The 112,639-nt window shown below is 71.9% G+C and carries 100 protein-coding genes and 5 pseudogenes (2 of these 105 cut by a window edge); 50 read left to right on the top strand and 55 right to left on the bottom strand.

The annotated features are described in order from the left end of the window. On the bottom strand, window positions 1–1,437 hold the 5' portion of the coding sequence (locus ACQ9ZG_RS22190; protein ID WP_109914117.1) for a phosphoenolpyruvate carboxykinase (GTP). The gene continues 387 nt to the left of window position 1, outside the view; only the first 1,437 of its 1,824 coding nucleotides appear in the window; it begins with the start codon at window positions 1,435–1,437; its stop codon lies off the left edge, out of view. Window positions 1,438–1,646: 209 nt separating this feature from the next. Between ACQ9ZG_RS22190 and trhA the strand changes: the two genes are divergently transcribed. Continuing rightward, window positions 1,647–2,360 (top strand): PAQR family membrane homeostasis protein TrhA, encoded by a 714-nt coding sequence (gene trhA / locus ACQ9ZG_RS22185; RefSeq protein WP_109914116.1) that lies wholly within the window; start codon window positions 1,647–1,649, stop codon window positions 2,358–2,360. 105 nt (window positions 2,361–2,465) lie between these two features. Here the strand turns inward: trhA and ACQ9ZG_RS22180 are convergent. The 3 genes and pseudogenes from ACQ9ZG_RS22180 to ACQ9ZG_RS22170 form a co-directional block, all read right to left on the bottom strand. Then, window positions 2,466–4,504, bottom strand: a pseudogene (locus ACQ9ZG_RS22180) (thioredoxin domain-containing protein). 290 nt (window positions 4,505–4,794) lie between these two features. Beyond that, entirely contained in the window at window positions 4,795–6,051 is a 1,257-nt protein-coding gene (locus ACQ9ZG_RS22175) for an MFS transporter (RefSeq protein WP_109914115.1), read from the bottom strand. Next, a complete protein-coding gene (locus tag ACQ9ZG_RS22170; protein ID WP_109914114.1) occupies window positions 6,048–7,433 on the bottom strand; it encodes an NAD(P)-binding domain-containing protein in 1,386 nt (461 codons plus the stop codon). Before ACQ9ZG_RS22170 ends, ACQ9ZG_RS22175 begins: the two co-directional genes overlap by 4 nt. Window positions 7,434–7,533: 100 nt before the next feature. Here ACQ9ZG_RS22170 and ACQ9ZG_RS22165 point away from each other — a divergent pair, with 100 nt between their 5' ends. Continuing rightward, window positions 7,534–7,905 (top strand): ArsR/SmtB family transcription factor, encoded by a 372-nt coding sequence (locus tag ACQ9ZG_RS22165; protein ID WP_109914113.1) that lies wholly within the window; start codon window positions 7,534–7,536, stop codon window positions 7,903–7,905. Window positions 7,906–7,927: 22 nt separating this feature from the next. Here ACQ9ZG_RS22165 and ACQ9ZG_RS22160 read toward each other — a convergent pair. Together ACQ9ZG_RS22160 and ACQ9ZG_RS22155 are read right to left on the bottom strand one after the other, a co-directional pair. Continuing rightward, window positions 7,928–8,200, bottom strand: a pseudogene (locus ACQ9ZG_RS22160) (ArsR/SmtB family transcription factor); the annotation flags it as partial. A gap of 290 nt (window positions 8,201–8,490) precedes the next feature. Beyond that, window positions 8,491–8,904, bottom strand: a complete 414-nt coding sequence (locus tag ACQ9ZG_RS22155; protein ID WP_499281145.1) for a MerR family transcriptional regulator — start codon at window positions 8,902–8,904, stop codon at window positions 8,491–8,493. A 401-nt stretch (window positions 8,905–9,305) separates the two neighbouring features. Here ACQ9ZG_RS22155 and ACQ9ZG_RS22150 point away from each other — a divergent pair, with 401 nt between their 5' ends. Beyond that, entirely contained in the window at window positions 9,306–10,811 is a 1,506-nt protein-coding gene (locus ACQ9ZG_RS22150) for a SulP family inorganic anion transporter (protein ID WP_499281143.1), read from the top strand. Window positions 10,812–11,126: 315 nt separating this feature from the next. Here ACQ9ZG_RS22150 and ACQ9ZG_RS22145 read toward each other — a convergent pair whose 3' ends face one another. Beyond that, on the bottom strand, window positions 11,127–11,258 hold the full coding sequence (locus tag ACQ9ZG_RS22145; RefSeq protein WP_258312170.1) for a VOC family protein: 132 nt from the start codon (window positions 11,256–11,258) through the stop codon (window positions 11,127–11,129). Window positions 11,259–11,448: 190 nt separating this feature from the next. Between ACQ9ZG_RS22145 and ACQ9ZG_RS22140 the strand changes: the two genes are divergently transcribed. Continuing rightward, the gene (locus ACQ9ZG_RS22140) at window positions 11,449–12,720 is read left to right on the top strand and encodes an APC family permease (RefSeq protein ID WP_109915527.1); all 1,272 of its coding nucleotides are present in this window, start codon (window positions 11,449–11,451) and stop codon (window positions 12,718–12,720) included. A 176-nt stretch (window positions 12,721–12,896) separates the two neighbouring features. Beyond that, window positions 12,897–13,079 (top strand): hypothetical protein, encoded by a 183-nt coding sequence (locus ACQ9ZG_RS22135; RefSeq protein WP_219995611.1) that lies wholly within the window; start codon window positions 12,897–12,899, stop codon window positions 13,077–13,079. On the opposite strand, the gene ACQ9ZG_RS22130 is transcribed toward ACQ9ZG_RS22135, so the two are convergent. From ACQ9ZG_RS22130 to ACQ9ZG_RS22115, 4 genes are all read right to left on the bottom strand, one after another. Then, window positions 13,080–13,385: an Rv3488 family transcriptional regulator gene (locus tag ACQ9ZG_RS22130; protein WP_109915528.1), complete on the bottom strand. Its 306-nt coding sequence runs from the start codon at window positions 13,383–13,385 to the stop codon at window positions 13,080–13,082. Window positions 13,386–13,700: 315 nt separating this feature from the next. After that, window positions 13,701–14,756, bottom strand: coding sequence for an ArsO family NAD(P)H-dependent flavin-containing monooxygenase (locus ACQ9ZG_RS22125; RefSeq protein WP_109915529.1), 1,056 nt, complete (start codon window positions 14,754–14,756; stop codon window positions 13,701–13,703). 136 nt (window positions 14,757–14,892) lie between these two features. Next, window positions 14,893–15,990, bottom strand: coding sequence for an ACR3 family arsenite efflux transporter (arsB, locus tag ACQ9ZG_RS22120; RefSeq protein ID WP_109915530.1), 1,098 nt, complete (start codon window positions 15,988–15,990; stop codon window positions 14,893–14,895). After that, window positions 15,987–16,295 carry an ArsR/SmtB family transcription factor gene (locus ACQ9ZG_RS22115; RefSeq protein ID WP_109915531.1) on the bottom strand — a complete coding sequence of 103 codons (309 nt, stop codon included), beginning with the start codon at window positions 16,293–16,295 and terminating at the stop codon, window positions 15,987–15,989. Before ACQ9ZG_RS22115 ends, arsB begins: the two co-directional genes overlap by 4 nt. 91 nt (window positions 16,296–16,386) lie before the next feature. Between ACQ9ZG_RS22115 and ACQ9ZG_RS22110 the strand changes: the two genes are divergently transcribed. The 3 genes from ACQ9ZG_RS22110 to ACQ9ZG_RS22100 all read left to right on the top strand — a co-directional run bounded on the left by ACQ9ZG_RS22110 (window position 16,387) and on the right by ACQ9ZG_RS22100 (window position 18,837). After that, window positions 16,387–16,800 carry an arsenate reductase ArsC gene (locus tag ACQ9ZG_RS22110; protein WP_084992597.1) on the top strand — a complete coding sequence of 138 codons (414 nt, stop codon included), beginning with the start codon at window positions 16,387–16,389 and terminating at the stop codon, window positions 16,798–16,800. Continuing rightward, window positions 16,797–17,786, top strand: a complete 990-nt coding sequence (gene trxB, locus ACQ9ZG_RS22105) for a thioredoxin-disulfide reductase (RefSeq protein ID WP_109915532.1) — start codon at window positions 16,797–16,799, stop codon at window positions 17,784–17,786. The genes ACQ9ZG_RS22110 and trxB overlap by 4 nt, the downstream gene beginning before the upstream one ends. Window positions 17,787–18,165: 379 nt before the next feature. Continuing rightward, window positions 18,166–18,837: a substrate-binding domain-containing protein gene (locus ACQ9ZG_RS22100; protein WP_229866236.1), complete on the top strand. Its 672-nt coding sequence runs from the start codon at window positions 18,166–18,168 to the stop codon at window positions 18,835–18,837. 264 nt (window positions 18,838–19,101) lie between these two features. Here ACQ9ZG_RS22100 and ACQ9ZG_RS22095 read toward each other — a convergent pair whose 3' ends face one another. The 5 genes and pseudogenes from ACQ9ZG_RS22095 to ACQ9ZG_RS22075 form a co-directional block, all read right to left on the bottom strand. Next, window positions 19,102–19,350: a transposase family protein gene (locus ACQ9ZG_RS22095; protein ID WP_255238721.1), complete on the bottom strand. Its 249-nt coding sequence runs from the start codon at window positions 19,348–19,350 to the stop codon at window positions 19,102–19,104. Between the two features lie 133 nt (window positions 19,351–19,483). Beyond that, window positions 19,484–19,858: pseudogene (locus tag ACQ9ZG_RS22090) on the bottom strand (helix-turn-helix domain-containing protein); the annotation flags it as partial. A gap of 413 nt (window positions 19,859–20,271) precedes the next feature. Then, window positions 20,272–20,427 (bottom strand): annotated as a pseudogene (locus ACQ9ZG_RS22085) (DUF255 domain-containing protein); the annotation flags it as partial. 300 nt (window positions 20,428–20,727) lie between these two features. Further along, window positions 20,728–21,291, bottom strand: a complete 564-nt coding sequence (locus ACQ9ZG_RS22080; RefSeq protein WP_146225708.1) for a hypothetical protein — start codon at window positions 21,289–21,291, stop codon at window positions 20,728–20,730. A 141-nt stretch (window positions 21,292–21,432) separates the two neighbouring features. Further along, window positions 21,433–27,702, bottom strand: a complete 6,270-nt coding sequence (locus ACQ9ZG_RS22075) for an RHS repeat domain-containing protein (RefSeq protein WP_499281142.1) — start codon at window positions 27,700–27,702, stop codon at window positions 21,433–21,435. Window positions 27,703–28,148: 446 nt separating this feature from the next. Here ACQ9ZG_RS22075 and ACQ9ZG_RS22070 point away from each other — a divergent pair, with 446 nt between their 5' ends. Together ACQ9ZG_RS22070 and ACQ9ZG_RS22065 are read left to right on the top strand one after the other, a co-directional pair. Continuing rightward, a complete protein-coding gene (locus tag ACQ9ZG_RS22070) occupies window positions 28,149–31,190 on the top strand; it encodes an FG-GAP-like repeat-containing protein (protein ID WP_499281140.1) in 3,042 nt (1,013 codons plus the stop codon). 314 nt (window positions 31,191–31,504) lie between these two features. Continuing rightward, window positions 31,505–34,840 (top strand): tetratricopeptide repeat protein, encoded by a 3,336-nt coding sequence (locus ACQ9ZG_RS22065; RefSeq protein WP_499281138.1) that lies wholly within the window; start codon window positions 31,505–31,507, stop codon window positions 34,838–34,840. 31 nt (window positions 34,841–34,871) lie between these two features. Here ACQ9ZG_RS22065 and ACQ9ZG_RS22060 read toward each other — a convergent pair whose 3' ends face one another. Together ACQ9ZG_RS22060 and mca are read right to left on the bottom strand one after the other, a co-directional pair. Then, on the bottom strand, window positions 34,872–35,105 hold the full coding sequence (locus tag ACQ9ZG_RS22060) for a hypothetical protein (RefSeq protein ID WP_028419612.1): 234 nt from the start codon (window positions 35,103–35,105) through the stop codon (window positions 34,872–34,874). A 1-nt stretch (window position 35,106) separates the two neighbouring features. After that, window positions 35,107–35,988, bottom strand: a complete 882-nt coding sequence (gene mca / locus ACQ9ZG_RS22055) for a mycothiol conjugate amidase Mca (RefSeq protein ID WP_084992609.1) — start codon at window positions 35,986–35,988, stop codon at window positions 35,107–35,109. Between the two features lie 145 nt (window positions 35,989–36,133). Here mca and ACQ9ZG_RS22050 point away from each other — a divergent pair, with 145 nt between their 5' ends. Then, window positions 36,134–36,550 carry a DUF4307 domain-containing protein gene (locus ACQ9ZG_RS22050; RefSeq protein WP_109914603.1) on the top strand — a complete coding sequence of 139 codons (417 nt, stop codon included), beginning with the start codon at window positions 36,134–36,136 and terminating at the stop codon, window positions 36,548–36,550. 203 nt (window positions 36,551–36,753) lie between these two features. Continuing rightward, complete coding sequence (gene greA, locus ACQ9ZG_RS22045) at window positions 36,754–37,251, top strand: transcription elongation factor GreA (protein ID WP_018490078.1); 498 nt, start codon at window positions 36,754–36,756, stop codon at window positions 37,249–37,251. A 115-nt stretch (window positions 37,252–37,366) separates the two neighbouring features. On the opposite strand, the gene ACQ9ZG_RS22040 is transcribed toward greA, so the two are convergent. The 3 genes from ACQ9ZG_RS22040 to ilvA all read right to left on the bottom strand — a co-directional run bounded on the left by ACQ9ZG_RS22040 (window position 37,367) and on the right by ilvA (window position 40,573). After that, the gene (locus ACQ9ZG_RS22040; protein ID WP_028419609.1) at window positions 37,367–38,230 is read right to left on the bottom strand and encodes an ABC transporter permease; all 864 of its coding nucleotides are present in this window, start codon (window positions 38,228–38,230) and stop codon (window positions 37,367–37,369) included. After that, window positions 38,227–39,201, bottom strand: coding sequence for an ATP-binding cassette domain-containing protein (locus ACQ9ZG_RS22035; RefSeq protein WP_109914604.1), 975 nt, complete (start codon window positions 39,199–39,201; stop codon window positions 38,227–38,229). The genes ACQ9ZG_RS22040 and ACQ9ZG_RS22035 overlap by 4 nt, the downstream gene beginning before the upstream one ends. Before the next feature lie 142 nt (window positions 39,202–39,343). Further along, on the bottom strand, window positions 39,344–40,573 hold the full coding sequence (ilvA, locus tag ACQ9ZG_RS22030) for a threonine ammonia-lyase (protein WP_099221016.1): 1,230 nt from the start codon (window positions 40,571–40,573) through the stop codon (window positions 39,344–39,346). 158 nt (window positions 40,574–40,731) lie between these two features. Here ilvA and ACQ9ZG_RS22025 point away from each other — a divergent pair, with 158 nt between their 5' ends. The 9 genes from ACQ9ZG_RS22025 to ACQ9ZG_RS21985 all read left to right on the top strand — a co-directional run bounded on the left by ACQ9ZG_RS22025 (window position 40,732) and on the right by ACQ9ZG_RS21985 (window position 47,948). After that, window positions 40,732–41,259 carry a MarR family winged helix-turn-helix transcriptional regulator gene (locus tag ACQ9ZG_RS22025; RefSeq protein WP_084992613.1) on the top strand — a complete coding sequence of 176 codons (528 nt, stop codon included), beginning with the start codon at window positions 40,732–40,734 and terminating at the stop codon, window positions 41,257–41,259. A 110-nt stretch (window positions 41,260–41,369) separates the two neighbouring features. Then, the gene (locus ACQ9ZG_RS22020) at window positions 41,370–42,221 is read left to right on the top strand and encodes an STAS domain-containing protein (protein ID WP_028419605.1); all 852 of its coding nucleotides are present in this window, start codon (window positions 41,370–41,372) and stop codon (window positions 42,219–42,221) included. Beyond that, on the top strand, window positions 42,218–42,592 hold the full coding sequence (locus ACQ9ZG_RS22015) for an STAS domain-containing protein (protein ID WP_028419604.1): 375 nt from the start codon (window positions 42,218–42,220) through the stop codon (window positions 42,590–42,592). Before ACQ9ZG_RS22020 ends, ACQ9ZG_RS22015 begins: the two co-directional genes overlap by 4 nt. Further along, window positions 42,589–43,011 (top strand): ATP-binding protein, encoded by a 423-nt coding sequence (locus ACQ9ZG_RS22010; protein WP_109914605.1) that lies wholly within the window; start codon window positions 42,589–42,591, stop codon window positions 43,009–43,011. The genes ACQ9ZG_RS22015 and ACQ9ZG_RS22010 overlap by 4 nt, the downstream gene beginning before the upstream one ends. Continuing rightward, window positions 43,008–44,093 (top strand): ATP-binding SpoIIE family protein phosphatase, encoded by a 1,086-nt coding sequence (locus tag ACQ9ZG_RS22005; RefSeq protein ID WP_063827930.1) that lies wholly within the window; start codon window positions 43,008–43,010, stop codon window positions 44,091–44,093. The genes ACQ9ZG_RS22010 and ACQ9ZG_RS22005 overlap by 4 nt, the downstream gene beginning before the upstream one ends. Continuing rightward, on the top strand, window positions 44,090–45,472 hold the full coding sequence (locus ACQ9ZG_RS22000) for a sensor histidine kinase (protein ID WP_499281137.1): 1,383 nt from the start codon (window positions 44,090–44,092) through the stop codon (window positions 45,470–45,472). The genes ACQ9ZG_RS22005 and ACQ9ZG_RS22000 overlap by 4 nt, the downstream gene beginning before the upstream one ends. Before the next feature lie 8 nt (window positions 45,473–45,480). Beyond that, window positions 45,481–47,109, top strand: coding sequence for a fused response regulator/phosphatase (locus tag ACQ9ZG_RS21995; protein WP_109917336.1), 1,629 nt, complete (start codon window positions 45,481–45,483; stop codon window positions 47,107–47,109). Window positions 47,110–47,173: 64 nt separating this feature from the next. Next, a complete protein-coding gene (locus tag ACQ9ZG_RS21990; protein WP_099221022.1) occupies window positions 47,174–47,653 on the top strand; it encodes a SigE family RNA polymerase sigma factor in 480 nt (159 codons plus the stop codon). Between the two features lie 40 nt (window positions 47,654–47,693). After that, window positions 47,694–47,948 (top strand): hypothetical protein, encoded by a 255-nt coding sequence (locus ACQ9ZG_RS21985; RefSeq protein WP_499281134.1) that lies wholly within the window; start codon window positions 47,694–47,696, stop codon window positions 47,946–47,948. A 72-nt stretch (window positions 47,949–48,020) separates the two neighbouring features. Here ACQ9ZG_RS21985 and ACQ9ZG_RS21980 read toward each other — a convergent pair whose 3' ends face one another. Beyond that, on the bottom strand, window positions 48,021–49,166 hold the full coding sequence (locus tag ACQ9ZG_RS21980; protein ID WP_028419597.1) for a cystathionine gamma-synthase: 1,146 nt from the start codon (window positions 49,164–49,166) through the stop codon (window positions 48,021–48,023). 66 nt (window positions 49,167–49,232) lie between these two features. Between ACQ9ZG_RS21980 and ACQ9ZG_RS21975 the strand changes: the two genes are divergently transcribed. From ACQ9ZG_RS21975 to ACQ9ZG_RS21965, 3 genes are all read left to right on the top strand, one after another. Beyond that, entirely contained in the window at window positions 49,233–50,336 is a 1,104-nt protein-coding gene (locus ACQ9ZG_RS21975; protein WP_109917541.1) for a hypothetical protein, read from the top strand. A gap of 198 nt (window positions 50,337–50,534) precedes the next feature. Beyond that, window positions 50,535–51,200 (top strand): peptide-methionine (S)-S-oxide reductase MsrA, encoded by a 666-nt coding sequence (gene msrA, locus ACQ9ZG_RS21970; RefSeq protein ID WP_028419595.1) that lies wholly within the window; start codon window positions 50,535–50,537, stop codon window positions 51,198–51,200. 169 nt (window positions 51,201–51,369) lie between these two features. After that, entirely contained in the window at window positions 51,370–51,804 is a 435-nt protein-coding gene (locus ACQ9ZG_RS21965) for a VOC family protein (protein WP_109917696.1), read from the top strand. Window positions 51,805–51,860: 56 nt separating this feature from the next. Here ACQ9ZG_RS21965 and ACQ9ZG_RS21960 read toward each other — a convergent pair whose 3' ends face one another. The 4 genes from ACQ9ZG_RS21960 to ACQ9ZG_RS21945 all read right to left on the bottom strand — a co-directional run bounded on the left by ACQ9ZG_RS21960 (window position 51,861) and on the right by ACQ9ZG_RS21945 (window position 55,322). Continuing rightward, window positions 51,861–52,622, bottom strand: coding sequence for an isocitrate lyase/PEP mutase family protein (locus tag ACQ9ZG_RS21960; RefSeq protein ID WP_028419593.1), 762 nt, complete (start codon window positions 52,620–52,622; stop codon window positions 51,861–51,863). Between the two features lie 38 nt (window positions 52,623–52,660). Next, window positions 52,661–53,086, bottom strand: coding sequence for a helix-turn-helix domain-containing protein (locus ACQ9ZG_RS21955; RefSeq protein WP_499281132.1), 426 nt, complete (start codon window positions 53,084–53,086; stop codon window positions 52,661–52,663). Between the two features lie 259 nt (window positions 53,087–53,345). Further along, on the bottom strand, window positions 53,346–54,734 hold the full coding sequence (gdhA, locus tag ACQ9ZG_RS21950; RefSeq protein WP_109917399.1) for an NADP-specific glutamate dehydrogenase: 1,389 nt from the start codon (window positions 54,732–54,734) through the stop codon (window positions 53,346–53,348). A gap of 234 nt (window positions 54,735–54,968) precedes the next feature. Beyond that, complete coding sequence (locus ACQ9ZG_RS21945) at window positions 54,969–55,322, bottom strand: hypothetical protein (RefSeq protein WP_028419591.1); 354 nt, start codon at window positions 55,320–55,322, stop codon at window positions 54,969–54,971. A gap of 182 nt (window positions 55,323–55,504) precedes the next feature. Here ACQ9ZG_RS21945 and ACQ9ZG_RS21940 point away from each other — a divergent pair. Further along, a pseudogene (locus tag ACQ9ZG_RS21940) lies at window positions 55,505–56,068 on the top strand (RDD family protein); the annotation flags it as partial. A 155-nt stretch (window positions 56,069–56,223) separates the two neighbouring features. Here the strand turns inward: ACQ9ZG_RS21940 and ACQ9ZG_RS21935 are convergent. From ACQ9ZG_RS21935 to ACQ9ZG_RS21925, 3 genes are all read right to left on the bottom strand, one after another. Beyond that, window positions 56,224–56,613: a DUF1330 domain-containing protein gene (locus ACQ9ZG_RS21935; protein ID WP_109917175.1), complete on the bottom strand. Its 390-nt coding sequence runs from the start codon at window positions 56,611–56,613 to the stop codon at window positions 56,224–56,226. A 219-nt stretch (window positions 56,614–56,832) separates the two neighbouring features. Beyond that, complete coding sequence (locus ACQ9ZG_RS21930; protein WP_109917176.1) at window positions 56,833–58,101, bottom strand: L,D-transpeptidase; 1,269 nt, start codon at window positions 58,099–58,101, stop codon at window positions 56,833–56,835. 235 nt (window positions 58,102–58,336) lie between these two features. Continuing rightward, a complete protein-coding gene (locus ACQ9ZG_RS21925; RefSeq protein WP_109917177.1) occupies window positions 58,337–58,732 on the bottom strand; it encodes a hypothetical protein in 396 nt (131 codons plus the stop codon). 153 nt (window positions 58,733–58,885) lie between these two features. On the opposite strand from ACQ9ZG_RS21925, the gene ACQ9ZG_RS21920 reads away from it, so the two are divergent. After that, entirely contained in the window at window positions 58,886–59,173 is a 288-nt protein-coding gene (locus ACQ9ZG_RS21920) for a hypothetical protein (protein WP_084992637.1), read from the top strand. A 122-nt stretch (window positions 59,174–59,295) separates the two neighbouring features. On the opposite strand, the gene hutH is transcribed toward ACQ9ZG_RS21920, so the two are convergent. Next, a complete protein-coding gene (gene hutH / locus ACQ9ZG_RS21915; RefSeq protein ID WP_499281129.1) occupies window positions 59,296–60,846 on the bottom strand; it encodes a histidine ammonia-lyase in 1,551 nt (516 codons plus the stop codon). Between the two features lie 177 nt (window positions 60,847–61,023). On the opposite strand from hutH, the gene ACQ9ZG_RS21910 reads away from it, so the two are divergent. Next, window positions 61,024–61,761 (top strand): translation initiation factor IF-2, encoded by a 738-nt coding sequence (locus tag ACQ9ZG_RS21910; RefSeq protein ID WP_109917583.1) that lies wholly within the window; start codon window positions 61,024–61,026, stop codon window positions 61,759–61,761. Window positions 61,762–61,855: 94 nt separating this feature from the next. On the opposite strand, the gene ACQ9ZG_RS21905 is transcribed toward ACQ9ZG_RS21910, so the two are convergent. The 4 genes from ACQ9ZG_RS21905 to ACQ9ZG_RS21890 form a co-directional block, all read right to left on the bottom strand. Further along, entirely contained in the window at window positions 61,856–63,010 is a 1,155-nt protein-coding gene (locus tag ACQ9ZG_RS21905; RefSeq protein ID WP_026237891.1) for a GGDEF domain-containing protein, read from the bottom strand. Between the two features lie 97 nt (window positions 63,011–63,107). Next, a complete protein-coding gene (locus ACQ9ZG_RS21900) occupies window positions 63,108–63,920 on the bottom strand; it encodes an enoyl-CoA hydratase/isomerase family protein (protein ID WP_415739139.1) in 813 nt (270 codons plus the stop codon). Window positions 63,921–64,145: 225 nt separating this feature from the next. Continuing rightward, the gene (locus ACQ9ZG_RS21895) at window positions 64,146–65,345 is read right to left on the bottom strand and encodes an adenylate/guanylate cyclase domain-containing protein (RefSeq protein WP_018490054.1); all 1,200 of its coding nucleotides are present in this window, start codon (window positions 65,343–65,345) and stop codon (window positions 64,146–64,148) included. A 254-nt stretch (window positions 65,346–65,599) separates the two neighbouring features. Next, complete coding sequence (locus ACQ9ZG_RS21890; protein WP_109916400.1) at window positions 65,600–66,472, bottom strand: biotin--[acetyl-CoA-carboxylase] ligase; 873 nt, start codon at window positions 66,470–66,472, stop codon at window positions 65,600–65,602. A 208-nt stretch (window positions 66,473–66,680) separates the two neighbouring features. On the opposite strand from ACQ9ZG_RS21890, the gene ACQ9ZG_RS21885 reads away from it, so the two are divergent. The 4 genes from ACQ9ZG_RS21885 (at window position 66,681) to ACQ9ZG_RS21870 (ending at window position 69,429) form a co-directional block, all read left to right on the top strand. Continuing rightward, window positions 66,681–68,261, top strand: a complete 1,581-nt coding sequence (locus ACQ9ZG_RS21885) for an acyl-CoA carboxylase subunit beta (RefSeq protein ID WP_028419581.1) — start codon at window positions 66,681–66,683, stop codon at window positions 68,259–68,261. A 30-nt stretch (window positions 68,262–68,291) separates the two neighbouring features. Beyond that, on the top strand, window positions 68,292–68,498 hold the full coding sequence (locus ACQ9ZG_RS21880) for an acyl-CoA carboxylase epsilon subunit (protein WP_018490051.1): 207 nt from the start codon (window positions 68,292–68,294) through the stop codon (window positions 68,496–68,498). A gap of 76 nt (window positions 68,499–68,574) precedes the next feature. Then, entirely contained in the window at window positions 68,575–68,703 is a 129-nt protein-coding gene (gene mmpB / locus ACQ9ZG_RS21875) for a morphogenic membrane protein MmpB (protein ID WP_018490050.1), read from the top strand. A gap of 114 nt (window positions 68,704–68,817) precedes the next feature. Beyond that, on the top strand, window positions 68,818–69,429 hold the full coding sequence (locus ACQ9ZG_RS21870) for a Maf family protein (protein WP_109914165.1): 612 nt from the start codon (window positions 68,818–68,820) through the stop codon (window positions 69,427–69,429). A 29-nt stretch (window positions 69,430–69,458) separates the two neighbouring features. Here ACQ9ZG_RS21870 and ACQ9ZG_RS21865 read toward each other — a convergent pair whose 3' ends face one another. Further along, window positions 69,459–69,902, bottom strand: coding sequence for a hypothetical protein (locus tag ACQ9ZG_RS21865; RefSeq protein WP_181398046.1), 444 nt, complete (start codon window positions 69,900–69,902; stop codon window positions 69,459–69,461). A 375-nt stretch (window positions 69,903–70,277) separates the two neighbouring features. Between ACQ9ZG_RS21865 and ACQ9ZG_RS21860 the strand changes: the two genes are divergently transcribed. Together ACQ9ZG_RS21860 and ACQ9ZG_RS21855 are read left to right on the top strand one after the other, a co-directional pair. Next, the gene (locus ACQ9ZG_RS21860; RefSeq protein ID WP_499281126.1) at window positions 70,278–72,032 is read left to right on the top strand and encodes an acetyl/propionyl/methylcrotonyl-CoA carboxylase subunit alpha; all 1,755 of its coding nucleotides are present in this window, start codon (window positions 70,278–70,280) and stop codon (window positions 72,030–72,032) included. A 228-nt stretch (window positions 72,033–72,260) separates the two neighbouring features. Further along, a complete protein-coding gene (locus ACQ9ZG_RS21855; RefSeq protein WP_441350820.1) occupies window positions 72,261–72,803 on the top strand; it encodes a TetR/AcrR family transcriptional regulator in 543 nt (180 codons plus the stop codon). 164 nt (window positions 72,804–72,967) lie between these two features. On the opposite strand, the gene ACQ9ZG_RS21850 is transcribed toward ACQ9ZG_RS21855, so the two are convergent. Continuing rightward, a complete protein-coding gene (locus tag ACQ9ZG_RS21850) occupies window positions 72,968–73,939 on the bottom strand; it encodes a DeoR/GlpR family DNA-binding transcription regulator (protein WP_078507770.1) in 972 nt (323 codons plus the stop codon). A 263-nt stretch (window positions 73,940–74,202) separates the two neighbouring features. Continuing rightward, a complete protein-coding gene (locus tag ACQ9ZG_RS21845) occupies window positions 74,203–75,642 on the bottom strand; it encodes an NAD(P)H-quinone dehydrogenase (RefSeq protein ID WP_018490992.1) in 1,440 nt (479 codons plus the stop codon). Window positions 75,643–75,918: 276 nt separating this feature from the next. Between ACQ9ZG_RS21845 and ACQ9ZG_RS21840 the strand changes: the two genes are divergently transcribed. The 3 genes from ACQ9ZG_RS21840 to ACQ9ZG_RS21830 all read left to right on the top strand — a co-directional run bounded on the left by ACQ9ZG_RS21840 (window position 75,919) and on the right by ACQ9ZG_RS21830 (window position 79,139). Continuing rightward, window positions 75,919–76,356 carry a gamma-glutamylcyclotransferase family protein gene (locus ACQ9ZG_RS21840; protein WP_018490991.1) on the top strand — a complete coding sequence of 146 codons (438 nt, stop codon included), beginning with the start codon at window positions 75,919–75,921 and terminating at the stop codon, window positions 76,354–76,356. A 181-nt stretch (window positions 76,357–76,537) separates the two neighbouring features. Continuing rightward, window positions 76,538–77,362 carry a purine-nucleoside phosphorylase gene (locus ACQ9ZG_RS21835; protein WP_028416547.1) on the top strand — a complete coding sequence of 275 codons (825 nt, stop codon included), beginning with the start codon at window positions 76,538–76,540 and terminating at the stop codon, window positions 77,360–77,362. A gap of 136 nt (window positions 77,363–77,498) precedes the next feature. Beyond that, window positions 77,499–79,139 (top strand): phospho-sugar mutase, encoded by a 1,641-nt coding sequence (locus ACQ9ZG_RS21830; protein ID WP_109915674.1) that lies wholly within the window; start codon window positions 77,499–77,501, stop codon window positions 79,137–79,139. A 235-nt stretch (window positions 79,140–79,374) separates the two neighbouring features. Here ACQ9ZG_RS21830 and ACQ9ZG_RS21825 read toward each other — a convergent pair whose 3' ends face one another. Beyond that, on the bottom strand, window positions 79,375–80,031 hold the full coding sequence (locus tag ACQ9ZG_RS21825) for a PH domain-containing protein (RefSeq protein ID WP_018490988.1): 657 nt from the start codon (window positions 80,029–80,031) through the stop codon (window positions 79,375–79,377). A gap of 240 nt (window positions 80,032–80,271) precedes the next feature. Here ACQ9ZG_RS21825 and deoC point away from each other — a divergent pair, with 240 nt between their 5' ends. The 3 genes from deoC to ACQ9ZG_RS21810 are packed head-to-tail and all read left to right on the top strand — an operon-like array spanning window position 80,272 to window position 83,596. Next, the gene (gene deoC, locus ACQ9ZG_RS21820) at window positions 80,272–81,219 is read left to right on the top strand and encodes a deoxyribose-phosphate aldolase (protein ID WP_109916283.1); all 948 of its coding nucleotides are present in this window, start codon (window positions 80,272–80,274) and stop codon (window positions 81,217–81,219) included. Between the two features lie 6 nt (window positions 81,220–81,225). Next, complete coding sequence (locus ACQ9ZG_RS21815) at window positions 81,226–82,662, top strand: aldehyde dehydrogenase family protein (RefSeq protein ID WP_109916284.1); 1,437 nt, start codon at window positions 81,226–81,228, stop codon at window positions 82,660–82,662. Next, window positions 82,655–83,596 carry an aldehyde dehydrogenase family protein gene (locus ACQ9ZG_RS21810; protein ID WP_109916285.1) on the top strand — a complete coding sequence of 314 codons (942 nt, stop codon included), beginning with the start codon at window positions 82,655–82,657 and terminating at the stop codon, window positions 83,594–83,596. Before ACQ9ZG_RS21815 ends, ACQ9ZG_RS21810 begins: the two co-directional genes overlap by 8 nt. Window positions 83,597–83,708: 112 nt before the next feature. Here ACQ9ZG_RS21810 and ACQ9ZG_RS21805 read toward each other — a convergent pair whose 3' ends face one another. Continuing rightward, a complete protein-coding gene (locus ACQ9ZG_RS21805; RefSeq protein WP_018490984.1) occupies window positions 83,709–84,131 on the bottom strand; it encodes a hypothetical protein in 423 nt (140 codons plus the stop codon). A gap of 60 nt (window positions 84,132–84,191) precedes the next feature. On the opposite strand from ACQ9ZG_RS21805, the gene ACQ9ZG_RS21800 reads away from it, so the two are divergent. Continuing rightward, the gene (locus tag ACQ9ZG_RS21800) at window positions 84,192–84,896 is read left to right on the top strand and encodes a uridine kinase family protein (protein ID WP_499281123.1); all 705 of its coding nucleotides are present in this window, start codon (window positions 84,192–84,194) and stop codon (window positions 84,894–84,896) included. 5 nt (window positions 84,897–84,901) lie between these two features. Here the strand turns inward: ACQ9ZG_RS21800 and ACQ9ZG_RS21795 are convergent, their stop codons facing one another. The 4 genes from ACQ9ZG_RS21795 to ACQ9ZG_RS21780 all read right to left on the bottom strand — a co-directional run bounded on the left by ACQ9ZG_RS21795 (window position 84,902) and on the right by ACQ9ZG_RS21780 (window position 89,966). Next, window positions 84,902–85,912, bottom strand: a complete 1,011-nt coding sequence (locus ACQ9ZG_RS21795; RefSeq protein ID WP_109915323.1) for a hypothetical protein — start codon at window positions 85,910–85,912, stop codon at window positions 84,902–84,904. A 61-nt stretch (window positions 85,913–85,973) separates the two neighbouring features. Next, window positions 85,974–88,238, bottom strand: a complete 2,265-nt coding sequence (locus ACQ9ZG_RS21790; protein ID WP_109915324.1) for a WXG100 family type VII secretion target — start codon at window positions 88,236–88,238, stop codon at window positions 85,974–85,976. A gap of 61 nt (window positions 88,239–88,299) precedes the next feature. Further along, window positions 88,300–88,764: a hypothetical protein gene (locus tag ACQ9ZG_RS21785; protein WP_109915326.1), complete on the bottom strand. Its 465-nt coding sequence runs from the start codon at window positions 88,762–88,764 to the stop codon at window positions 88,300–88,302. A 410-nt stretch (window positions 88,765–89,174) separates the two neighbouring features. Further along, window positions 89,175–89,966, bottom strand: a complete 792-nt coding sequence (locus tag ACQ9ZG_RS21780) for a SigE family RNA polymerase sigma factor (protein ID WP_181398228.1) — start codon at window positions 89,964–89,966, stop codon at window positions 89,175–89,177. A gap of 222 nt (window positions 89,967–90,188) precedes the next feature. On the opposite strand from ACQ9ZG_RS21780, the gene afsQ1 reads away from it, so the two are divergent. The 5 genes from afsQ1 to ACQ9ZG_RS21755 all read left to right on the top strand — a co-directional run bounded on the left by afsQ1 (window position 90,189) and on the right by ACQ9ZG_RS21755 (window position 94,222). Then, window positions 90,189–90,866 carry a two-component system response regulator AfsQ1 gene (gene afsQ1, locus ACQ9ZG_RS21775; RefSeq protein WP_078533099.1) on the top strand — a complete coding sequence of 226 codons (678 nt, stop codon included), beginning with the start codon at window positions 90,189–90,191 and terminating at the stop codon, window positions 90,864–90,866. Further along, window positions 90,863–92,476, top strand: coding sequence for an ATP-binding protein (locus tag ACQ9ZG_RS21770; RefSeq protein WP_109915325.1), 1,614 nt, complete (start codon window positions 90,863–90,865; stop codon window positions 92,474–92,476). Before afsQ1 ends, ACQ9ZG_RS21770 begins: the two co-directional genes overlap by 4 nt. A 149-nt stretch (window positions 92,477–92,625) precedes the next feature. After that, window positions 92,626–93,234, top strand: coding sequence for a GerMN domain-containing protein (locus ACQ9ZG_RS21765; protein WP_109916914.1), 609 nt, complete (start codon window positions 92,626–92,628; stop codon window positions 93,232–93,234). A gap of 95 nt (window positions 93,235–93,329) precedes the next feature. Beyond that, the gene (locus ACQ9ZG_RS21760) at window positions 93,330–93,914 is read left to right on the top strand and encodes a VanZ family protein (protein ID WP_018490975.1); all 585 of its coding nucleotides are present in this window, start codon (window positions 93,330–93,332) and stop codon (window positions 93,912–93,914) included. Between the two features lie 101 nt (window positions 93,915–94,015). Then, complete coding sequence (locus ACQ9ZG_RS21755; protein ID WP_028416559.1) at window positions 94,016–94,222, top strand: PspC domain-containing protein; 207 nt, start codon at window positions 94,016–94,018, stop codon at window positions 94,220–94,222. 115 nt (window positions 94,223–94,337) lie between these two features. Here ACQ9ZG_RS21755 and ACQ9ZG_RS21750 read toward each other — a convergent pair whose 3' ends face one another. Continuing rightward, complete coding sequence (locus ACQ9ZG_RS21750) at window positions 94,338–94,640, bottom strand: hypothetical protein (RefSeq protein WP_028416560.1); 303 nt, start codon at window positions 94,638–94,640, stop codon at window positions 94,338–94,340. A 135-nt stretch (window positions 94,641–94,775) separates the two neighbouring features. Next, window positions 94,776–95,930 (bottom strand): adenosine deaminase, encoded by a 1,155-nt coding sequence (locus ACQ9ZG_RS21745; RefSeq protein WP_028416561.1) that lies wholly within the window; start codon window positions 95,928–95,930, stop codon window positions 94,776–94,778. A gap of 113 nt (window positions 95,931–96,043) precedes the next feature. Between ACQ9ZG_RS21745 and ACQ9ZG_RS21740 the strand changes: the two genes are divergently transcribed. Next, on the top strand, window positions 96,044–96,805 hold the full coding sequence (locus ACQ9ZG_RS21740; protein ID WP_078562531.1) for an alpha/beta hydrolase: 762 nt from the start codon (window positions 96,044–96,046) through the stop codon (window positions 96,803–96,805). An 89-nt stretch (window positions 96,806–96,894) separates the two neighbouring features. Here the strand turns inward: ACQ9ZG_RS21740 and ACQ9ZG_RS21735 are convergent, their stop codons facing one another. Beyond that, the gene (locus tag ACQ9ZG_RS21735) at window positions 96,895–97,848 is read right to left on the bottom strand and encodes a LysR family transcriptional regulator (protein ID WP_026238049.1); all 954 of its coding nucleotides are present in this window, start codon (window positions 97,846–97,848) and stop codon (window positions 96,895–96,897) included. A 62-nt stretch (window positions 97,849–97,910) separates the two neighbouring features. On the opposite strand from ACQ9ZG_RS21735, the gene ACQ9ZG_RS21730 reads away from it, so the two are divergent. From ACQ9ZG_RS21730 to ACQ9ZG_RS21720, 3 genes are all read left to right on the top strand, one after another. Then, complete coding sequence (locus ACQ9ZG_RS21730) at window positions 97,911–99,221, top strand: MFS transporter (RefSeq protein WP_109916579.1); 1,311 nt, start codon at window positions 97,911–97,913, stop codon at window positions 99,219–99,221. Between the two features lie 287 nt (window positions 99,222–99,508). After that, window positions 99,509–100,228, top strand: a complete 720-nt coding sequence (locus tag ACQ9ZG_RS21725) for a L,D-transpeptidase family protein (protein WP_109916578.1) — start codon at window positions 99,509–99,511, stop codon at window positions 100,226–100,228. 111 nt (window positions 100,229–100,339) lie between these two features. Then, on the top strand, window positions 100,340–101,425 hold the full coding sequence (locus tag ACQ9ZG_RS21720) for a sigma-70 family RNA polymerase sigma factor (RefSeq protein WP_109916580.1): 1,086 nt from the start codon (window positions 100,340–100,342) through the stop codon (window positions 101,423–101,425). A gap of 201 nt (window positions 101,426–101,626) precedes the next feature. On the opposite strand, the gene ACQ9ZG_RS21715 is transcribed toward ACQ9ZG_RS21720, so the two are convergent. Next, on the bottom strand, window positions 101,627–102,016 hold the full coding sequence (locus ACQ9ZG_RS21715) for an STAS domain-containing protein (RefSeq protein WP_109914890.1): 390 nt from the start codon (window positions 102,014–102,016) through the stop codon (window positions 101,627–101,629). A 191-nt stretch (window positions 102,017–102,207) separates the two neighbouring features. Between ACQ9ZG_RS21715 and ACQ9ZG_RS21710 the strand changes: the two genes are divergently transcribed. Then, window positions 102,208–105,552, top strand: a complete 3,345-nt coding sequence (locus ACQ9ZG_RS21710) for a S8 family peptidase (protein WP_499281117.1) — start codon at window positions 102,208–102,210, stop codon at window positions 105,550–105,552. 107 nt (window positions 105,553–105,659) lie between these two features. Here ACQ9ZG_RS21710 and ACQ9ZG_RS21705 read toward each other — a convergent pair whose 3' ends face one another. The 8 genes from ACQ9ZG_RS21705 to ACQ9ZG_RS21670 form a co-directional block, all read right to left on the bottom strand. Continuing rightward, on the bottom strand, window positions 105,660–106,244 hold the full coding sequence (locus tag ACQ9ZG_RS21705) for a Uma2 family endonuclease (RefSeq protein WP_109915708.1): 585 nt from the start codon (window positions 106,242–106,244) through the stop codon (window positions 105,660–105,662). Window positions 106,245–106,345: 101 nt separating this feature from the next. Further along, complete coding sequence (locus tag ACQ9ZG_RS21700; protein ID WP_109915707.1) at window positions 106,346–107,623, bottom strand: thymidine phosphorylase; 1,278 nt, start codon at window positions 107,621–107,623, stop codon at window positions 106,346–106,348. Between the two features lie 117 nt (window positions 107,624–107,740). Continuing rightward, entirely contained in the window at window positions 107,741–108,163 is a 423-nt protein-coding gene (locus ACQ9ZG_RS21695; RefSeq protein WP_028416569.1) for a cytidine deaminase, read from the bottom strand. Next, complete coding sequence (locus tag ACQ9ZG_RS21690) at window positions 108,160–109,422, bottom strand: ABC transporter permease (protein WP_018490957.1); 1,263 nt, start codon at window positions 109,420–109,422, stop codon at window positions 108,160–108,162. Before ACQ9ZG_RS21690 ends, ACQ9ZG_RS21695 begins: the two co-directional genes overlap by 4 nt. Next, a complete protein-coding gene (locus ACQ9ZG_RS21685; protein WP_028416571.1) occupies window positions 109,419–110,534 on the bottom strand; it encodes an ABC transporter permease in 1,116 nt (371 codons plus the stop codon). Before ACQ9ZG_RS21685 ends, ACQ9ZG_RS21690 begins: the two co-directional genes overlap by 4 nt. Next, window positions 110,531–112,114: an ABC transporter ATP-binding protein gene (locus ACQ9ZG_RS21680; protein ID WP_078562533.1), complete on the bottom strand. Its 1,584-nt coding sequence runs from the start codon at window positions 112,112–112,114 to the stop codon at window positions 110,531–110,533. The genes ACQ9ZG_RS21685 and ACQ9ZG_RS21680 overlap by 4 nt, the downstream gene beginning before the upstream one ends. A gap of 108 nt (window positions 112,115–112,222) precedes the next feature. Further along, window positions 112,223–112,348: a hypothetical protein gene (locus tag ACQ9ZG_RS21675; RefSeq protein ID WP_018490954.1), complete on the bottom strand. Its 126-nt coding sequence runs from the start codon at window positions 112,346–112,348 to the stop codon at window positions 112,223–112,225. Window positions 112,349–112,467: 119 nt separating this feature from the next. Beyond that, a protein-coding gene (locus ACQ9ZG_RS21670) for a BMP family lipoprotein (RefSeq protein ID WP_028416573.1) crosses the window boundary here: on the bottom strand, window positions 112,468–112,639 show its end. 878 nt of this gene lie beyond the right edge of the window; 172 of the gene's 1,050 nt are visible here — the last part of the coding sequence; the start codon falls outside the window, past its right edge — the gene reads right to left on this strand; it ends in the stop codon at window positions 112,468–112,470.

The following is a 112,639-nucleotide window of genomic DNA, read 5'->3' as shown; positions in this document are numbered from 1 at the left end:
CATGTAGTCGCCCATGTTGTAGCCGCAGAACGGCAGCATGGCGAACGGGTCGCGGCGCAGCTCGCCGACCTTGCCCTCGGCGGCCGCCGTCTTCTCGGAGGCGACGTTGGCTCCGAGGAAGACGCCGTGCTGCCAGTCGAAGGACTCGGTGACCAGCGGTACGGCGGAGGCACGGCGGCCGCCGAAGAGGATGGCCGAGATCGGGACGCCCTTGGGGTCCTCCCACTCGGGGGCGATGATCGGGCACTGCCCGGCGGGGACGGTGAAGCGGGCGTTGGGGTGGGCGGCGGGCGTGCCGGAACCGGGGGTCCAGGCGTTGCCCTTCCAGTCCGTGAGGTGGTCGGGCGTCTCCTCGGTCATGCCCTCCCACCAGACGTCGCCGTCGTCCGTGAGCGCGACGTTGGTGAAGACGGAGTTGCCCCACATGGTCTTCATGGCGTTGGCGTTGGTGTGCTCGCCGGTGCCGGGCGCGACGCCGAAGAAGCCGGCCTCGGGGTTGATCGCGTAGAGGCGGCCGTCCTCACCGAACCGCATCCAGGCGATGTCGTCCCCGATGGTCTCCACGGTCCAGCCGGGGATGGTCGGCTCCAGCATGGCCAGGTTGGTCTTGCCGCAGGCGGACGGGAAGGCGGCGGCCACGTACTTCGACTCACCGCGCGGCGGGGTGAGCTTCAGGATGAGCATGTGCTCGGCGAGCCAGCCCTCGTCGCGGGCCATGACGGAGGCGATGCGCAGGGCGTAGCACTTCTTGCCGAGCAGGGCGTTGCCGCCGTAGCCGGAGCCGTACGACCAGATCTCGCGGTCCTCGGGGAAGTGCGAGATGTACTTGGTGGTGTTGCAGGGCCACGGCACGTCCTCCTGGCCCTCGGCCAGCGGCGCTCCCAGCGTGTGGACGGCCTTCACGAAGAAGCCGTCGGTGCCCAGCTCGTCCAGGACCGCCTGGCCCATGCGGGTCATGGTGCGCATGGCGACGGCGACGTACGCGGAGTCGGTGATCTCGACGCCGATGGCGGAGAGCGGGGAGCCGACGGGGCCCATGCAGAAGGGCACGACGTACATGGTGCGGCCGCGCATGGAGCCGCGGAAGATGCCGTTCTCCCCCGTGAAGATCTCCCGCATCTCGGCGGGGTCCTTCCAGTGGTTGGTCGGGCCCGCGTCCTTCTCCTCCTTGGAGCAGATGAACGTACGGTCCTCGACGCGGGCGACGTCGCTCGGGTCGGACGCGGCGTAGTACGAGTTCGGCCGCTTGATCTCGTCCAGCTTGGTGAACGTGCCCTTGGCGACGAGCTCCCCGCACAGGCGCTCGTACTCGGCCTCGGAGCCGTCGCACCAGACCACCTGGTCCGGCTGGGTGATGGCTGCGATCTCGTCGACCCAGGAGACCAGCTCCTGGTGGTGGGTGGGGACAGTGAGGGGAGCCGCGATGTCGCGCGCCACGATCGCTCCTTGAAGAGGGTGGGTGTTGTCAGGTGCCCCGTGGGGGCTGCGACCCGGATGCTTCGTACCCTTCGATCCCCTGGCGCTCATCCGGTGCCGACCGCACTCATTTGATCATCCGACCGTTTCGCCCATCTGTCCAGGGGGCCTCACACGTGAGCATCGCCACTCATATTCGTTACCTACGGTTGCGTAGGTAGCATGCGGATATGACTGACGCCGCTGCTGCCGCCGCGACCACCGGCCCGATCGGGACGACGGAAGGACCTGTCGTCCTCGACCCCGTCCCCGTCAAACCCCGCCTGCGCGGCTGGCTGCACGCCGGAATGTTTCCCGCCGTGCTGATCGCCGGTATCACCCTGATCGCCCTGACCGACAGCGTCGAGGGCCGGATAGCCTGCGCGATCTACGTGGCGACGGCCTGCCTGCTCTTCGGCGTCAGTGCGGTCTACCACCGCGGCACCTGGGGCCCGCGCGGCGAGGCGGTGCTGCGCCGGCTGGACCACGCCAACATCTTTCTGATCATCGCGGGGACCTATACCCCGCTGACCCTGCTCCTTCTGCCCGAATCCACCGGACGGCCGCTCCTCTGGGCGGTCTGGGCGGCCGCGGCGGCGGGCATCGCGTTCCGGGTCTTCTGGGTCGGCGCCCCGCGCTGGCTCTACACCCCGTGCTACATCGCGATGGGCTGGGCGGCGGTGTTCTTCCTGCCGGACTTCATGCGGACGGGCGGCATCGCGGTGCTGGTGCTGGTCGTCGTCGGCGGGCTGCTCTACAGCGCGGGCGGGGTGATCTACGGGATCAAGCGGCCGAACCCGTCGCCGCGCTGGTTCGGTTTCCACGAGGTCTTCCACTCGCTGACGCTGGCGGCGTTCGTGGCGCACTACGTGGGCATCTCGCTGGTGGCGTACCAGCACGGATAGGCCGTACGGGCAAAGGAGGCCCGTAGAGATACGGGAAAGGGGCCGGTCGCTTCACGTGACCGGCCCCTTTCCCGTGACCGGGCCCCTTCTCCCCGCCCCGGGCGCTCAGCCGCCCAGCTTCACCGCCAGCTCCCCCGCATCGGTGGTCGGCGCGTCACAGGCGAAGTGCCGGCACACATAGGCGGTCGGCTTCCCGTCCTTCAGCGGCCGGTCCACCAGCAGCGGGAACTCGCCCCCCGCACCGGGCCCCTCCCCTGCGGCGACGACCGCACCCGGGGCCCGGCCGAGCAGCGCCGTACGGTGCAGCTCGCCACCGACGGGCCCGGCGACGGCCACCTCACGGGGCCCGTCCAGCAGCGCCTCGGCCACGGCGAGCCCCCACCCGATGAACCGGGGCGCACGCGGCGCGAGCGCCTTGACGACACCGAGCGCACCTTCCGCGGCAGCGCGATGGGCCTCGGACCCGGTGTGGGCGGCGTACGAGAGCAGCGCACCCGCCGCCGCCGTCCACCCGGCCGGAGTGGCGCTGTCGGTCGGATCCTGCGGCCGCCGGATCAGCTGCTCCGCCTCATGGGCGGTGTCGTAGAGCTGCCCGCCCTCGCCGGTGAACTGCTCCAGTACGACGTCGAGCAGGAACCCGGCGAACTCCAGCCAGGCGCCCTCCCCCGTCACGGCGGCCAGCGCGAGGAACCCCTCGGCCACATCGCCGTAGTCCTCCAGCACGCCCGCGTTGGCGCCCGCGCGCCCGTCCCGGGAGGTACGGGTCAGCCGGGCGACCTCGCCCAGGTGGACCCGGACCAGCAGATCGGCGGCCTCGGTGGCGCGCTCGACCAGATCGGGCCGGTCGAAATAGGCGCCGGTCTCGGCGAGCGCGGCGATGGCGAGCCCGTTCCAGGCGGCGACCACCTTGTCGTCCCGCCCCGGCCGCGGCCGCTCCTCACGGGCTGCCAGAAGCCGTGCCCGTACGCTCGCGACGCGCTCCGCGTCCACGGGTCCGGCGTCCCCCGCCAGTTGGAGCACGGAAGCGCCCTCCTCGAAGGTGCCCTCCTCGGTCACCCCGAAGTACGCGGCGGCGAAGGCCCCGTCCTCCTCGCCGAGCACCGCACGCAGCTGCGCGGGGGTCCACACGTAGAAGGCGCCCTCGACGTGCTTTCCCTCCTGGTCCTCGCTGTCGGCATCGAGCGCGGAGGCGAAGCCGCCCTCGGCGGTGCGCAGCTCACGGACCATGAAGTCGGCGGTCTCCAGGGCGACGCGGCGGGCCTCCTCGGACCCGGTGGTACGCCAGAGATGGGCGTACACCCGGCAGAGCAGCGCGTTGTCGTACAGCATCTTCTCGAAGTGCGGGACCACCCACTCCCGGTCCACGGAGTACCGCGCGAACCCACCGCCGAGCTGGTCGTAGATCCCGCCCCGCGCCATCGCCGAACAGGTGTCGGCGGCCATCTGAAGGGCCCCCTCCGCCCCCGTACGGGAGTAGTGCCGCAGCAGGAACTCCACCACCATGGACGGCGGGAACTTGGGCGCGCCCCCGAACCCCCCGCGCTGCTCGTCGTACTCCCGCGTCAGCCCGAGCAGCGCCTGCGCCACCTCCGACTCCCCCGGCACCCCGTCCCCGCCGTGGGCCAGCGACCGCCCGGCCAGATCCGCCACGATCCGCCCGGCCACCTCGGCCACCTCCTCCCGCCGGTCGGTCCACGCGGCACTCACCCCTTCGAGCACCTGCCGGAAGGAGGGCGAGCCGTGCCGCGGCTCGGGCGGGAAGTAGGTCCCGAAGTAGAAGGGTTCGGCATCCGGCGTGAGAAACACGGTCATCGGCCACCCGCCCTGCCCGGTGGCCGCCTGCACGGCCTCCATGTAGACGGCGTCGACGTCGGGCCGCTCCTCCCGGTCCACCTTGACGGAGACGAAGTGCTCGTTCAGATACGCGGCGGTCGCCTCGTCCTCGAAGGATTCGTGCGCCATGACGTGGCACCAGTAAATTAGCAGAAGCATAAGTGGCAGGACGCATAGCCCACACTCAAGAGGATGGGCACGTCCCGCCGCTTAGCTTCTTCCATCGCCCCCTCTCCCCATGGCCACCAGTCCACTGGATTGGAGGCGTGCTGGAGTAGGTAAGGCGACTGCGAGCTAGTCAGTCGATTCATACACGCATCGTTGCACGGTCTAACCCCCGGCGGGCGGTCATCCGCGCTGCGGGCTCGGCATCACCCGCCTACACAACCTCGCCCTCGCCTTCTGTTTCGCAACTCCACAGCGTGCGAAGTTGATCTAGCTCCACTGGTATGTCAAATGCAGTTCAAGCCGGGGCAGGAGGGCCCGCACACCGTCGCTGATCCTCATCTGGGCAACCCGCTGCCCACCCGGATCGACAAGTGCGACGGCGTAGTGATCATCGACCCAGCCCACCCCACGGACGCTGGCACCGCCGGGGCGCTCAGCTCCGACTCTCGCGAGGGCGTACAGCGTGGGTGCTTGTCCAGGGTGCGATGAGTGCGGCGGTCAGGGAGATGGTGGTCAGGAGGAGGAAGAGCGGTTCGTAGCCGCCGAGGGGTACGGCCAGGGCTGCGCCGGCGAAGGGTGCGAGGGCTGTTGCTGTGTGGGCGGGTGCAGTGAGGAGTCCGGAGAGGCGGCCGTAGTGGGTGGTGCCCCAGCGGTCGGTGATGGCGGTGGCCTGGAGGAGGGTGAGGTTGCCGCGGACCATGCCGGCTGTGATGGATACGGCGATGATCAGGGCGTAGGGGCCGGGAATGGCGGCGAAGGCTGCGGTGGTGATCGCGCCCAGCGCGATGAGGGTCGTGGTGCGGGCTGTGGGTGTGGTGCGGCGGGCGAGGGTGGCGTAGAGGGTGCGGCCGAGGGTCTGTCCGGCTCCGCCGATGCCGAGGGCCCAGGCAGCCTGGGTGGTGGTGTAGCCGCGTTCCAGGAGGAGGGGGACCAGGGCGACGAGGACGGCGTACATCGCGAAGCCGGACAGGGTGAAGGCGGTGGCGAGGAGCAGGAAGGGCCGGCTGCGCGCGACGTCGCGCACGTTGGCGGGTCCCGTTCCTGGGGCGGATCCGGTGGCGGGGGTGGTGGGGGCGTCGGGCCAGGGTGCGCGCAGGGCCAGAGCGTGGGTGGGGATAGTGAGGGCGAGGATGCCTGCGAGGGCCAGGTAGGTGTGGCGCCAGGTCAGGTGCTCGGCCAGGGCTGCGGTCAGGGGTGCGAAGACGGTGGAGGCGAGACCGCCGGCGAGGGTGACGATAGTGAGGGCGCGGATGTGGTCGGGTGCCCACCAGCGGGTGAGGGCGGCGAACGCGGGCTGGTAGAAGGTGGCCGCCATCGCGAGTCCGGCGAGCGCCCAGCCAGCGGTGAACAGGGGCAGGCTGGGGGCCGTGGCGACGATCAGGAGGCTCACGACGCCGAGGACGGATCCGGCGGTCATGACGGCGCGGGGGCCGCGTCGGTCGAGGATCCGGCCGACGCGTATCCCGGCGAGGGCAGAGACGACGAGACCGAGTGAGAACACCGCGGTGGTCGCGCCTGGGGGCCAGCCGGTCGCGGTGGTGATCTGCGGGTTCAGGACGGGGAAGGCGTAGTAGACGATGCCCCAGCTGATGATCTGCGTGGCACACAGGGCGGGGAGCACGGCGCGGGGTCGTGACCGGATTCCGAGTCCGGTCACGACCCCGCGCCCAGGGGTGGCGAGGCCGGTCACGTGCCGCAGCAGCCACCGGCCGTGGCGGCGACCGGTGCGTCGCCGAGCTGCACCAGCGCGGGTTGCGGCGTGGCGCAGGAGCCTGCGGCCTCGCTCGGGGCTGCAGCCGGGTCGTCGAAGAGCCCGGCGCCGCCGCAGACTCCGGTTTCGGGCAGGGTGAGTTCGACACGGTCGGCTGCTTCGAGGTCGCCGGCGAGGGCGGCGGCCACGGAGCGGACCTGTTCGTAGCCGGTCATGGCGAGGAACGTCGGCGCGCGGCCGTAGGACTTCATGCCGACCAGGTACACACCGGTCTCCGGGTGGGAGAGTTCGCGGTGGCCGTGAGGGTAGACGGTGCCGCAGGAGTGCTGGTTGGGGTCGATCAGCGGTGCCAGCTCGGTCGGGGCCTGCAGGCGTTCGTCCAGGCCGAGGCGGAGCTCGTCGAGGAAGCCGAGGTCGGGGCGGAAGCCGGTCAGCACGATGACCTCGTCGACCGGGTCCAGGCGGCGCCCGTCCTCTCCGACCAGGACCAGGCGTCCGTCGAGGGCGCGGTCGATCGCTTCGGTTCGGAAGCCGGTGACCGCGTCGGCGTGTCCCTCGTCGACGGCGGCCTTCGCCGCCAGGCCCAGAGCGCCGCGTGCCGGGAGCTGGTCGGCGCTGCCGCCGCCGAAGGTCGAGCCGGAGATGCCCCGGCGCAGCACCCATACTCCCTTCGTGCCGGTGCCGTCGTCGGACTTGGCGAGGCCGGCGAGGTAGGCGAGGGCGGTGAACGCGGAGGCGCCGGAGCCGATGACAGCGGTGCGACGGCCTGCGTACCGGGCGCGGACTGCTGGGTCCTTGAAGTCGGGGACGCGGTAGGTGATCCGGTCGGCGGCGGCCTTCTCTCCGAGGGCGGGCAGGCCGGAGGCGCCGGCCGGGCCGGGGCTGGTCCAGGTGCCGGAGGCGTCGATGACGGCACGGGCGAAGACCCGTTCCTCGCGGCCGTCGGCATGGGTGATGTGCGCGACGAACGGCTGCTGGTCGCGGTCCGCGTCCACGATCCGGTCGCGACCGGTACGGGAGATGCCGGTGACCCGGGTCCCGAAGCGGACGCGGTCGCCGAGCACGCCGGCGAGCGGCTGGAGGTACTGCTCGGCCCAGTCCCCGCCCGATGGGTAGGTGCCGGGGTCGGGGTGCGTCCACCCGGTCGGGGCCAGCAGCTTCTCCGCGGCGGGGTCGACGACCTCACCCCAGGTGGAGAAGAGCCGCACGTGCGCCCATCCTCGTACGGCGTGGGCGGCGGCGGGCCCGGCCTCCAGGACAAGCGGAACGAGCCCGCGCTGGGTGAGGTGGGCGGCAGCGGCGAGGCCGGCCGGGCCCGCTCCGATCACGACGACCGGCAGATCCGCAGGGGCAGTGTTCATGGCGGTGAAGTCCTCCCGAGGTGACAGAGCCGACTGCTGATTCGATCAATGTCTATATTTGGAGCTTGCCACTTACTTTTGCGACTGTCAAAGTAGACAAATGTCGAAGTATCCTGAGGAACAGTCGCCCCTGACCGCGGTCGTGCCGTGCTGCCCGCCCATCACCGGCGGAGAACTGTCGGCACACGAAGCGGAACGGATGGCCGCGACGTTCGAAGTCCTCGCCAACCCGGTGCGCCTGCGGCTGCTTGCCAAGGTCGCCTCGCACCCGGCCGGTGAAGCATGCGTGTGCGACATCCAGGACGTCGGTGTCACCGGGGCGACCGTCTCCTACCACCTGAAGAAACTCCGGGACGCCGGACTCCTCGTCTCCGAACGCCGGGGGACGTGGGTCTTCTACCGGGTCAACCCCTCTTTCGGCGCCGCCGGACCGGCCGCCTGCGCCCCCCGGGCAGCCACCAGCAGCACCTGAACCGCAGCCGCACCGGCCGATGTCAGCAAGCGGCACCGGGTGGGCAGCAGACCGCCAGGTACGTCTGGAGCGCTGAATGCCGCCGCCCGGCCGTCGTCTCTCCGTCCGCCCGGTAGAACACCTCCCTGCCCTCCTTGCGGGAGACGACCAGGCCCCCGCGGCGCAGCAGGCCCAGGTGCTCGGAAACGGTCGACGATTTCAGCCCGCACCGCTCCGCGACCTCACCGACCGCCAGCTCGACACCACCAGCGAACTGCACCATCACCCGCTGGCAGGTCTCGCTCGCGAGCGCCTTGAGGAAGTCGGCTGATCGAGCCGGGGCGCCTCACCACTGCCCTTCGCCACTGCTTCACTCGCATCCAATATTTCGCCACTTCCCGAAATAACGACTCATCGCAGAAGGTCTCATGTTCTGGCCCTTGCGAGGAGAAGTGGCAGAAGCGGCTCACCGACGCCGACCGGCCGGGCCGCATCCCCGCCGTTCCGCCTTCAGCTGGACCTGACCGCCCAGGCCCCGGACGTGCCCGGCCCTCGCAGCCCGCAGAGCGAGGCGGTGCCGGCCGGAGGAGACGCCGCGGAGCAAATCTAAAGGCGGGCGGCAGGAGCGTTCTGCTCCAGGCGGGCGCCCAGCGTGTCGGCGAACTCCTCGGCACGTTCCAGCTGGATGCGCAGCTTCTCCACTTGCTCGGCGGCGGCCTGCCGGTAGGTCCGCACGCGCTCCAGCAGCGCCTCGCGCTCGCCGTCGTCGAGAGCGTCGTCGCCGTCGAGGCGGTCGGTGGCGTTCAGGAGGTCGCGCATCTGGTCCAGGGTGAAGCCGAGCGGCTTCATGCGGCGGATGACCATGAGCCGGGCGACGTCGGTCTCGGTGTAGAGGCGGAAGCCGCCCTGGGAGCGGGCGGAGGGGGTGACCAGGCCGGTCTCCTCGTAGTGACGGATGGTGCGCAGGGACAGCTCCGTCCGTGCGGCGACTTCGCCGATCTGCATGTGCTGGTCGTCCACAACCTGTGTCCCTGGCCCTTCCCGTCGTGGCGGGCCGCGTCCCGTGCGACCCCACCGCCCTCTACTCTAACGTTAGGGTAGAGTAGATGATGGCGAGGGCGGCCAGGCTGCCCCGCTTCTGCCGTTCCGGGGCCGATGGTGGCCCCGGCGAAGATCCGATTCTTGCAGGAGAGAGCGTGCGCGAGCCCATCACGCCGACTGCCGCCGCCTGCCCGCCGTGATCGTTCGCCCTCGGACGTGACCCACCCGGCCGGGCACCGCCCAGGCCCCGGCTCGCGTCCTCCACGACTTCCCGGCCCCTTCTCGGGCCGCCCGCGGGATGCCGGCCGGTCTCCCGCGCCCCTTCCCGCACACCCCGGCCCATCCGGCCGTGTGTCCGAGCACGACAGGTACGCATCTCCTTGTCTTCTGCTGCTGTGACTCCCGCCGCGCGGCTGCGCAGCCTCAAGCCCGACTGGCTGCACAGCCCCAAGGTCTGGCGCACCGAGGTTCTGGCCGGCCTGGTCGTCGCCCTGGCCCTGGTCCCCGAGGCGATCTCGTTCTCGATCATCGCCGGGGTCGATCCGGCGGTCGGCCTGTTCGCCTCTTTCACCATGGCCGTGGTCATCTCGATCGTCGGCGGCCGCCGCGCGATGATCTCCGCCGCCACCGGAGCCGTCGCCCTGGTCATCGCCCCGCTCAACCGTGAGCATGGTCTGGGCTACCTGATCGCCGCCGTCATCCTGGCCGGTGTCATCCAGGTTGCCCTGGGCGCGCTCGGGGTGGCGAAGCTGATGCGGTTCGTGCCGCGCTCGGTGATGGTCGGCTTCGTCAACGCCCTCGCCATCCTGATCTTCATGGCCCAGGTGCCCGAGATGCACGACGTGCCCTGGGCGGTGTACCCACTGATCATCGGCGGGCTCGCGCTCATGGCGTTCTTCCCGAAGGTCACCAAGGTGATCCCGGCCCCGCTGGTGGCGATCGTCATCCTGACCGTCATCACGGTTGCGGCCGGCCTCGCGGTGCCCACCGTCGGTGACAAGGGCGAACTGCCCTCCTCGCTGCCGGTGCCGGGCCTGCCCGACGTGCCCTTCACCATGGACACCCTGACCACGATCACCCCGTACGCCTTCGCGATGGCATTGGTCGGCCTGATGGAGTCGCTGATGACAGCGAAGCTGGTCGACGACATCACCGACAGCCACTCCTCCAAGACCCGCGAGTCCATCGGCCAGGGCATCGCCAACATCGTCACCGGCTTCTTCGGCGGCATGGGCGGCTGCGCCATGATCGGCCAGACAATGATCAACGTGAAGGTCTCCGGCGCCCGCACCCGTCTCTCCACGTTCCTGGCGGGCGCGTTCCTGATGGTGCTGTGCATCGTGTTCGGCCCGGTCGTCTCCGACATCCCCATGGCCGCCCTCGTCGCGGTGATGGTGATGGTGTCGTTCGCGACATTCGACTGGCACTCCATCGCGCCCAACACCCTCAAGCGGATGCCGGCCGGTGAGATCGCCGTCATGGCCATCACGGTGATCGTGGTGGTCGCCACCGACAACCTCGCCATCGGCGTCGTCGTCGGCTCCGTCACCGCGATGGTCATCTTCGCCAAGCGGGTCGCCCACCTCGCCCGCGTACGCAGCATCCTCGACCCGGACGGCACCAGGGTCGTCTACCGGGTCACCGGCGAGCTGTTCTTCGCCTCCTCCAACGACCTCGTCGGCCAGTTCGACTACGCCGGCGACCCCGACAAGATCGTCATCGACCTCTCCGAGGCCCACGTCTGGGACGCCTCCTCCGTCGCCGCCCTGGACGCGATCGAGACCAAGTACGCCCAGCGCGGCAAGACCGTGGACATCACCGGGCTGAACGACCTGAGCGCCGACCTCCACGGCAAGCTCACCGGCGAACTCACCGGCAGCCACTGACCCCCGGCGCCACACACCAACAGCACCGGACCCCGGCCCCACCGGCCGGGGTCTACTCGCCTCTCCCCAGCCCCCTCCTCAGGCGAAGGGCCCCGGTAGGTGCCGAGCCCACAGGTGTCACTCTGGTCCTGCACCGTGCGCATGTAGGCTGCCGACCATGGGCCGGTGCACCGCGTCCACCTCGTCGCTCACCACGTAGACCGCGCTGGTGCCTGCCCGGATCCGCGCGTGCACGCTGTCCGTGTGCCGCGTCGAGCCGAACACCAGCGCACACCGCCAGGCCAGCTCAGCTCCGCGTTCCCGATTCCGCCGTGCTCACCCGGCGCAGGCAACCACCTGCTCGAACCCCAGCACGTCCACTAGGAAGCACAGCGCCGCCTTCGTGTCGTCGTAGTGCAGGAACGGCCAGACCGAGGACGGGGAGGCATCAGGCGATGTACCGATCATCGTAGGCAGTCAGGCCTCGCACCCGAAGAGCCCACGGCACCGGCGCGATGTCCGGACCCTCACCAACGATCCTTTGCACAAGTCTCGCTGGGCAGGGCCGTGGCCATGGGGGGCCACCAGCGGCTCATATATCGTCTGCCGATATCGGATTCCGTAAGATGTACGACCTCGTGCCGCTGAGGAGATGCCCATGAGCAAGCCATCGACCGTCGGCAGCGTCCCGGAGGAGTTGCGGCGGACGTTCGGCGTACCCGACGCCGTCATGATCGGGCTGGGGTCGATGATCGGAGCCGGCATCTTCGCCGCGCTCGCCCCGGCCGCGCGCGCCGCTGGCTCCGGACTGCTGATCAGCCTGGCCCTGACGGCCGTAGTCGCGTACTGCAACGCCACCTCCTCCGCGCGGCTCGCGGCCCGGTACCCGGCGTCGGGCGGCACGTACGTCTATGGCCGTGAGCGCCTGGGCGAGTTCTGGGGCTACCTGGCGGGCTGGGCGTTCGTGGTCGGCAAGACGGCCTCCTGTGCGGCGATGGCGCTCACCGTCGGCTCGTACGTGTGGCCGGGCCAGGAGCACGCGGTCGCGGTCGCCGCTGTGGTGGCGCTGACCGCGGTGAACTACGCGGGGGTGCAGAAGTCCGCGCTGCTGACCCGGGTCATCGTGGCCGTGGTCTTGGCGGTCCTCGCCTCCGTGGTGGTCGCCGCACTCACCTCAGGTGCGACAGACGCAGCACGGCTGGACGTCGGCTCGGATGCCACGGTGGGCGGTGTGCTCCAGGCGGCGGGGCTGCTGTTCTTCGCCTTCGCCGGGTACGCGCGCATCGCCACGCTGGGCGAGGAGGTCCGTGATCCGGCCCGCACGATCCCGCGGGCGATCCCGATCGCGCTGGGCATCACCCTCGTCGTGTACGCCCTTGTCGCGGTCTCCGTCCTGATGGTGCTGGGCCCGGACGGGCTGGCCGGGGCAGTGGCGCCGCTGTCGGACGCCGCGCGGGCCGCGGGCGCCGACTGGCTCGTCCCCATCGTCCGCGTCGGTGCGGCCGTGGCCGCGCTGGGCTCCCTGCTCGCGCTGGTCCTCGGGGTCTCCCGCACCACCCTGGCCATGGCCCGTGACCGGCACCTGCCCCACGTCCTGGCTGCCGTCCATCCCAAGTTCCAGGTTCCGCACCGCGCCGAACTCCTCGTCGGGGCCGTCGTGGCTGTGGCCGCGGCGACTGGGGACCTGCGCGGGGCGATCGGGTTCTCCTCCTTCGGCGTTCTGGTCTACTACGGCGTCGCCAACGCCTCCGCCTGGACCCTCACCCCCTACGAGGGCCGACCCCATCGCCTGGTCCCCGCCGTCGGGCTGGCTGGCTGCCTCGTCCTGGCCTTCGCCCTGCCCGTCTCCTCGGTCATCTCCGGGGCTGCGGTGATCGCGCTGGGCGCCGCCTTCTACGCCATACGCCGCGCTCTCACCTCGAGGAGCTGACCCTTCCCGGCCCGGTCGTTCCCCGACCGCGGGAACGACCGGGCTGTCTGCTGTCCCCGGCCCCGAGCGAGGCGAGTTGCGAATGCCGATTCTCGCCGGTCTGCTGACCCGGCTCGCCGCCGTGCCGATGATCGTAAACATGCTCGGCGCACTGCTGATCACAAGCTGCCGACCCTGTGGGGCAACGCCCCTCGTTCACCAGGAAGTCCGGCTGGCGGGATCTGGCCCGCGAATCACGCACCGACCTCGCGCAGCTGTGCGGCAGCCTCTTCCTGCTCATCGCCGGCGCCGACGCCCTCGACGCCCGCCTCGCCCATGCCAACTCCGTCACCCCGGCCAAGGCGACGGTACGCGACTGATCAGGGCGCGTCGTCGCCCAGGATCTCGCGGGCCAGCTCTGCCAGAGCCCTGCGGTCCTCCGCTAGGGCCTGCTTCCCGGCCTCGGTCGCCGTGTAGACGCGGCGCGTTCGACCGTCGACCACCTTCTGCTCCGAGCTCAGCAGCCCGTCGGCCTCCAGGCGGTGCAGCGTCGGATACAGCGTGCCGGGGCTGATCTGGTAGCCGTGGGAAGCCAGCTCCTCGGTCATCCACGCGCCGTGGACCTCTTCCTCGGCCGCGTGATGCAGGATGTGCAGCCGCACCGCGCCCCGTTGGAACTCCCGCAACTTGGCCCACCTCCGGCAGTGACGAAACCGATATCGGCTCCCGATCCTAGCTGTCTGAGGACCACAACATGTCCGTGAACCGCTGGTGCCAGCACCGCGAAGCGGCTCAGCGCGGCGATACCGTGCGGGACGCGGAGGTTCGTGGGCGGCCCGGGGATGATGCCTCGCAGCTCAGTGCCGCGGCCATGCACCGGTGGGTGTGGGGCGGGGCCAGCCGGAGCACGAGGCCCTGGAAGAGCTCGCGTCCTTCAGCCTCCTGACGCGCTGGGTGGACAGCGCAGCCCTCGACGCACACTGGTCCCGGCCCGGAAGCTGTCAGCGCAGCAGGGCGGCGATCTCGCGGACGGCATCGCGGGCGGGGCGGCCGACGCCGATCAGGGTGGCCGAGGCGGGCCCGGTCCAGTCACCGTAGCCCAGGAGATGCAGCCGAGGTTCGTCGACGGCCCGGGTGCCGTGGGTGGGAATGTGGCCGTGTTCGCCACGCAGTCCCAGCGGGGCGAGGTGGGACAGCGCGGGGCGGAAGCCGGTGCACCAGATGACTGCTACGGCTTCCGCTCTGGTTCCGTCCGCCCACTGCGCACCGTTCTCGGTGAGGCGGGCGAACATCGACTGGGCATTGAGGAGGCCGGCATCCCGTGCGGCGCGGACCGGTGCGACGGCGACGATGTCGCCGAGGGAGGCGACGCCTCCCGTGTCGGTGCTCCCGGCGTCCAGCGCTCTGCGGCGGGCGGTGGCGGCGTCGAAGAGGGCACGGCCGTCGATGTCGTCGGGCAGGAAACGTGTGGGCCGTTGGGTGACCCAGGTCAGGTCGGTATGCGGTGCAAGGTCGGCGGCGATCTGAGCTCCGGAGTTGCCTCCTCCGACCACGATGACCCGCCGTCCCGCGAACTCGTCCGGGTTGCGGTAGTTCACGGTGTGAAGCTGACGGCCGGTGAACGTCTCCCGGCCGGGTACGGCGGGAAGGAAGGGCCGCCACCAGGTTCCGGTGGCCGAGACCACAGCGCGGGCGGACCAGACGCCTGCGTCCGTCTCCACCCGCAGCAGATCGCCGTCAGGGCGTACGGCCTCGGCGCGGACCGGCCGCACGACGGGCAGCGTGTAGCGCTCCTCGTACGCGGCCAGGTACTTGACGACGTGGTGTGCGTCCGGGTACTCCGCCCCGTCCTGGGCGGGCATGAGCCAGCCCGGCAGGGAGGAGTACGCGGCGGGCGAGAACAGGCGGAGCGAGTCCCACGTGTGCTGCCACGCGCCGCCCGGTGCGGGCTGGGCGTCGAGGATGACGAAGTCGAGGTTCTGGCGGCGCAGGTGGTAGCCGGTGGCGAGGCCCGCCTGGCCGCCACCGATCACCACCACGTCCACGGCGCGGGTCACCAGGGCACCCCTGGAGCAGCATCGGACGTCCCGGCTACCGCCCAGCTTCTGCGCGGCACAGCTTGCACCGTCGGCCGGGCGGTAGAGGGGGCCGGGGCGCGGACGGCGGGAGGCGGGTGTGGGCCGGGGCGGTGCATCAGTGCTGCGTGGTGATCGCGGACGGGGCGAACTTCTTGCGCCAGGCCAGGGCCACGTAGACCAGGGCGATCAGGACCGGGACCTCGATGAGCGGGCCGACGACGCCGGAGAGGGCCTGGCCGGAGGTGACACCGAAGGTGGCGATAGCAACAGCAATAGCGAGTTCGAAGTTGTTCCCGGCTGCCGTGAAGGCGAGCGTGGTGGTGCGGTCGTAGGCCAGGCCGATGGCCTTACCGATCAGGAAGCTGCCGAAGAACATGATCGCGAAGTATACGAGCAGCGGCAGAGCGATGCGGGCGACGTCCAGCGGCTGCGAGGTGATGGTCTTCCCCTGGAGGGCGAAGAGGATGACGATGGTGAAGAGCAGGCCGTACAGGGCCCAGGGGCCGATCTTCGGCAGGAACTTCGCCTCGTAGAACTCACGGCCCATCCTCTTCTCGCCCAGGCGCCGGGTGAGGAAGCCGGCGAGCAGGGGCACGCCGAGGAAGATGACGACGTTCAGCGCGATCTCCCACATGGAGATGTCGAGCGCCTCGCCGTCACCGAGTCCGAGCCAGCCGGGCAGCAGGTCGAGGTAGAGCCAGCCGAGCAGGCCGAACGCAATGACCTGGAAGACGGAGTTCAGTGCGACCAGGACGGCGGCGGCCTCCCGGTCGCCGCAGGCGAGGTCGTTCCAGATGATGACCATGGCGATGCAGCGGGCCAGGCCGACGATGATCAGGCCGGTACGGTACTCGGGCAGGTCCGGCAGGAAGATCCACGCCAGAGCGAACATGACGGCCGGACCGATGATCCAGTTGATGACCAGCGAGGAGACCATCAGCTTGCGGTCGCCGGTGACGGCGTCGAGCTTGTCGTAGCGGACCTTGGCCAGGACCGGGTACATCATGATCAGCAGACCGACGGCGATCGGCAGCGAGATACCGCCGACCTCCACCTTGGCCAGTGCGTCGTTGAGGCCCGGGATCAGCCGGCCGAGGCCGAGGCCGAGAGCCATGGCGAGGAGGATCCAGACGGCGAGGAAGCGGTCGAGGGTGGACAGCTTCTTCACGACTGAGGGTTCCCCGGTCATCGCGGGTGCTTGCGTGGAGGTCACGGACAGGCCCTCTTGTTCTCGGCAGTGGTACGGGCGGACTCGGCCAGGTCGGCGAACTGGCCGGCGAGCTGGGCGATGACGTCCGGGCGGAGCCTGTAGTACGTGAAGCGCCCGCACGGTTCGGTCTCCACGACCCCGGCCTCGCGCAGGACCCTCAGGTGGTTGGAGAGATTGGTCTGCCGTGCACCGGTCTCCTCGACGAGATGGGTGGTGCACAGGGTCTCGCGGGCGAGCAGGGTCACGATCCGGAGGCGGAGCGGATCACCCAGCACCCGCATCAGTTCAGCGTCGACTGACGTCATCATGGACTGATACTCTCACATCAGTAAATGCTGATGCCACTGGGTGCTGATGTCCCAGGCACCCGCATCCACGTACAACGAGAGAGACCCTCTGATGTCCGACAAGCCCTCCGTGCTGTTCGTCTGTGTCCACAACGCCGGCCGCTCCCAGATGGCCGCCGCCTGGCTGGCCCACCTGGCTGGAGACCGCATCGAGGTCCGCTCCGCCGGCTCCAACCCCAGCGACACCATCAACCCCGCCGCCGTTGAGGCGATGGCCGAGGCCGGAATCGACATCTCCGCCGAAACTCCGAAGATCCTCACCGTCGACGCCGTGAAGGAGTCCGACGTCTGCATCACCATGGGCTGCGGCGACACCTGCCCCGTCTTCCCCGGTAAGCGCTACCTCGACTGGCAGCTCGACGACCCCTCCGGCCAGGACGTGGCCGCGGTGCGCAGGATCCGGGACGACATCAAGTTCCTTGTCGAGGGCCTGATCAAGGAAATCCTCCCGGAGACCTCCAAGTGAGCACCACGACGGACATCCGCAACGTCATCGTCATAGGCTCCGGCCCCGTCGGCTACACCGCTGCCCTCTACACCGCCCGCGCCGACCTCAAACCGCTGGTCTTCGAAGGCTCCGTCACCGCCGGCGGCGCCCTCATGAACACCACCGAGGTCGAGAACTTCCCCGGGTTCCCCGCAGGCATCGTCGGCCCGGACCTCATGGACAACATGCGCGCCCAGGCCCAGCTCTTCGGCGCCGAACTGATCGCGGACGATATCGTCGCCGTCGACTTCACGGGGGAGATCAAGACGGTCACCGACGGCAGCGGCGGGGTTCACCGGGCCCGCGCCGTGATCGTGACCACCGGGTCGCAGCACCGCAAGCTGAACTTGGAGCGCGAGGACGAACTGTCGGGCCGCGGCGTCTCCTACTGCGCGACCTGCGACGGGGTCTTCTTCCGTGACCGCGACATCGCGGTCGTCGGCGGCGGCGACACCGCCATGGAGGAGGCCACCTTCCTCACCCGGTTCGCCCGCTCCGTCACCGTCGTCCACCGCCGTAGCGCGCTGCGCGCCTCCCAGGTCATGCAGAGTCGCGCGTTCGCCGACGACAAGATCGCCTTCGCCTTCGACAGCGAGATCGCGGAGATCAAGGAGGAGGGCGGTGCACTGTCCGGTCTCGTCTTGCGCGACACGCTCAGCGGCCGGACGCGTGACCTCGATGCCACCGGTCTGTTCGTCGCGATCGGCCACGACCCGCGCACGGAGCTCTTCACAAGTCAGCTGGACCTGGACGGCGAGGGCTACCTGAAAGTCGAGTACCCCTCGACCCGTACGAATATCGCCGGTGTCTTCGGTGCGGGAGACGTCGTCGACCACACCTACCGACAGGCGATCACCGCTGCCGGTTCGGGATGCGCCGCGGCCCTGGACGCCGAGCGATACCTCGCAGCTCTCACCGACACAAAGACGGCCGCAGAGCCCTACAAGACACCGGCAGCTGCCTGAGCGCCACGGCGAAACGAGTTCTGTCGGCCGCCCGCACCAGCGGGGAAGCCTTTCGGGAGAAGTTGCGAGAGGCCCCGTGCCGCGCCGTAATCGGGGAGCAGTGCCCCGTCGCGACGCGCGCATGTCACGCGCGGGCCATCCGTCCGGTCGTGTGCCGTCAGCTGGTGGTCTCCGTTGCGTCGCCTCCATGACGTTACCCCGGCAACCATCTATCTAGCTGGCTGGCCGCCTGGAAGAGAAGCGCCGGTACATCGATGTAGCCCACTGCAAGGCGCTGCGGCAGTGGCAGCCGCCACCTTGCGCCTTTCCGCCTGCGACGGAGCGCAGCTGCCTCGCCCCCTCACGGCCGAGTCACATCACCTGTGCCGAGAAGGGCGAGGTGGTCGGCTCGGGCTTTACGGCCCAGCAGAACGCGATGAAGCACTGGCTCCGGGACCGGAGCGCTTGCCCCGGGGTGCAGCTCCGCAACAACCCCATCGGTTCCGGCGGCGGAGTGGCCCAGGTCCTGCGCGGAGCCATGCACTTCGATGGCAGCGACAACCTGCTGTGGCAGAACGACGTCGAGTTCTCCCGCAGCGCGTGCGCCGGGAGCAGGGCGATCGACGTGCCGATGGCCGTGGGGCTCGTCGCCCTCGGCTACAACGTCGAGGGCGTGGACAGCCTCGTCCTCGACGCATCGACGCTCACGCGGATCTTCGACTCGCGGATCACGATGTGGAACGACCCGGAGATCTGGTGCCTCAACCCCGGTGCGCTGCTGGCCGAGATCAAAGATCAGTGCCGTGCACCGCTCCGACAATTCGGGTACCACGCAGAACTCGAACGCCTACCTGGCGGATGCCGCACCGGAGCAGTGGCCGTACGAGAGAGCAAAGGCGTGACAGGCCAGGGGGCGGTCATGCGGCACCCGGTTCAGACGAGGTCGTGTCCACCGGGAGCAGCCAGAACGGTTCGATCGGTACTTCGAGCCGTCCTTCGCCAAAAGCGGGGGGCATATCCAACGCATCGCGGTCCCCAGTACGGCAGTCGCGCCAGGGCAAGCGGCGGCTGAAGCACCGACCGGCAGCGTGCCCATCGCGGCGAGGATCGACGGCTCGCCACCTCACCGCGCCAGCGACCACCGCGGCAGCCCTCGCGCCCTTCACCAGCGGCACCCTGACCGGGCACCTCGGCGGATAAGGACAACAGCTCTTCCCTCTGCTCGCCACCATTTCCGTGGCTGCCGGAGGCCAGCGCTCAGTCATCTCGCCACGCAGCTAACGAGCTCGTGCACGGTAGGCGGTGAGACGTCGAGGCTGTCGGCGGGGCTCGGTGTTCACCTCTGCCGTGTCGACGTCAGGTCGGCGGTCTGCTGATGGGACAGCAGGCCGGCGACGGCTTGGACGGTGTCGCTCATGTGCTCGCGGCGGCCGAGGTGGCGGGCCAGGGCACGCCAGTTCTTCAGATGGGCGATGCCGTGCTCGACCCGGATACGGCGTGAGGAGTGTGCCTTGCGCTGGCGTTCGTACATCTCCTCGTACCAGTCCGGGGCGTTCTTCTTGTACTTGCGGTGCGGTGGTGTCACCACCCGGCCGCCGGTCTGTGCGCCCAGGCCCTGGTAGCCGGCATCGGCGAGGATCTCGACCCGGGGGCCCGTCGGCCAGGAGCCTGACCAGCCCCAATTGGCGGGCTTGGGTGATGTCCGCGCAGCTTGCGGGGCGTGCTGGGCTGCACCACAGCGCGCGGCCTTCGGCGTCCGTGACCACCATGGACTTGACGGCGTCTTGTTTGTTCTTGCCGGAGATGAACTTGTCGCGGTCCTTGCGTCCGGCGGCGGGCCGCCGGACCCGGATCTCTGTGCCGTCGATAATGCCGGTCGTTCCGCTCGCGCCGAGGTGGTCGACGACGTCGGCCAGAGTTCGCAGCCGCACGTCGGGGCTGACGGTGCAGCCTCGCTCGGCGAGCAGGGGCCGCACCTCGCCGACGGCCCGGGTGATGGTGGAGCGATCCACGCCGAACCAGCAGGCCAGCACGTCGTGGGTGCCCCCGTGACGAAGATGGACGAGCGTGGCCAGCAGCCGATCGACAAACACCAGCCGGTGCTTTGCGCCGGCGCCCACGGCCCGCTTCCGTGGCCGGGAGGTGAGCTGGGCCTGGTGACGCTCCTGTCACAACGGGCCTATCTCCTCGACGAGTTCAGCAATCACTCCCACAGCCAGGCCCGTGATCCGCCGATTACTGATGATCACCGCACGCGTTGAATTCCCCACCACAAGACCATGATCGAGGACCAGGAGCTCGACGTCTCACCGCCTACCGTGCACGAGCTCGTTAGTTGGCGAACACGCCCCGCCCGAACGGCTCGCGCAGATCGCGTCCAACGCTCGGCCCGACGGACACCGAAGTCGGAAGGGCAGTCATCCTGCGAATTGCCACCGCATGAGACCGGCACCCCCGGATAGTGGAGATGTCCGCAGACTCATGGATAAAGCGCTAGTCACTGTCACCAGTGGCAGCTGGCGTACCCGACGCTGAGCAGCACGGGCACATCCCGCTTCCTGGCCTCCTCGAACGCCTCGGGCGACCAGGGCCACCAGTCGACGGGGTTGTCGGCGTGCTGGAGGAGGTACGGGGAGGTGGTCTGCACAAGTCGGTTGGCCATACCCCAATCCTCGCGCACCGGCCCCCGCGACGGGGCTGCGCCACGGGGTGGGGTGGCAGGGGCAGGTGGGACCAGTAGACGAGCCAGGGCGAGAGCCGCCTCCCGGCGAAGATCGTGAAGACCGCCCTCATCGGCCGCAGCGGCCGCATCACGGGCGACGCGGCCATCACGAGGCGGCCATCACGACGCGCTCATCACCAGGCGGCCATCACGACGCCGTCATCGCGCCCCAGCTCGGCCGCATCAAGGCCCGCTTCCTCGCCGACGCCCTGGGGCGGGCCGGAGCAGAGGCCGAGCGGATCACCCCACGATCAGGGCAGCCACCGCGGATCCCGCGGCCACCGCGAGCATCCCGTCCGCGACGATGTCGGCCACCAGGAAGCGGCGCACGGGGCCGTCCGCGCCCGGCAGCTTGCGGCCCCTGTTCCGGTGCTTCTTCAGTTCCGCCGTCACCTTCTCCGTCGTTCCGAAGAAGCGGTCGAGCAGCGATCCGGCGAAGCCGACCACCAGGTAGCCCTCGCCCTCGGTGTCAGCGGCGGACTCCTTGGGCAGCACGATCAGGCTGCCGGAGCGGCTGGCCCCGATGCGCTGCACGGACGCGTAGGGGACCTCGTAGGCGAAGAACGGGTTGACGACGGTGAGCGAGGTCGGGCCGGCGTGGACGCGGGAGCGGGTGATCCGGTAGCAGAGGGAGCCCAGGGTGAGCAGCAGTGCGGCCGCCACCAGACCGTCCTGCCTTCCGTTCAGTCCGTCGGCCAGCCCCAGGCCGGCCCCGCCGGCGAAGAGGGCCAGGACGCCCAGGGACAGCACCCGGAAGGAGCGGCGGCGCAGCACGCGTCCTCCCGTGACTCGGCCGTATCGCATGGGGGTTTCCGCCCTTTCGGAGTTCGAGGAGCCGTGGTTCGGGGAGTCGGGGTTCAGGGGAGTTCGGGGAATTCGGGGCGTCGGGAAAGAGGCCGCCGGGGGCCCGAAGGCCCCCGGCGGCGTCTCACATCCCCTGCCGGGTCAGCAGGAGCCGACCAGCAGGCCGGGACTCATGCTTCCGGCTCCGCAGAATCCGAAGGCGAAGTTGGCGTTGCCGACCATGTTGCCTCGGGTCACGCTCCAGTTCATCGGACCCGGTTGCCGGATGGCCCCACTGGTCGTGGTGGCCGGTTTGGTGACGACCGAGGTCCGGGAGAGCGCGCTGCCCCACATGGCCTCCTTGGCGGTGGCACCGCCCCAGCGAGCGTACTTGAACGCGGCGGCGGTCCCGAAGGCCCCCCAGGCCAGGTTCTTGCCGTAGGAGGCGTGGTCCCACTTGCCCGTGGTGACGCGGTCACCGACGTAGACCGAGGTGGCCACCGCCGCGCCCGCGATCCCGCACACCCCCGCCGACGCGACGACACACGTGACGAAGCCGGCCGCCGGGAGCACCCGGTTCTTCCAGCCGTCCCAGGTGGTGAAGGTGTCCTTCGCCCCGTCCTTGAACTTCTGCCAGCCGGAACGGGTGTCCTTCTGGGAGGTGTTCTTCTTCGTCTCGTTGTCCCGGGCCCGCTGTTCGTCCGCCCGGCGCTGCTGCTCCCGGGCCGCCGCGTCCGCGCGGGCCTGGGCCTGGGCGCGGGCGGTGCTGGAGACGAACGGGCCGTGGACCCGTGGGGTGGTGGCCGTCGGGACGAAGGGCCCGTGCATCCTGCCGGTGTTCGTGGCGCGGACGGGCACCGTGCGGCGCAGGGTGCTGATGATCCGCAGCACCGCCTTCACGACCTTCATGATCATGAGGATGAAGCTGCCGAAGAACTTGCCGTCCGGGTCGGTGTAGACCAGCGGGTTGTTGTTCCCGTAGGTGTAGCCGTGCATCTGCTGCGGATCGGCGGTGTCCATGATCGGGTCCACCGAGATGAAGCGGCCCAGCTTCGGGTCGTACTCGCGCGCCCCGAGGTGGGTGAGGCCGGTGGGGTCCGAGGTGCCGCCCACGAAGCCCTGGCCGCCCGGCCAGGTGGAGGGCTGGGCCACGCGGGTGCCGCCGAAGATGTGGGTCTTGCGGCGGGTGAGGGCCTGGCCCGCGCCCATGAGGACCGCCACGGTCGCGGTGCCGTGGTGGTCGGACAGCATGATGCTGGTGCGGCCGGACACCTTGGTGGCGACGGTCTTGCCGTCCTGGGTGTAGTGACGGGTGGCGGTCTTGGTGCCGTTCGCCTCCAGCTTGAGTTCGTTGCCCGCCGGGAGGAGGAGCGTGGTCCCGGTGGCGTCCTTCGCCAGCAGGCGGTCGCCGTCGGCGTCGTAGACGTACTCCGTGGTCTTTCCGCCCTCGGTCACCTTCGACAGGTGTCCTTCGGCGTCCCAGTCCAGGCTCTGGGCGATCGCCCCGACGGTACGGGCGGTGGTGTTGCCCACCTTGTCGAAGACGTACGTGTCCTTGGTGGCGGCGGACCCTTCGGTCTGCGTGGTCACCGAGGTCAGGGCGCGCTTGTTGGCACCGTTCTCGCCGTAGCCGTAGGTGCGGGTGACGTCCTTGGTGGCCAGCGGGTCGCCGGCGACCTTGTGCTGGATCTCCTTCTGCCGGTTGCCGATGGCGTCGTAGGTGAACTGGTGCCAGTACGCGTCCGGTCCGCCGACCTGGGGTGCCTGGCCGCCGGCGCTGCCGTCGGCGTCGGGCTTGGCGGCGCACGCGTCCGTGGCGGTCCAGGCGTTGGTGATGCGGCGCAGGGCGTCGACGGTGAAGCACTGGGTGTCGACCGTGCGCGCCTGGTCCTGGCCGGACGCGGTGACCAGGCGGGTGATGTTGCCCGCGATGTCGTAGGTGTAGACCGTGTCGTCGATGCGGGACGGGCCGGTCTCCCGGTCGGTGACGGTCCGCTTCAGGTTGCCGGTGTGCTCGTCGTACTCCCTGGTCTCCCACACATGCTGTCCGGCCTGGCCGAACTCGGTGCGCAGCGGGCGCTTGAAGGCGTCGTAGGTGACGTCGTTGACCAGGGTCCCGGCCAGGTTGGTGGTGGCGACGACCTGGTCGTAGGGCAGCGAGGTGGAGTAGCGGTGGCTGACGCGTTCGGCCGCCTGGCCGCCGATGGCCGGGTGCCGGGTCCACTCCAGCTGTCCGGTGCGGTCCCCGTAGCCGTAGGTCCACTGGTACGTCCCCGCCAGCGCGCCTTCACGGGCCGGGACGGTGACCTTGGTGGCGGTGGGCTGGTAGCGGTCGTTGAGGCCGGTGGTCTCGACGGCGTACTCCTGGCCGCCGAGGTGGCGCACCGACTTGGTGAGCTGGCCCTTGGCGACGGTGTCGTAGACCCAGCTGGTGAGCGGGGTGCCGCCCTGGGTGACGGCGGTCTTGCGGCCGATCCCGTCGTAGGTGGTGGCGACGGTGACCCCGTTGGCGTCGGTGGTCGTGACCGGGCGGTCGGCGTTGTCGTACGTGGTGGTGGTCGGGCCCTTGTCCGGGTCCTCGGTGCGGACGGCGCGGCCGCGGTGGTCGTAGGTGTACGTCCACTTGGCGCCGGTCGGGTCGGTGGCGGTCTCCTTCAGTCCGGCGGGGGTGTAGGTGTACTTCGTCGACTGCGAGGTGGTGCGGGCGTCGTCGGTGTACTGGATCAGCTCGACCGTCCGGCCCTCGACGTCGGTGACCGTGGTGGTGGCCGTCTCGCCCTTGGGCGGGACGACCGTGGTGCGGTCGCCGTCGTACTGGGTGGAGGTGCGGCGCTGTTCGACGCCGTACTTCTCCGCGATCTGGAGCGTGGGGCGGCCCGCGCCGTCGTACTGGGTGCGGACCAGGTCCGCCACCTTGGTGTCGTCGCCGGTCACCAGGGTCGCGGAGGCGTCGCCGGTGGCGTAGTAGCCGTTGTACGTCTTCCACTCCAGGCCGCGGGAGTCGTACTTCTTCTCGCCGATGATCCGGCCGATGCCGTTGCCCGAGGGGGCCTGGGTCTCGCGTTCGCGGAGCAGACCGTCGTAGAAGGTGTACTCGGTGCGGTAGTCGCCGGTGTGCCGCAGGGTCTTCGTCGTCACCACGGTGGGCTGGGTGCGCGAGACGCTGTAGGTGTACTCCTGGCTGGGCTCCTGCGGGTGGTCGGCCTTGGGCCGGCCGACGTGCCAGGCCTTGACGACCCGGCCGAGGCCGTCGCGGACCGCGTCGGTCCGCTTGCCGTTGGCGTCGACCTTGGCCAGTTCCTCGCCGCGGCCGGGCTCGGTCTCGACGGTCATCGCGTGGCCGAGGGCGTTGGTGGTGACCGTCTTCGTCGTGGCGTACCGGGTGGCCGGGGTGAAGGCCGTGAGGGTCTTCTCGCCCCCCGCGTCGGTGGTCTCGACGGTCCGGCCGTGCTGGTCGGTCCTGTTGGTCTCGACGGTGACGAAGCCGGTGCCGGCCGCGTTCTGCTCGTCCACCCGGGTCACATCGCCCTTGGTGGGGGCGGCGCCGAGGGTGGTGGAGCCGTCGAAGTAGGTGCGCTTCTCGGAGATCAGGTCCCGGGGCAGGGTGAGTGCGGCGCCGCAGGCCTTCGCGGTCTTCTTCACGGAGGCGGCGGTGCCCACGAGGTTCGTCCCGGTGTTGCGGGCGTACGTCGTGGTGGTGCAGGACTCGTCACCGCTGCGGGCGGTGTCGCCGTGGTCGGTCTCGGTGGCGACCATGCCGTACGCGTCGTAGGTGCGCTCGACCTTGGTGCGGCGCCAGCCGGCGTCGACCTGGGTGCGGACGACCTCGGCCTGTTCGCCGGAGGACCGCTGGGCGGTGAGGGCGGGCAGTCCGGGGCGGGCCCGGCTCGCGGTCGTGGCGGACTTCCACGGGGTGAGGACGCTGGCCTCGATGAGGGTGCCGCCCTCGAAGGTGGCCTCCTCCCGGGTCATGCCGGCGAACGCGGGGTGGTCGGTGGCCCCCACTCCTTCGGAGTCGGGGACCTCGGCACCGGCGACGCCCCGGAAGTAGCGGTTCTCGGTGCGCAGCCTGGCGCCGTCGTCACCGCTGCCGACCGTGGTGCGGACCTGGCCGTAGCCGCGGAAGCCGGAGTACGTGCGGTGCTCGGGCTTGGCGAACTCGTCCTCGCTCTTCGCCCAGGCGGCGCCGCCGAGGTAGGTGTAGTCGATCTGCTTGGGCGGGGCGCCGCCGACCTTGTCCTCCTCCCGCACCTGGGTGACGACATAGGTGTGGAACCAGTCCTTGACCGGCTTGTACTCGGCGGCCGGGGAGTCCGGGGAGGACCAGAAGACGGGGTAGCAGCGCTTGGTGTTGGACGCTTCCGCCGGGAGGCTGCCCGGGGTGCACTCGGGGGCCGAGTACGTCACGGCGACGGTGCCGCCGGACTCGGTGTTGACGGCGCTGACGCGGTAGCGGATCAGCGGCGGGATGCCGTCGCCGGTGGTGTCCACGCGGTTCTTGAGCTGGGTGCCCAGGAAGGTGACCGCGGGCAGGGAGGCCGCGGTGCCGGTGTGGCCGGTACGGGTCACGGAGGCGAGCCAGAGCGCGGGGCTGGAGCCGTCGCCCGTGGAGGGGAACTGGTGTGTCAGCTTCCAGGAGTCGGCCTTCTGGTAGGCCGTGCCGGAGCGGACCTCGGTGGTGATGTCGGTGATGCGCTTGCGGGACCAGAAGGAGGGGCTGTACCGGTTCTTGCACTCGGTGCCGGGAGCGCAGTACTGGTCGAACGGCACGTCCGGCCAGTGCTTGGCGTTCTCCTTGGTGAACTTGGCCTCGGCGCAGTCGAAGGACGAGTTCGGCAGGCAGCGTTCGGCGGCGGTGAAGGTCACCTTGGCGGCCGGGGTGCCGGTGTAGAGGTCGGCGCTGCCCAGGCCGTACTCGATGCGCTGGAGGTGGCCGCCGCGGGTGTACGGGGTGGCGGTGGAGGCGCCGGTGGACGTGTTGACGTTCCGCCCGTAGTGGTTGGTCTCCTTGCCCCAGTAGTACGCCATGGCGTCACCGTGCGGGGTGACGACGTAGTCGAGGTTCCAGCGCCAGCCCTGCTGGCACCAGGAGTCGGCGAAGGCGCTCTTGTGGCACGGTTCGCCGCTCTGGTTGCCGTGGACGGGGACGGTCCAGGTGGAGTCCGTGGTGGGCTTGCCGGAGGTCCAGCCCGGGAGGCGGTGGTAGCCGAAGTGGTACTGGACGCCGTTGACGTCGGTCACCCGCCAGTACTCGCCGTCGTTGTCGCCGTTGGCGCGGGCGGTGTCGGTCAGCCGCTCGATCCTGGTGCCGTCGTCGTCGGCGAGCTTCCAGACGCCGGTCTTGTCGTCCTTGACCAGTTCGCCGCTCTTGCCGCCCAGGGAGAGGACGGCGTTGTCGGTGGCCCAGCACAGGTCGCCGTTGCGCGCCTTGTTGTTGCCGTCGGTCATGTCGGCGTTGCAGGGCTTGTAGCGGCGCTCGATGAAGCCGGGCTCCATGCCCCAGCCGTCACCGATGTTGTTGGCCTGGTTGTTGGTGGCGGCCGTGCGGCCGTCGAGGGACGAGGAGTTGTAGCTGAGGGACAGCTTGGGGCCGAGGTCGCCGGGGACCGGCGGGGTCTGGAGCTCGTAGGACCAGGCGAAGGCACCGGCGGCCCCGCCGGCCTCCCAGCTGGCGGAGGGCGCGAGCGGGGTCGCGGTGAAGTCCCCCTCGGGGCCGGACGGCTTGGAGGTGACGGCGAGCAGGGTGGCGGAGGGGGCGGCGGCGGCCGTGACGGCGGTCCCGGCCGCGACGGGGATCCTGGCCGCGGAGAGCGTCCGCGGGCCGTCCTCCTCGCGGGCGGCGGGGGCGCTGCCGCGCAGGTCGGCCCGGGCGGTGACCGTACCCTCTTCGGGGTTGTTGCGGACCCCGTCCAGCGGGCGGGGCCGGCACGCGGCCTCGTCCGGGGTGGTCAGGGCGCAGGCGGGCAGTTCGGCGAGGGTGAGCCGGGAGGCCCAGCCACCGCCGTAGGCGTCCTGGAAGGCGGAGTAGTCGACCTTCACGTCGGCGGCTCCCCGGCCGCCCTCGATGGCGAGCACCACACCGTCGACGCCGACCGCCTCGGCCGCCTTGCGGCCCAGCGCCTCGACGACGATGTTCCCGCCGGGGGACGTCCCGCCGGAGGCGGCGGGTGCGACCTCGACGGGCAGGCCGCCGGGCTTCAGCCGCTTGCGTTCGCCGGGCCGGGGATGCGTCGCCTCGGCGGTGCCGGGCGAGGGCCAGGTGACGTCCGGGGCGGGGCGGTCGCGCAGGGGGGTGTCCCCCGCCCGGCTCTCCACCTCCGTGACGGGTACGGGCCGGATCTTCTGGAGCGACGGCAGCGCGAGCCGCGTCACCGCCAGCGCCTCGGCGGACAGGAGCCCGGCCAGGAGCGCCGCGGAGGTCACCACCGTCACGCCCCGGGCCACACCGCGGCGTCCGGACCGGTGTGCGGATCCGGCTCCCCGCCCGTGCGCGGCAGGTCTGGTATCTGTTCCGATTTCCGCCGGCGCGACGAATGCGTCGGCGCGTGCGCCTCGGATTTTCCGGAAGCCCACATTCCCCCCTATCGATATGAAGTTCCTTGAACAGCGTCGCATTATGCAGCCTTTATGTGGCATCGCGACAACCCACCTCGACCGGGTCCCGATTAATCCGTTTCACCCCGGAAAGATGATCACGATCCGGCCACAGATCCCCTGGTCAGGGCAACCTTTCGGCCAGATCACCCCTGCCGGTCAGCCCCTTTGCCCTCGTGCTATACCTGCACATTGCCTCATCGACGATCACGTGAAATCAGGGGGAGCACGTCTTGCCGCATTCTCGACCGCACACCAGACGAGGGAATTTCGCCCGTATTCCGGTGGCTCTCGCACTGGTCGCCGGAATCACCGCGCCCGCGTTCGCCGCCCTCCCGGCCTCGGCAGCGCCGGGCGCCCCGGCGGCCACCTCCACCGCCGCCCCGGCGGCCACCCCCGCCTCCCCGGAGAGCCGGCACACCGCGGCCGAGGCCCGGGCCTCGCAGCAGGCCGCCGCCTCCGGCACCCGCGCCGAGGTCGTCTCGTACCGCTCCGAGTACGACACCGTCTTCGCCAACCCGGACGGCACCTTCACCATGGAGAGCGCCGCCGTCCCCGTACGCGTACGGCAGTCGGGCAGGCTCGTGCCCGTGGACGAGCGGCTGGAGCGCACCGCGTCCGGCACGGTCGAGCCCCGGGCGACCACCGTGGGGCTGGCGTTCTCCGGCGGCGGGGACACCCCGCTGGTGACCATCACGCGCAACGGCCGGTCGATGACCGTGGACTGGCCGGGCGCGCTGCCCCGGCCCGAGCTGGACGGCGACACCGCGACCTACGCCGAGGTGCTGCCCGGCGTGGACCTCCGGCTGAAGGCCTCGGTCGGCGGCTTCCAGCAGCTGCTGGTGGTGAAGTCGGCGGAGGCCGCGCGGAACCCGGCACTCGAGAAGGTCACGTTCGGCCTCTCCGCCTCCGGTGTCTCCGTCTCCGCCGACGAGGGCGGCAACCTCAGGGCGATCGACCCGGCCGGCCAGGAGGTCTTCACCGCGCCCACCCCCACGATGTGGGACTCCTCCGGCATCCCCACCGGCCAGCCGCCCGCCGCCCAGCCCCGCGCGCTGCGCTCCGCGCAGGCCCCCAGCTCGGGTGCCGCCCTGGCCGGGGAGCTGGGCGACCTGCCGGCCACCCCCGCCGAGGACGTCTTCGAGCCCCGCGAGGGCGCATCCGAGAAGCCGATGCCGATCTCCGTCGGCGACGGCTCCCTCTCGCTCACCCCGGACGCCCGGCTGATGGCCGCCGAGGGCACGGTCTACCCCGTCTACATCGACCCGACCGTCAGCGGCGCCCGCCTCAACTGGACCTCGGTCGCCAAGAGTTACCCGACAACCTCCTACTGGAACCACTCCTCCAAGGTGGCCCGGGTCGGCTACGAGTCCGACACCGGCGGCACCTGGCGGTCCATGTTCACCATGGACAGCAAGAAGCTGCACGGCAAGCAGATCATCGACTCGACGTTCCGCATCAGGAACACCCACTCCTGGTCCTGCACCAACAAGGTCGTGGAGCTGTGGCGGGTCGGCGCGATCTCCTCCGCCACCACCTGGAGCAAGCAGCCCAGCTGGGTCTCCAAGGCCGCCTCGGTCAACGACTCCAAGGGCTGGGGCTCCGGCTGCCCGGCCGGCAACCTGGAGTTCAAGATCAAGGCGCTGGCCGAGCAGGCCGCCAAGGACAAGTGGGCCAACGTCGTCCTCGGGCTGCGCGCCTCCGAGTCGGACACTCTCGCGTGGAAGAAGTTCGACGCCTCCACCGCCGTCTTCTCCACCGACTACAACACCGTCCCGAGCACCCCGGGCAGCCTGGCCACCAGCCCGGCCACCGAGTGCGCCAAGGAGCCCAGCACCACCATCGGCAACACCGACATCCAGCTGAGCGCCAAGGTCACCGACGGCGACGGCGGTTCGGTCACCGCCCGCTTCAAGGTGTGGCAGACCGGCACCAGCACCGTCCTGTTCGAGAAGACCCAGGCCGTGACCTCCGGCAACGTCGCCCGGCTGACCGTCCCCAAGAGCACCCTGGTCAACGGCCGCCAGCACTCCTGGCAGGTGCGGGCCGAGGACGGCAGGACCACCTCGGCGTGGACCTCCGTCTGCCGCTTCGTGGTCGACCAGAGCGTCCTGAGCACGCCCCCGGACATCGTCTCGCCGCAGTTCCCCGACGGCTCGGACGGCAAGCCCGAGGTGACCGGCACGGCCCGCACCGAAGGCTCGTTCACCCTCTCGCGCGGCAAGGCCTCCGGCGTCGCCTCGTACGAGTACTGGACGGAGTGGGCCCCCACCGTCAAGACCGCGAAGCCCGCGGCGGTGGACGGCAGCGTCACCGTCAGGCTCACCCCGCCGTCGGCCGGTCCGGCACGCGTGTTCGCCCGCTCACTGAGCCCCGGCGGCAACCGCAGCGCCATCCAGGCCTACCTGTTCTACGTCAACTCCCCGGAGCTGAAGGACAAGCCCGGCGACCTCAACGGCGACGGCAGCGCCGACATGTACGCGCTGGAGACCGGCGGCACCCTGCGCATGTACGCGGGCAACGGCACCGGCACCGTCAGCACGTTCCGCAGGGCGAGCGGCACCTCCCTGGCCGGGGCCTCCATCACCCACCGGGGCGACTGGACCGGCGACGGCTACGAGGACCTGGTCGCCGCCGTCGGCGCCAAGGGCAGCCGGCAGATCCAGATCTTCCCGAACAACGGGTACGGCTACGCCTGCACCTCCTACGGCGAGGAGGTCGAGGACGCCGTCTGCGACGACGAGCGCCGCGTCCTGGGCGTCTACGACGAGGCCAACGACCACTTCAGCAACGCCGACCAGATCCTCGCCATCGGTGACGTCGACGGCGCCACCGACCTGGACGGCAACGGCGTCATCGACGAGTGGGACCTCCAGTCCCACCCGGACCTGCTGGTCAAGGAGGGCAACCTGCTGTGGCTGTACTTCGGCCACCCGTCGGGCTACCTGGACGAGTACGCGGAGCCGGTCCTCGTGGGCGCCAGCGGCTGGGGCAACTACGACCTGCTCGCCCCCGGCGACCGCACCGGTGACGGCCGGGTCGACCTGCTGGCACGCAACCGCACCACCGGCGAGCTGCGCCTGTACGCGGGCACCGACGCGGCCGGCGGCGGCCTCGGCCACGGTCCCTCGTCCACGGTCGTCGGCACCGGCTGGACCCCGGCACACCGCCCGCTGATCACGGCGGCCCCCGACGCGAACGGCGACGGGAAGACCGACATCTGGTCCACGGGCGGCGACGCGAAGCTGTACTTCTACAGCAACGTCCAGGGCACCGGTACGGAGGTGGGCACGGGCGGCTGGGCCGTCTTCAGCGCCCTCAGCTGAGCCGCGAACGGCAGCACCGCGAAGGCGGGGTCATGGCTGTGGCAGCCACGACCCCGCCTTCGCGCATCCCCTCCGCACGCCCTCCTCGCACGCCCTCCTCGCACGTCAGCACCGCCCGGCGACGGGCCGTACGTCGCCCCGTCCGCACACCCCGTCGCGCCCGCCGGCCACGGCCCCGTACCCCTTCCTTGACCCTCCCCTTGCCCAGGTGCTCTCGCGTCCTGGCCTCGCACGCAGGACACTTGGCCATGACACCGGGTCACCGGAGCCCGGCAGCGCACGACTTCGCGACGCGGCACTCGGAGGAGAGACAGATGCGGGACGGCCATCGGGCGGAGGCCACCAGGCTGTTGGCGCGCGCCGTGGAGGAGGAGGCGCGGCGGTCGGGCGGCCGGACGGACTCCGCCGTGCTGATGGCCCGGGCGACCGCCGCCCTCGACACCATCGCGGCGGGGGCGCGCGAGGAGTACGCCGCGTACACCCAGGCGCTCGATGCCACGGCCGCCGGGGAGCGGCCGCTGTCGGAGCGGTTCACCAAGGAGGCCCTGGGAACTCCCTTGCTTGTCACGGGTGTTGCCGCCGTCGCCGCGTTCGGGGCGGACCTGGCGCTCGGGACCACCACCGGGCCGGCCCTGGGCGCGGGGGCGGTCGTCGCGGTGGCCGGGGCCGCGACGACCGTGGCGAAGGTGACCGCCTCGCACTGGCCCGCCGCCCACCGCCGGGCCGCCGCGGCCGGACAGCCGGGCGGGGCCGAGCAGTTGAGGCTCCAGTGGCTGACCGCGCTGGAGGTACGGGGCATCCGCCCGTATCTGGACCAGCAGCGGATGCTCACCCCCACCGCGCGCACGTCCCAGCGGAAGAAGCCGCCCGTGGTGCGGCAGTTGCGCGGCGGCGACCGCAGTGCGGCGGCCCGCACACGCGTCGTGCTGGAGCAGTCCTTCGGGCAACTTCCGCAGGCCGAGGGGGTGTTCGCCGGGCGCCGGGCCGAGCTGGCGCAGATCGCCCAGTGGGTGCACGCCTCCCGCGCCGCCACCCGGACCCTGCCCGTCGTCGTCGTGCTGCACGGCGAGCCGGGCTCGGGGCGCACCACGCTCGCGGTACGGGCGGCGCATGCGCTCAAAGACCAGTTCCGGGGCGCCTGCGTGGTCGACCTGCGGGGGCAGGTGGCCGGGGAGAGCCCGCTGCCGACGCGGGACGCGCTGCTGCACCTCCTCAACCGGCTGGGCGCCCCGCGCGAACAGCTCCTCTTCCGGGACGGGACGACCCCCGGCACCCCCGGTGGTCCCGGCACCCACGGTGGCCCCCGTGCCCAGGGCTCTCCCGGCGGTACGCGGCCGGCGCCGCCCGGGAAGGCCGCCGCCGAGCAGCACGTACGGCGGCTCGGCGAGCTGTACCACCAGCACCTCACCGGCACCCCCGTCACCATCGTGCTCGACGACGCGACCGACGCCGAGCAGGTCCGCACCCTGATCCCGGAGCGCTCGGACAGCCTGGTCATCGTCACCGCCCGGGAGCCGCTGGAGCTGCCGGAGGACGTCCCCGCCCGGGTCCACCACCTGCCCGTCGGCCCGCTGGACGCGGGGGGCGCCGAGGAGCTGCTGCGGGAGGTGGCCGGGAGCGAGGAGGCGGGGCCGTACGACTATCCGGCCACCGACGCCGTCGTGGAGCTGTGCGGCGGGCTGCCCCTGGCGCTGCGGGTGGCCGCGTCCGCGCTCGGGGCCCGTACGCGCAGTGCGCTGGCGGAGGACCTGCGGGCGTACGGCCCGCTCTCCCCCGTGGAGCGGGCCCTGTGGCTGCGCTACACCGACCAGCACGAGACCGCCCGCCGGCTGCTGCGGCGGCTCGCCCTGGCGGGCCGGGCCAGCCTCGGTGCGGCGGCAGCGGCGGCGCTCCTGGCCGCCGACGAGCGGGAGGCCGGGCGGCGGCTGACCGAGCTGACCCGGGCCGGGCTGCTCACCCACGTACGCGGATCGCGCTACCGGCTCCACGACCTCGTCCGCGGCTTCGCCCTGGCCCGGCTGCTCGACGAGGAGGATCCGGCCGAGCGGGCGGCGGCCCACGAGCGGCTGCTGACCGGCTACGCCGAGCTGGCCAACGCCGTGATCCGCATGGTCGACGGGAAGATGTCCACCCGGGCCGGACAGTTCGGGGCGCACGGCTTCGGCTCGCTGGACTCGGCGCTGCGCTGGCTGGACGACGAGTCGAGCTTCATCACCTCCGCGCTGCGCCACAGCGAGGGCGTCGACCAGTCCACGGTCCTGAACCTGCTGGGCGCGCTCTGCGACTACTGCCTGCTGCGCGGCGACCTCTACCGACTGGGCGAGATCAGCGAGCTGACCCAGTCCGTCGACCAGGGGCTGATGGAGCGGTCGGTGCAGTGGCGTACGGGGATCGCGGCCCGGCAGCTCGGTGAGCTGGACAAGGCCCGCACCACGCTCTCCTCGGTGGTCGGCCTCTACCGGGAGGCGCACAACGACGCGGGCGCCGCCCTGGCGCTCTGCTCGCTCGGCATCACCCTGCACCACCAGGGCAACCTGCGGGAGGCCGCCGCCCGGCTCGGTGAGGCGCTGGACCTCCAGGCCTCCCCGGAGCAGGCCGAGGACCGGGCCTGGACCCTGCACGCGCTGGCGGCCGTCGAACGCGACCGGGGCAACCTGGCCCGTGCCCTGACCCTGCTGGACACCGCGCTGGCCCTGCACCGGGAGGGCGAGTCGCTGCACGGGGAGGCGTGGACACGCTTCCAGCTCGGCCAGGTCCGGCTGCGCACCGGCGAGGTCGCCGCGGCCGAGGAGTCCCTGTCCACCGCCCTGGAGCTGTACGGCCGCACCCGGGACAGCCGCGGCGAGGCCTGGGCCATCACCCAGCTCGCCCGCGCCCGGCTGCTGGACGGCGACCCGGGCCCGGCCCTGGAGCAGCTCCGCGACGCGCTGGCCCGCCACCGGGACAACGAGGACGCGCGCGGCGAGGCCTGGACGCTGTACTACCTGGGCCAGGCGCTGGAGGAGGACGGTGATGCCGTCGAGGCCGTACGGGAGCTGGAGCGGGCCCGGACGATGTTCTCCCGGATGCGGGACGTGTACGGGCTCGCCTGCGCCCGCCACCACTCGGGCCGGGTCACCCGCGACCAGCGGGCCGCGCAGACGGGGAACCTGCGGAACTCCGGCTTCGCCCGCCAGCTCCTGACGGACGCGCGCGCCGACTTCCGGCGGATCGGGGTGGCGCACGGCGAGGCGTGGGCCTGCCTGGAGCTGGCCCTGATCGACGCGGGCAACGGCCGGGCGGCCCAGGCGCTCACGCTCTGCGGCGAGGCGGCGGAGCTGTTCGCCTCGTACGGGGACGAGCGCGGGCGCGACTGGGCCCGGTTCCTGCGGTGCACGCTGCTGCCGTACGCCTCGCCGGGCGGCAGCGAGGTGGGCACGGTGGTGGCGCAGCAGGAGCTGGCCGAGCTGGCCGCCGGGCACCACCCGGCCCGGGACAGCAGGCTGGAGCGGTGCGCGGAGGCGCTGGCGGTGGTCCTGCAGCGGGGCGTGGACCTGGAGGACGGCTGGCAGGCGTGGCGGCTCGGCCTGATCCCGACCCGCCACTCCCGCGAGGTACTGGGCGTCCCGGTGGAAGGCGCGCCCGGCGAACCCGGCCCGTCCGGCGTCTGAGGACGGAAGCCCGCGCCCCCGGGGCCCCGGACTACTTCCCGGCCGGAGCCCCCGGGGTGCCCTCGGCGGCCGAGGCCGCCCCCGTCTCCGGGGCCTCCTCGAAGTTCACCCGCCCCATGTGCCGGTTCATCGACTTCATCAGCAGCCACACGCCGACGGCGAGGGCCGCGAAGACGAGGAAGCCGAGGACACCGGGGGTGACCTTGTTCTTGTCCAGCTCGGCGGCGAGCGGGACGACGTGTGTCAGTGCCTGGGTCGCGTACATATCAGGCATTGTCGCGGATGCCCGCGAAGAGGTCGCTCTCGGGGAGGGAGGTATCGACGAGAGACTTCGCCAGCTCGTACTCCTCGGTGGGCCAGACCTCCCGCTGGATCTCCATCGGGACGCGGAACCAGCCGCCCTCCGGGTCGATCTGCGTGGCGTGCGCGATCAGCGCCTTGTCACGGATCTCGAAGAACTCGTCGCAGGGGACGTGGGTGGTCAGCGTGCGCTCGACCCGCTCGAACTCCTTCCACCGCTCCAGCCACTCCCCGTACGGCGACTCCAGGCCGCGGGCGAGCAGCGCCTCGTGCAGGGCGACGGTGCGCGGCCGGTTGAAGCCCTGGTTGTAGTAGAGCTTCCGCGGGGTCCAGACCGGGCCGAACTCCTCCTCGGGGAAGGCCTCGGCGTCGGCCGCGCCGTCGAACGCGATCATCGAGATCGTGTGCGTCATGATGTGGTCGGGGTGCGGGTAGCCGCCGTTCTCGTCGTACGTGGTGATGACCTGCGGACGGAACGCCCGGATCTTCGCCACCAGCCGCCCGGCCGCCAGCCGCGGGTCCTCCAGGGCGAAGCAGCCCTCGGGCAGCGGGGGCAGCGGGTCGCCCTCGGGGAGTCCGGAGTCGACGAAGCCCAGCCACTCCTGCTGGACGCCCAGGATCTCCCGGGCCTCGTCCATCTCCTTCTTGCGCACCTCGTGGATGTTCTTCTCGATGTACGCGTCGCCCTGGAGCTTCGGGTTGAGGATGGAGCCGCGCTCGCCCCCCGTGCAGGTCACGACCAGCACGTCCACCCCCTCGGACACGTACTTGGCCATGGTGGCCGCGCCCTTGCTCGACTCGTCGTCGGGGTGGGCGTGAACGGCCATCAGTCGCAGCTGCTCAGTCAAAGCTCGATCCTCGGTTGTCGTTGATCCTGTTGTGATCGGGTGGGTGGTGTCGGGGCGCGGTCGGATGACGAACGGGCGACTTCTATAGTGACCGAACGAGGCGGGGGAAAATTCCTCGTTTTTCTTTTGCCCGGAAGGAACGATCATGACGGCGGCGCGCGAGGCCACGCCCCAGGGGCGCTACGGCAGGACGGACGAGCAGCGGACCGACCGTACGCTGAAGATCGTCGGTTCGGTCCTGGGCGTCGGGCTGCTCGCCGTGATCGGGTGGATCGGCTACGGCTACATCGTCGGCAAGGGCGTCAGCGCCGAGCTGATCAAGTTCGAGATCGTCTCCGACGTCCGCACCGACGCCCATCTGGAGGTGCGCAAGGACGACGGGACCGTCGGCTTCTGCACCGTACGGGCGCTGAGCAAGGACGGCAGCGAGGTCGGCCGCAAGGAGACCCGCTTCGAGGCGGGCTCCGACCGGATCGACGAGCTGGTGGTGATGCGGACCCGGGCCCGGGCCACCGCGGTCGAGCTGACCGGCTGCACGGCCGGCGACTCCCCCGCCGGCTGACCGATCCGCTCGTCCCGTCCGCGTCCGCACCCCCGGTGACCTGCCGCTTCCCCCGGGCAGCCCGGTCCACCCGGACGTGTGACGGTTTACCTTCTCCCCCTTTTCCTGGGGAATTGTTAGGCTCGTGGTTTCGCCCACCCGAAGAAGCACATGCTTCCGGGTAGGGCGATCGTTTGTATTCCCAGCACCGACGAGGAGCACCTGTGACCCAGACCAGCGAAAACGTCACCTGGCTCACGCAGGAGGCGTACAACCAGCTCAAGGCCGAGCTGGAGTACCTGTCTGGTCCCGCGCGCACGGAGATCGCCGTCAAGATCGCGGCGGCCCGTGAGGAGGGTGACCTCCGGGAGAACGGCGGGTACCACGCGGCCAAGGAGGAGCAGGGCAAGATGGAGCTGCGCGTACGCCAGCTCACCCAGCTCCTGGAGCACGCCAAGGTCGGCGAGGCGCCGGCCGACGACGGTGTGGTCGAGCCCGGCATGGTCGTGACCATCGCCTTCGACGGCGACGAGGACGACACGACGACCTTCCTGCTCGCCTCCCGCGAGTACGCCAGCGGAGACATCGAGACGTACTCCCCGCAGTCCCCGCTGGGTATCGGCGTGAACGGCAAGCGGACCGGTGACGAGGCCCAGTACGAGCTGCCGAACGGCAAGACCGCCACGGTGAAGATCCTGGCGGCGAAGCCGTACACGGGCTGACGCCCCGCTCGGCCGCACCACGGCACACCCGACGCGGGTGTCCCGGCCCCTTCCGGAGGGGTCCGGGACACCCGCGTCGTCGTGTTCGGGTGCCGTACGGAGGCGTACGGGACGGTCAGCGGCTGGACCGCCGGTACTTGCGGACCGCGAGCGTCCGGAAGACCACGATGATCAGCACGGACCAGAGCAGCGAGGCCCAGACGGGGTGCTGCATGGGCCAGGCCGGGGAGTCCACCACGCCCGGGTTGCCGAACAGCTCGCGGCAGGCCTGGACGGTGGCGCTGAAGGGGTTCCAGTCGGCGACGTGGCGCAGCCAGGGCGTCATCTGGCTGGAGTCGACGAACGCGTTCGAGATGAACGTGACCGGGAAGAGCCAGATGATCCCGCCCGAGGTCGCCGCCTCCGGGGTGCGGACCGACAGCCCGATCAGGGCGCCGATCCAGGTGAAGGCGTACCCCAGCAGGAGCAGCAGCCCGAAGGCGGCCAGTACCCGTCCGGCGTTGGTCGGCTCGGCGGAGCCGGTGCGCCAGCCGACGATCAGCGCGACGACCGCCAGGACGAGCAGGGTGATGCAGGTCTGGGCGAGGTCCGCGACGGTCCGGCCGGTGAGCACCGCGCCGCGGGCCATCGGGAGCGACCGGAAGCGGTCGACCAGGCCCTTCTGCATGTCGTCCGCGATGCCCGCCGCCGACCCCGCCGTGGCGAAGGTGACGGTCTGGGCGAAGATGCCGGCCATCAGGAAGTTCTTGTAGACGTCGGGGTCGGTGGTGCCGCCGATGTTCATCGAGCCGCCGAACACGTAGGTGAACAGCACGACGAACATGACCGGCTGGATGACCCCGAAGAGCAGCATCTCGGGGATCCGGGACATCCGGATCAGGTTCCGCTTGGCGACGACCAGCGAGTCCCGGAACGACTGCACGACCCCGCCGGCCGGCCGGGGTGCCAGGACGGGCGCGTCCTTGGTGGTGACGCTCACGGGGTCTCCTCCTTGTCGTCGCTCTCTTCCGCTTCGGCCGCGTGGCCGGTCAGTGAGAGGAAGACGTCGTCCAGGGTCGGGCGGCGCAGGGCGATGTCGTCGATCTCGATGCCCCGGGCGTCCAGGTCGCGGATGATCTCGGCGAGCAGCTTGGCCCCGCCGCTCACCGGGACGGTCAGCTTGCGGGAGAGCTGGACGACGGTGACCTCGCCCTTGCCCAGGGAGGCCAGCACCGAGCGGGCGGGCTCGATCTCGTCCGGGCGGTGCACCACGACCTCGACGCGCTCGCCGCCGGTGCGGGCCTTCAGCTCGTCGGAGGTGCCGCGGGCGATGACCCTGCCGTGGTCGATGACGCAGATGTCGTTGGCGAGGCGGTCGGCCTCCTCCAGATACTGCGTGGTCAGCAGCAGCGTCGTGCCGCCGGCCACCAGGTCCTCGATGACGTCCCACAGCTGCTGCCGGTTGCGCGGGTCGAGGCCGGTCGTCGGCTCGTCCATGAACATCACGGGCGGCGAGACGACCAGGGCGGCGGCGAGGTCGAGCCGGCGGCGCATACCGCCGGAGTACGTCTTGGCCGTACGGTCGGCGGCCTCCGCGAGGTTGAACCGCTCCAGCAGCTCGCCCGCCCGGGCCTTCGCCGCGCGGGAGCTCATCTGGTAGAGCTGGCCGACCATCTGGAGGTTCTCGCGCCCGGTCAGATACTCGTCGACGGCGGCGAACTGGCCGGAGAGCCCGATCGAGCGGCGTACGTCGTTCGGCTTCCTCAGCACGTCGATCCCGGCCACGGACGCGCTGCCGCTGTCGGGGCGGAGCAGGGTGGTGAGGACCCGTACGGCGGTGGTCTTGCCCGCGCCGTTGGGCCCGAGCAGCCCGAGGACGGTGCCCTCGGGCACATCGAGGTCGACTCCGTCCAGGGCTCGTACGTCACCGAAGGTCTTGACCAGGCCTTCGGCATGGATGGCACCTGGCATAGAGGGACTCCCCCGTCGCTCGCTCGCGGTACATGTATCGGCACGTCGTCCGGTACGGCGTCCCGTGAGCGCATCCTAGGATTCGGGGGGCCGCATCGCGCGGTGAATAACGCGTTTCGGCCATCCGGCGGGAATCGGACGGTCAGCCGATGACCCGGTACCCCTCCGCGCGCAGCGCCGCCTCGACCTCCTCGCAGTGGCGGGGGCCCTTGGTCTCCAGGTGGAGGTCGACCTCCACCTCGGTGAGCCCGAGGCGCGGGTCGGTGCGCACATGACTGATGTCGAGCACGTTGGCGTCGGCCACGGTCAGCGCGGCCAGCAGGGTGGCCAGCGCCCCCGGCCGGTCGGTGAGCCGCAGCCGCAGGCTCAGGTAGCGCCCGGCGGCGGACATCCCGTGGCGCAGGACGCGCTGGAGCAGCAGCGGGTCCACGTTGCCGCCGGAGAGCACCGCCACCACCGGCCCCCGGAACGCCTTCGGGTCGCTCAGCAGCGCGGCCACCGGGCTGGCCCCGGCCGGCTCCACCACCAGCTTGGCCCGCTCCAGGCAGAGCAGCAGCGCGCTGGAGAGCTCGTCCTCGGAGACCGTACGGACCTCGTCGACCAGTTCCCCGATCACCGTGAACGGGACGTCCCCGGGGCGCCCCACCTTGATCCCGTCCGCCATCGTGACCGGGTCGTCGAGGGAGACCGGGTGCCCGGCGGCGAGCGAGGGCGGGTAGGCGGCGGCGCCCTCGGCCTGGACGCCGACGATCCGGACGTCCGGGCGCAGCGCCTTCACCGCGACGGCGATCCCGGCCGCGAGCCCTCCGCCGCCGATCCCGACGACGATGGTGCGGACCTCCGGGCACTGCTCCAGGATCTCCAGCCCCACCGTGCCCTGGCCCGCGATGATGTCGGGGTGGTCGAAGGGGTGGATGAAGACCGCGCCGGTGCGGGCCGCGTACTCCTGGGCGGCGGCCAGGGTCTCGTCGACGACCTGCCCGTGCAGCCGGACCTCCGCCCCGTACTCCTGCGTGGCGGCGACCTTGGGCAGCGGCGCCCCGACGGGCATGAAGACGGTGGAGCGGACACCGAGGAGCGAGGAGGCGAGCGCGACGCCCTGGGCGTGGTTCCCGGCGCTGGCGGCGACGACCCCGGCGGCCCGCTCCACCGGGGTGAGGCCGGAGATGCGGACGTAGGCGCCGCGCAGTTTGAAGGAGCCGGTGCGCTGGAGGTTCTCGCACTTGAGGTGGACGGGGGCGCCGACCAGCTCGGTCAGATGCCGGCTGCCCTCCAGAGCGGTCGCTCTGGCCACGCCGGACAGCATTTTCTGCGCGCCCCGGACGTCGTCGAGGATCAGGGCCGGGTGTCGGGCGGTCGCGCGGAACATCATGGTCGCAAGTCTCGCAGCTCGCGGCGGTCCCGGCAGACCTGTCCCACGGCGGCCTGCGGTGGTGTCCACGGGTTTGGGCTGCACTGGTACGCGTTGCCCCGGGGCCGCGTACTCTGTCCCCCACTCCATCCGACACCGTATGAAGAGAGCCCCCGGCCATGCCCCCTCAGGACATGACGACTGCTGCGTCTCCTTCCGGGGGCGCCGTCCCCGAACACCCGGGTCCCGACCGCCTCCTGGACTCCCTCCAGCACCAGGTGGCCGTCTTCGCCCGCCGCGCCGAGCAGACCCGCCTCGGCGGTGTCGGCCAGGTCCGCAACTCGATGGACCGGGCGGCCTACCTGCTGCTGAACCGCCTGGACCAGGAAGGCCCGATGGGGGTCAAGGCGCTGGCGGCCGGGATGGGGATCGACTCCTCGACGGTGACCCGGCAGGTGGCCCCGCTCGTCGACACCGGGCTGGTCAAGCGCACCTCGCACCCGGAGGACGGCCGGGCGGTCGTGCTCCAGCTCTCCCCGCGCGGCCAGGCCCGCCTGGAGGAGGTCCGCGCCTCGCGGCGCGAGCTGATGTCGCAGGTCACGGACGGCTGGACGCAGGAGGAGCGGGACACCTTCTGCACGCTGCTCACCCGGTTCAACGCCTCGCTGGCGGCCCGGCAGGCCGCGTACCAGCCGCAGAACGACTGACCCGGCTCCGCCCTCACATCGGCCCCTGCCCCGGAAACGCGGCAGGGGCCTTGCCGTACGCTTCGACAAGAGTTGCCTGATGGACACTTTTTAGAGCTAAGGGGCGGGACGTGGCGAAGCAGGAGAATCCGAAGGGTCCGGTGGCCCTGCTCTCCACCGACCGCGAGCGGGTGACGGCCGAGTGGGTCGACGGGGTCGCCGCGACCCTCCAGGGCCGCATCAGCAAGGCGGAGCTGGACCGCGAGCTGAGGGAACTGTACGACGCCCTCGTCGACGGGCTGCGGTCGGGCGACGGGAGCACCCGGGGCGAGGGCCTCTCCGAGGTGCGGGCGCTGCTGACGGAGCTGTCGCGCAACCGGGCCCGACAGGGGTTCACCCCCAGCGAGACGGCGATCAGCGTGATGGCGCTGAAGCAGGCCCTGGAGCCCGCGCTGCGCAACGGCTCGGCGGGGGACACCACGGCGTACCTGGAGCTGGCCGCCGTCCTGGACGATCTGGCTCTGTTCACCATCGAGGCCTACACCCGCACCCGCGAGGAGATCATCAGCTCGCAGGCGGCCCAGCTGATGGAGCTGTCGACCCCCGTGGTCAAGCTGTGGAACGGGGTCATCGCCGTACCTCTGGTGGGCACCCTGGACTCGGCGCGCACCCAGGTGGTCATGGAGAAGCTCCTCCAGGCGCTGGTGGACACGGGCTCCGAGCAGGCCATCATCGACATCACCGGCGTGCCCGCCGTGGACACCCAGGTCGCCCAGCACCTGCTCAAGACCATCGTCGCGGCCCGGCTCATGGGCGCGGAGTGCACGGTCTCCGGAATCCGCCCGCAGATCGCGCAGACCATCGTGGCCCTGGGCATCGAGTTCGGTGACATCGTCACCAAGGCCACCCTCGCCGACGCGCTCCAGCACGCCCTGGAGAAGTCCGGGGTCGACCTCGTGGCGGACCGGGGGGCCGGGCGATGACCGAACGGGTTCCGGTCCTGCGGATCGGGGACATCCTCCTGGTCTCGATCCAGGTGGACCTGGAGGACCAGACGGTGCTGGACCTCCAGGAGGATCTGGCCGAGCAGATCGTCGCCAAGTCGGCCCGCGGGGTCGTCATCGACATCACGGCGGTCGAGATCGTCGACTCCTTCGTCGGCCGGATGCTGGCCACGATCGCGTCGATCTCCCGCCTGCTCGACGCCGAGACCGTCGTCGTGGGCATGCGTCCCGCCGTGGCGATCACCCTGGTGGAACTGGGACTCTCCCTGGGCGGGGTGCGTACGGCTCTCGATCTGGAGAAGGGGCTCGCGCTGCTGCGCCGGTCTGCCACCGGCGCGGATCTGCCATGACCGTCCCCTGGACGGCGAAGTCACCGCCGCAGACGCAGCCGATCACGCACAACGACGACGTCGTCCGCTCCCGCCAGCAGGCCCGCACCTACGCGCAGGCGTGCGGGCTCTCCCTGGTCGAGCAGACGAAGTTCATCACCGCCGCCAGCGAACTCGCCCGCAACACGCTGGTCTACGGCGGCGGCGGCGAGATGCGGGCCGGCCAGGTCGAGCGGCACGGACGGCGCGGAGTCGCGGCCGTATTCGAGGACTCCGGCCCCGGCATACCCGACACCGAGCTGGCCCTCACCGACGGCTGGACGTCGGGCGGCGGGCTGGGGCTCGGCCTCAGCGGAGCGCGCCGGCTGGTCGACGAGTTCTTCCTCGACACCGAGGTGGACCGCGGCACCACCGTCACGATCATCAAGTGGGCGCGATGAGCACGTGGACCACGGTCGACTGCGAGGACGTCGAATGGTTCCGCGACGCCGTCGAGATGCCGTCCGCCGCCCGGGGCGCGGCCGCCACCCTGGCCCGCCGTATCGGTCTGGACGGCTACCGGGCCTCCGAGGTGGCCCTGGCGGTCACCGAGGCCGCCACCAACCTCCGGCACCACACCCAGGACGGCGCGCTGCTGCTGCGTGTCCTGCGCACGCCGGAGCAGGCGGGTGTCGAGTTCGTCACCGTGGACACCGGCCCCGGCATGGCCGACGTGCCGGCGGCCCTGTCGGACGGCGCCTCCTCCACGGGCACGCTGGGCATCGGGCTGGGAGCGGTGTCCCGCCTCGCCGACGCCTTCGACATCCACTCGCTGCCGGGGCGGGGCACCGTCATGGCCGCGCAGTTCTGGGCGCGCGAGGCGGGCGACGCGCCCACCGGAGGGGTGAGGCCGGTCGCCTCCGGGCTGACCCGGCCCATCAGCGGGGAGAGCCGCTGCGGGGACGCCTGGGCGGTACGCCTCGACGAGGGCGGTGAGGCTGGCGCCCGGACGCCGGGCAGCGGCTCCGCGCCGTCCGCCGGGCCGGCGATCCTGGTCATGCTCTGCGACGGGCTGGGCCACGGGCCACTCGCCGCGCTCGCCGCCGAGGCCGCGGTGACGGCGTTCCGGCGCAGCACGGCCCGCCTCCCGGAGGGGCTGCTGAGGGACATCCACACAGCGCTGCGGGGCTCCCGGGGCGGGGCCGTCGCGGTGGCGCGGATCGAGCCGGGCGCCGGGCGGCTCCTCTACTGCGGGATCGGCAACGTCAACGGGGTCCTGCTGGGGCCCGGGACGCGCAACGGACTCCTCTCGGCGCCCGGCATCGTCGGGCAGCAGATGAGGGCGCTGCGCACGTTCGAGGTGCCGCTGAGGCCGGAGAGCGCCCTGATCATGCACTCCGACGGGCTGACCGACCGGTGGAAGGCCGACGACCTGCCGGGGCTGCTCCGGCACACCCCGGCCGTGCTCGCCGGCCAGTTGCTGCGGGAGGCCGGCGTACGCCGCGACGACGCCGGGATCGTGGTCGTCAAGGGGGCCTGGTGAGCGGCGGCACGGTGGACCCTCCCGTCCTGGCCGCGTACGAGCTGACCACGGCACAGGACGTCTTCGCCCTGCGCCGCACCGGTCAGAGCACGGCGGCGGCCCTGGGCATGGAACGCCAGGACCAGGTGCGGATCGCCACCGCGCTGAGCGAACTGGGCCGCGACCGGCTCGGCTGCCCCGGGCTGACCGTGACCTTCGCCCTGCCACCGGGGCCGGAGCCGGTGCTCTCGGTCGTCCTGGAGTGGGCGGCCGACAGCGGCCCGGCCCCCGATCTGGACCCGGCGGCCCGACTCCTGCACCGCGTCCGCCACGACCGCGGCCCCGACGGCGGCCGGGAGCGGATCGTCGCCGAGCATCCGCTGCCCGCGAGCTGGGCGGACGGCCCCGACGCCCGCCACCGGGTGCGGGAGGCGCTCGGCGTCCCCGCCTCGCCGACCCTCGCCGAGGAACTGCGCTCCCAGACCCGCGACCTGATCGCCGCCCTGGAGGAGACCCGGGCCCAGGGCGAGGAGCTGCGTCGGCTCAACGAGGAGCTGGAAGAGACCAATCGAGGGGTCCTCGCCCTCTACACCGAGCTGTCGCGGGAGCTGGAGGAGACCAACAGCGGAGTCGTGGCCCTCCACGCCGAACTGGAGGAGAAGTCGGCGCGGCTGCGGGAGTCCAGCGAAGCCAAGACCCGCTTCTGGCGGAACATCAGCCACGAACTGCGCACCCCGGTGAACGCGGTGGTGGCCCTGACCCGGCTGCTCCTGGCACCCGGCTCCGGTCCGCTCACCGACGAGCAGCGGCGGCAGCTCTCCCTCATCGACTCCTCGGGTCAGTCCCTGCTGTCGCTGGTCAACGACCTGCTGGACGTGGCCAAGGCGGAGGCGGGGCAACTGGAGGTCGCCACCGCGCCGACCGACCTGCGGGCCCTGCTGGCCCAGCTGGGCGCGGTGATGCGGAACACGGGAACCGCCGAGGTGGCCCTGGTGATGCCCGAGGCCTCGGCCCTGCCGGTGGCGGTCACCGACGAGGCGCTGTTGGGCCGGATCCTGCGCAACCTGCTCTCCAACGCCCTGAAGTTCACCGAGCGGGGCGAGGTGCGCCTGGAGTTCCGCGCGGACCCCCCGTGGATGAGCTTCGTCGTCACCGACACCGGCGTCGGCATCCCGGAGGACGAACTGCCCCGGGTCTTCGAGGAGTTCTACCAGGTCCGCGGCCCCCACCAACGGATCCACCGCGGCACCGGCCTCGGCCTCCCCTACGCCCTGACCCTCACCGAACTCCTCGGCGGCACGCTGCGGTTGTCGAGCACCCCGGAGGCGGGTACCCGGGTGGAAGTCCGGCTGCCCTTCGAGCCCGCGCCCCCGCCGCCCGACCGACCCGCCCCGGAGTGACCCGCGCCGTGACCGACACCGCCCGCGTCGACAGTGCGCCAGGAACCGTCCTGGTGATCGACGACGACGAGACCAACCGCTACATCCTCACGAGCTGGCTGACCCGCGCCGGACACACGGTCGTCGGCGCGGCCGACGGCACCGAGGGCCTGGCCCTCCTCGCGGACCCGCGGGGCCGGCTGCCCGAAGCGGCCGTCGTCGACGTGCAGCTCCCGGACATGAGCGGCTTCGAGGTCTGCGAGCGGATCAAGGCCGACGCACGCACCGCCTATCTGCCGGTCATCCACGTGTCGGCCGTGGCCGTCAACACCGAGGACCACACCGAGGGCCTGAGCCGGGGCGCGGACGCCTATCTGGACCAGCCCATCGACCCGGACGAGTTCCTGGCCACCGTGACGGCCGCACTGCGCTACGCACGGGCCCGCCGCCGCGCCGAGCTGCTGACGCTGCGGCTCGCCGCGCTGAACCGGGCGACCCTGGACGTCTACCGTGCCGTCGGCTTCCCCTCGTTCACCACGGCGGCCACCGGAGGTGCGGCCACCCTGATGTCCGCACCCGCCACCGCGGTCCTGCTGAGCCCGCAGGGGCAGCCGGTGCACAGCCACGCACCCGGCCCCCACGCCCCGCCCCTCTCCCTGCCGGCCGGCCCCGAACTGCTGGACCGGCTCGCCGCGTCCGCCGTCGGCGGTGACACCGGCATCGAGGTCGCACGGATACCGGGGGCCCGGTGGAGGGCCCTGCTCCCGCTCGACCCGATCCGGGGCGACGTCCTCCTCGTGGTCGCCCGTACCAAGCGCAACCGCCCGCCGGTCTGCGTCGCCGTGCCCGCCGACGCCGCCCGCACCACCGACGAGCGGGAACTGCTCCGGCAGTTGGTGAGCGCCATCGCGCTGGCGCTGGAGGCCCTGCGCACCTTCAACGAGGAGCACGCCCTGGCGCTCGCCCTCCAGCGCACCTTCCTCCCCGACCGGCTGCCCTCCGTCCCGGGGGTCTCACTCGCGGTGCGCTACCGCCCGGCCTCCGACCACGCGGAGATCGGCGGGGACTTCTACGAGGCGCTGGAGACTCCGGCCGGGCTGCTCCTGGCGATCGGGGACGTGGCCGGACACTCGCTGGTCGCGGCGACCGTCATGGGGGAGATCCGGCACGCCCTGCGCGCCTACGCCCTGGAGGGGCATCCGCCGCACCACGTACTGGAGCGGCTCGACGCGTTTCTGGCCCACACCCGGCCCGGACTCACCGTGACGCTCGCTCTGGCCCTGGTGGAGCCGGACGGCGGCCGGATCCACATCGCCAACGCCGGTCATATCCCCCCGCTGCTCCTGGGCCCGGACGGAACCGCGCGCTACCTCCCGGAGCACGGCCCGCTCCTGGGTCTCGGACTGCCGCATCCTCCGGCCCACGTCCATCCCACCGTGCCCGGGTCGCGGCTCCTGCTGATCACCGACGGGCTGGTGGAGGTGCGCACCCAGGACCTGGACGACAGCCTGGCCGCGTTCCGCGAATCCACCCTCACCGGCCCCGGGGAGCTGGAGGCCCTCTGCGACTTCCTGCTGCACTCCTTCGGCGAGAACAAGGAGGACGACATCGCCCTGCTCGCCCTCCATCTGGACGGTCCGCGGGACACGGCGCGCTGAGGGACGCGATCCCGCCCCGTCCGACCTCTTGACCCCGGGCCGCCCCGGGGCTCGGATGAGGTGCATGCGAGAGCGGCAGACCCACCGGGACCGGCTCCGCGCCCAGGAGTTCGAGGCCTTCGTGGCGGGCGCGGGCGGCCGGCTGCTGCACACGGCGACGCTGCTCACCGCCGAACCGCTCGCCCCGGCGGGCACGGGGACCCGGGCCGAGCGGCTGCTCTGCGCGGCGCTGGCCCGGACGTACGCGGAGTGGGACCGGCTGCGCGGCGAGGACCCGTACGACCGCACCCGCCAGGAGCTGGCGGTCCGCTTCGCCCGCGAGTCCTGGCGCCACCGCCGCCCGCTCGGCGGCGTACTGGGCGATCTCGCGCCGCTGGAACGGCTGGTGCTGGTGCTGCGGCTGTACGAGGAGGTCGGCGAGGAGCGGACGGCGGCGCTGCTGGGCCTGCCGGCGGACCGGGTACGGGTGGTCTGCGACCGGTCGGTCGCCACGCTGAGGTCGGCGGGGCGGAACCGGCGGACGGCCTCGGGGGCGGCGCCGTGAACGCGGGTCCGGGCCGGCGGACGGCCTCCGGGGCGACGGCATGACCGCGGGCCGGGACCGGAAGGCGGAGGAGGTCCGGCGGATGCTGGAGGGGCCGCACCCGCCCGTGCCGGCCGGTCTGGCGGAGCGGGCCGCGCGGCGCGGGGCCCGGTTGCTGCGGCTGCGGCGCGGGCTGCGGCGTACGGGGTGGTGGCTGGCGGGGACGGGGTTCGCCGCGTTCCTCGTCTGGGCCGGGGTCGAACAGCCGTGGCTGCCGGAACCGGCGGAGGTGACGCCTCCGCTGGAGGGGTGGTGAGCGCGCAAGGGGCCCGCCGGACGGCCGGCGGGCCCCTTGTCCCCGAACGGGATCAGCGACGGCGTACGCGGATCAGCCCAGGGCCTGCGTGAGGTCGGCCACCAGGTCGTCGCCGTTCTCGATGCCGACGGAGATACGGACCAGGTCGGCCGGGACCTCCAGGAGGGAGCCCGCGACGGAGGCGTGCGTCATCCGGCCGGGGTGCTCGATCAGCGACTCGACACCGCCGAGGGACTCACCCAGCGTGAACAGCTTGGCCCGGTTGCAGACCTCGACCGCCGCCGCCTCGCCGCCCGCGACGCGGAAGGAGACCATGCCGCCGAAGGCCCTCATCTGCTTGGCGGCGACGTCGTGGCCGGGGTGCTCGGGCAGGCCCGGGTAGAGGACCTGGGAGACCTTGGGGTGGCGGGTCAGCAGGTCGGCGACCTTGGTGGCGTTCTCCGTGTGGCGGTCCATGCGGACGGCCAGGGTCTTGATGCCGCGCAGCACGAGCCAGGCGTCGAAGGGGCCGGAGACCGCGCCCATGGCGTTCTGGTGGAAGGCCAGCTCCTCGGCCAGCTCCGGGTCGCTGACGACGAGCGCGCCGCCGACCACGTCGGAGTGGCCGCCCATGTACTTGGTGGTGGAGTGGACGATGACGTCCGCGCCGAGCGCCAGCGGCTGCTGGAGGTAGGGCGAGGCGAAGGTGTTGTCGACGACGAGGCGGGCCCCGGCGTCGTGCGCGACCTGGGCGACGGCGGCGATGTCGGTGATGCCGAGCAGCGGGTTGGAGGGGGTCTCCACCCAGACCGCCTTGGTGCGCGGGGTGATGGCCGCCCGGACCGCCGCCACGTCCGAGGTGTCCGCGACCGAGAACTCCACGCCCCAGCGCGCGGCGACCTTGGCGAAGAGCCGGAAGGTGCCGCCGTAGGCGTCGTTCGGGATGACCACGTGGTCACCGGGGGTCAGCAGCGTACGGAGGAGGCAGTCCTCGGCGGCGAGGCCGGAGGCGAAGGCGAGCCCGCGGCGGCCGCCTTCCAGGGCCGCCAGGTTCTCTTCCAGGGCGGTACGGGTCGGGTTGGCGCTGCGGCTGTACTCGTAGCCGCCGCGCAGACCGCCCACACCGTCCTGCTTGTACGTGGACACCTGGTAGATGGGCGGAACCACGGCACCGGTGAGGGGGTCGGCGGTGTTGCCCGCGTGGATCGCGAGAGTCTCGAAGCTGTGCTGGTCGCTCATGGCCCCGAGCGTAGTTCGTCGCAAGGGGCCTTACCGGCCACTCGCCGCTCCGGGGACAATGGGTGCATGGAGATTCTGTTGTTCCTGCTCGCGATGTGCATGCTCGCCGCGATCGTCGGCCCCTGGGTCATGCGCCGACGGGGCGGTATCCGCCAGGTCGAACCGGGCTCGCCCGACGCGGCCGACCCCGACACGTACGGCTTCGCACGCCAGGAGGAGCTGGACGTCCGGATGCCGGGCCCGGACCAGGATCTCCTGGACGTCCTCGACGTCGTGCAGGCCACCCAGGACTGGCGGGCGGCCTCCCAGCTGCTCGCCGGTACGCCGAAGGAGGGCGAGGTGCGCTGGCAGCGGGTGCAGGCCTTCGCGGGCGCCGCCTCGCTGGAGCTGGCGCAGCAGCCGGGGAAGGGCGGGGCGTGGCTGCGCGCCTGGCGGGCGGAGGCCCCGAAGGACGCGGGCGGGGCGGCGGTGCACGCGGAGTTCCTGGTGCAGCAGGCGTGGCGCTCCTCGTCCGCGGGGAGCGACGACTTCCGGATCATCCTGGAGGAGGCCCGTACGGTCTGCGCCACGGCGGCCCTGCTGGCGCCCGGCGACCCGGTTCCGTACATCGTGGAGCTGGCGGTGGCCCGGGGCCTCGGCTACACCCCCGAGCAGTTCGACCAGCTCTGGGCGAGGATCATCGACCGGGCCCCGGCGCACCTGGGCGCGCACATCGCGGCGCTGCACTTCCACAGCGAGAGGTGGCACGGCTCCCGCAAGGACGCCGACGCCTTCGCCACGGCCGCCGCCGCCCGCGCCCCGCAGGGTTCGCTGCTGGCCGCGCTGCCGCTGTTCGCGGTGTACGAGCACCTGCCGGAGGTCAACCTGGTGCAGGGCTTCTACCGCAGCCAGGTGGTGACGAAGGCGGTGGAGGGCGCGATGTACGCGGTCCACTCGGCCCGCCCCGACGACCCGATGCTCGCCCACGTCCGCCACCTGCTGGTCCTCTTCCTGGTCCACATGGAGCGCTGGTCGGAGGCGATGCACCAGCTGATCCGCATCGACGGCCACGTGGGCGCGCTGCCCTGGACGGCGGAGGCGGACCCGGCCGCGCAGTACACGGTCTACCGGGCGCTGGCGGTGGCGGGGTACGAGGCCAACGGCGGCTCCCCGGCGACGCTGCCGCACTGAGGCGTCGCGGCCCCCGCCCGGGACCCGGGGCTGCACGGCGGCCCCCGCCCGGGACCCGGGGCTGCGCGGCGGCCCCCGCCCGGGACCCGGGGCTGCGCGGCCCCTGAGCCGCACTCCGCCCGGGGTCCCCGCCCGGAATCCGGACGGGGACCCCTTTGTTGTACGGAACGAACCCGACCGACCCCGGAGGAGCCCCGCATGTTCCTGAACAGCCGCACCCCCCAGCTCCCCACCCCGGAGCAGGCCCTGCGCGGCCGCCCCGTCCCCGAATTCACCGTCCCCTCCCGCCACACGGTCCTCGGCAACCCGCTGGTGGGCCCGTACCCGGAGGGCCTGGAGGTGGCGGACTTCGCGCTCGGGTGCTTCTGGGGCGCGGAGCGGAAGTTCTGGCAGACGGAGGGCGTCTGGACGACGCTGGTCGGCTACCAGGGCGGGTACACGGAGAACCCGACGTACGAGGAGGCCTGCTCGGGTCTGACCGGCCACACGGAGGCGGTCCGCGTCGTCTTCGACCCGGCGGTCGTCTCGTACGAGGAGCTGCTGAAGCTGTTCTGGGAGTCCCACAACCCCACCCAGGGCTTCCGCCAGGGCAACGACGTGGGCACCCAGTACCGCTCCGCGGTCTACACCCACTCCCCCGCCCAGGCGGCTGCGGCCGACGCCTCCCGTGCGGCGTACCAGAAGGTCCTGACGGCGTCCGGCCACAAGGAGATCACCACGGAGATCCTCCCGGCGGAGGGCCGCCCGTTCTGGCCCGCGGAGGCGTACCACCAGCAGTACCTGGACAAGAACCCGGGCGGCTACTGCGGGATCGGCGGTACGGGCGTGTCCTGCCCGATCGGGGTGGCGCCGGCCGAGGGCTGAGCGGCCCGTCCGAGACGCACGGGGGCGCGTCCTGCCCGGCGGGCCTCGCACCGGCACCCATGGAGGGCTGACGGCCCGCCCGTCGGACTCCCGGGGCCCGGCACCCCGGAGCCCCCGCCGGAGGAGAAATCCGGATGACGGGGGCGGTGGGCGCCCCTAGGCTGCCCGGATGGCAAAGCTGAGGAAGATCCAGGTCACCTTCGACTGCGCCGAGCCCGAGCGCCTGGCCCGCTTCTGGTGCGAGGTGCTGGGGTACGTCCCCCCGGAGCCGCCGGAGGGGTTCGGGACGTGGGACGCGTACAACGGCTCGCTGCCGCCGGAGAAGCGGGACGCGTGGTTCGCCTGCACCGACCCGTCGGGGGTGGGGCCGCGGCTGTTCTTCCAGCGCGTGCCGGAGGGCAAGACCGCCAAGAACCGGGTGCACCTCGACGTACGGGCCGGGACCGGGCTCGTGGGTGCCGAGCGGCTCGCCACGCTGGAGGCCGAGCGCGACCGGCTGGTGGCGCTGGGCGCGGTGTGCCAGCAGGTGCTGGTCGCCGACGAGGAGAACGAGTCCTGCATCGTCATGCAGGACATCGAGGGCAATGAATTCTGCCTCGACTGAGGTGTGGGCCGTCGGCCGCTGGGCCCGGAGCCCCGCGGCCGACGGCGGGTCCCGCGTTACGGCGCCCAGGGGCCGAGCATGTCCTTCATCGCGTCCGTCAGGGCGAGTTGCAGCAGCGGGCCGTACGTGACCCGGCCGACGCCGAGGCGGCGGAAGCGTTCGAGGTCGTGGTTGACGGGGTGGGCCGTGGAGTTCACGGGAACGGAGACCGCGGCCGTCACCGCCGTGAGCAGTTCGTCGTTGTCCTGGATCTTCACGGGATAGACGCTGTCCGCGCCGGCCTGCTCCATGGCCCGCAGCCGTTCGATCGCCTCGTCGAGGACGTCGGCGGGGTCCTCCGCGTAGATGAAGAGGTCCGTGCGTCCGTTGATCCAGAGCGGAACGCCCGCGGCGTCGGCCGCCGCGCGCAGGTCCGCGATGAAGGTCGCGTGCTCCTGCGTGGTGCGTACCCGTCCGCCCTCCGAGTGGACGGTGTCCTCGAGGTTGAGGCCGACGCCGCCGATCTCGACGAGTCCGGCGACGAGGTCCGCGGGCCGCTGCCCGTACCCGGCCTCCAGGTCCACGGAGACCGGGATGTCGACCGCCGCGATGATCGGCCTGACGGCGGCGAGCACCTCCTCGAAGGTCTGTCCCTCCTTGTCCTCCGCTCCCCGGGAGTCGGCGAGCGGGTGGCTGCCGACCGTCAGCGCGGGGAACCCGGCGGCGGCGGCCGTCCGGGCGGACCAGGCGTCCCAGACGGTCGGGAGCACGAGCGGCTGGTGGTCGGCGTGCAGGTGCCGGAAGCGCTGAGCGCGCTCAACTGTGGTGCGAGAGTCCATGCCGAGGACGGTACCTCCGGATCGGCCCTGACACCCGCTCAGGCCGCCAGCCGTACGGTGCCCGTCGCCCCCGCCCCCGTCCCGGGGCCCGCCGGGCGGCCCGCGCGGCCCGGGTGGCTGTGGCGGCCGGTGCTCCGGGGGCAGGCGGCGGAGAGTCTGACCAGCTCGCCCCCGGCCAGGGCCAGGAGGTCGGCCAGGGTCAGGCCCAGGGCCTGGGCTGCGGCGGCCAGCACCTCCGACGAGGCCTCCTTGCGGCCGCGCTCCACCTCGGAGAGGTAGGGCGTCGAGATCCGCGCGACGGCGGCGACGTCCTTCAACGTCCGGCCCTGGGAGCGTCGTTCCCGCCGCAGCACCTCGCCGACGAGGTCGCGCCAGAGCGGCTCCCGGGAGGGGGCGGGGCCCGGCGGGGCCGGGAGCGGGCGCAGCGGGATGACACCGGCCCGGTTCGTCTCTCGGATGGTCATCGCTCCAGCCTAGGAGCCGGCCTCCGGGTGGGCACGGTGCGGGCGTTGCGCTCCGGGCGGATCTGCCGAGGGCGAAGGGGCGTTGACGGGCGGGGCCGGGGCGGGGGCGGGCGAGCGGGGGACGAACGGGAGAGGGGCGTCGGCCCGGCAGGGATCGTGCCGGGCCGACGCCCCCTGCGCGTACGGAGATCCGACCGTACGCGCGGTCAGGTCTCCGTACGTACGCGCGGTCAGGTCCCCGTACGTGCGCTGCGTACGCTCAGATCAGCCCCTGCGCCAGCATCGCGTCCGCGACCAGCTCGAAGCCCGCGATGTTCGCGCCCACCACGTAGTTGCCGGGGCTGCCGTACCGCTCGGCGGTCGTGTAGCAGGAGTCGTGGATGTGACGCATGATCTCCGCGAGGCGCTCCTCCGTGTGCGCGAAGGTCCAGGAGTCCCGGGAGGCGTTCTGCTGCATCTCCAGGGCGCTCGTGGCGACCCCGCCCGCGTTGGCCGCCTTTCCGGGGGCGAAGGCGACGCCCGCGCCCTGGAGGACCTGGACCGCCTCCGGCGTGGTGGGCATGTTGGCGCCCTCCGCGACCGCCTTGACCCCGTTGCGTACGAGGTCCAGGGCGTCGGCCTCGTGCAGTTCGTTCTGGGTGGCGCAGGGCAGGGCCACGTCCACGGGGACCGACCACACCCCCGTACCGGCGACGAACCGGGCGTGGGCGCCGCGGCGTTCGGCGTACTCGGAGACCCGGCCCCGGCCCGCCTCCTTGACCTCCTTGAGGAGGGCGAGGTCGATGCCCTTCTCGTCGACGACGTAGCCGCCGGAGTCCGAGCAGGTGATGACGGTCGCGCCGAGCTGCTGGGCCTTCTCGATGGCGTAGATGGCCACGTTGCCGGAGCCGGAGACGGCCACGGTCTGGCCCTCCAGCGACTCGCCCCGGCTGCGCAGCATCTCGGCGGTGAACAGGACCGTGCCGTAGCCGGTGGCCTCCGTGCGGGCCTGGGCGCCGCCCCAGCCGAGGCCCTTGCCGGTGAGGACACCGGACTCGTACCGGTTGGTGATCCGCTTGTACTGGCCGAAGAGGTAGCCGATCTCCCGGCCGCCGACGCCGATGTCACCGGCGGGCACGTCGGTGTACTCGCCCAGGTGGCGGTGGAGCTCGGTCATGAAGGACTGGCAGAACCGCATGATCTCGGCGTCCGAGCGGCCCTTGGGGTCGAAGTCCGCGCCGCCCTTGCCGCCGCCGATGGGCATGCCGGTGAGGGCGTTCTTGAAGATCTGCTCGAAGCCGAGGAACTTCACGATGCCGAGGTTGACGGAGGGGTGGAAGCGCAGGCCGCCCTTGTACGGGCCGAGCGAGCTGGAGAACTCGACCCGGAAGCCCCGGTTCACGTGGATGTCGCCGGAGTCGTCGGCCCACGGCACCCGGAAGATCAGCTGGCGCTCGGGCTCGCATATCCGCTCGATGATCCGGGCGTCCACGAACTCGGGGCGCTGGGTCAGCACGGGTCCGAGTGTCTCCAGGACCTCGCGGACCGCCTGGTGGAACTCCTTCTCGCCCTGGTTGCGCCGCAGGATCTCGGCGTAGAGCGGCTCGATGACACGGTCCGCGGCATCGTGCGAGCGGGCGGAGTCGGTGGCGTCGGGGATGACCGGCATCTGATCAAGACCTTCCGTGGTCGGCTCGTGCGCGTCGGCACCCCCGCACCGGAGGGGCGCCCCCGTCCCGGAGGGGCACCTCCGGTCCGCCCGGCTGCCCTGGCGGGCGGTGGGTGGGACCGTCGTACGCCCCGATTGTCCCGCGTCACCCGATGATCTTGAACCGCCATCCACATAGTGGCCGTCCCGCACGCTCTCCCGGCGTGGCGCCGCCCGCCGCGGGGGCGGCGCCCCTCACAGCCCTTCCTCCGAGAACGGGGTGTCGCTCCACCGGAACCAGGCCCGGTCCCCCTGGATGTGCAGCAGGAACTCCGCCACCACGGCCCCCTCCGGGCCGGCCAGCGCGAGCGTGCGGTTCACCTCGTCGCAGACCCGCTCCCACGCCTCCGCGCTCTCGTCGCTCTCGTCCTCGTCCAGCCGTTCCAGGAGAGCCAGTTCGCGGTCGAAGAGTTGACGCACGGCGGGGCCGAAGGCCGGGCCGGGGACGAACCGGCCGTGCAGCCAGGGGAAGTCGGCCTCGTCGACGGCGATCTCCCCGACCAGATCCGCCCCGCGCCGCAACCTCCATATGGTGCCCTCGAACCCCATCGCCGCCCCCGTACCACTCGCGCAACTGTTCCCCGCCAAGGTAAGGGATTGGTGAAATCGGCAGGAGCGGGGGAGTTACCGGCCAGGAACCACGACACCCCGACTGACGATCAGTCATGATGCTCCCCATGACGAAGCCGCGGGGGCGTCGGAGAGCGCAACCTCCTTATCAGCCAAGGTTGTTGTACGGAACCGGCCGCATCGCCGCACCTCCCGCACCCCCGCGCCCCGACCCGTACGGCACCCCCGGGCGGCCGCCCCGTATCCCCCGGGGCACGGGCGAGACCCGCCGCTATCTGGCGGTCGGGCTCGACTGCTATCTCTGTCTTCTGGTCGTCGGGCTGCTGCTGCACTCGTGCCTGAGGGCGGCGGACGCGGGGATGGGGCGGACGGCGGTGGCGCTCGTCGCCCAGCTGACCGCGCTGTCCTTCGCCAACCAGGTGCTGCTCACGATGGCCGTACGGGCGAGCGCCGGAAAGCTGATCATGGGCGTACGGGTGATCCGGCTGCCGGACGCGGGGCGCCCGGGGTTCCGCCGCCTGGTGCTGCGCTGGCTCTACGGGCTGTTCTGGCTGCCGCTCCAGCCCTGGCACCACCTCCGCCGGGCCGCCGACGGACCCCCGCCCCGCGAGCGCCTGGGCGGCTGCCCCCGGGCCGCCGCCCCGCACACGGACCTGGCGGGCGTGCGCCAGGTGCACCGTGGCGATCTGCGCTCCTACCGGGAGGCGGTGGCGCGGCGCCGGGGCCGCCATGTCCGGCCCGACGCGGCCGGCGGCCCGGCGCCCCGGGTGCCGTGGCACCACACCGGCTGAGGCCCCTCCAGGCCCCCTCAGGGTCCCCCTCAAGCCCCCTCAGGCCCCCTCAGGCCCCCCTCAAGCCCCCTCAGGGCTCTCAGGGCCCCTCAGACCCCTTTCCCAGCCTCTTCCCGGCCCACGGCCTCCGACCGGTCCCGGGCCGCCCGCATCGCCGCCGCCGTGGCCGGGGCGTCGTACTCCGGGCCGACGCCCGGGACGATCACCACGTCACCGTCGAAGTGCCGGGTGCGCAGGGGCAGGATCTCCTGGTAGGCCGGGGAGGCGTACCAGGCGCGGATCTCCTCGACGCCGGGGAAGGCCACCAGGACCAGCGCGCCCGGCCACTCCCCCTCCACCACCTCGACCTCGGCCCCGTGGACCAGGAAGCGGCCTCCGTAGGGCTCCATGGTGGCCTGGATGCGCTCGATGTAGCTCAGCACCTCGTCGTGGACGGGGCCGTCGGCGGGACGCAGGTGGGCGATGGCGTACGCGGTCATGGCACGGTCCTTCGGGGTGGAGGGCGTGGGGCGGGCGGTGACGGGGTGGCCCCGTGACGCTTCCGATGCTGCCGTGCGGGACGGACGGCGTCGATGACCTCCGAGGTCATGCACCCGCGGGGCCCGGGAGGCACGGGCGCCCTCACACGCCGAAGGCGGCGGCCCCCGGAGAGTGTCCGGGGGCCGCCGCCTTCACGAGGGGACGGGATGGAGCGGGGGTCAGGCGGCGGAGCCGGCCTTCCACTGGGCCCAGTCCATGTTCCAGCCGTTGAGGCCGTTGTCCGGCTTGATGGTCTTGTCCGGGGAGTTCTTCACGATGACCACGTCGCCGATGAGCGAGTTGTCGTAGAACCAGGCGCCCGGCGCGTTGGGGTCGTTCGCGCCCTTCACGTCGGCGAGGCCCACGCAGCCGTGGCTGGTGTTGGCGGTGCCGAAGATGCCCTTGCCCCAGTAGTTGCCGTGGATGAAGGTGCCCGAGGTGGACAGGCGCATCGCGTGCGGCACGTCCTTGATGTCGTACTCGCCCTTGCCGTCGTCGTCGGTGAAGCCGACGGTGGCGCCGTTCATCCGGGTCTCCTTGTACTTCTCGGAGATCACCATCTGACCGTTGTACGTGGGGGTCTCGGGCGAGCCGGCGGAGATCGGGATGGTCTTGATCGTCTTGCCGTCGCGGGTGACCGTCATCATCTTGGACTTGGCGTCGACGGTGGAGACCTGGTTGCGGCCGACCTTGAACGTGACCGTCTTCTGCTGCACGCCGTACACGCCGTCGGCGCCCTCGACGCCGTCCAGCGCCAGCTTCAGGGTGATGGTGGAGCCGCCCTGCCAGTAGCTCTCCGGGCGCAGGTCCAGGCGCTGGCTGTTGAACCAGTGCCCGACGACCTCCTGGCCGCTGCTGGAGGTCACGGTGATGCCGGCCTGGACGGCCTTGCGGTCCGTGATCGGCTTGTTGAAGTTGATCGAGACGGGCATCCCGACGCCGACCGTGGAGCCGTCCTCGGGGGTGAAGTTCCCGATGAAGCTGTTGTCGGGCGAGACGGTGGTGAAGGAGCTGTTCTCGTGGGCCTGGCGGCCCTTCGCGTCCTCGGCCGTCGCGTTGATCTTGTACGTGGTGGAGCGCTGCAGCGGTCCCGCGGGCTTCCAGCTGGAGCCGTCGGCCGCCAGCGTGCCCTCGACCGGCTTGCCGTCCGCCGTGGTCATGGTGACCTCGGTCAGCTTGCCCTTGGTGACGGAGATCCGCGCCGCGTTGTTGATGCTGGCGTCGCCGGTGCCGTTCTTCGGCTCGATGGCTATCTGGGCCTCGGAGGCGTCCTCGGCCGCGGCCTTGTCGACCTCCTGGGCCTGCGACGAGTCCGAGCTGCCGGCACCCGTCTTCTTGTCTCCGCCGTCGTCGGTACAGGCCGAAAGCACCAGCACGCCGCCGAGCAGTGCGGACACGGCCGCGAGGCCCCTGCGCCGCTTGCTGTCCGTCATCACACGCTTCTCCATCGTTGCCGAATCCCCAAGATCCCCGGACGGGGCTGCCAGGCGGCGATTCCCCGTCAGTGTCCGAAGAACACCTGGAACGGACACTCCGTTCCGCATCCACCCGGGATGTGGGGAACACCACTCATCGACGCGGCCGCGGCGGCGGTGGTTCCCGCCTCCCGGCCCCGGTACGCAACCGCCGCACAGCGCGGCCCCGGTCCGCGGTGAGCGGGGCCGGGGCCGGTGTCCTCACACGTCAGTCCCGCTGCGCGCGGTCACCGTCCTCGCCGTCGTTCCTCCCATTGTGCGCGACCGTGTCGCCGTACCCCTCCTCGTCGTCCCCGGTCCCGGTCGGGAACGGACCGTCCTCGTCGTCGTCCCAGTCCTCCGCGTCGGGGTCGTACTCGACGCTCTCGCTGCTCCACGAAGCCTGTGCCAGCTCGACCCCGGGCACCTCGCCGACCAGGTCGAACGGGTCGATGAGCGAAGCGAGGGCCTCCGCTCCGTCTGCCCGGACCGTGGCCTCGGCATGCATCCGCTCCTCGGCGCTGTCGCTCCCGGAGATACCCGCTACGGGTTCCCCGTATTCGGCGGCGATGGATTCCAGGGCCGTGCCGGTGAGGGCGTCGAGATCGGTGATCTCCACCACCATCTCGACGCGAACGCGAACAAATCCGGATCTCTCTTCTGTGGTCATGATCCGGAGCGTAGGGCCCGTACAGGCGGCGACTTTCCTCCGACCCGCTGCTTTGCTTAGCATCGGCCCACGGGGCTAACTCATGGTTGTCGCAAGGGGATCGAAACTGTGTCCGTCACTCGTCGCACACTCCTGACCGCCACCGCCTCGGGAACGCTGCTGGCCGCGCTCTGGTTCGTCCCGTCGGCCAACGCGACCGTCGAGGCCGGCGCCCGGCCGGCCGCCCAGGACGCCGCTCCGGCTGCCGAGGACACCACCGCGGGCCCGCAGCTCGCGGAGACCGGCCCGGGCGTCGACACCACCCCGTATCTGATCGGCGGTACGGCGCTGCTCGGCATCGGGGCGGGTTTCGTCGCCTACTCGGTCCGCCGCGGCGGTACGCGTCCGGTGGTCTGAACCCGTACGCGTCCACGTGACGCGGACACGGGAGGAGGGCTGCCGCACCCCCCGGTGCGGCAGCCCTCCGGCGTTCCGCGCACGGAACGGGCGTCACGCGGCCCTGCCCGGGCGGACGGCCCTCAGGCCAGCGGCCCCGTGACCGGCTCCACCGCCGCCACCAGGCGCCCTTCCCGTACGAACGTGTCCGCGGCGGCCAGGTCCGGCGCCAGGAAGCGGTCCGGGCCGGGACCCTCGGCGCCCGCGGCCCGCAGCGCGGCCACGGCGGCCTGCGAGGCCGGGGCGGGGACGAGCCCCTCGGCGGCGCGCAGTTCGACGGCACGGGTCGCCGCGTACAGCTCGACGGCGACGATCCGGGTCAGGTTGTCCACGGCGGTACGGAGCTTGCGCGCGGCCGACCAGCCCATGGAGACGTGGTCCTCCTGCATCGCGGAGGACGGGATGGAGTCGGCGGAGGCGGGGACCGCGAGCCGCTTCATCTCGCTGACCAGGGCGGCCTGGGTGTACTGGGCGATCATCAGACCGGAGTCGACCCCGGCGTCGTCCGCGAGGAACGGCGGCAGCCCGTGCGAGCGGTGCTTGTCGAGGAGCCGGTCGGTGCGGCGCTCGCAGATCGAGCCGAGGTCGGCGGCGACGATCGCGAGGAAGTCCAGGACGTACGCGACGGGCGCGCCGTGGAAGTTGCCGTTGGACTCCACCCGGCCGTCGGGCAGCACCACCGGGTTGTCCACGGACGAGGCCAGCTCGCGGCCGGCGACCACCGCCGCGTAGTCCAGCGTGTCGCGGCCGGCGCCGTTGACCTGGGGGGCGCAGCGGACGGAGTAGGCGTCCTGGACCCGGGGCGCGTCGTCCTGGTGATGGCCCGTCAGCCCGGAACCGGCCAGCACCCGGAGCATGTTGTCCGCGCTGGCGCCCTGACCGGGGTGCGGGCGGATGGCGTGCAGCTCGGGGGCGAGGACCTTCTCCGTGCCGAGCAGCGCCTCCAGGGAGAGCGCGGCGGTGATGTCGGCGGAGGTGTAGAGGGAACGGAGGTCGGCGAGGGCCATGACGAGCATGCCGAGCATCCCGTCGGTGCCGTTGAGGAGGGCCAGCCCCTCCTTCTCGCGCAGCTCCACCGGGGTGATGCCGTGCGCGGCGAGCAGTTCACCGGCCGGGCGGACCGTGCCGTCGGGGCCCTCCGCATCGCCCTCGCCCATCAGGGTGAGCGCGCAGTGCGAGAGGGGCGCGAGGTCTCCGGAGCAGCCGAGCGAGCCGTACTCGTGGACGACGGGCGTGATGCCCGCGTTGAGCACGTCCGCCATGGTCTGCGCGACCTCGGGGCGTACGCCGGTGTGGCCGGAGGCGACCGTCTTGAGCCGGAGGAACATCAGGGCGCGCACGACCTCGCGCTCCACACGGGGGCCCATGCCCGCCGCGTGCGAGCGGACGATGTTCCGCTGGAGCTGGGCCCGCAGCTCGGTGCTGATGTGGCGGCTGGCGAGGGCGCCGAAGCCGGTGGAGACGCCGTAGACGGGCTCGGGCTTCGCGGCGAGCGCGTCCACGATGAGGCGGGAGGCGGCCAGCGCGTCCACGGCGGCGGTGGAGAGCTCCACCCGGGCGCCGTGGCGGGCCACGGCGACGACGTCATCGGCGGTGGTTCCGGACGTCCCCACCACGACAGTGTGCATATCCATATTCAGCAGCGTACGGATTGAAACCCTGCATGTCACTAGTGGTGGGGCACAGGGCCCCTTACCGGCCCGCCCGGCCGCCCCTCTCGCGGTCGGCCCACGAGGAACGGACGACCGCCCGGTCCGGTCTGAGTACGTGAGCGGATTGCCCGCCCGGCGCTCCGCCGGAAGGCTGTACGCATGCGCCGACTCCTGCCGCTCACCCCCCTGTTGCTGGTCACCGTCGGCTGCGGACTGTTGTCGCAGTCGGCCGAGAGCGCGGCGGCGGACGCCGCACGGGAGGTGGCCAGGAAGGCCGGTGAGCGCCTCCACGGCCAGCGCCCGCGGACGGCGGAGGAGGTCGGACGCTCCGCCTCCGGGATCGACGGAGTGACGGTGATGCAGGTGAAAGGCGCCTCGACCCATGACAGGGACGGCATCGACCTGGTCGTCCGCACCTCCGGCTCGGCGTACGGGCAGCGGCGCGACCACGAGCCGGTCACCGTGGTGCGCTGTTTCTCTCTGCGGGTCTCCCCCAGGTCGGAGTGGGGCGAGGAGCCTCGGGCCACGACCTGCCCGGACAGCCCCCCGCTGACCTTCGCCCCACCACCCGAACCGCCCCGGCTGCCGTACGAGGAACTCCGCGCGAAACTCCCCCGGGTGCCGGAGGGAGGCCAGGTGGACGAGGCCGGGATACGCCGCACGCTCGCCACCCTGGACATGGATCGGGCGATACGTACCGAGGTGAAGGCGGACGGCGGCCGGGTCGGCATCCTCATGTCCCTGAAGGGCAACGGCTACGACCCGCAGGACTGCCTGGTCGCCCATGTGCGCCCCGGCACCACCGAGGTGTGGGTGCCGTCCCGGATCCAGCGGATGCCCGGAGAAGGCGGCTGCAGCATCGGCAACGCCCTGGAGCCGTCGGCGCCGCCGCACTGAGCCGGCACCGCACCGCAGGGCCCGCCCGGTACGCCCGGGACGCTCGGCGCCCCCAGGACACCCGGCACACCCGGCGCCCCCGGGACACCCGTGCTCACGGCCGGTTGCCGCGCAGTCTGCGGCGGTCGTGGGCCGACTTCGGCGGGGAGTCCGCGAGCCGGATGACCTCGCCGTCCCGCCCCGCCACCACCGGCCGCAGCGAGCGGGCGGCCTTGGCCCGGTACTGCGCCGCGTCCGCCAGCCGGAACAGCCGGCGGGCCGAGCGCACCGGCCCGATCGGGTCCCCGGTCGACGCGACCCCGCAGGCCACCCCGTCACCCAGCTCGATCACCGCCGCCCGGTCGCACAGCTCGGTGGCCACGCCCACCACCTCGTCCGCCGGGGGTCCGTCGGCGACCAGGCAGAACTCGTCCCCGCCGAGCCGGGCCGCCAGCGCGTCGGGGAGCATCGCGCCGCAGAGCGAGAGCACCGAGCCGAAACGTTCCAGCAGACGGTCGCCGACCGCGTGGCCGTGGGTGTCGTTCACCGCCTTGAGGCCGTTGAGATCGCAGACGACGAGACTGACGACGATCCCGGCCGTGCGGTGCGCCTCGATCGCCTCGTCGAGCCGGATGTCGACGGCCCGGCGGTTGGCGAGGCCGGTCAGCGGGTCGGTGAAGGCCAGTTTGCGGACCTCCTCCAGCCGTTCGGTCTGGGCGATCCCCGAGGCCACGACGGCGGCGAGCACGGTCGCGAAGTTGGCGTCGTCCCGGTCGAAGACCGGCTTCCCGGCCTGCCGCGCCACATACAGCTCGCCCCAGGCCCGCCCGTGCAGCACGATCGGGGCGACCACGCAGCAGCCCCGGCCGCGCCGGCGCAGCGCCGCCACCCGCTGGTGGCAGTACGGGCGCGCGCCGCGCGCCGGGCCGCCCGCGCCGGGCAGGCCGTCGGCGGTCTCCACCCAGGCGTCGGGTTCACCGCCGCCCGCCCAGCGCTCGTGCAGGAACTCGGTGATCTCCGGGAACTCGTGGACCGGGTAGGCCTCCTCCTCGGGGAACTCCTCCTCCCCCTCGGCCCGCTGCCCCGCGTTGACCAGGACCCGCAGCCTGCCCCGGTCCCGCTCCCACACGGAGAGGGCCGCGAAGCTGCCGCCCAGCGCCTCGCAGGCCCCCAGTGCGGCCGCCCGCCACGACTCGCGCGGCGTGTAGGCCGCGGCCATCGTCTGCGCCAGCGAAACCACGGCCCTCAGCCGGGCATCCTCTTCAGCCATTCACCCAGCTTATGTAGATTTGTTCCCTTTTGATCAGTTTGATGCGCAACTAATTTCCGGCGTCACCCGGCGGGCGGCCCGGGGCGCCCGGCAGCGGTCACTCACCCGGCCACCGCGGGCTCCGCTTCTCGTTGAAGGCGGCCACACCCTCCGCCCGGTCCCCGGAGAAGGCCACCGACCTCCAGGCCGCGTCCTCCACCTCCAGGCCCGCCCGCAGGTCCAGCCCGTGCCCCAGCCGGAGCGCCTTCTTGGCCGCCCGCAGCCCGACCGGCGAGTTGGCGGCCATCCGGGCCCCCAGCGCGAGGGCCTCCTCCCGGTCCCGCCCCGCCGCCACCAGCTCGTCCACGAGACCCAGCTCCCGCGCCTCGGCCGCCTCCACCCGCCGCGCGGTGAACACCAGCTCCGCGGCGCGGGCCGCGCCCACCCGGCGCGGCAGCAGCTGCGTACCGCCGCCGCCCGGAATGACGCCCACCGACACCTCGGGCAGCCCGACCACGGCGGTGGCGTCGGCCACGATCACGTCGCAGGCGAGGGCCAGCTCGAAGCCGCCCCCCAGGGCGAAGCCGTGCACGGCGGCGACCGTGGGCATCGGCAGCTCCAGGACCCCGGTGTAGGCGGCGCGGGCGGTGGGCCGCTGGCGCACCAGCTCGGCGTCGGTGAAGGAGTTCCGCTCCTTGAGGTCGGCCCCCACGCAGAAGGCCCGCTCATGGCTGGAGGTGAGGACGGTGACCCGTACGTCCCGGTCGGCGCCGAGCGCCTCGCAGGCGGCCGCGAGGGAGCGGGCCATGTCGGTGGAGACGGCGTTCATCGCCTTCGGCCGGTCGAGCACCAGCTCGGCCACGTGCTGACGGCTCTCGTGACGCCGTACGACGACGAACTCCCCGAACCGCTGCTCGGACGTGACGGTCATGGCTGCACCCCTGTCGGTCGACTGCCGGTTAACGAGCGTTACCCGCCAGGGATCCTAGACAGGCGCCACGGGAAACCGACAGGGGCGGCCGGAGCCGGACACGTGGAGAGACAGGCGGAGAAGGACATCGGCCACGGTGAACGGCGACGCGAAGCGGAGACGCGAAAGGGGAAGCCGAAGCGGGGGCGGGCCCATCAGGCCGCGCCGAGGGCGCGGCGGACGGGCTCAGGACCCCGTCTTCCCCCGCCGCGCCAGCAGCCACGGCTCCACCACGCCCAGCCCGCGCACCGGCCGCTGCCACATGGGCTGGAGACCGAAGCGGTACGTGGGCAGCGGCAGCTCCTCGACCACCTCGCGGCCCTCCTTCTCGGCCAGCCGGGCCCGCTCGGCGACGGCCGCGGCCTCCTCGGCGGCCTGGGCCTCCGACTCGGGGGCCTCCCCGTGGCGGACCAGTTCCTTGGCGAACGCCCCGTCGACCAGGACGGCGTCCTTCGGGGCTATGGAGGTGAGCCGGCTGGCCAGGTTCACCGTGGTGCCGAAGACATCGCCCATGCGCGTGGTGACCGTGCCGAAGGCGATCCCGACGCGGAGGGCCGGCATCGTCTCGTCCTGGGACATCGCCTCGATCAGCCGGAGCGCTATCTCGGCGGCCGTGCCCGCGTCGTCGGCGGCGAAGAGGACCTCGTCCCCGAGGGTCTTGATCAGCCGGCCGCCATGGGCCGCGACCAGGTCGGCGGCGGTGGTCTCGAAGGACTCGACCAGCTCGCCCAGCTCCTCCTCCTCCAGCCGCCGGGTCAGCCGGGTGAAGCCGACGAGGTCCGCGAAGCCGACGGCCAGGCGCCGGTCGACCATCTCGTCGTCGTCCGCCGCCTGCACGACCCGCCCGGTGGCGGCGGCCAGCTGGCGCCGCCACACGTAGACGAGGAATTCCTGCAGCTCCGGCAGCAACAGCTCGACCAGCGGATACGTGACTTCCGTACGGGTCATCCCCGGCTCGGGCGGCTCCGTGAGCCCTTCCAGGAACGAGTCGATCTGCCACTCCGCCAGCCGGGCGGTGGTCTGCCCGGTCGAACGGGCGACCTGGATCGCCATCGGCTCGCTCAGCAGCCCGGCCTCCACCAGACCGGCGAGCCGGCGCAGGGCCAGCACGTCCGCCTCGGTGAGCGCCTTGGCCTGGCCGATGTCGGCGAAGCCCATGGCCCGCCAGAAGCGCGAGGCCAGGTCCATGGAGACGCCGGCGGTGCGGGCGGCCTGGAAGGGGGTGTAGCGGCGGTCCGCCCCGAGGATCAGGGCTTCGAGGCGGATCGCGAGGGGGTCGTCCGTCGGCTCGGCCGTGTGGTCGACCTCGTGATGCGGGGTGGCATGGACCGAGGAGTCCGACGGGGGCTCCTCACCCGCGCCGGACGTGGTGTCGCCGACGGTCACCAGCCGCCTCCTGCCCGTTCCCTGCGCACTGCCTGCCGATCTGTCGTCGATCTGTGGTCGATCGCCTCGACAACGATCTGTCGCCGGATCGCCTCAACAATACGGCAGATGTGCCCTAGCTCACGTCCTAGGTTGCCCGATACGGGTGCGTCGCGCGTGACATCCACCGGATAAGCGCTATGCACCCCTTCTCCGGACCGCACGCACCGCCGGCCGGCCCGCGGACCCCGCGCGCCGGCGGCCCGACGGGGCCCTCACGTCAGGCCGCCCTCCGTGCCCCGCAGATGCACGATGTCGCCCGCCGAGACCGGCTTCTGGAGTCCGTCCTCGGTGGAGAGCACCAGCCGCCCGTCGCCGTCGATGGCGACCGCCTCCCCGACCAGGGAGCCCCCGCCCGGCAGCTCGGCCCGCACGGTCCGGTCGAGGGTCGCGCACCCGGCCGCGTACGCCGCCTGGAGTCCGCTCGCCGCCGCGTCGCCGTCCGCCGCCTTCCACTCCCCGTACCAGTGCTCCAGCGACCGCAGCACGGCCCGCAGCAGCGTCTCCCGGTCGGTGGAGACGGCCCCGGCGAGCGCCAGCGAACCGGCGGTGGGGGCGGGCAGTTCGTCCGCGCGCAGCGAGACGTTGATGCCGAGGCCCACGACGATGCCGTCCCCGGCGAACTCCCCGAGGATGCCGCCCGCCTTGCGTTCCACGCTCCCGACGTTCACCAGCAGGTCGTTGGGCCACTTGAGTGCCGTGTCGACGCCCGCCGCCCTGGCGAGGCCGGTCGCGGCGGCCACCCCGGCGAGCAGCGGCACCCATCCCCACCGCTCCACGGGAACGGCGTCGCCCGGCTCCAGGTAGACCGAGAAGAACAGCCCGGAGCGGGGCGGCGCGGTCCAGCTCCGCTCCAGCCGGCCGCGCCCGGCGCTCTGCTCCTCCGCGATCAGGACCGCGCCCTCGGCCAGGTCGCCGGAGCGGGCGCGCTCCGCGAGGTCGGAGTTGGTCGAGCCGGTGGTCTCCACGACCTCCAGCTCGCTCCAGAGACCGTCCGGCCGCAGCAGCCCGCGGCGCAGTGCGGTCACGTTCAGGGGCGGCCGGTCCAGGTCCGACCAGCGGTTGTGTGGCGCATCCGGTGGTGTCATGCAAGCCACCCTAGGTGTGGCAAAGGACGCACTGCCTTTCCGGAGAGGCGCCGATACCCTACGAGTCAGTAGCCGGAGAGTTACGCAGCAGAGTTGCGCGACCACAGGTTACGAGCCAGTAGCCACAGAGCCGGACAGGCGAACGGTCCGTCCCCCCGTGACCGCCACCGATCGCCGTCCCCGTGATCAGGCAGGGAGCCGCCCCCCGATGTCCGAGCCGCAGAGCGACATCCACACCACCGCGGGCAAGCTCGCGGACCTGAGGCGCCGCATTGACGAAGCGACGCACGCGGGTTCGGCCCGCGCGGTCGAGAAGCAGCACGCCAAGGGCAAGCTGACGGCCCGTGAGCGGGTCGAGCTGCTGCTCGACGAGGGCTCCTTCGTGGAGCTCGACGAGTTCGCCCGGCACCGCTCCACCAACTTCGGCATCGAGAAGAACCGCCCGTACGGCGACGGTGTCGTCACCGGGTACGGCACGGTCGACGGCCGCCCGGTCTGTGTGTACTCGCAGGACTTCACCATCTTCGGCGGGTCGCTGGGCGAGGTCTACGGCGAGAAGATCGTCAAGGTCATGGACTTCGCGCTCAAGACCGGCTGTCCGGTCATCGGCATCAACGACGGCGGCGGCGCGCGCATCCAGGAGGGGGTCGTCGCCCTCGGCCTCTTCGCGGAGATCTTCCGCCGCAACGTGCACGCCTCCGGGGTGATCCCGCAGATCTCGCTGATCGTCGGCCCGTGCGCGGGCGGTGCGGTCTACTCCCCCGCGATCACCGACTTCACGGTGATGGTCGACCAGACCTCGCACATGTTCATCACCGGACCCGACGTCATCAAGACGGTCACCGGTGAGGACGTCGGCTTCGAGGAGCTGGGCGGAGCCCGTACGCACAACACCACCTCCGGGGTGGCGCACCACATGGCGGGCGATGAGAAGGACGCCATCGAGTACGTCAAGTCCCTGCTCTCCTACCTCCCTTCGAACAACCTCTCCGAGGCCCCGGTCTTCCCGGAGGAGGCGGACCTCGCGGTCACCGACGAGGACCGGGAGCTGGACACGCTCATCCCGGACTCCGCGAACCAGCCGTACGACATGCACACCGCGATCGAGCATGTGCTGGACGACGCCGAGTTCCTGGAGACCCAGGCCCTGTTCGCACCGAACATCATCACCGGTTTCGGCCGGGTCGAGGGCCACCCGGTCGGGATCGTCGCCAACCAGCCGATGCAGTTCGCCGGCTGCCTGGACATCGACGCCAGCGAGAAGGCGGCCCGCTTCGTCCGCACCTGCGACGCGTTCAACGTCCCCGTCATCACCTTCGTGGACGTGCCGGGCTTCCTGCCGGGCGTGGACCAGGAGTACGGCGGCATCATCCGGCGCGGCGCCAAGCTGATCTACGCCTACGCGGAGGCGACGGTCCCGCTGATCACCGTGATCACCCGCAAGGCGTTCGGCGGGGCGTACGACGTCATGGGCTCCAAGCACCTGGGCGCCGACCTCAACCTCGCCTGGCCGACCGCGCAGGTCGCCGTCATGGGGGCGCAGGGCGCGGTGAACATCCTGCACCGGCGCGCCATCGCGGCCGCCGAGGACCCGGAAGCCACCCGCGCCGAGCTGATGGCGGACTACGAGGACACGCTGCTCAACCCGTACGTGGCGGCCGAGCGCGGCTACGTCGACGCGGTGGTCATGCCGTCGGAGACCCGGGCGCACATCGTGAAGGGGCTGCGTCAGCTCCGTACGAAGCGGGAATCCCTGCCTCCGAAGAAGCACGGCAACATCCCGCTGTAGCCGCCCGCCCTGCCACAGAGAGGTCCGCCCATGATCAGGGTCGTACGGGGCAACCCGACCCCGGAGGAGCTGGCCGCCGCCCTCGCGGTGGTCCAGGCCCGCGCCGCGGCGAGCGCCGCCGTCTCGTCCGGCGCGCCGAACCCGCCCGAGCAGTGGTCCGACCCGGGCCGCATCGCCCGCACCGGCCGCCCGCAGCCGGGCCCCCGGGCCTGGGCCCGGACGTACTGGCCGGCCTGAACCGGACCGGGGGCGCCGGGGTGCTTGAGTACCCGTACTCAGGCGTTCCGGCGCCCCGCGCAGCAGGATCGGAACCATGCTGTGGTCCGACCCCGAGAACAAGCCGCCGAAGGAACTGCGCGACGCCCAGGACATGATGCGCCGCGCGGGTTTCGTGCTGGCGCTGGCGATGCTGGTGGCGATGTTCGTGCTCGGCTCCCGCTGAGACCGGCGGGGCCCGCGGGACACGGGCCCGGGGCTGTGGGGTTTCAGGGCGCGAGCAGGGGTACGGCCCCGGGGCGGCGGGACCCGGCCATGAGCGCCGGAGGCTCCTTCTACGATGGCCGGTATGACTGATCAGCGCCGTCTCGTGCTCGCCTCCGCCTCCCCCGCCCGTCTCGGCCTGCTCCGCCAGGCGGGGTTCGCCCCCGAGGTGATCGTCAGCGGGGTCGACGAGGACGCCCTGAGCGCCCCGACCCCCGGTGAACTGGCCCTGGTCCTCGCCCGGGCCAAGGCGTCCGTGGTCGCCGAGCGCCCGGAGGCGGCCGGGGCCCTGGTCATCGGTTGCGACTCCGTCCTGGAGCTGGACGGCGAGGCGCTCGGCAAGCCGGCCGACGCCGAGGAGGCCACCGCCCGCTGGAAGGCGATGCGCGGCCGTTCCGGCGTCCTGCGGACGGGCCACAGCGTGATCGACACCGCCTCGGGCCGCACCGCCTCGGCGACGGCGTCCACCGTCGTACGGTTCGGGGAGCCGAGCGACGCCGAGGTCGCCGCGTACGTGGCGTCCGGCGAACCGCTGCACGTGGCCGGGGCGTTCACGCTGGACGGCCGCTCGGCGCCGTTCGTCGACTCCATCGAGGGCGACCACGGAAACGTGATCGGCCTCTCGCTGCCGCTGCTGCGCCGCCTGCTCGGCGAACTGGACATCTCCGTAACGGAGTTGTGGGCCTGAGGCCGTTCGCTCCACGGCTCCCCGGCGGCTCAGGCGGCTGCCGGGGCGGCCTTCCCGTCATCCGTACGGTCTTCGCCGCCGGGCCCGGGGCCGTACGTCAGAAGGGTGAAGACGAGCAGGGCCAGCACCACCATCATGAAGGCGAAGGCGCCCCACCCCACCAGCCCCACGACCACCGCGCCGAGCACCCCGTGCACCACCGCGCAGCCGATCAGCGCGATCCGCCCGAACCGCCCCGGCGCCCGGTCCCGGACCCCGGCCAGCAGCGGTATCAGTCCGCACCCGACGAGCAGCAGCGCGGAGACCCCGCCCATCACCCAGGTCCCGGCGGTCATGACCTCCGGGTCCATCCCCGCGAGCGACATGTTCTGGTTCTCGGTGACCGTGGCGAGGACGGCGTTGACGGCGAAGATGCCCACGGCCTCCCCGAACAGGACGAACGCGGTCACGATCGCCACCGCTCTGTTCAGCACGGCGCCTCCCCTGGTTGCCCGCCCCGCCACCGGCCCTGTTACCTGCGGTATGCGCGTGTCGCGGACCTTACTCACCGGTATCCGCTCGGACAAGGGGTCGGACCGGACCGCACGCCGGGCAAAGAATCCTCCGGGCGTTCGTAGAGACCCCACAAAGAAACGCCGTGAGGCGTTGACCTCACAGACAGAGACCTGCACCACACCTGGTGGTTACTGTGCGGTGGTAGAACCCGGCGTACCGTGGTGCCACAAGGGATTTCACTGCTGGGCCAAGCCTCGGATCACACTCCGTGTGGGCAAGCTCACCATTGGGGACGGGTCGTAGCGCCGTGTCGGTAGTCCCTAAACTCAGCTTGTTTCCAGGAGGGAGTCATCGTGCGCAAGGTGCTCATCGCCAACCGTGGCGAAATCGCTGTCCGCGTTGCTCGGGCGTGCCGGGATGCGGGGATCGCGAGCGTGGCGGTCTACGCCGATCCGGACCGGGACGCGTTGCATGTCCGGGCGGCCGACGAGGCGTTCGCGTTGGGCGGTGACACTCCGGCCGCCAGTTATCTGGACGTGGCCAAGGTGCTCCGGGCCGCTGCGGACTCGGGTGCGGACGCGGTGCATCCGGGGTACGGGTTCCTGTCGGAGAACGCGGAGTTCGCGCAGGCGGTGCTGGATGCGGGGCTGACGTGGATCGGGCCGCCGCCGCAGGCGATCCGGGATCTGGGGGACAAGGTCGCCGCCCGGCACATCGCGCAGCGTGCCGGTGCTCCGCTGGTGGCGGGGACGCCGGATCCGGTCGCGGGTTCGGCGGAGGTGGTGGCGTTCGCGCGGGAGCACGGGCTGCCGATCGCGATCAAGGCCGCGTTCGGTGGTGGCGGGCGCGGGCTGAAGGTGGCCCGGACGCTGGAGGAGATCCCGGAGCTGTACGACTCCGCGGTGCGTGAGGCGGTGGCGGCGTTCGGGCGGGGCGAGTGCTTCGTGGAGCGCTACCTGGACAAGCCCCGGCATGTGGAGACGCAGTGCCTGGCCGACACCCACGGCAACGTGGTCGTCGTCTCGACCCGTGACTGCTCGCTGCAGCGCCGTCACCAGAAGCTGGTGGAGGAGGCCCCCGCGCCCTTCCTCACCCAGGCGCAGAACGAGGAGCTGTACGCGGCGTCGAAGGCGATCCTGAAGGAGGCCGGCTACGTCGGTGCCGGCACGGTGGAGTTCCTCGTCGGCCTGGACGGCACGATCTCCTTCCTGGAGGTCAACACCCGCCTCCAGGTCGAGCACCCGGTCACCGAGGAGGTCACCGGGATCGATCTCGTGCGGGAGATGTTCCGTATCGCCGACGGTGAGGAACTCGGTTACGGGGACCCGGCCGTGCGGGGGCACTCCTTCGAGTTCCGTATCAACGGCGAGGACCCCGGCCGGGGCTTCCTCCCCGCCCCCGGCACCGTCACCACCTTCGCCCCGCCGACGGGTCCGGGTGTCCGGCTGGACGCGGGTGTCGAGTCCGGCAGCGTGATCGGCCCGGCCTGGGACTCGCTCCTCGCGAAGCTGATCGTGACGGGCGCCACCCGCGAGCAGGCCCTCCAGCGTGCCGCGCGTGCGCTGGCGGAGTTCCAGGTCGAGGGCATGGCCACCGCCATCCCCTTCCACCGGGCCGTCGTCACCGACCCCGCCTTCACCACGGACCCCTTCACCATCCACACCCGCTGGATCGAAACCGAGTTCGTCAACGAGATCAAGCCGTTCGCCGCGCCCGCGGGTGCGGACGAGGAGGACGAGGCCGGTCGGGAGACCGTCGTCGTCGAGGTCGGCGGCAAGCGCCTGGAGGTCTCGCTGCCCTCCTCGCTGGGCATGTCCCTGGCCCGTACGGGCCTCGCGGCCGGTGCGAAGCCGAAGCGCCGCGCGGCGAAGAAGGCCGGTTCCGCGGCCTCCGGCGACTCCCTCGCCTCCCCGATGCAGGGCACGATCGTCAAGATCGCGGTCGAGGAGGGCCAGGAGGTCAAGGAGGGCGACCTCGTCGTCGTCCTGGAGGCCATGAAGATGGAGCAGCCGCTGAACGCGCACCGCTCCGGCACGATCAAGGGGCTCACCGCCGAGGTGGGCGGTTCCGTCTCCTCCGGCGCCCTGATCTGCGAGATCAAGGACTGACGGCCGCAGCCCGTACGGAGTGCGGCGAGGGGCCCGGACCACGTCACCAGGACGCGGTCCGGGCCCCTCCGCGTGCGCCGGCGCCCCTCCCCGCGGACGTGTGGCGGCCCCCTCCGCGCGCAGTGGCATCCTGGACCCCACGAGAGGTGCTCGGACCGAGGGAGGGCGGGAGCCATGGCAGGGCCGATCTCGATGGAGACGGGCACGGCGCGGCCACCGGAGCGGCCGATGCGCGCGGACGCCCGCCGGAACCACGAACGGCTGGTCGGTGTGGCGCGTACGGCCTTCGCCGAGCACGGTACGGATGCCTCGCTGGAGGACATCGCCCGCCGGGCGGGCCTGGGCATCGGCACTCTCTACCGCCACTTCCCCAACCGCCACGCCCTGATGAACGCGGTCTTCCAGGACGCCCTGTGCTCCCTCCTGGACCACTCCCGCGAGCTGGCGGGCGCGGAGGCGCCGTGCCGGGCGCTGGTGGACTGGCTGGGGGCGATCGTCACGCATGCGGGTGAGTACCGCGGCCTGGCCCGCGCCCTCATGTCGGCCTCCCAGGACCGGACTTCGGCGCTCACGCAGTGCCATCTGCCCCTGCGGGAGGCGGGGGCGGGACTGTTGCGGCGGGCTCAGGAGAGCGGGTCGGTGCGGGCGGACGTCTCGATCGACGACCTGCTCCAGCTGACGAACGCCATCGCCCTGGCCGCCGAACAGTCGCCCGACGATCCGGAGTTGGCGGAGCGGTTGCTGCGGTTGACGCTGCGGGGGTTGAAGTAGGGGTGCGGTGGGCCGGGGCCACTGCCCGGGGCCTCTCTCCCCCCCGGCCCCTTCCCGAACCCGGGGCTCCGCCCCGGAAAGCGTCGAAGGCCGGCCCAACGCAGCCCCTCCGGCGTTCGAGGAGCGGGGGTTCGGGGGCAGCGCCCCCGGCCAGGGCCCGGGGCCTACCGCCGCCGCAGGTCCGCCACCCTGGCCCGCTCGCCCGTGGACGGCTGGTCGGACGAGAGCGCGGAAGCACTCCGCAACTGCGGCCCCAGGCCACCGTTGCGACCCGCCGTCGTCCGCCGCTGCCCCGGCAGGGGCATGTCGCGGCGGGGCCGACGGTCGCCGGACGGGCCGTCGGGCGTGTCCGCGTCGGGGCCCGCCACCGTGACCTCCACGCCCTGGTCCGCCAGTGCCTGGAGTTCGGCGGCGGCGCGCTCGTCGTGGACCGGGGGCTCGTCGGTGACGAGGCGGGTGATCAGCTCCGTGGGCACCGTCTGGAACATGGTGTCGGAGCCGAGCTTGGTGTGGTCGGCCAGGACCACCACCTCCGCGGCGGCCTGCACCAGGGCCCGGTCGACGCTGGACGAGAGCATGTTGGAGGTGGAGAGACCGCGCTCCGCCGTGAGGCCGCTCCCGGAGAGGAAGGCCCGGGAGACCCGCAGCCCCTGGAGGGACTGCTCGGCCCCGCTGCCCACCAGCGCGTAGTTGCTCCCGCGCAGGGTGCCGCCGGTCATGACGACCTCCACCCGGTTGGCATGGGCCAGCGCCTGGGCGACCAGCAGCGAGTTGGTGACCACGGTCAGCCCGGGGACCCGGGCGAGCCGGCGGGCCAGCTCCTGTGTGGTCGTACCGGCGCCGACCACGATGGCCTCGCCCTCACCGACCAGAGAGGCGGCCAGGTCGGCGATGGCCGTCTTCTCCGCGGTGGCGAGATGGGATTTCTGCGGAAAGCCGGACTCCCGCGTGAAACCGCCCGGCAAGACCGCACCGCCGTGCCGGCGGTCGAGGAGTCCTTCTGCCTCCAGTGCCCGCACGTCCCGCCGTACGGTCACTTCGGAGGTCTGGACGACGCGGGCGAGCTCACGGAGCGATACCGCCCCGTTGGCACGCACCATTTCGAGGATCAACTGACGACGTTCTGCAGCGAACACGAAACTGACAGTAACCTGGCCGTCGTTGGGTTTTCAGCACTTTGCGCCGAATAACGGAAGTTGTACATCCGGCGGCCACCGAAGTGGTATAGGGCCTTTCGTTGTTGTCCGGGTGTGATCACCGAACGGTCACCACCACCGCCCGGCCTGCCGGGGGTTGCCGGGGAATGTCGGGATTCCCCGGCAACCGGTGGGGATCGGCGGGGACTTCGGGAGCCCCCGCCGGGCCAGCGCAGAGGCCCGGGTGCGGTCGTGACCCGGCGTCAGCCCTCGTCCGTGAACTTGCGGGTGTGCAGCTGACGGGCCACTTCCGCGATCGATCCGGACAGCGACGGGTACACGGTGAACGCGTTTGCGATCTGTTCCACGGTCAGGTTGTTGTCGACCGCGAGCGAGATCGGATGGATCAGTTCGCTGGCGCGCGGGGCGACGACACAGCCGCCGACCACGATCCCCGTACCGGGGCGGCAGAAGATCTTGACGAAGCCGTCGCGGATGCCCTGCATCTTGGCGCGCGGGTTGCGCAGCAGCGGCAGCTTGACCACCCGGGCGTCGATCCTGCCCGCGTCCACGTCGGCCTGGCTGTAGCCGACGGTGGCGATCTCCGGGTCGGTGAAGACGTTGGCGGAGACCGTCTTGAGGTTGAGCGGGGTCACCGCGTCACCGAGGAAGTGGTACATCGCGATCCGGCCCTGCATCGCGGCGACCGAGGCCAGTGCGAAGATCCCGGTGACGTCACCGGCCGCGTAGACGCCGGGGGCGCTGGTGCGCGAGACCCGGTCGGTCAGGATGTGGCCGGAGTCCTTCAGCCGTACGCCGGCCTCCTCGAGCCCCATCCCCGCGGTGTTGGGGATCGCGCCGACCGCCATCAGGCAGTGCGAGCCGGTGATGACCCGGCCGTCGGCGAGGGTCACCTCGACCCGGTCGCCGACGCGCTTGGCCGACTGGGCGCGGGAGCGGGCCATCACGTTCATGCCGCGGCGCCGGAAGACGTCCTCCAGCACGGCGGCGGCGTCCGGGTCCTCGCCCGGCAGCACCCGGTCGCGGGAGGAGACGAGGGTGACGCGGGAGCCGAGCGCCTGGTAGGCCCCGGCGAACTCGGCGCCGGTGACACCGGAGCCGACCACGATCAGCTCCTCGGGCAGCTCGTCGAGGTCGTAGACCTGGGTCCAGTTGAGGATGCGCTCGCCGTCCGGCTGGGCGTCCGGGATCTCGCGCGGGTGGCCGCCGGTCGCTATCAGGACCGCGTCGGCGGTGAGCCGCTCCTCGGTGCCGTCGGCGGCGGTGACGACGACCTCGCGGGAGCCGTCGGCCGCCTGGAGCCCGTCGAGCCGGCCCCGGCCGCGCATCACCCGGGCACCGGCCCGGGTGACGGAGGCGGTGATGTCGTGGGACTGGGCGAGCGCCAGGCGCTTGACCCGTCGGTTGACCTTGCCCAGGTCGACCCCGACCACCCTCGCCGCCTGTTCCACGTGCGGGGTGTCGTCGGCGACGATGATCCCCAGCTCCTCGTAGGAGGAGTCGAAGGTGGTCATCACCTCGGCCGTGGCGATCAGGGTCTTCGAGGGCACGCAGTCGGTGAGTACCGAGGCTCCGCCGAGGCCGTCGCAGTCGACGACGGTCACCTCCGCGCCGAGCTGGGCGCCCACCAGAGCCGCCTCGTAGCCGCCGGGGCCGCCGCCGATGATCACGATCCGGGTCACGAAAAGTCCGCCTCGCGTGGGTGTCAACCCCACGGCCGCCTGCCGCCCCGGCCGGGGGTCCGGGGGATCGCCCCGGAGGAATGCAGTACGTACTTCATTGTCCCGCACGCGCCAAACAGATTCGCCCCGGGGCCCTCCATACGGGAGCCGGCGCCCCGCCCGTACGGAAACGGCCCCGCCCGCACACCCCTGCGAGCCCCGCCGGCCCCTCCCCCGACCGGGGGCTTCCTCACAGGAACCGGCACTCCCGCGCCCCCCTCCCGTACCCTCGGTCCCATGTCGCTCTACGCCGCGTACGCCGGCAACCTCGACGCGCGGCTCATGACCCGCCGCGCCCCGCATTCCCCGATGCGCAGCACCGGCTGGCTCAACGGCTGGCGGCTGACCTTCGGCGGGGAGCAGATGGGCTGGGAGGGGGCGCTGGCCACGGTCGTGGAGGCGCCGCGCTCCCAGGTCTTCGTCGCGCTGTACGACCTGGCGCCGATGGACGAGGACTCCATGGACCGCTGGGAGGGTGTCGGGCTGGACATCTACCGGCGCATGCGCGTCCGCGTGCACACCCTGGACGGCGAGGAGCCGGCCTGGATGTACGTGCTGAACGGGTACGAGGGCGGCCTGCCCTCCGCCCGCTACCTGGGCGAGATCGCGGACGCGGCCGAGTCGGCGGGCGCCCCTCACGACTATGTGATGAATCTGCGCAAGCGCCCCTGCTGAGCGGGGCCGCCGGTTCCCGCGACGGAGCCCGGACAGCGCCTGAGCCGTCTCCGCACAGGGCCTGACCTGGGCTCGGACACGACTCGGCCGCCAGCCTTCGTGCGAAGCCACAAAGACATCCGACGAGTCTTTGCACCAGGACATCTACGCGCGTAGGCAATCAGCGGTTACGCTCTTCCGCGTGAACGCATCAGTTATTCCGGACAACATCCAGGGCGACCCGTACGCAGCCGCTGCCGGGGCCGCCGCCCGCCTGCGCGAGCTGACCGGCGCCGAGACCCATGACGTCGCCCTGGTCATGGGCTCCGGCTGGGCGCCCGCGGGCGAAGCGCTCGGCGAGCCGGAGGCCGAGTTCCCCGTCACCGCGCTGCCCGGCTTCCCGGCCCCCGCGGTCCAGGGCCACGGCGGCACGATCCGCTCGTACAAGATCGGCGGCAAGCGCGCGCTGGTCTTCCTCGGCCGTACGCACTACTACGAGGGCCGCGGCGTCGCCGCCGTCGCCCACGGAGTCCGTACGGCGGTGGCCGCGGGCTGCCGGACCGTCGTCCTGACCAACGGCTGCGGCGGCCTCCGCGAGGGCATGCGCCCCGGACAGCCGGTGCTGATCAGCGACCACATCAACCTCACGGCGACCTCGCCGATCGTCGGCGCCAACTTCGTCGACCTGACCGACCTGTACTCGCCGCGCCTGCGCGCGCTGTGCAAGGAGATCGACAACACCCTCGAAGAGGGTGTGTACGTCCAGTTCCCCGGCCCGCACTACGAGACCCCGGCCGAGATCAACATGGTCCGGGTCATGGGCGGCGACCTGGTCGGCATGTCCACGGTCCTGGAGGCCATCGCGGCCCGCGAGGCGGGCGCCGAGGTGCTGGGCCTCTCCCTGGTCACCAACCTGGCGGCGGGCCTCTCCGGCGAGCCCCTGAACCACGAAGAGGTCCTCCAGGCGGGCCGCGACTCGGCCACGCGGATGGGCGCCCTGCTGGCCCAGGTGCTGGAGCGCATCTAGGCGTGCCCGACGCCTGAGGACCGGGCCGGGACGGGGTGGAGGGCCGGGCCCGCCCCACCGGCCCGCCCCGGCCACACCCGCCCCCCGCACCCACCCCCGTACGCCCCCACCCGCACACCCCCGAAAGGCGGCCCCCGTGCAGCACGACCTCATCGCGCAGGCCAGGACCTGGCTGGCCGAGGACCCCGACCCCGAGACCCGTGACGAGCTGGGCGCCCTCATCGAGGCGGGCGACACCGACGAGCTCGCCGCCCGTTTCGCGGGCACCCTCCAGTTCGGCACCGCCGGGCTGCGCGGCGAGCTGGGGGCCGGCCCCCTGCGGATGAACCGGTCCGTGGTGATCCGGGCGGCGGCGGGCCTCGCCGCGTACCTCAAGGCCCAGGGCCAGGACGGCGGCCTCGTCGTCATCGGCTACGACGCCCGCTACAAGTCGGAGGAGTTCGCCCGCGACACCGCGGCCGTGATGACCGGCGCCGGACTCCGCGCCGCCGTCCTCCCCCGCCCGCTCCCCACCCCCGTCCTCGCCTACGCCATAAGGCACCTGGGTGCCGTGGCCGGGGTCGAGGTCACCGCCAGCCACAACCCGCCCCGCGACAACGGCTACAAGGTCTACCTCGGTGACGGCTCGCAGATCGTGCCCCCGGCCGACGGCGAGATCGCGGCCGCCATCGCCGCGGTCGGCCCGCTGGCGGACGTCGCCCGCCCCGAGGACGGCTGGGAGACCCTCGGCGAAGAGGTCCTGGCCGCCTATCTCGCCCGGACGGACGCCGTCCTGGCCGCCGGCAGCCCCCGTACGGCACGCACCGTCTACACGGCGATGCACGGCGTCGGCACCTCCGTGCTGACGGCCGCGTTCGAGCGGGCCGGGTTCCCGGAGCCGGTCCTCGTCGCCGAGCAGGCCGAGCCCGACCCCGCGTTCCCCACCGTCGCCTTCCCCAACCCGGAAGAGCCCGGCGCCATGGATCTCGCCTTCGCCACCGCGCGCCGGGCGGCCCCGGACCTGATCATCGCCAACGACCCGGACGCCGACCGCTGTGCCGTCGCCGTGCCCGACCCCTCCGTCGAGGGCGGCTGGCGGATGCTGCGCGGTGACGAGGTGGGCGCGCTGCTCGCCGCGCACCTGGTGGAGCGGGGCGTGAACGGCGTCTTCGCGGAGTCGATCGTGTCGTCGTCGCTGCTCGGCCGGATCGCGGAGAAGGCGGGCCTCGGCTACGAGGAGACGCTGACGGGCTTCAAGTGGATCGCCCGCGTGGACGGCCTGCGGTACGGCTACGAGGAGGCGCTCGGCTACTGCGTCGACCCCGAGGGCGTCCGCGACAAGGACGGCATCACCGCCGCGCTGCTCGTCGCCGAGCTGGCCTCCGTGCTCAAGGAGCAGGGCCGTACGCTGCCGGACCTGCTGGACGACCTGGCGCTGGCCCACGGGCTGCACGCCACCGACCAGCTGTCGGTGCGGGTGGAGGACCTGACGGTCATCGCGGACGCCATGGCCCGGCTCCGCGAGCAGCCGCCCACCGCCCTCGCGGGGCTCGCGGTCACCTCGGCCGAGGACCTGTCGCGGGGCACGGCCGCGCTGCCGCCCACGGACGGGCTGCGCTACCGGCTGGAGGGCGCCCGGGTGATCGTCCGCCCGAGCGGCACCGAGCCGAAGCTGAAGTGCTACCTGGAGGTCGTGGTCCCGGTCGCGGACACCGCCGCGCTGCCCGCCGCCCGGGCCCGGGGCGCGGAGCTGCTCGCCGGGATCAAGCGGGACCTGGCGGCGGCCGCGGGGATCTGAGCCGTACGGCCGTCCGCCACGGAACACGCCCCGCGCATACGGGACACGGAAAGGACCGGCACCCGGCACGAGCCGGTGCCGGTCCTTTCCGCAGCGCGGCCCGCAGGTGTCGCACGTGCCGGACATGCGGGACTCCCGGCCCCGCGTCGGGCGCGCGGGCGTAAGGACGTGCAGACGTGCGGGGGTGCAGACGTACGGACGGGCGTGCGGGCGCGCGGACGGGCGTGCGGGCCGCTCAGCCCATCGCCCACAGCACCACGAACAGCACGACCCCCGCCGCCGCCGGCGCGATCACCTCGTACGCCCAGCGCACCGAGCCTGTCGTGGCACCGGCGTCGCCCTTCGGGTCGCCCGCCCGCTCGGCCAGGTCCCGCAGCTCCATGATCGTCTGGTCGGCCGCCGCGACCGGCGGGGCCGTGTGCCGGTGGGCGTCGGCGTCCGCGCCCGCGCCGGGCGAGAAGCGGCCGTAGGCGTCCTTGTGCGGCGTACGGGCCGCCGCGCGCGAGGCGCGCTTGCGGTCGCGCAGGGAGACGGGGATGGCCCAGAGCTGGTACTTGGTGCCGCCCGCGGCGATCAGTTCGGAGGAGTATCCGGCCCGGACGTCGGCCACCTCGGTCCAGGGCAGCTGGATCGTCCGGAACGGGTTGCGGATGCGGATCCGCTCGGTGTTCACCGAGACGACGGGCCGCAGGGTGAACGCCACGATCAGCGGTACGGCGGTGAGCAGGGCGGCCAGGGCCAGCCACGGCGCCTGCCCCTCACCCCGGATCAGGGCGTCCCCGGCCATCACCCCGACCAGGGCGAGGAGCAGCACCCCGCAGACCAGCGCGGAGGTCGAGCGGTGGGTCCGGTCGGCGTACTGCGGCTCAGCGGGGGGCGTGGGGCTCGTCATGGGGCCGATTCTGCCTGACGCACCCGGAGGACGGGCCTCCGCCCACCCGGCCCGGCCGCCCGCCCACCGATAGGAGCGGCCGGAAGGGGACGGATGAGGCCGGAAGGGGCCGGACCGCAGCTCCGCGGAGCGGGCCGGCACGGGCCGCCGCGAGAGGCCCCGGGACGTGTGGCGGTAGGCACGGTCGGGCCGTACCCCTGTACAGGCCGCTACGCGCGTAGATATGCTCCTCTGGTGACCATGCCCACCACTGCTCCCGCATTCGCCGACGCGACCGCGTCCGACAGTGCGCTGCGCCGCTTCCTCCTCGGGTTGCCCGGCGTCGACGCCGTCGGTCTCGAAGCGCGCGCCGCCGCCCTCGGAACCCGTTCGATCAAGACGACGGCCAAGGCGTACGCCATCGATCTCGCCATCTCGATGATCGACCTGACGACGCTGGAAGGCGCGGACACCCCGGGCAAGGTCCGGGCTCTCGCCGCCAAGGCCGTCCACCCCGACCCGCTCGACCGCACCACCCCGCGCACCGCCGCGGTCTGCGTCTACCCCGACATGGTCGCCACGGCCGCCGCCTCGCTCGCCGGTTCCGGTGTGAAGGTGGCGTCCGTGGCGACCGCCTTCCCGGCCGGCCGGGCCGCGCTGGACGTCAAGCTGGCCGACGTCCGCGACGCCGTGGCGGCCGGGGCCGACGAGATCGACATGGTGATCGACCGGGGGGCCTTCCTCTCCGGCCGGTTCCTGAAGGTCTACGAGGAGATCGTGGCCGTGAAGGCCGAGTGCGGGACCGCCCGTCTCAAGGTGATCTTCGAGACCGGCGAGCTGTCCACGTACGACAACATCCGGCGCGCCTCCTGGCTCGGGATGCTGGCGGGCGCGGACTTCATCAAGACCTCGACCGGCAAGGTGGCCACCAACGCCACCCCCGCCAACACGCTCCTGATGCTGGAGGCGGTCCGGGACTTCCGGGCGCAGACCGGCGTACAGATCGGTGTGAAGCCGGCCGGCGGGATCCGCACCACCAAGGACGCGGTCAAGTTCCTGGTGCTGGTGAACGAGACGGCGGGTGAGGACTGGCTGGACAACCACTGGTTCCGGTTCGGCGCCTCCAGCCTCCTCAACGACCTGCTGATGCAGCGCCAGAAGCTCAGCACCGGCCGTTACTCCGGCCCCGATTACGTGACGGTGGACTGATAAGCCATGGCATCCGCATTCGAGTACGCACCGGCGCCGGAGTCCCGCTCCGTCGTCGACATCGCCCCGTCGTACGGGCTGTTCATCGACGGCGAGTTCACCGAGGCCGCCGACGGCAAGGTCTTCAAGACCGTCTCGCCGAGCACCGAGGAGGTGCTCTCCGAGGTCGCGCGGGCGGGCGCGGCGGACGTGGACCGGGCCGTGAAGGCGGCCCGCAAGGCGTTCGAGAAGTGGTCGGCGCTGCCCGGCTCCGAGCGCGCCAAGTACCTGTTCCGGATCGCCCGGATCATCCAGGAGCGCAGCCGTGAGCTGGCCGTCCTGGAGACGCTGGACAACGGCAAGCCGATCAAGGAGACGCGCGACGCGGACCTCCCGCTGGTCGCCGCGCACTTCTTCTACTACGCGGGCTGGGCCGACAAGCTGGACCACGCGGGGTACGGGGCCGACCCCCGCCCGCTGGGTGTGGCCGGGCAGGTCATCCCGTGGAACTTCCCGCTGCTGATGCTCGCGTGGAAGATCGCCCCGGCGCTCGCCACGGGCAACACGGTGGTGCTGAAGCCCGCCGAGACGACCCCGCTGTCCGCCCTCTTCTTCGCGGACATCTGCCGCCAGGCCGGGCTGCCGAAGGGTGTCGTCAACATCCTCACCGGTTACGGGGACGCGGGCGAGGCCCTCGTCACGCACCCGGACGTGAACAAGGTCGCCTTCACCGGTTCGACCGCCGTCGGCAAGGCCATCGCGCGTTCGGTCGCGGGCACGGAGAAGAAGGTCACCCTGGAGCTGGGCGGCAAGGGCGCCAACATCGTCTTCGACGACGCCCCCGTCGACCAGGCCGTCGAGGGCATCGTGACCGGGATCTTCTTCAACCAGGGCCAGGTCTGCTGCGCGGGCTCCCGGCTGCTGGTCCAGGAGTCGGTGCAGGACGAGGTGCTGGACGCGCTGAAGCGCCGGCTCTCGACGCTGCGCCTCGGCGACCCGCTGGACAAGAACACCGACATCGGCGCGATCAACTCCGCCGAGCAGCTCGCCCGGATCACCGCCCTGGTGGAGACCGGCGAGGCGGAGGGCGCGGAGCGCTGGAGCGCGCCGTGCGAACTGCCGTCGTCGGGCTACTGGTTCCCGCCGACCCTGTTCACCGACGTCACGCAGGCCCACACGGTCGCCCGTGACGAGATCTTCGGCCCGGTCCTCTCCGTGCTCTCGTTCCGCACCCCGGACGAGGCCGTCGCCAAGGCCAACAACAGCCAGTACGGCCTCTCGGCGGGCATCTGGACGGAGAAGGGCTCCCGCATCCTCGCGGTGGCGAACAAGCTCCGCGCGGGCGTCGTCTGGGCCAACACGTTCAACAAGTTCGACCCGACGTCGCCGTTCGGCGGCTACAAGGAGTCGGGCTACGGCCGCGAGGGCGGCCGCCACGGCCTGGAGGCGTACCTCGATGTCTGACCGCGAATCCATCAACGGCTCCGCCGAGCGGCGTCTTGGTGTCTTCAAGACCTACAAGCTGTACGTCGGGGGCAAGTTCCCCCGCTCCGAGAGCGGCCGGGTGTACGAGGTGACGGACTCCAAGGGCCAGTGGCTCGCCAACGCGCCGCAGTCCTCCCGCAAGGACGCCCGGGACGCGGTCGTGGCCGCCCGGAAGGCGTTCGGCGGCTGGTCGGGCGCGACCGCGTACAACCGCGGCCAGGTCCTCTACCGCGTCGCCGAGATGCTGGAGGGCCGCAAGGAGCAGTTCGTCCGCGAGGTTGCGGCCTCCGAGGGGCTGTCGAAGTCCAAGGCGGCGGCCGTGGTGGACGCCGCGATCGACCGCTGGGTCTGGTACGCGGGCTGGACCGACAAGATCGGGCAGATCTCCGGCGGGGCGAACCCGGTCGCGGGCCCCTTCTTCAACCTCTCCACCCCGGAGCCGACCGGTGTGGTCGCGGTCCTCGCGCCGCAGAAGTCCTCGCTGCTCGGCCTGGTCTCGGTGATCGCCCCGGTCATCGCGACCGGCAACACGGCGGTCGTCGTCGCCTCGGCCGACGCCCCGCTGCCCGCGCTCTCGCTGGGCGAGGTGCTGGCCACCTCGGACGTCCCCGGCGGTGTGGTCAACATCCTGTCGGGCGCCACGGCGGAGCTGGCGGCCCCGCTCGCCGCCCACCAGGACGTCAACGCGATCGACCTCACCGGCGCCGGCGCCGAGCTGGCCAAGGAGCTGGAGATCGCGGCGGCGGAGAACCTGAAGCGGGTCCTGCGCCCGCTGCCCGCCGAGGCGGACGGCTCGGACGCGTCCGCCGGCTGGACGGCCTCGCCCGGCACGCACCGGCTGACGGCGTTCCTGGAGACCAAGACGGTCTGGCACCCGACGGGTGCGCTGGGGGCCGCGGGTTCGTCGTACTGAGCACCGACGTGGCCGCGGGGCCGTCGTACCGACGCCCGCGCCCGGTGACGGACGGAGGGGCCGCCCCCACAGGCTGGGGGCGGCCCCTCCGTCCTGCCGTACGCGGCCGGCGTCAGCCCGTGACGAACTGGGTGACCGCTCCCACCACCGGCAGGTCGCTGATCGCGCCGCCGCTGGTGAGGGGGTCGGTGAGCACGGCGGTCGACACCGGCTGGAAGTCGGCGACCTGGGTGCCCACCGCGTTGTCCAGCGGGTCGACGCCGGTCTTGGCCAGCGGGTGCAGCTGCAGCTCGGTGACGGGCCGGATGCTGTGGGTCAGCGAGGTGCCGAGCGCGCTGGTCACCGCGGGCCCGGCGCTCTCGGTGACCGCCTGGACGGCGGTGACGCCCTGCTCGGGGATCTCCGCGACCGGAGGCAGCTGGGGAAGGGCCTGGGCCGAGCCCGCACCCGCCCCCAGCGCGGCTCCCAGCGCGGTCACGGTCAGACCGGCGCGCAGCAGGGCGCGGCGTTCGGGCTTGCGTGCGTGAAGTGCCATGTTTCCACCTGATCGACCTGGTCGGGTAATCGTGCGTACGCGCAGAGTAGTTGAGGTGTGATGCTGGATACCAACAGGAGGCCCGGGTGGTCCCCTGCGCGGGTCAATGCCTCACACTGCTGTTCTGTGAGTTCCCGTTCCCTTCCGCACCCGACCCGCGTCGTCCTGCTCGCGGGCCCCTCCGGCTCCGGCAAGTCCGTCCTGGCCGCCCGCACCGGTCTCCCGGTGCTGCGCCTGGACGACTTCTACAAGGAGCACCACGACCCGACGCTGCCCCGGGTGCCCGGCTCCACCGACATCGACTGGGACTCGGCCGGGTCCTGGGACGCCGACGCGGCGGTGGCGGCCATCGCGGAGCTGTGCCGCACGGGCCGGACGAACGTGCCGGTGTACGACATCGCCACCAGCTCCCGTACGGGCACCGAGGGCTTCCGCATCGAGCGCTCGCCGCTCTTCGTGGCCGAGGGCATCTTCGCCGCGGACATCGTGGCGCGCTGTCAGGAGCTGGGCCTGCTGGCGGACGCGCTCTGCCTGCGCGGCCGCCCCTCCACCACGTTCCGCCGCCGCCTGGTCCGGGACCTGCGCGAGGGCCGCAAGTCGGTGCCGTTCCTGCTGCGGCGCGGCTGGCGCCTGATGCGGGACGAGCGGCGCATCGTGGCCCGCCAGACGGCCCTGGGGGCGCACCCCTGCGCCAAGGACGAGGCGCTGGGCCGGCTGGCGGCAGCGGCGGCGGGGCGGTGCCGGCGGGTGACGGTGCCGGAGTAGCCGCCTCAGCCGGTGGCGGGGGCCGCGCAGCCGAAGGTCTCGGCGGCGGCCTCCGTGAAGCGGGCGAAGTAGTCGTCCGTCGTGGGAAGGCCGGCAGCCTCACGCGCTTCGAGGTACTGCATGCCCGGCCGCATCGCCAGGTAGAGCGGATCGCCCTGGGCACAGGGCAGGATCATCTTCTGCGTGTCCACGACCTCGGCCGCACGGCCGTCCGGAGCCTTGCCCCGCGTGGTGCCCGGAGCCTTCCGCACGGCGGCGGTGAACAGCGGGTCCCGGGAGGCGGTGTAGGTCATGAAGCCGTCCGCGCGGACGATGCCGGACGAGTCGTCGTCCAGGAACAGGCTGCAGGACCACAGGCCGGCCGACGCCTTCTGACCCTGTTCGAGCACCTTCGCACCCTCCGGAACCCGACCGCGTACGGAGAGGCCGTCCAGGCCGCAGACCCGGCCTTCGGAGACCGGGCGGGCCTCGTCGGAGACGGGCGGCACGAGCGGTCCGGGCTTCTCGGGGAGGTCGCCGCACCGGGCGGCGGCCGCGACGGAGCGGGCGGTGCCGGTGGTGAACGCGGCGAACGCGGTTCGGTCGGTGATGGGCCCGGTGGTACTGACCCTGACGATCACGGGCTGCTTCGGCGTCCAGCACTTCTCGGGCAGCAGGGCCCACGCCTGGCGCGTGTCGACCCCGCCGGTCACCGCCCCGGAGAAGAACGACGTCCTCGGCAGGTCCAGCAGGTGTTCGACCCCCAGAAGGCCGTCACCCTGCTCCGCCCACACCCGTACCGTCAGCTCGCTCTTCTCCGAGCCGGGCAGCACGGACGACTTTCCGACCCGGCACACCGTGTCGGTGAGGTCGTCGTCCAGCCCCTCCCCCTCGGCGTCCAGACGACCGGCGCCCGGCAGCACCGCGTCCGCCTGCTCCGCCGATACCAGCCCCCCGCAGAGCCGGTCCGCCGTCAGCACGTTCGTGTTGCGCCAGGCGTGCAGCAGCCCCGCGACCACCACGACCACGGCGGCCACGACCGCCCAGACCTTCCACCCCGGACGCGTACGGCCCGCTGCTCCTGCTGTGCTCACGTGCTCACTTCCTGGTCCGCAGGGCCGAATACGCTTCCTCACGGCCGGTGATGTAGCTCTGCTTGGCCTCGCCCTTGGCGTTCTCGGCGGCGTCGGAGCCCTTGGCGTCGCGGGTGTCGGCCCAGCCGTCGATGAGGTTGTTCGTGCCCGCGATGCCGCCCGCCGTCTCCCGGCTGACGTCGGCGCGTGCGACGTTCTCCTTCTCGGTGATGACGTCCTTGGACCACTCGTAGGTGGCGGCGTCCACGGTCCGCTGCGCGACGTCGCCGAACACGGGGATCGTGTTGGCCAGGGCCCCGACGCCGTGGTAGGCGTACCGCGCCTGGTCGTTGATCTTCCCCACCTCGGCGTCGCGGACGTCGAGGATCAGGTCCGTGCCGATGGCGTTCATGCCGCCGAGGGCCTCGCCCACGTGGCGGGCGCGGTTGTCCCAGCTGGTGACGTTCTCGGTCAGGGCGGACGGGGGCACCTGGCGGCCGGTCTCCAGGTACTCGGCCGCGTACCCGCGCTGGCTCTCGTAGAGGGTGTCGAAGACGCGGATGGGCTCGCCCTTCTCGTTCTCGCCGGCCACACCGTCGGCGACTCCGCGCATCACCCGCAGCAGGCTCTCCTTGCTGTTGGCGATGGAGGCGTTGTCGCCGGAGCCGGCGATGCCGTCCTGACCGACCGGGCTGTTCGGGGCGTAGCCGCCGAGGATGGCGTGCGTGTCCTGCGTGTAGTCGTTCAGGGCGCGGCCGAGCGGGGCCTTCAGCGCCTCCGGTACGGTGTCGCCGCCGGCGCCCTGGTCCAGCGTGGCAATGATGCCCTGCATGACCCGGGCCTGGCCCTCGCTGTGGGGTCCCGGCCTGCCCAGCGGCGAGCCCGGTTCGTGGCCGGTCGCCCCGGCCTCCAGGGCGAGCCCGAGGCCGTGGCGGCTGAGCGGGTCGTCGTTGGTGATGAGCGTGGTTCCGGCGACGATGTGCTGCTGCGGCCACTCCCGGGCCCCGTCCCCGTTGCCCACCAGGTAGTCCAGGTGCGCCCGGCCGTTCTCCAGGTCCGTGTCGAAGAAGGCGGTGGCGGCGTCGGGGTTCCTGCTCATCACACCGAGCAGACTGTCGAGCGCGTCGGCCCGGCCCTCGCGGTGGTTGCCGCCCCACTGCTCGAAGATGGTGCGGTTGTCCTTCTCGGCGGCGATCATGTCGTGGCCGAGCTGGTTGAGGAACTGGTCGTCGAAGGGCACGTCGGCGCGCGTCATCATCTCGACGAACGGGCGGTAGCCGTACATCGGGTTGGTCTTCGAGTCGAAGTTCTTGGCCCCGGCCTCCTTGAGGCCCTCGGTGAACTGCTTGTAGAACGCGCCGTCCGGGCTCTTGAGCCAGGCCTCGTACTTCGCGGAGCCGGGGCCCGCGTCCGCCATCGAACCGGGCACATGGGTGGCCGTCGCCACGGTGTTGGCGAGGCCGCCGAGGAGCTTGGTGTACTGACCGGCGGAGGAGCCGCCCTCCCGCTCCCGGTCGGACATGACGTCGCTCAGCCTGACGATGCCGTCGGGGCCGAGCCGGTTCAGCAGCGACTTGGCGAAGGTCTTGTCGCCGGCCTGGTCCCGCATCGCCCGGTCCATCTCGGCGAGGTCGGCGTCGGAGACCTCCTTGCCGTCGAGGAGCCGCCGGGCGATCTCCTCGGTGTTGCGCACCTCGTACTCCTCGATGTCACCGAGGGGCTTGCCGTTGAAGCCGTTCGTCGTGCCGTCCGTGGGGTCGGCGTCCTTCACGACCGCCTTGAGCGCGATCTCGACGCCGGCGTCGGCGTCCGTGATCCGGGCGACCAGCCGGTCGATCTGCCGCTGCCACGAGCCGACCGCGTCCCGGACGGACTTCTGGTAGTCCGGGTCGTGGTGGTAGGCGCTGCGCGCCCCCTCGCTCAGGGTCGAGGTGTCGAAGGTGACCCTGCCGCTGTCCGAGACCTTCATATCGGCCTTCAGGGCATCCGCCCGCACGGTCTGGAGGCTCTTCTTCAGCTCCGTGAACTGGGTGTGCGCGTCCCGGAGCAGCGAGGCTATCGCCTTCGCCTCGGCCTGGGCGTTCCTGTACTCGTTGAGCGTGACGCGGAACCGGGCGTTGGCGGCGTCGGCGCTCTGGCCGATCCAGGTGCGCTCCAGCGTGATGCCCTGGACCTCCTTCTCGTACTCCTTCTCGCGCTTGCCGAACTCGCCCGCCATGCCGGTCCACTTGGCCGCGGCCGTGGTCAGAGCGGAGAGGTCCGTCGTCATGATCTCGTGATAAGTGGGCATGCCCTTACCCCCGTTGTCCGGAATGCCTGATGAACGCGGTGGGCCGGAGCCCTGAGGACCCTCAGTAGCCGTCCAGCGGCGAAATGGAGCGGAACTGCTGCTGGGTGGCCAGATCGGCGCCCCGGAGGTTCAGCCGGGCGCCGTTCAGCCCGTTCTCGTCCGCCTCCAGCCGCTTCAGCATGGCCTGCACCTGCTCGCCCCAGGTCTTGTGCGCGTTCTTCAGCGCGCGCGAGGTGACCCAGCCGTCGCCGTCCTTGGCGCCGAACGCCTTGACCGCGGCCGCCGTCTCCTCGTCCGCGTGGTCGCCGTCCTTCTTGGTGCCGGGCCTGATCCGCGTGCGGATGGCCTCGGCGGCGGCCTTCTTCTGTGCCGGGGTGGAGGCGAGCGAGGGGGTGCAGGGGGCGAACGGCGGGCCGTAGCCGGGCGCGTAGGGGCCCTGGACCGGGCCGTTCGGGCCCTGGCCGGGGGCGAAGGGGCCGTAGACCGGCGGCGGGGAGGGGTCGGCGGGGGCCTCGTTGAGCTGCATCGAGACCGGTTCGGCACCCCCCGCGGACGCCGTCACCCCATCGGCTGTCTGACTGCTCAACTCGGCCCCCGTGAGTCGTCTCGAACGTCTGCACCAGATCGTGATCCGGTCACCCTAACAAGCGCCTTTCCGCCAGGCCCGCACGGCGAACGGGGCCGTACAGGGACCCCCTGGCCCGTACGACCCCGCTCTGATTCCCCCGGTGGCCTGCGCTTCCCCCGAAGCGACCGGCCGTTCCCCCGTGTTTCCCCGGGCCCCCTCGGATCCCGTTTTCCCTGCTCCCCCGTGGTTCCCCCACATCTCCCCCGTGGGTTCCCCGCTTCTCCCCCGCAACCCCTGCCTCCCCCGAAGCAGTGGCCCCTCCCGGTTCGTCCCCCGACTCCCCGGGTTCCCCGTTCTCCCCCGTAGCCTCAGGCCACCAGCTCGCCGAAGGACTCCTGCTCGTCACGTCCGAAGCTGAGGACCTCGTCCTCGCGCAGCCGGCGGAGGGACCGCCAGATGCTCGACTTCACCGTGCCGACACTGATGTCGAGGATCGACGCGATCTCCGGGTCGGTGCGGCCCTCGTAGTACCGCAGGACCAGCATCGTGCGCTGGAGCTCGGGCAGCCGGGCGAGCGCCTGCCAGAGCACCGCGCGCAGCTCCGTACCGCGCATCGCGTCCGTGTCGCCCACCGTCTCCGGCAGCTCCTCGGTCGGGTATTCGTTCAGCTTGCGCCTGCGCCAGGCGCTGATGTGCAGGTTCGTCATGGTGCGGCGGAGATAGCCGCCGACCGCCGCCTTGTCGCTGATCCTGTCCCACGCCCGGTACGTCGAGAAGAGGGCGCTCTGCAGCAGGTCCTCCGCCTCGAACCGGTCGCCGGTCAGGTGGTAGGCGGTGGCGTACAGGGAGGCCCGCCGCTCCTGGACGTAGGCCGTGAACGCCGCTTCGGCGTCCCCGGTCTCCGTCCGGGCGCGGTCCCCCGTGACCTCCCCGTACGCGCTTCCCCCGTTGCCCCCCGTGTCCCCCGTGGGTGCGTCCACCATCGTCATGTACGGCTTGCGCGACTGCTCCGCGGCCGACGGTGACGGCAGGTGCTGACGCCCGGCGCCCCGAACACACCCCCGTACGTTCGTTGCGCCGGACTTCTCGGCGCTCCGGCCGATGTCGTGGAGACGCGTGACAACTGCGCTCGAGCTGGTGCCGTTGTGCAGTGCGTTCATCTCACGCCCCCTATCGGTGGAGATCGTCGGAGTCCGTCTTGGTCATAGGCACTCGGTGGTGCGTGCCGTTCTTCCCTGCTGCCAAAGAGCTTGCCGGGGCAGTTTCATGGCGCTGTCCCCCGACTGTCACAGGCCTGTCACAGGGGCGGTCGCGGCCGTATCGGGCAGTTGTGCGGGGCCACAGGTCGAACTGAAGCGCCCCCATGGGCCAGAATGACGCTCGTGCCTTTCCTGTTGCTGATCGAGGACGACGACGCCATCCGCACGGCCCTCGAACTCTCGCTGTCACGCCAGGGCCACCGTGTGGCCACCGCGGCGACGGGAGAGGACGGCCTGGAGCTGCTGCGCGAGCAGCGCCCCGACCTGGTCGTGCTGGATGTGATGCTGCCCGGGATCGACGGTTTCGAGGTGTGCCGGCGGATCCGCCGCACCGACCAGCTGCCGATCATCCTGCTGACCGCGCGCAGCGACGACATCGACGTCGTGGTGGGACTGGAGTCCGGCGCGGACGACTATGTGGTCAAACCCGTCCAGGGCCGGGTGCTGGACGCCCGGATCCGGGCGGTGCTGCGCCGCGGCGAGCGGGAGTCGACCGACTCCGCGACCTTCGGCAACGTGGTCATCGACCGGTCCGCCATGACCGTGACCAAGGGCGGGGAGGATCTGCAGCTCACGCCGACAGAGCTGCGCCTCCTGCTGGAGCTGAGCCGCCGCCCCGGCCAGGCCCTCTCCCGGCAGCAGCTGCTGCGGCTGGTGTGGGAGCACGACTACCTGGGCGACTCCCGGCTGGTGGACGCCTGTGTGCAGCGGCTGCGCGCGAAGGTGGAGGACGTGCCGTCCTCGCCGACCCTGATCCGTACGGTACGGGGCGTGGGCTACCGGCTGGACTCGCCTCAGTGACGGAGAGAACCAAGCGGTCCATCCGGGCGGGGCTCCGCTGGACCAGCCTGCGGCTGCGGCTCGTCGTGGTCTTCGCCCTGGTGGCGCTGACGGCGGCGGTCTCCGCCTCGGGGATCGCGTACTGGCTCAACCGCGAGGCGGTGCTGACACGTACGCAGGACACCGCGCTCGACGACTTCCGGCGGCAGATGCAGGACACGGCGGCCACGCTGCCGGTGCGGGCCACCAAGGACGACCTCCAGCGGGCCGCCGGGCAGATGGCCTCCGGCGGGCCCGGCTACAACGTGCTGCTGGAGGACGAGCGCGAGCAGGGCAAGCCGATCGTCGGCTACTCCGACCTGGACGCCTTCACCCTGACCGACGTGCCGGACTCGCTGCGGAAGCAGGTGGCCCGCAAGCAGCCGCTGACCGCGAACAACGAGCACGAGTACCACCTGTTCTGGCAGCGTACGAGCATCTCGGGCACCCCGTACCTGGTCGCCGGTACGCGGATCATCGGCGGCGGCCCGACCGGGTACATGCTCAAGTCCCTCGACCAGGAACGGCAGGACCTCAACTCCCTGGCCTGGTCGCTGGGGATCGCCACCGCCCTGGCCCTGATCGGCTCGGCGCTGCTGGCCCAGGCCGCCGCGACGACCGTGCTGCGGCCGGTGCAGCGGCTCGGTGACGCGGCCCGCAAGCTGGGCGAGGGGAAGCTCGACACCCGGCTCACGGTCTCCGGGACGGACGAACTCGCGGATCTCTCCCGTACGTTCAACAGGACTGCCAGCTCGCTGGAGAAGAAGGTCGCGGACATGAGCGCGCGGGAGGAGTCCAGCCGGCGGTTCGTCGCGGACATGTCCCACGAGCTGCGCACCCCGCTGACCGCGATCACGGCGGTGGCCGAGGTGCTGGAGGACGAGGCGGACAGCCTCGACCCGATGATCGCGCCCGCCGTGCACCTCGTGGTGAGCGAGACCCGGCGGCTGAACGACCTGGTGGAGAACCTGATGGAGGTGACCCGCTTCGACGCGGGCACCGCGCGGCTGGTCCTGGACGACGTGGACGTGGCCGACCAGGTCACCGCGTGCATCGACGCGCGGGCCTGGCTGGACGCGGTGGACCTGGACGCGGAGCGCGGCATGATGGTCCGGCTCGACCCGCGCCGCCTGGACGTGATCCTGGCCAATCTGATCGGCAACGCCCTCAAGCACGGCGGTTCGCCGGTGAACGTGAAGGTGCGGACCGAGGGCGAGGAGCTGGTCATCGAGGTACGGGACCACGGTCCGGGCATCCCCGAGGAGGTGCTGCCGCACGTCTTCGACCGCTTCTACAAGGCCAGCGCCTCCCGGCCGCGCTCGGAGGGCAGCGGCCTCGGCCTCTCGATCGCCGTGGAGAACGCGCACATCCACGGCGGTGACATCACGGCCGCCAACTCTCCCGAGGGCGGGGCGGTCTTCGTCCTGCGCCTCCCGCGCGACGCCTCGAAGCTGACGGGCGGCGCGGGCGGAGACGGGGGCGTCCCGGAGAACGGGGCGGACCAGGAGCCGGCCGGCCGGGGCGAGGACGCCGGGGGTTCCGGAGGCGTCCGGGGTTCCGGAGGCAAGGGCGAGGACGGTGGGGTGTCATGACGGGTGCGGTCCGGCCGGCGGCGGATGCGTCCGGGCCGCCCGGGCGCCCGTCGGGGGCGCGCGGGCCTGACGCCGCGGCGGCGCGTGGACGTGGCCCGACGGTGTCCGGAGGTGGCTCGTCGCCGGCGCGTGGGCCCTGGACGCGCGGGGTGCGGGGCGTGCGTCGTGCCGGTGCCGGGCTCGCCGCCGTGCTGACGGTCGTCGCCCTGGCCTCGGGGTGCGGGATCCGGACCACGTCCGTGCCCGTGGACGCGGGGGCCGCGCCCTCCCGGGTGCCGTGCAAACTGCCGTCGGCGGACGTCACGACCCGGTCGCCGGACAGTGTGGCCGCGCCCGTGTACCTGGTGTGCGCCTCGCAGCTGGTGACCGTGGACCGGCCGGTGCCCAGCGGCCGGGCCGGCGGCTCCGACCCGCTGGTGGCCGCCCGGGCGCTGCTGGACCAGGTGCAGAAAGCGCCGCCCGAGACCGAGCGGCGGGCCGGGTTCTCCACGGCGGTCCCGGCCGGGCTGCGGGTCGAGGACCCCCGGGCCGGTGACCAGCCGGGCACCCTGCGGCTGAGCAGCCAGCCCGAGGACCTGTCGGCGGAGGCGCTGGCGCAGCTGGTGTGCACGTACGCGGAGAACGAGGCGCTCGTGACGGACGGCTCGGTGGTGCTGGGCGGCCCGGGGGCGTACCCGCCGCGCGGCTACCTCTGCACCTCGCAGACGAAGTCCCGGCCGCAGGACGTGACCACCCCGGACGTGCTGAAGCGGGACTGAGGCCGGGCGGACGGCACCGGGAACCCGGCGGGAGACCAACGGGAGACCACCGGGGCCGAAGTCACGGAACCGATCCGGTCGGCAGGGGCGTCTTGGTGGGCGTGCGTCAAGGTTCGGGTCAAGGTTCGGACGGCCAGGCCGTCATCCACTTCCGCGCGGCGGGTGTCACTCTCCTCCTCGCGCATCTGCTGTTCGTCGGGTGGCTGACGCTGCGCCCGCTGGACGTGCCCTGGACCGCCGCCGCGAACTTCGAGCCGCTCGCCTCGATCAGGAACGACCTCGCGCTGGGGCCCGCCGAGGCCCTGCGCCGGATCGGCGGGGCGCTGCTCCTGCTGGCCCCGCTCGGGGTGCTGCTGCCGATGGCGGGGGGCCGGGTGTTCGTCCCGCCGTGGGTGTCGCTGCTGCGGACGGTGGCGGCCGGGGCGCTGATCTCGCTCGCCATCGAGCTGGGCCAGACCGGGGTGCCGGGTCAGGTGGTCGACATCGACTCGGTGCTGCTGAACACCACGGGGGTGGTGGTGGCGCATCTGCTGGTCGTGCCGGTCTGCCGGGCGAGGCTGCGCCGCCGGGGGGTGCCGGGCGTCCGGGACCTCCCCCGGTACCGGCAGGAGACCCGTCTGCGGGATGAGGCCCCTGGGGGTTCGACCCCGACGATTTCCAGGGTCGGCATCGCCCCGTAGAGCGATGCTTTGTCCCCCTTCCCGGACGCACCATGGATACATCGGGAGCAGAACAGAGCCGCTCCCGCCGCTACGGTTCACGTCTCGCGAAGGAGCCCACCATGGCCGCACTGGTCCGCCCCACCGAAGGACGCATGATCGGCGGGGTGTGCGCGGGGCTGGCACGGCGCTTCGGCACCTCGGCCGGCACCATGCGCGTCATCTTCGTCGTCTCCTGCCTGCTGCCGGGCCCGCAGTTCCTGGTCTATCTGGCGCTGTGGGCGCTGCTGCCCTCGGAGAAGTCCGCCTCGTCCGCGTCGGCCTGGTGACGCGACCGGCCGGCCGGACAGCCGCGCCGCAGCCGGTCGCGGGGCCGCGTACAGCACAGTGGGGCGCACACCCTGGTCAGGGTGTGCGCCCCACTGCTGTGTGCTGCGGCCGGGGTCAGCCGCCGAGCGGGATGCCGTTGGCGGTCAGGCCCTGCGTGGGCAGTCCGCCGAGCAGGCCGAGGGCCGGGGCGACGCTGTCGGTGGCGTCGCCGCCGAGGACCTTGCCGACGGTCTCCTGGACCGGGGCGTTCTGGGCCGCCTGGGAGACGGTGTCCAGCGCCATGGAGGAGACGGGGAGCGCGCCGGCCGCGGAGTCGAGCGGCAGGGAGGGGGCGGCCGAGGCGCTGCCGGCGGCGGCAGCGGCGAAAGCGGCACCGAGAGCGGCGACACCCAGAGTCTTGGCAGCGGTCTTCTTCATGAAGAATTCATCCTTGGGGAAGGGGATGTGAGCGGCTCTGCACGGTAGCCATCCCGGCACCCCGACCGCAAACATCCCGACACGCGGAAAATGGCGGGGGAATTTCCCCCCAACCATCTTCCGCACCCTTGGACGTCAGCTCGTGGCAGCGGCAGAACCGCTGGTCACAGCGGTCTGACGGAAAAGCCACTCGGACTTCAGCTCGGCATAACCGGGCTTGACGACCTCATTGATCATCGCGAGACGTTCGTCGAAAGGAATGAAAGCTGATTTCATCGCATTGACGGTGAACCACTGCATGTCGTCGAGCGTGTATCCGAATGCCTCGGTCAGCAGCTCGAATTCCCGGCTCATGCTCGTCCCGCTCATGAGGCGGTTGTCCGTGTTCACGGTGACGCGGAAGTGCAGCTTCCGCAGCAGCCCGATGGGGTGCTCGGCGTACGAGGTGGCGGCGCCGGTCTGGAGGTTGGACGTCGGGCACATCTCCAGCGGGATGCGCTTGTCCCGTACGTAGGAGGCGAGGCGGCCGAGGGAGACCGAACCGTCGTCCGCGACCTCGATGTCGTCGATGATCCGCACCCCGTGGCCGAGCCGGTCGGCGCCGCACCACTGGAGGGCCTGCCAGATCGACGGCAGGCCGAAGGCCTCGCCCGCGTGGATGGTGAAGTGGTTGTTCTCCCGCTTGAGGTACTCGAACGCGTCGAGGTGGCGGGTGGGAGGGAAACCGGCCTCGGCACCCGCGATGTCGAAGCCGACGACGCCCTGGTCCCGGTAGCTGTTGGCGAGTTCGGCGATCTCCAGCGCGCGGGCCGCGTGGCGCATGGCGGTGAGCAGGGCGCCGACGCGGATGCGGTGGCCGTTGGCGCGGGCGATGCGCTCGCCCTCGCGGAAGCCCGCGTTGACCGCCTCGACGACCTCTTCGAGGGTCAGCCCGCCCTCCAGGTGCTGCTCGGGGGCGTAGCGGATCTCGGCGTAGACGACGCCGTCCTCGGCGAGGTCCTCGGCGCACTCGGCGGCCACCCGGAAGAGCGCGTCACGGGTCTGCATGACGGCGCAGGTGTGGGCGAAGGTCTCCAGATACCGGGGCAGCGAACCGGAGTCGGCGGCCTCGCGGAACCAGATGCCGAGCTTGTCGGCCTCCGTCTCGGGGAGGGAGTCGTAACCCTGCGCGCGGGCCAGCTCGATGATCGTCCCCGGGCGGAGGCCGCCGTCGAGGTGGTCGTGGAGCAGCACCTTGGGGGCGCGCCGGATCTGGTCGGAATCAGGGACATTCGGGGTCTGGCTCGTCATCTGGGCACTGTAGCGCCTACGCGCGTAGAGCGCCCGCCGACGGCTACCGCCGATGCGTAACAGTGACCGGAAAGTCGGGTGGAGTACACCTGCTCTTCTGAGACTGTTCTGTCATGGCACAGCGCGCACTCCCCCTGCCTGCCGCCAGGCTGGGACGGGCCGTCTCGACGGCCGGAGCACCAAACGAGGTCAGCGGCGTGGTCCTGCTGCTCCCGGACGGCGAGCCCGACTCACGGCGCCGGCCCTCCCCTCTGTCGTACGCGGTACAGCTGCCGTTCGCCCGTGCGCTGGCGCGCGCCGGGGAGGGTGACGGGCTGGCGGTGCACGTCCTGCGCTACCGCTGCCGGGGCTGGAACGACGCCGACGCGCATCCGGCGCAGGACGCGGCCTGGGCGGCGGACGAGGTGCAGCGGCGGTACGGGGACGTGCCCGTCTGCCTGGTCGGCCACGGGATGGGCGGGCGGGCGGCGCTGCGGGCCGCCGGGCACGGATCGGTCAACTCGGTCCTGGCGATGGCCCCCTGGCTGCCCGACCGCACCGCCGAGGGGCCGGAGCCGGTGAAACAGCTGGTGGGGCGGCGCGTGTTGATCGTGCACGGCACCAACGACGAGCGCACCGACCCGGAGTTGTCGTACCGGCTGGCCGAGCGGGCGAAGAAGGCCAACCGGGACACCTGCCGCTTCGAGGTCCACTCGGACGGCCACGCGCTGCGCCAGCACCGGTCCGAAGTGGTGGCGCTGGCGGCCGACTTCGTACGCGGCTCGCTCTTCGCCCGCTCCTACGCACGCCCGGTCAAGGACGCGCTGGCCGCCCCGCCGCCGCTGGGGCTGCGGATGCCGCTGGCGGCGGGGTTCGGACGGTCGCTGCGGCACTGAACGCCGTACGCACAGGACGTCAGGCCGTACGCCCGCCTGCCGACCGCCGGAGCGGCAGCGCCGCCCCCGTACGCGCTGTCCGGCCCCCCTCAGTCCGGCAGCAGGTTCCCCCGCCGGGAGAGCAGGAACCGCTTGAAGGCCGCGACCGGCGGGGTGTCCGGGTGGCCGTCCAGCCAGGCGACGCCGATCTCGCGGACCGCGCGCGGGGCCGTCACCGTGAGTTCGACGACCCCCGGGCGGGCGACCGCCGGGGGCGGCAGCAGGGCCACGCCGAGACCGGCGGCGACCAGGCCGCGCAGGGTCTCGGCCTCCTCGCCCTCGAAGGCGACGCGCGGGGTGAAACCCGCCTCCGCGCAGAGGTCGTCGGTGATGCGGCGGAGCCCGTAACCCGGTTCGAGGGTCACGAAGGTCTCGTCGGCGGCCTCCGCGAGGCGGATGCGGCGGCGGGTGGCGAGGCGGTGGTCGTCGGGGACCACCAGGCGCAGGCGCTGTTCGTCGAGGCGGCGGGTGACCAGGTCGGGGGCGTCGGGGACGGGTGAGGTGAGGCAGAGGTCGAGGCCGCCCGCCCGGAGCCGTTCGATCATCGCCTCGCCGTAGTTCTGGACGAGCTGGAAGCGGACCCTCGGATGGTCGGCGCGGAAGGCGCGGATCAGGGCGGGTACGGTCTCCGACCCCATGGTGTGCAGGAAGCCGAACGAGACCCGGCCCGCCGTGGGGTCGGCGTCCGCCCGGACCGAGTCGGCGGCCTTCTCCACCTCGGCCAGGGCGCGTTCGGCGGAGGTGAGGAAGGTGCGGCCGGCCGGGGTGAGCGAGACGGTGCGGCCCTTGCGGGCGAACAGGGCGACGCCCAGGTCGGCTTCGAGCCGCACCATGGCCCGGGAGAGCGTGGACTGCGGGACGCCCAGCTCCTGTGCGGCGCGGGTCACATGCTCGTGGCGGGCGACGGCCTCGAAGTACGCGAGGCGTGGCGCGAGCACGGCCCGGATGTCTTCTTCGTAACTGCTCGGTGACAGCCGGGGCTGTGAGCTGCGTTGATGCACCATGGGATCGATTATGGCGGTTTCGTGCATTGGACGCATGAAACGTGGCGCTCTACGTTCGTCGTATGCCTCCCGCCGATACCGGGGCATCCACCGTCGTCGTGGATGCCTCTGCCCCGTCGTCCCCCGTCATCGCCTCCCGCGCCGCCGCGCCGGCCTCCGCCGAGCGCCTGGAGCCCGGCCGCCCCGGCTACCGGAAGATGAGCTTCGCGCTCTTCGCCGCCGGGGTCGCGGCCTTCGCCCTCCTCTACTCCACCCAGGCCCTGCTGCCCGCGATCTCCACCGCGTACGGCGTGAGCGCCGGGCAGGCGAGCTGGACGGTATCCGCGGCGACCGGAGCGCTGGCGCTCTGTGTGCTGCCGCTGAGCGCGCTCTCGGAGCGGTTCGGGCGGCGGGAGATGATGACGGTCTCGCTGACGGTCGCGGTCGTGGTCGGGATGCTGGTGCCGTTCGCGCCCTCCATCGGCTGGCTGATCGCACTGCGGGCGGTCCAGGGCGCGGCGCTCGCCGGACTGCCGGCCTCCGCGATGGCGTATCTCGCCGAGGAGGTTCGGCCCAAGGCGCTCATCGCGGCGATCGGGCTGTTCGTCGCGGGCAACAGCATCGGCGGCATGAGCGGCCGCATCCTCACCGGCTGGGTCGCCCAGGCCTGGGGCTGGCGCGCGGCGCTCGCGGCGGTCGGTCTGCTCGCGCTGGCGTGCGCCGTCGCCTTCCACTTCCTGATCCCCCGGGCCCGTAACTTCCACCCCGGCACGCTCAACCCGAAGGCGCTGGCCAGGACCGTCGCCACGCACCTCGCCAACCCGCTGCTGGTCCGGCTGTACGCGATCGGCGCACTGTTCATGACCGTGTTCGGCGCGGTCTACACGGTGATCGGCTACCGGCTGGTCGACGAGCCGTTCTCGCTGCCGCAGGGTGTCGTCGGCTCGGTCTTCCTGGTCTACCTGGTCGGTACGGTCTCCTCGGCCGCGGCCGGACGCCTGGTGGCCCGCCTCGGCCGCCGGGGCGCGCTCTATCTGGCGGTCTCGACCACGGCGGCCGGGCTGCTGCTCTCGCTGTCGGACGCGCTGCTCGCCGTGCTGGCGGGGCTGGTGCTGATCACGGCCGGGTTCTTCGCCGGGCACGCGGTCGCGTCGTCCTCGGTGAGCCGGACGGCGACGGCGGGCCGGGCGCAGGCGTCGGCGCTCTACCAGTCGGCGTACTACCTGGGCTCCAGCGCGGGCGGCACGCTGGGCGCGGTCGCCTTCCACGCGGGCGGCTGGGCGGCGACGGTCGCCCTCGGCCTGCTCGCGGTCCTCGGGGTCGTCTCGATCACGCTGTACGGGACCCGGGTGGCGCGGGCCGAGCGGCGGGCGCTGGTACCGGCGACCCGTTGACTCCGGGGCCTCTGCGGCTCGTTCCGGGGGCCCTCCGGGGTCCGTTCCGGGAGCCTGCTCCGGGGTCCGTTCCGGAGGGGGTTCGGGGAGCTCGCTCCGAAGGCCACCGCGAGCCCGTTCCGGTATCCGCTGCGGAGGGCGTTCCCGGCAGCCCGTTCCGGAGGCCGTAATTCCGGGTATGCCGGACCGCGACGCAACCGAGACCTGACCCGTGCAACCCCCGCTCCCCTTCGCGCGTCTACCAGGCGTAACCACAAAACCACTGTGGGCGAAGGGGAGTTGGGCGCATGGGAGTCACGGCGAGAATACCCGGAGGACGACGGCTGCGACGTGGGGCGGCGCTCTCCGTGGCCGGGCTGGTGGCGGCGCCCGCCCTGGTCCTGGGCACCGGGACGGCGGCCCAGGCCGCCTCCTGCACCACCTCCACGGGGCCGCACCAGAAGCAGGTCGAGACGTTCCTGAAGCGGCCCGCCGACGGCAGGCAGTCGGCCGCCGACTGCAAGGCGATCCAGAAGTTCCAGAAGGCCCACGGCATCACCCCGACCATCGGGTACGCCGGGCCGCTGACCTGGCGCACGATGAACACGATGAACGCCCAGAAGGCGGCCGGGAAGAACCCGAACAAGGCCGGGAAGTGCCCCACCAACAAGGGCCGCATCGCCTGTGTCGACCTGACCCGGCAGCTGAGCTGGATCCAGGACGGCAAGAAGCTGAAGTACGGTCCGGTGCCGGTGCGCACCGGCCGGGACGGCGCCGAGACGCGTACGGGCGCCAAGAAGATCTACTGGCGCAACATCAACCACTGGTCGACGATCTACAAGGTGTGGATGCCGCACGCGCAGTTCTTCGACGGCGGTCAGGCGTTCCACTCGGTCACCAAGTCGATGTACAACCCGCCGGGCTCCGGCGGCTGCGTCAACATGCGGCCCGCCGACGCGAAGGCATACTGGAACCTGCTGAAGAACGGCGACGACGTGTACGTCTACGGGCGCAAGCCCGGGACCTGATCGGCGCGGGCCCGTCGGCCTCTTTCCACCCCTGTTGTCAGTGCCCTGCGGTAGCTTCCGATGAACCGGGTGACCAAGGCCGCGGCGCGGCTGCGCGACAGGGGTGGAGCCATGAGCGATCTGACCACGACGACGGCGGATGCGGACGAGGGCGCGGGCTCCGGGGGCAAGGCCTCCAAGGCCGCCGGAATCTCCGGTTCCGCCGGAGTCTCCGGTGACGCCGATGTCGACGCCCGTCTCGAAGGCCACCGCACCGAGCTGACCGGGTACTGCTACCGGATGCTCGGTTCGGCCTTCGAGGCCGAGGACGCGGTGCAGGACACCCTGGTGCGGGCCTGGCGCAACTTCGACAAGTTCGAGGGCCGCTCCTCCCTGCGCTCCTGGCTCTACCGCATCGCCACCAACGTCTGCCTGGACATGCTGAACGCGGGCAACAAGCGGGCCCGCCCGGTCGATCTGAGCGGCCCGACCCCGCTCGCCCAGGCCGCGCTCACCCCCCGCCCGGAGAACGTCTGGCTGGAGCCCATGCCGGACGGCCGCATCCTGCCCACCGTCCAGGACCCGGCGGAGGCCGCCGTGGCGCGGGAGTCGGTGCGCCTGGCGTTCGTCGCCGCCCTCCAGCACCTGCCGCCCAAGCAGCGGGCCGTGCTGATCCTGCGCGAGGTGCTCGCCTGGAAGGCCGCCGAGGTCGCCGAGCTGCTGGAGACCTCCGTCGCCTCGGTCAACAGCGCCCTCCAGCGGGCCCGGGCCACCCTGACCGAGCAGGAGGGCCGGGTGCCGGACGCGGCCGACCCGCTCGACGAGGAGCAGCGGAAGCTCCTGGAGCGCTATGTGAAGGCGTTCGAGGGATACGACATGGCCGCCCTGACCGCGCTGCTGCACGAGGACGCGGTGATGACGATGCCGCCGTTCGACCTGTGGCTCCAGGGCACCTCCGACATCACGGGCTTCATGACGACCATCGGCGCGGCCTGCGCGGGCTCCCGCCTGGTGCCGGTCTCGGCCAACGGCTCCCCGGGCTTCGCCCACTACAAGCCCGATCCGGAGAAGCCCGGTTTCGTGCCGTGGGCCGTGCAGGTCATCGACGTCCGGGACGGGGCGATCGCGGGCATGCACTGCTTCCTGGACGTGGAGCGGTGGTTCCCGCTGTTCGGCCTTCCGGAGCGGCTGCCGACGGGGGCGACGGGTGGGGAGTGACGTAGGGCGGGGGGTGCCGGGTCCCGGGTGGGTCAGGACATCGGGCCCCTCGCCCGTCGCCCCGCGCCCGGCACCCGGCGCCCGGCCTGGCCTAGGGCGGGGCCGGGGCCAGGCCTGGGGCGCCGGACGCCCGCGCCCGTCGCCCCGCATCCGACGCCCGCCGCCCCTGGGGCGGGGCCGTACCCGGCACGCCCGGCGGGCCTACGCCCCCGGGGCCCGTACCTCCGTCACGCCCCCGGGCTCCATGGCCTCTCCCGGCTTCCCCGCCCCTTCCTTCTCCCCCAGCCCCACCACGTCCGCCAGCCCCACCAGGTCCAGCAGCCCCTGGAGTTCGGGCCCCACCCGGCGCAGCGCGAGCTGCCGGCCGGACCGGCGGGCGATCAGGGCCAGTCGGGCCACCGCCTCCACCAGGGCCAGGCCGGGCCGGTCCACACCGCCCACATCGCACTCCACCACGCCCGGTGGTGCGGGAGGGGCCCCGTCCGGCACGGGAGCCCCGGGGCCGCTCAGCAGGGTCTCCAGCTCCGCGCAGAGGGCCGGTACGGCGTCACGGGTGACGTGTCCGGCGACGACGAGGACGATCGGTTTCATGGCTGCCACAACGGGAGGACCGCCCCCGTGACCGAAACTCATCGCCGCCCGGGGTGGGATTTCGGCCGATGAGCCTCAACTCACAACTTGTGCACATTGTTTGCGAACCTCTTCACCGCTTTTCCCCTCTGGTCTGAGTGAACGGTTCAGAGGAACCGCCTCATTCTCCAGGGGGAGAGTTGCTCAGACATGTGAACAGGGCGGGGGTCCCGGCCGTCGCCGCGGCCGTCGCCGTCGCGCTCGCCGCGGGCATGACCACGCCCGCCGCTGCCCAGCCGGTCCGGCCCGCGGCCGCGGGCCCGGTGGCCTCCGCCCTCCCGGGCAAGGCCGTGCACCAGCTGACGCTGATCACCGGTGACCGGGTGTCGGTGGACGCGAAGGGCCGGGTCGTGGGCTTCGAGCCCGCGCAGGGCCGCGCCGGTATCCCGGTGCGCAAGCAGATACGGGACGGGCGCACGCTCGTCATACCCGCCGACGCCCAGCGGCTCATCGCCTCGGGCAAGCTCGACCGGCGGCTGTTCGACATCACGGAGCTGAACCGGCCGGAGAACCGCCGGGCGCAGAAGAAGGACCTGCGGCTCATCGTCAGCTACCGGGGCACGCAGAGCGCCCGGGCGAAGGCGGAGGTCCGGGACGCGGGCGCCACCCGGGTCGGCCGGAGCCTGCCGTCGCTGAACGCGCAGTCGGTCGCCACGCCGAAGGAGGACGCCCCCAGCCTGTGGGAGGCGCTCACCAGCGAGCAGACCGGCAGCCCGCAGCGGACCACCGCGGCGGGCGTCGACCGGGTCTGGCTGGACGGCAGGCGCAAGGTCGCCCTCGACCGCAGCGTCGCCCAGATCGGGACCCCGGCCGCCTGGCAGGCGGGCTACACGGGCAAGGGCGTCAAGATCGCGGTCCTGGACACCGGGGTGGACGGGACCCACGCCGACCTCAAGGGCAAGATCGCCGCGGCGAAGAACTTCTCCTCCTCGCGGGACCTGAAGGACCGGGTCGGCCACGGCACGCACGTCGCGTCGATCGCCGCCGGTTCGGGCGCCAGGTCGGGCGGGAAGTTCAAGGGCGTCGCCCCGGACGCCAAGCTGCTGGCCGGCAAGGTGCTCGGCGACGACGGCTTCGGCGACGACTCGGGCATCCTGGCCGGCATGGAGTGGGCGGTCGCCCAGGGCGCCGACATCGTGAACCTGAGCCTCGGCGGCATGGACACCCCCGAGGTGGACGCGCTGGAGGCCGCGGTCAACCGGCTCTCGGCCAAGAGCGGCGTCCTCTTCGCCATCGCGGCGGGGAACGAGGGCGACGGAGCGGGCACGGTCGGCTCCCCCGGCAGCGCGGACGCCGCGCTGACCGTCGGCGCGGTCGACGTCAAGGACAAGCTGGCGGACTTCTCCAGCCGTGGCCCGCGGGTGGGCGACGGCGCGGTCAAGCCCGATGTCACCGCCCCGGGCGTGGACATCACGGCGGCCTCCGCCCCCGGCTCGGAGATCGCGCTGGAGGTCGGTGAGAAGCCCGCGGGCTACACCACCATCTCCGGTACGTCGATGGCCACCCCGCATGTGGCGGGCGCCGCGGCCCTGCTCAAGCAGCAGCACCCCGGCTGGAAGAACACGCAGCTCAAGAGTGTGCTGGCGGCCTCGGCCAAGGCGGGCGCGTACACCCCGTTCCAGCAGGGCGTGGGCCGGATCGCGGTGGACCGGGCGCTGGCCCAGACCATCGTGAGCGACCAGGTCTCGGTGAGCTTCGGCGTGCAGCAGTGGCCGCACACCGACGACGTCCCGGTCACCCGGAACATCACCTACCGCAACCTGGGCACCGCCGACGTCACCCTCGATCTGAAGGTCACCGGCACCGGCCCGAAGGGCAAGCCCGCCCCGGCCGGGTTCTTCACCCTGGGCGCGCAGCAGGTCACCGTCCCCGCGGGCGGCACCGCCCAGGTGGCGCTGACCGCCGACACCCGGCTCGGCGGTGCGGAGACCGGCGCGTACTCCGCGTACGTCGTGGGCACCGGCGGCGGCCAGAGTGTCCGCACGGCGGCCGCGGTCGACCGGGAGCGCGAGTCGTACGACGTCACGCTGAAGGCCATCGGCCGTACGGGCAAGGCCCCGGCCGCGGCGGACTTCTCTCTGGGCGACCTGGGCGGTACGGCGGACGGCGCCTCGTTCACCGCGCCGTTCAAGAACGGGGTGGCCAAGGTCCGGGTGCCCAAGGGTACGTACGTCCTGGACTCCGACATCGTCACGGACCGGAAGAAGCCCAACCACATCGACTGGCTCGCCCAGCCGAAGCTGGCCGTCACGAAGAACACGACGATCACGCTGGACGCCCGCAAGGCCAAGCCGATCAACATCACCCTGCCGGTGAAGGGCGCCAAGGTCCGCAGCCTGCAGAGCGAGTTCTCGATCTCGACGAAGCACGCCGAGGCCACCTACAGCTGGATGGTCGGCGCCGGGGACAGCCTCCGCACCGCCCACCTCGGCCCGAAGATCACCGACGGCTCGCTCAGCCAGCGCTGGGCCGGCAGCTGGAACACCGGCGCCGCGGGCGACTACAACACCGTCTCCGGCGGCCGGGTCCAGCAGCTCGGCACGGGCTACAGCCGTACCTACAAGGCGGGCCAGTTCGCCACGGTGAAGCTGACCATGGGCGTCGGGGCGGTCAAGAAGAAGACCGGCATGGTCTACCCGATGGCCGAACTGCCGGGCGGCTACGGCCTCTTCGGCTCCCCCGCCACCCAGTCGCTGCCCGGCGTGCGCACGATCCGGCTCTCCACCACCGACAAGGCCCGCTGGTCACTGGACTTCTCCCAGCTGGGCGGCAAGGACGCCGACGGCTTCCCGGTCTACGACGCGGGTTACCTCGCCGGTGACTCCGTCGCCTACCAGGGCGGCAAAACCTACAGCCGCGCGGTCAACACCGGTGTCTTCGGCCCCCGGCTGACCCGCGACGACGGCATCTACCGGGACGGCAACGAGATCGCCGCCATGCTGCCGGTCCTGGCCGACGGCAAGGGCAACGAGGGCGGGATGCAGCTCGCGTCCGTCACGACGGTGCTCCACCGCAACGGCAAGAAGTTCGCCCAGAACAAGGACCCGCTCCAGGGCTGGGAGCCCTTCGAGGTCCCGGCGGGCGACGCCTCCTACAAGCTCACCTCGTCGGTGACCCACAGCACCAAGATCGGCCGCCTCTCCACCCGGGTGGACGTCAGCTTCTCCTTCCGCTCCAAGAAGTCGTCCACGAAGCTCCCGGCCTCCACCGCCCGCTTCACCCCCGCCATCGGATCCGACGGCTACGCGAAGGCGGGCAGGACGATCTCGGTGCCGGTGACGGTCCAGGGCTCGGCCGCCGGAAAGAACCTCAAGTCGCTGACGGCATACGTCAGTTACAACGGCGGCAAGACCTGGAAGAAGGTCACCGTGAAGAAGGGCAAGATCTCGGTGAAGAACCCGGCGAAGGGCAAGGCCATCTCCTTCGCCGCCGACATCACCGACAAGAAGGGCAACAAGTCCTCGGTGAAGATCTACAACGCCTACCTGGGCAAGTGACCCGGTACGAGGGGTAGTTCACCCCGCACGACGGCGGCCCGCCGCACGGAGAAGGTTCCGTGCGGCGGGCCGCTCGCATGTGTCCCGACAGGGGTGGCCAAGCGGCCTCAGCTGACCGGGAAGACGCCCGTGTCCAGGTCGAGTCCGAACGGTTCGGGGAGGCTGATCTTCCCGCCGTACTCGACCGTCTCCAGCACCCGGTACGTACCGGCCTCCGGCTCCCCGTAGAGCGTCGCCGTCGGGCGGCCGGAGTGCCAGGGGTCGAGGAGCAGGAACAGCTCCACCCCGGCCTTGGCGTATCCGTTGACCTTGCTGACGCGGTCGTGGTTGGCGTTGGCGCGGGAGGTGGTCTCGACGACGAGGCGGGCTTCCTCGGCGGGGACGGTGTTCCCCGGCCCGGAGGCGGTGGCGCCGTCCACGACCACGAGATCAGGGATGTAGATCCCACCCCGCCCCGGCAGGGCGACACCGAGGGTCTGGTAGATCCCCCACTCCTCCGGGATGACGGTGTAGAGCGGGCGCTGGAGCAGCGCAGCGGTGGTGCTGTGGTCCTTGGACGGCGGTGGTGACACGGTGACGATCTCGTCGATGATCTCCACCTTGCAGCCCTCGGGTGCGTCCGCCTCCTCCCAGATCCGGACGAGGACGCCCCAGTCCTGGTCGGGCCCGGACTGGACGGCGGGTGCGTCCACGGCAGCCTCCTCCGTCGGTACGTCACCGGCTCCAGGATGCCGAACGGGACCGGCGGCAGCACGTCCACCGATCCCGTTCACCCGTACGGGGAAACCGCAGGTCAGGCGATACGTTCCCGCACCACCGGCAGCGGGGCGAACGACGTGCCCGTCGGGGCGATGTCGTAGGCGTCCGGGAGGGCCTTGAGGGCGTAGTCGAACTTCTCCGGGGTGTCCGTGTGCAGCGTCATCAGGGGCTGGCCCTCGGTGACGGTGTCGCCGGGCTTGGCGTGGAGCTCGACGCCCGCGCCCGCCTGCACCGGGTCCTCCTTGCGGGCCCGGCCCGCGCCCAGGCGCCAGGCGGCGACGCCGACGTCGTAGGCGTCCAGGCGGGTGAGGACGCCGGAGGCGGGGGCGGTGATGATGTGGTGCTCACGGGCGGTGGGGAGGGTGGCGTCCGGGTCGCCGCCCTGGGCGGAGATCATGCGGCGCCAGACGTCCATCGCGGAGCCGTCGGCCAGCGCCTTCTCCGGGTCGGCGTCCTTCAGGCCGGCCGCGTCCAGCATCTCGCGGGCGAGCGCGAGGGTCAGGTCGACGACGTCCTTCGGGCCGCCGCCGGCCAGGACCTCGACGGACTCCCGTACCTCCAGGGCGTTGCCCGCGGTGAGGCCGAGCGGGGTCGACATGTCGGTGAGCAGGGCGACCGTCCGGACGCCGCTGTCGGTGCCGAGGGCGACCATGGTGGAGGCCAGTTCGCGGGCGTCCTCGATGGTCTTCATGAAGGCGCCGGAGCCGACCTTGACGTCCAGGACGAGCGCCCCGGTGCCCTCCGCGATCTTCTTGGACATGATCGAGCTGGCGATCAGCGGGATCGCCTCGACGGTGCCGGTGACATCGCGCAGCGCGTACAGCTTCTTGTCGGCGGGCGCGAGGCCGTCACCGGCGGCGCAGATGACCGCGCCGGTGGTGTCCAGGACGTTCAGCATCTCCTCGCCTGTGAGGTGGGCCCGCCAGCCGGGGATGGACTCCAGCTTGTCCAGGGTGCCGCCGGTGTGGCCGAGGCCCCGGCCGCTGAGCTGCGGAACGGCGGCCCCGCACGCGGCGACCAGCGGGGCGAGCGGCAGGGTGATCTTGTCCCCGACGCCGCCCGTGGAGTGCTTGTCGGTGGTGGGGCGCGAGAGCGCGTCGAAGTTCATCCGCTCGCCGGAGGCGATCATGGCGGCGGTCCAGCGGGCGATCTCGGTGCGGTTCATGCCGTTGAGCAGGATCGCCATGGCGAGGGCGGACATCTGCTCGTCGGCGACCTCGCCGCGGGTGTACGCGTCGATGACCCAGTCGATCTGCTCGGGGGTCAGCTCGCCTCGGTCCCGCTTGGTGCGGATGACGGAGATGGCGTCCATGGGAGTCCTTCCGGCCGGGGTGCGTGCGCGCGTGTCCACGATGACTCTACGCGCATAGAGAGGGGAAAGAGCGGTGGCCCTTCCGGGAGGGAAGGGCCACCGCCGGGGAGTGCGGGGTCAGCCGAGGTGCTGCGGGCCGAACGACTGCGGCAGCATCTCGTCCAGCGTGCGGCGCCCGTCGGGCGTCTCCAGGAGGAGTCCGGGGCCGCCGAACTCGTACAGGAGCTGCCGGCACCGGCCGCACGGCACCAGGATCTCCCCGGTGCCGTCCACGCAGGTGAAGTGGGTCAGGCGGCCGCCGCCGGTCGCCTGGAGGGTGGAGACCAGGCCGCACTCGGCGCAGAGCGAGAGGCCGTAACTGGCGTTCTCGACGTTGCAGCCGGTGATCGTGCGGCCGTCGTCCACCCGGGCGGCGACCCCGACCGGGAAGCCCGAGTAGGGGGCGTACGCCCGGGACATCGCGTCCCGGGCCGCCACCCGCAGGGCCTCCCAGTCGGAGTCGTCGAAGGGGGCGGCGGGCTCGGAGGCGGGCGAGGTCACTTGCCCTCGCCCTTCCGATAGGGCACGCCGTCCGCCTTCGGCATCCGTAGCCGCTGTGCGGCGAGCGAGAGGACCAGCAGCGTGGTGACGTACGGAGCGGCGTCGACGAACTGGCTGGGCACCTGGTCGGTGAGCAGGTACCAGGTGAACAGCAGCGCCGAGACGGCCGCCGAGATCACCGCGGAGACGTACTTCTTCTTGTAGAGCTGCCAGAACACCGCGATGACCAGCAGGATCGCCAGCAGGAGCAGCATCGCGTGGACGTTCTCCGCGCCGCCGCGCAGCTTGAGGCTGTCGGTGAAGCCGAAGAGTCCGGCGCCGAGCGCCATCCCGCCCGGCATCCAGTTGCCGAAGATCATGGCGGCGAGGCCGATGTAGCCGCGGCCGCCGGTCTGGCCCTCCTGGTAGATGCCGGTGGCGACGATCGCGAGGAACGCGCCGCCGAGGCCCGCGAGCCCGCCGGAGATCGTGACGGCGATGTACTTGTACTTGTACACGTTGACGCCGAGGGTCTCGGCGGCCACCGGGGACTCACCGCAGGAGCGCAGCCGCAGTCCGAACGGGGTGCGCCACAGGATCCACCAGGTGGCGGGGATCAGCAGCAGCGCGAGCAGGGTCAGCAGGGAGAGGCCGGTGACCAGGCCGCCGAGGATGCCCGCGATGTCGGAGACCAGGAACCAGTGGTGCTGCTGGACCTCGCGCAGCCAGTCCGAGAGCCCCGGGATGGTGATCTTGTCGATCGGGTCGATGCGCGGGGACTGCTTGGAGGAGCCGCCCTGCACACCGTCGAAGGCGAAGTTGGAGAGGTAGCGGGTGACGCCGACGGCGAGGATGTTGATCGCCACACCGGAGACGATGTGGTTGACGCCGAAGGTGACGGTGATGACCGCGTGGAGCAGGCCGCCGAGGCAGCCGCCGATGATGCCGAAGAGGACACCCATCCACGGGCCCCACTGGAACCCGGCCCAGGCACCGAACCAGGTGCCGAGGATCATCATGCCTTCGAGGCCGATGTTGACGACGCCCGCGCGCTCGGCCCAGAGGCCGCCGAGTCCGGCGAGGCCGATCGGCACGGCGAGTTCCAGGGCACCGGCGACCTGGCCGACCGAGGTGATGTCGTCGGCGCCGCTGATGAGGCGGACGAGCGAGACGAGGGCGAGTCCGCCCGCGATGATGAGCAGGACGACGGGCAGGGTGAGCTTGCGGCGGCCGCCCTTCAGCGGGGCGGGGCGTGCGGCGATGGCTTTGCTGGTGCTCACAGGGCCGCCTCCTTCTCGGTCTTGATGGCATGGCCGGCGGCGAGTTCCTCGCCGACCTTCTGCTGCTGGCGGCGGACGCCGTAGCGGCGTACCAGCTCGTAGGAGACGACGACCGAGATCACGATCAGGCCCTGCATGATCGTGGCGATCTCCTTCTCGTACCCGAACTGGTCGAGCGAGGCCGACGACTTGTCGAGGAAGGCGATCAGCAGGGCGCTGAAGGCGATGCCGAGCGGGTTGTTGCGGCCCAGCAGCGCGATGGTGATACCGGTGAACCCGATCCCGGTGGGGAAGTCGAGGCTGTACGTGTGGGTGTCGCCGAGCAGCGTCGGCATGCCCGCGAGGCCCGCCACCGCGCCGGAGATCAGCATCGAGGTGAGGATCATCTTCTTGGCGTCCACACCGGAGGCCTGGGCGGCGCTCTCGCTGGCGCCGGTGGCGCGCAGGTCGAAGCCGAACCGGGTGCGGTTGAGGACGAACCAGTAGAGCAGGCCGCAGCCGGCCGCGACGAAGGTGAAGCCGTAGATCTCGCCGCCGTCGCCCATCGGCAGGCCCGGGAACCAGCCGGACTCCGCGATGTCACCGGTGGTGAGGTTGTTGGAGCCCGCGGGCTGCTCGCCGAAGTTCTTCGGCAGGATCAGCCAGGCGATCAGAGCGGTGGCGATCGAGTTGAGCATGATCGTGGAGACGACCTCGCTCACCCCGCGGGTGGTCTTGAGGAAGCCCGCGATACCGGCCCAGAAGGCACCCACCAGCATCGCGACGACCACGATCAGCGCGATGTGCAGCGGACCCGGCAGGCTGACGCTGGCGCCGACCAGCGCGGCCATCATGGCGGCGAGGCGGTACTGCCCGTCGACTCCGATGTTGAAGAGGTTCATCCGGAAGCCGACGGCCACGGCGAGTGCGGCGAGGTAGTACGTACCGGCCTGGTTGACGATCAGGACCTGCACGTCGACGTAGCTCGCCGACTCGAACATGATCCGGTACGGCTCGAAGGGGTTGCGGCCGGAGGCGAGCAGCACCACGGTCGTCAGCGCGAGGGCCACGACCAGGGCGAGCACCGGGCCGGCGAAGCCCAGGATCAGCCGGTCCTTGTCGAATTTCTTCATCGGGCCTCGTCCTCCGGGCTTTCGAGGTGACCGGTGGCGGCGCCGGTCATGGCCGAGCCCAGTTCCTCCGGGGTGATGGTGGCCGGGTCGGCGTCGGCGACCAGTCGGCCGCGGTACATGACGCGCAGGGTGTCGGAGAGCCCGATCAGCTCGTCCAGGTCGGCCGAGATCAGCAGGACGGCCAGTCCTTCGCGGCGGGCCGCGCGGATCTGGTCCCAGATCTGCGCCTGGGCGCCGACGTCCACGCCCCGGGTGGGGTGGGCGGCGATCAGGAGCTTGGGCGCGTGGCTCATCTCGCGGCCGACGATCAGCTTCTGCTGGTTGCCGCCGGAGAGGGAGGCCGCGGTGACCTCGATGCCGGGGGTGCGGACGTCGTACTCGCGCACGATCCGCTCGGTGTCGGTGCGGGCCGCCTTGTTGTCCAGCAGCCAGCCGCGGCTGTTGGGCTTCTCGGTGACGTGGCCGAGGATGCGGTTCTCCCAGAGCGGGGCCTCCAGCAGGACGCCGTGGCGGTGGCGGTCCTCGGGGATGTAGCCGATGCCCGACTCGCGGCGCCTGCGGGTGGGGGCGTGCGAGATGTCGGCGGTGTCGAGGGTGATCACCCCGCCGTCCGGGTCCCGCATGCCCATCAGGGCCTCGATCAGCTCGGTCTGCCCGTTGCCCTCGACGCCCGCGATGCCGAGGACCTCACCCTTGTGGATGGTGAAGCCGACGCCCGCGAGGACGTCGCGGACGGTGCCGTCGGGGTCGGTGACGGTGAGCGAGAGGTCCTGGACGCGCAGCATGGGCACGTCGGTGACGGTGGACTCGCGGGTCTCCGGCGAGGGCAGCTCGCTGCCGACCATCAGCTCGGCGAGCTGCTTGGTCGTGGTGGTGGCCGGGTCGGCGGTGCCCACCGTCGTCCCGCGGCGGATCACCGTGATGTCGTCGGCGACCGAGAGGACCTCGCCCAGCTTGTGCGAGATGAAGATGACCGTCAGGCCCTCGGCCTTCAGCTCGCGCAGGTTGGCGAAGAGGGCGTCGACCTCCTGCGGCACGAGGACCGCGGTCGGCTCGTCCAGGATGAGGATGCGGGCGCCCCGGTAGAGCACCTTGAGGATCTCCACGCGCTGCCGGTCGGCGACCCCGAGGTCCTCGACGAGCACGTCGGGCCGGATGCCGAGCCCGTACGCGTCGGAGATCTCCTTGATCTTCTTACGGGCGCCGGCGCCGATGCCGTGCAGCTTCTCGCCGCCGAGGACCACGTTCTCCAGGACGGTGAAGTTGTCGGCGAGCATGAAGTGCTGGTGCACCATGCCGATGCCGCGCTCGATGGCCTCACCGGGGTTGGAGAACGAGACCTGCTCACCGTTGATGGCGATGGTGCCCTCGTCCGGCTTCTGCATGCCGTAGAGGATCTTCATCAGGGTGGACTTGCCGGCACCGTTCTCCCCGACGAGGGCGTGCACGGTGCCCTTGCCGATGGTGATGTCGATGTCGTGGTTGGCGACGACGCCGGGGAAGCGCTTGGTGATGCCGTGCACTTCCACGGCGGGGGGGCTGCTGGACGCGTTGATGACGCACTCTCCTTGGCCGGACAGGAGCGGGGGCGGAGGGGCTGGGGGGGCTCTGGTGAGCGGGGTGAAGTTATCGCGCCGGAGGGCTGTCTACACGCGTAGCGCTGCCGAATCGTGAAACAGAGGCACACGTCACCGTCCGGACGCGGGGTCCGGGCCGGTGAGGAGAGCCTGCGAGAGGCGGATCTTCTTCTTCGGGTACCGCGGGTTCTTCGAGGGTGTCGCGGTGGGGCCGCGGTGCTGCTGCGGTTCCTCCACGGCGGTACGGGCACCTCCCCGCCGTACGGGGAGGGCCCTGCGGCCCCGTCCGCCCGCCGCGCCGGTGTGCGGCGGGCGGGCGGACAGGGCCTGGTCGCCCGAGGGGCGGGCCGTCCCGGTTACGGGGCGGTCTTGACGGTGATCTTGCCGTCGATGATCTCCTGCTTGGCCTTGTCGACCGCGGCGATGACGTCGGTCATCTTGGTGAAGGCCGGGTTGGACATCGACAGGGCGACGCCGTCCTTGTCGAGGCCGTAGCGGATCTCACCGGTCTGCGGCTTGCCGTCCTTG

Source organism: Streptomyces araujoniae, assembly GCF_050871195.1.
GTDB lineage: Bacteria > Actinomycetota > Actinomycetes > Streptomycetales > Streptomycetaceae > Streptomyces > Streptomyces bacillaris.
Note: the sequence above shows the minus strand (reverse complement) of the source record. Positions and strands in the feature narration are given on the sequence as shown.

Coding starts and splice junctions, on each gene's coding strand:
- trhA (WP_109914116.1), top strand. CDS start 1,647: ATGACTGACGCCGCTGCTGCCGCCGCGACCACCGGCCCGATCGGGACG.
- ACQ9ZG_RS22170 (WP_109914114.1), bottom strand. CDS start 7,433: ATGAACACTGCCCCTGCGGATCTGCCGGTCGTCGTGATCGGAGCGGGC.
- ACQ9ZG_RS22165 (WP_109914113.1), top strand. CDS start 7,534: ATGTCGAAGTATCCTGAGGAACAGTCGCCCCTGACCGCGGTCGTGCCG.
- ACQ9ZG_RS22145 (WP_258312170.1), bottom strand. CDS start 11,258: ATGATCGGTACATCGCCTGATGCCTCCCCGTCCTCGGTCTGGCCGTTC.
- ACQ9ZG_RS22140 (WP_109915527.1), top strand. CDS start 11,449: ATGAGCAAGCCATCGACCGTCGGCAGCGTCCCGGAGGAGTTGCGGCGG.
- ACQ9ZG_RS22115 (WP_109915531.1), bottom strand. CDS start 16,295: ATGATGACGTCAGTCGACGCTGAACTGATGCGGGTGCTGGGTGATCCG.
- ACQ9ZG_RS22110 (WP_084992597.1), top strand. CDS start 16,387: ATGTCCGACAAGCCCTCCGTGCTGTTCGTCTGTGTCCACAACGCCGGC.
- ACQ9ZG_RS22080 (WP_146225708.1), bottom strand. CDS start 21,291: ATGCGATACGGCCGAGTCACGGGAGGACGCGTGCTGCGCCGCCGCTCC.
- ACQ9ZG_RS22065 (WP_499281138.1), top strand. CDS start 31,505: ATGCGGGACGGCCATCGGGCGGAGGCCACCAGGCTGTTGGCGCGCGCC.
- ACQ9ZG_RS22060 (WP_028419612.1), bottom strand. CDS start 35,105: ATGTACGCGACCCAGGCACTGACACACGTCGTCCCGCTCGCCGCCGAG.
- ACQ9ZG_RS22050 (WP_109914603.1), top strand. CDS start 36,134: ATGACGGCGGCGCGCGAGGCCACGCCCCAGGGGCGCTACGGCAGGACG.
- ACQ9ZG_RS22035 (WP_109914604.1), bottom strand. CDS start 39,201: ATGCCAGGTGCCATCCATGCCGAAGGCCTGGTCAAGACCTTCGGTGAC.
- ilvA (WP_099221016.1), bottom strand. CDS start 40,573: ATGATGTTCCGCGCGACCGCCCGACACCCGGCCCTGATCCTCGACGAC.
- ACQ9ZG_RS22025 (WP_084992613.1), top strand. CDS start 40,732: ATGCCCCCTCAGGACATGACGACTGCTGCGTCTCCTTCCGGGGGCGCC.
- ACQ9ZG_RS22015 (WP_028419604.1), top strand. CDS start 42,218: ATGACCGAACGGGTTCCGGTCCTGCGGATCGGGGACATCCTCCTGGTC.
- ACQ9ZG_RS22010 (WP_109914605.1), top strand. CDS start 42,589: ATGACCGTCCCCTGGACGGCGAAGTCACCGCCGCAGACGCAGCCGATC.
- ACQ9ZG_RS22005 (WP_063827930.1), top strand. CDS start 43,008: ATGAGCACGTGGACCACGGTCGACTGCGAGGACGTCGAATGGTTCCGC.
- ACQ9ZG_RS21990 (WP_099221022.1), top strand. CDS start 47,174: ATGCGAGAGCGGCAGACCCACCGGGACCGGCTCCGCGCCCAGGAGTTC.
- ACQ9ZG_RS21985 (WP_499281134.1), top strand. CDS start 47,694: ATGACCGCGGGCCGGGACCGGAAGGCGGAGGAGGTCCGGCGGATGCTG.
- ACQ9ZG_RS21980 (WP_028419597.1), bottom strand. CDS start 49,166: ATGAGCGACCAGCACAGCTTCGAGACTCTCGCGATCCACGCGGGCAAC.
- ACQ9ZG_RS21975 (WP_109917541.1), top strand. CDS start 49,233: ATGGAGATTCTGTTGTTCCTGCTCGCGATGTGCATGCTCGCCGCGATC.
- msrA (WP_028419595.1), top strand. CDS start 50,535: ATGTTCCTGAACAGCCGCACCCCCCAGCTCCCCACCCCGGAGCAGGCC.
- ACQ9ZG_RS21965 (WP_109917696.1), top strand. CDS start 51,370: ATGGCAAAGCTGAGGAAGATCCAGGTCACCTTCGACTGCGCCGAGCCC.
- ACQ9ZG_RS21960 (WP_028419593.1), bottom strand. CDS start 52,622: ATGGACTCTCGCACCACAGTTGAGCGCGCTCAGCGCTTCCGGCACCTG.
- ACQ9ZG_RS21955 (WP_499281132.1), bottom strand. CDS start 53,086: ATGACCATCCGAGAGACGAACCGGGCCGGTGTCATCCCGCTGCGCCCG.
- gdhA (WP_109917399.1), bottom strand. CDS start 54,734: ATGCCGGTCATCCCCGACGCCACCGACTCCGCCCGCTCGCACGATGCC.
- ACQ9ZG_RS21945 (WP_028419591.1), bottom strand. CDS start 55,322: ATGGGGTTCGAGGGCACCATATGGAGGTTGCGGCGCGGGGCGGATCTG.
- ACQ9ZG_RS21935 (WP_109917175.1), bottom strand. CDS start 56,613: ATGACCGCGTACGCCATCGCCCACCTGCGTCCCGCCGACGGCCCCGTC.
- ACQ9ZG_RS21930 (WP_109917176.1), bottom strand. CDS start 58,101: ATGGAGAAGCGTGTGATGACGGACAGCAAGCGGCGCAGGGGCCTCGCG.
- ACQ9ZG_RS21925 (WP_109917177.1), bottom strand. CDS start 58,732: ATGGTGGTGGAGATCACCGATCTCGACGCCCTCACCGGCACGGCCCTG.
- hutH (WP_499281129.1), bottom strand. CDS start 60,846: ATGGATATGCACACTGTCGTGGTGGGGACGTCCGGAACCACCGCCGAT.
- ACQ9ZG_RS21910 (WP_109917583.1), top strand. CDS start 61,024: ATGCGCCGACTCCTGCCGCTCACCCCCCTGTTGCTGGTCACCGTCGGC.
- ACQ9ZG_RS21905 (WP_026237891.1), bottom strand. CDS start 63,010: ATGGCTGAAGAGGATGCCCGGCTGAGGGCCGTGGTTTCGCTGGCGCAG.
- ACQ9ZG_RS21900 (WP_415739139.1), bottom strand. CDS start 63,920: ATGACCGTCACGTCCGAGCAGCGGTTCGGGGAGTTCGTCGTCGTACGG.
- ACQ9ZG_RS21890 (WP_109916400.1), bottom strand. CDS start 66,472: ATGACACCACCGGATGCGCCACACAACCGCTGGTCGGACCTGGACCGG.
- ACQ9ZG_RS21885 (WP_028419581.1), top strand. CDS start 66,681: ATGTCCGAGCCGCAGAGCGACATCCACACCACCGCGGGCAAGCTCGCG.
- ACQ9ZG_RS21880 (WP_018490051.1), top strand. CDS start 68,292: ATGATCAGGGTCGTACGGGGCAACCCGACCCCGGAGGAGCTGGCCGCC.
- mmpB (WP_018490050.1), top strand. CDS start 68,575: ATGCTGTGGTCCGACCCCGAGAACAAGCCGCCGAAGGAACTGCGCGAC.
- ACQ9ZG_RS21870 (WP_109914165.1), top strand. CDS start 68,818: ATGGCCGGTATGACTGATCAGCGCCGTCTCGTGCTCGCCTCCGCCTCC.
- ACQ9ZG_RS21855 (WP_441350820.1), top strand. CDS start 72,261: ATGCGCGCGGACGCCCGCCGGAACCACGAACGGCTGGTCGGTGTGGCG.
- ACQ9ZG_RS21840 (WP_018490991.1), top strand. CDS start 75,919: ATGTCGCTCTACGCCGCGTACGCCGGCAACCTCGACGCGCGGCTCATG.
- ACQ9ZG_RS21825 (WP_018490988.1), bottom strand. CDS start 80,031: ATGACGAGCCCCACGCCCCCCGCTGAGCCGCAGTACGCCGACCGGACC.
- deoC (WP_109916283.1), top strand. CDS start 80,272: ATGCCCACCACTGCTCCCGCATTCGCCGACGCGACCGCGTCCGACAGT.
- ACQ9ZG_RS21815 (WP_109916284.1), top strand. CDS start 81,226: ATGGCATCCGCATTCGAGTACGCACCGGCGCCGGAGTCCCGCTCCGTC.
- ACQ9ZG_RS21810 (WP_109916285.1), top strand. CDS start 82,655: ATGTCTGACCGCGAATCCATCAACGGCTCCGCCGAGCGGCGTCTTGGT.
- ACQ9ZG_RS21805 (WP_018490984.1), bottom strand. CDS start 84,131: ATGGCACTTCACGCACGCAAGCCCGAACGCCGCGCCCTGCTGCGCGCC.
- ACQ9ZG_RS21800 (WP_499281123.1), top strand. CDS start 84,192: ATGCTGGATACCAACAGGAGGCCCGGGTGGTCCCCTGCGCGGGTCAAT.
- ACQ9ZG_RS21790 (WP_109915324.1), bottom strand. CDS start 88,238: ATGCCCACTTATCACGAGATCATGACGACGGACCTCTCCGCTCTGACC.
- ACQ9ZG_RS21785 (WP_109915326.1), bottom strand. CDS start 88,764: ATGCAGCTCAACGAGGCCCCCGCCGACCCCTCCCCGCCGCCGGTCTAC.
- ACQ9ZG_RS21780 (WP_181398228.1), bottom strand. CDS start 89,966: ATGAACGCACTGCACAACGGCACCAGCTCGAGCGCAGTTGTCACGCGT.
- ACQ9ZG_RS21755 (WP_028416559.1), top strand. CDS start 94,016: ATGGCCGCACTGGTCCGCCCCACCGAAGGACGCATGATCGGCGGGGTG.
- ACQ9ZG_RS21750 (WP_028416560.1), bottom strand. CDS start 94,640: ATGAAGAAGACCGCTGCCAAGACTCTGGGTGTCGCCGCTCTCGGTGCC.
- ACQ9ZG_RS21745 (WP_028416561.1), bottom strand. CDS start 95,930: ATGACGAGCCAGACCCCGAATGTCCCTGATTCCGACCAGATCCGGCGC.
- ACQ9ZG_RS21740 (WP_078562531.1), top strand. CDS start 96,044: ATGGCACAGCGCGCACTCCCCCTGCCTGCCGCCAGGCTGGGACGGGCC.
- ACQ9ZG_RS21735 (WP_026238049.1), bottom strand. CDS start 97,848: ATGGTGCATCAACGCAGCTCACAGCCCCGGCTGTCACCGAGCAGTTAC.
- ACQ9ZG_RS21730 (WP_109916579.1), top strand. CDS start 97,911: ATGCCTCCCGCCGATACCGGGGCATCCACCGTCGTCGTGGATGCCTCT.
- ACQ9ZG_RS21725 (WP_109916578.1), top strand. CDS start 99,509: ATGGGAGTCACGGCGAGAATACCCGGAGGACGACGGCTGCGACGTGGG.
- ACQ9ZG_RS21720 (WP_109916580.1), top strand. CDS start 100,340: ATGAGCGATCTGACCACGACGACGGCGGATGCGGACGAGGGCGCGGGC.
- ACQ9ZG_RS21715 (WP_109914890.1), bottom strand. CDS start 102,016: ATGAAACCGATCGTCCTCGTCGTCGCCGGACACGTCACCCGTGACGCC.
- ACQ9ZG_RS21700 (WP_109915707.1), bottom strand. CDS start 107,623: ATGGACGCCATCTCCGTCATCCGCACCAAGCGGGACCGAGGCGAGCTG.
- ACQ9ZG_RS21685 (WP_028416571.1), bottom strand. CDS start 110,534: ATGAAGAAATTCGACAAGGACCGGCTGATCCTGGGCTTCGCCGGCCCG.